Source organism: Pseudomonas sp. Os17 (genome assembly GCF_001547895.1).
In the GTDB taxonomy this organism is placed as follows: Bacteria; Pseudomonadota; Gammaproteobacteria; order Pseudomonadales; family Pseudomonadaceae; genus Aquipseudomonas.
This window is the reverse complement of record NZ_AP014627.1, coordinates 3,783,858-3,893,132: the sequence shown is the minus strand read 5'-3', so window position 1 is coordinate 3,893,132 and position 109,275 is coordinate 3,783,858. Positions and strand designations below refer to the sequence as shown.

Here is a 109,275-nt window from a genome sequence, read left to right as displayed (position 1 = left end):
CCACGGCGATCACCCTGGAAGGGATCGATACCACCGATACGCAGCTGTTCCCGGCTGGCAACGGTGCGGGCACCATGAAAAAGATCCTCTCCTGGGTACTGATTCCGCAGGTCACCGACTTGGCTTTCTCCGGCGGCGAGCAGAACTATCTCGACGTCACCTTCTTGGAAGATGACCAGGGCAAGCAGATCCCTACCGACAAGTCCGCGGCGAGCATGGTGCTGACCATCGCAGATGATCCGGCTCAACCCTTCAACGCGGTGCTGATGGCGGCTGACGCCGGCAAGAAGGTACAGGCCGCGCGCCTCAACCTCCCCGGCAATGACACGCTGCTGTACGGGGCCTACACCTCGTTCTCCAAGCAGCCGGCGGTGTCCCGTAACAACCTGCTGACCCGCACCGTGAACCTGGCGCTGCAATCCGAGCCAACCCGCTATCTGACCTCGGTGTAACCCATGGCCAAGTTCTCACTGATCCAGAATCCAACCTTCAGGGCCGACGTGCTGATCCCGCAATTGGGCGGCGAGCCAGTGAAGGTGGGGTTCGAGTTCAAGTACCTGGACCGGACCGGCCTGGCCGAGCTCTATGCCGAGTGGGGCGAGCGCCACAAGGCCCTGGGGTTGAAGGCTGACGAGATGGACCTGAAAGCCTTCACCGCGGCCCAGATCGACCTGCAGGTGGATCAAGTTAAGGCGGTGGTGGCCGGCTGGGACTTCGAAGAAGAGTTCAACGACCAGAACATCCGCATTCTGGTCACCTCGATTGTCTCGATTCCCAGCGCGGTATTGGCGGCCTATTCCGAAGCCTTCAACCAGGCCCGCCTGGGAAACTCCTAAGCGCCGCGCGCGCACTCTACGAGCAGGGGCCTTCGGCGGAAGAGCTGAAGACCTTTGGCTTTCTGGTGGGTGATCTCACCGGCCAGGACTGCGAGGTCTGGCCGGACAACTGGCCGGCCTTCATTGTCTTTGAGGCGATGCACACCCAGTGGCGGGTCGGCGCGTGCGGCGCTACCGGTCTGGACTACGGCGTCCTGCCGAGCGTCATCCGAATGTGTGGTGTGCCGGCTGGCTCCAGGCAAAGCATTTTCAGTGACATCCGGCAGATGGAGGCCGAAGCCCTGGCCGTAATGGCTGAACAGAGAGACAACAAATGAGCACTACCTTCGCTTCGCTTGGCATTGCGGTTGAGTCGTCTCAGGCGGTCAAGGCTGCCGATGACCTGGATAAACTGGTCGACGCGGCCGAAGGGGCAGAGAAGGCCGTCGATGACCTTGGCAAGGCTGGGGAAGGCCTGGCCAACACCGGCAAGAAGATCAGCCAAGCGGAGGCGGAGGCCGCCCAGGGCATCGACAAAGCTACCAGTGCGAAGGAACGCCAGGTCGACGCGAGCCGCAAGGCCGGTACAAGCGCCGCCAGCGAAATCGCCATCATCAGCCAGCTCGACAGGGCGATGACCGGCAATATCGACAGCATGGAGAAGCTGGTCCAGGCCGAGGGATTGCTTGAGCGGGCCCGCAAGGGCGGCTTGGTCACCATTGAACAGCAAGAGGCCTATCAGGAGCGTCTCGGCAAATCCTTCGACAAGATCGAGAAAGCCGAAGCCAAGGAGGCGGCGCAGAAGCAGCGCCTGATCGACGCCGAGAACCGGCAGATCGAAGCGCTGAAGCGTACGGTCAACAGCATCGACCCCTTGAATGTGAAGCTGGCCAAGCTGGAGGCGCAGGAAAAGGCCGCCCATGAGGCGTTCCGCATTGGCGCAATCAACGCTGACCGCTACAGCGAAGCCTTGGCCAAAGTCGGCAAGGACCGGGCCGGCATCACCGCGACAGAGGGCGCATTCGACAAGCTGAAGCTCGGCACCCGCCAGGCTCAAGAAAACGTCATGCAGCTGACCAACGCCCTGCAATCTGGGGATTGGGGGAGTGGTGCGCGGGCTATTGCACAGCTTGGCGCGGGGGCTGGGGCCTCTGCGAAGAGTCTTGCGGCCGCCCTGATACCCGCGGGGCTGCTGGCGGGCGTTATTGGTGGTCTCGGGTATGCCTACTTCGACGCCATGAAGCAGGCGCGAGAGTTCAACAGCGTTATCAATGGTGGCTCCAACGATGCAGGGCAAAGCGTAGCCAGCCTCAAGTCCATGAGTGATTCGGCTGGCGCACTGACCGGCAACTTGGCTGGTGCGCGCGAGGCTGTAATCGCTCTGGCATCAGGGGCAGCAACCAGCGGTGTCCAGATGCAGAACCTGGCCGAGGCGGCAGCGGCCATTGGTGAGGTTACGGGGAAGGGGGCGGGTGATATTGCGAAGTCGCTGGCCAATGCCGGAAACACCGCAACGGAAGCGGCATCGAAGATCAGCGATCAATATGGGCTGCTGACCTATGAGCAGTACCAGGTCATCAAAGCCATTGATGAGCAAGGCGATCACCAGCGCGCGCTGGACACCCTCAGTGAAAACCTGAATCAGTCCGCACAGGAGCGGCTGAAAAACTACCGCGATTCACTGTCGGACATCGAGCGCGATTGGGATCGGGTGAAGGTCGCCATCAAGGGCGCTTACGCAGAGATTCGATCCGAGATCTTCCCGGACCTGGCCAAGCAAATCGAGATCACCCAGAGGGTGCTGGATACCCGCAAGGGAGGTGGTGTCGCAGGCGCTGTGTCGAATGGCCTGAGCTCGCTCAACTCCTTCCTTGGGCTGGCTGACGGGGAGAACGACGACTCCACGCCTGCGCTGGAAGCAAAGCTTGCTGCACTGAAGGCGCGGCAGGCGGCCAGCGAGAGCAATGCGGTAGCAACTGGCGAGGAAACACGGGCGAATAAGGAGCTCATTGCGGTCCAGAAGGAACTGGACAAGCAGATGGAGAATTTGAACCCGCTCGCCAAGCGGCAGGAGGCTTACAAAAAGCTCGACGATCAGTTCACGACGCTTTTCCGGAGGAGCGAAGAGACAGGGAAAAAGGTTTCGCTATTGGATGGGGTTCAGTACGACGGTAAGAAGTTTTCCGGCGGAGCCTACGACCAGTTGCGGAAGGCGATCGACGAGCAGAAAAAGGACCCCAAATCTGCCGCCGGTGCGGTAGATCTGACGGCCTTCAACAACTCGAAAAACAACCTTACCGGCATCCTGTCCGAGTACAAAAACGCCCAGAAGGAACTGGACGCAGCGCAGAAGGCGGGACTGGTGTCCCAGGCCGACTATCTGCTCAAGCGCGAGGCCATGATCGGCAATGAGCGGGACGAGGTCACGGCGGCCTATGAGGCGGAAATTTCGGCACTTGAGGCCGCCAAGGGCAAGGCCAGCACCTCTGCCGCCCAGCGCATCCAACTGGACCAGAAAATCGCCGATGCCCGCGCCGCCATGGTCAAGGCTCAGCGGGACGCTGACACCGAGCTGAGCGTGCTGGCCAAGAACGAAGAGGGCCGGCTGAAGAAGCAGGAACTGGCGGTCAAGACCTACACCAGCGCCCTGCAGCAGCAAGTCGATACGCTACGTGAGCAGGGTATTCGTGCTGCCGCGGGCCTTGGCCAGGGTGACCGCCAGCGGGACCTGACCAACCAGCAGAACGCAATCGACGACCGCATCAACCAGCAGAAGCTGGACCTGGCCAACCAGTATGGCGATGGCTCCCGGGGCATGAGCCTCGACGAGTACACGCAGAAGCTGCAGGCACTGGAGTCCACCCAGCAGAAACTGCACGACACCGTGGTCAGCAACTACGACGACATGAGCGCTGCCCAGGGCGACTGGACCAATGGAGCATCCTCAGCCTGGCAGAACTACTTGGAGTCGGCGCGAGATGTGGCCGGCCAGACCAAGAGCCTTTTCACAAACGCCTTCGGCTCCATGGAAGATGCGATTGTGCAGTTCGCGATGACCGGAAAGCTGTCGTTTGCTGACTTCACGAAGTCGATCCTCGCAGATATGGCGCGCATTGCTGTTCGCCAGGCCAGCTCCTCGGCGCTCAGCTCGTTGTTCGGCATGGCTGCCTCTGCTGCCGCATCGTACTTCGGCGGTGGGGCGGCTTCGGCCGGCTCAACGCAGGCCGGGTATACCGGGGTCGACTTCTCCAGCTACCAGGCCAATGGCGGTGCCTGGGGAGCTGGCGTGCAGATGTTCGCCAATGGTGGCGCCTTCACGAACAGCGTGGTCAGCAAGCCAACGGCTTTCGGAATGGCTGGCGGCCAGACTGGATTGATGGGCGAGGCGGGCCCCGAGGCGATTGTGCCGTTGGCCAGGACCTCCGGCGGCCAGTTGGGTATTCGAGCGTTGGGCGGTGATTCAACCCCGAGCAACAACCAAGTCGTGATTCAGCAGACCTTCAACATCCCTGAAGGGAGTGGCGGGGCCAGCGAAGCGGACGGCCAGGTTCTGGCCCAGGCCTATGCCAAGTCCGCCAAGCAGGGTGCCCAGGAGCAGATCGCGAAGGACCTCCGGCCAGGAGGCCAGATCTACATGGCCATCAGGGGGCGTGGCTGATTGGCGTTGCCCGCTTCGGCGGGCTTTTTTATGCCTGGAGAAAATATGGCAACTGAAATCTTCACCTGGAAGCCGAACAACGATCCGGCGGCCACCATTGCGTTTCGAACCAAGTCGGCCAAGTTCGGCGACGGTTACGAGCAGCGTGCCCAGGACGGAATCAACAACCGCTCGCAGTCCTGGCCCCTGACGTTCACAGGCCAGAAGGCGCGCATCAAGGAGATCATGGCGTTCCTCGATCGGCATGCCGGCGCAACACCGTTTTTCTGGGCTGACCCGCTGGGCGATCAAATGCTCTACCGGTGTTCCGAGTATCAACCCAAGGCCATGGGGGGCGATGCCTACACCCTGACCGCAACATTCGAACAGGCATTCCACCCATGAGCATCGATCCCATCAACATCGGCGGGGTTCCCAACGATGGCAACGGCCAGGACCTGCGCTCGGGCGGTCAGATCATCAACGACAACTTCGCGGAGTTGGATACCCGCACGACTGCAGCTCAGGCGAAGGCTGAGCAGGGTGTGGCGAATGCTGCGGCGGCGCGGGATGCCGCTGCAGAGGCGAAAGCGATAGCCGACGCCGCAGTGCCTGCGACGGCCCTGGGTGACTCGGTTCCACAGTTGATTAACGGGGTGGTGCCGGCCTCCCAGCTACCGAGCTTCGTCGATGATGTGCTCGAATTTCCAACTCTGGAAGATTTTCCAGAAGCGGGCGAAACAGGAAAGATCTACATCGCAGTCAACGACGGCGACAGCCCAACCAACCCGACGCGACAGTACCGGTGGAGTGGATCCGCATTTGTGCTGATCCCGTCTTCGCCCGGCTCAACTGACCAGGTGCCCGAAGGTCCGACAAACCAGTACTTCACGCAGTCCCGTGTGCGCTCAACCACTCTTTCTGGCCTTGGCACCCTGGTCAATGCTGCGATCCTGGCAACCGACACGGTGCTGCAGGCTTTTGCAAAGCTGCAGGGCCAGCTCAACGCCAAGCTGGGCAAGAGTGAGGTGGCGGCCGATGCCAGTAAACTCGGCGGCCAGCCTGCGTCGTACTACACGGCAACGATGGCGGGAGCTACTGCTTCCGCCGATGGCGTCAAAGGGCTTGTTCCCGCCCCGGCTATTGTAGACAAGGACCGCTACCTCAAGGGTGACGGCAGCTACGGCGATGTTGGTGGCCTTCCTGTTGGCTCCCTGGTTCCGTGGCATGTGTCGGAGGCCTCGCTGCCTAGCGGTCATATCCCTGCCAACGGGCAACTCATTGACCGAGCGGTGTTTCCGCAGTTATGGACGCTTGTTTCAACGGTGGCTGTAACTGACGCGCAATGGTTGGCAGATGGTCTGCTTCAAACGCGCTTTTCTGCTGGCAATGGTTCTACCACTTTCCGCATGCCTGACCTTAACGGTAAGCACGCTGGCGGCACCATGTCCGCTATGTTCCTTCGCGGTTATGGTCGGGGGTCGTCTGAATATCCAGGTAATGCACAGCTTGATCAGCTCCAGGGGCACGCATTCGGCGGAACAGACGGCTGGTCATTAGCCGAGTTTGGAACCTATCCGAGCGCAGCATCAACCGTGGCCAACCTTCGTGCCGCTTACCACACGTTAAGAAACAACCCCTACCCAGCATCGACAATATCAAAGATGCAGACCGATGGCGCCAATGGAGTGCCTCGGGTAGGTTTAGAAACTCGGCCAACCAACGTAGCCGTAATCTGGTGCTTTATCGGCGGAGCAACGGCTGCTAATCCCGGCACGGTGGACGTAACCGCATTGGCAGCCCTTGTGGCATCCCAGGCCTCGCAGATACAGAATCTACAAGTGGCGACCCCAAAAAAGTGGGTTAGCGACTGGCGTAAATTCTCCGCAAACGTTGGTTCAATTTTTCAGCACAATATGGGGGCGCCGGTCACTAGTTTTCGGTGGGATGCAAGGATAACAACAGCTACAGCCGGATACCCTGTCGGTACAGAGCTGGTTATCAACACGATCACCACCGACAACGGAGGAGGTGGGCTGACTATTTATAACAGCGATTCAACTAGTTTCACGGTAAGAACTCACGCATCCGCAAACGGCACTGTAATTACCAACCTGACGAATGGTGTCGCTACGTGGCTTCCGTGGTCCGCGTTTGACATCAGATGCACTGTTACAGCGCTATAAGACTGTTGCAGTTCGTATTCACCCGTTCCTACAGCCCGCCATCGAGCGGGATTTTTTTTGCCCGAGGAAACACGATGCCAATTACGGCCGATATCCAGACCCTGGAGCCTGGCGCGTGGGTGGAGCTTTTCGAGCTCGACGCTACCGCCCTCGGCGCCGAGCTGTACCGCTTTCACGGCTACCGGCAGCAGTCATCGATCTACTGGCAGGGCGAGGAGTATTCCCCTTGGCCGATCCAGGCCGAGGGCTTCGAAATGACCGGGCAGGGCGCCCAGCCGATGCCGACCCTATCTGTTGGCAACGTCGGCGGGTTCATCACGGCTCTGGTGCTGTACTTCGAGGATCTGGTGGGGGCCAAGTTGATCCGGCATCGAACTCTGGGCAAGTACCTGGACGGCCAGCCCGAAGCAGACCCCGACGAGGAGTTGCCGCCGGACATCTGGTACGTCGAGCGCAAGGCTGCCGAGAACAACGAAACGGTGCAGTTTGAGCTGGCCTCGGCCCTGGACTTCGCCGGCGTCCAACTGCCGCGCCGGCAGATCGTGGCCAACGTCTGCTGGTGGCTCAGCTGCGGCGGTTACCGCGGGCCCTACTGCGGCTACAACGGTGGGCCCGTGGCCGATGAGAACGACGTCATCGTCACCGACGCCTCCAAGGACAAATGCGGCGGGCGCCTGAGCAGCTGCAAGCTTCGCTTCGGCGAGAACAACCCTCTGCCTTACGGCTCATTCCCGGCCGCTGGCCTGCTTCGGAGCTGACCATGAACAAGTCCACCCGCGCCGCCATTGAGCGGCATGCGCTGGCTGAGTACCCGCGTGAGTGCTGCGGCCTCGTGATTCGCGAAGGGCGAAAGGAGGTCTATGTGCCTTGCCGCAACACGGCCTCGACGCCCAGCGAGCACTTCCGCCTGTCGCCCGAGGACTTCGCCGCCGCCGAGGATCGCGGCCAGGTGCTGGCTGTCGTGCACAGCCACCCAGACCATCCAGCAGCACCCAGTGAGGCGGATCGCGTCTCCTGTGAGGCCTCCGGGCTTCCCTGGCACATCCTTGAGGTCCGCAAGGGCGATGACGAACAGGTGCGCCCAGGCGAGTTTGTGAGCTTCGTGCCGGAGGGCTACCAGGCCCCACTGATCGGCCGCAAGTTCGCTCATGGCGTACACGACTGTCTGAGCATCATCCTCGACTTCTACTGCCGTGAGATGGGCATCGACCTGGGCCAGTACGAACGTGAGGATGGATGGTGGGAGAAGGGTGGGAACCTGTACCTGGAGAACCTGCCCGCGGCCGGGTTCAGCCAGGTCAGTGCGCCGCAGCACGGCGACATCGTGCTGATGCAGATCCGGTCGAAGGTGCCGAACCACGCCGGGGTATACCTGGCCGATGGTGTGCTGAAGACTGAGCCCCAGCACTTCCCGGCACCCGGGTCGATCCTGCACCACCTATACAATCGGGACAGCAAGCGTGATACCTACGGCGGGTATTGGCGAGAGGTCACTGTCAGCTACTGGCGGCACAAAAATGCCAGGCCTTAGGAGGACTGTTCAATTGAGCGAAGAAAAATCACAAAGTACTCCGCTAGAGTCCGATGGTTTTCCACATCTGGAGCGCGATGGAAGACGGTTATCAGATGCTGTGGCTCGTTTCCTCGGAAGGAAAATGTCCTGGTTTCCCATACCGCATTGTCATGAAGAGCTTTGGCGAAACCTGGGTGTTTCACGTCCACCTCGGCCACCCATGACAGCCACCGAGAGTAAATTAGCTCCATCTGATCAAGGTTTTCCGCTTCGGCGCGGTCGCGAGGGGTAAATTCGAAATATGAGTGATAGCTGCCATCGAGTCCCGAAGCGCACCCTAGCGACATGAATTGCCCATCCGGCTTGTTTAGCTCAACAAGCAATGGGCGGAGCCCATTTTCTTCGGTAGCTTCATGGATGTCATTGATTCGGTGGGGCTCGGCGATCAGGTCTATACCGCCATTGTTATGGTCGCCGTCGGCACGTTGCTCGGCAACATACGGCCATCGCTTAAAGTGGTTTGAGTCAACATCTTGTTTCATGGGCATACCTAGCTCCTTGGTTTTTGAAAAAGCCCAAAGCTACTACCCGTGGCTCCAGTCTTGCCACTGGCATTTCATCCAGTTGGTGAGCCTTTACGGCTCGCTGTAGAGTATCTAGGTAAGTTGGGGGTCCATACCACGGATATGGGCTGCGCACGCCCGTCTAGTAGGGGCTCAACCTAGGTAATGGATTATGGGTCAAGTTGACCAAGCCTCTGATGACAGCGATGCAGTGGAGATTAAAAATGAAGCTCCAACCGAAAAGAGAGCGCTAGCCAGAGTAGAGCGACGACTTAACGACGAAGAACTGAAGCACCCAGGTGTCCAAAAAATGATATTGGATCGCCTTGATGTTGCGGAGGAAACAATTCTGACTTTGGAAAAATTTCGGTCTGATTACTATGAGACAAAAAGTGATCTTGCTGTTTCAGAATCAGCGCTAAAGCGAATTACATCGCTCGATACCTTACAATCTGCGACGCTGGGGGTTGGATGCCTTATCTTGGGTTATTTGCCAACAGCCTGGGGGAATTGGCCATTGACGTTCCTCGCCTTCTTTGGAGGCGTCGTTCTTGTGGGTGGAAGCGTTTGGTCAAAGCGGGGTAACCAATGAAGCTCGAAATTGACCGGATTCCTGAGGCAGGCAACCTAGAAAAAGAACGTGTGGTTATGAAGGCCAATGAGGAAGTGGATATCGGCAAATATGTGCTGATGCGGTCCAAAAAGGGCAAGTCAGGTAACCCGCAATCTGGATCTAAATCAGCATACTGGCTGCCGGATCTTACGGTTAAAGCTGGTGATTTGGTGGTTGTGTACAGCAAAAAAGGAAAATCCAGTAAAAAAACACTGGAAGATGGTCGGATCGTTCACTTTTATTATTGGCAATTTAATAAAGCAATATGGGATAAGGAGTCTAACAACACGGCAGTGTTGCTAAATGTGCGAGAGTGGAGACATAGATCTCCATAAAGTTTCTGGATTTTTTATTGCTATTAAATGTAGCCCAGCCCCGCGCTGGGCTTGCTCAGTAATAGGCATTTAAGAATCCTTCCTATATAAAAAGCCCGTAGGGCCAGACTATTCCTTGATTGCTTCAAGTTGCTACTGATCGAACATATCGCTCAGTATTTTCGCGTGCTCGCGCTGCGTGACGGAGTAGAGCATTTTCCGGTTGAGGAGGATCCTCTCCATGCTACGAACTGAAATGAGATGCCTCGTCGGGACTGAGATCTCTACGGTAGTGCCACCACGGGTGTCGGTTACTTCCAACTGGTAGGAATCAATCAAATCGCCACGCTTGGTGTAGCCGAGGCTCTTGAAGGTGAGGTTGGGTGCGAGCATGTTATTAACCAGTTAAGGTTTTCGGCGGGATGGATGCGGATTTGTCAGTCAAATTACATACCAGTCGAAAGTCTTCTCGTTAAGATCACTGAAGTCGTCCGATATCGATGACTCAATATAATCAGCGACGCGATTTAGATACCCAGCATCTTCTTGGTCAAAGTAGTGGCCTGTCTTTGTTTGATTCTGTACGTATTTAGCCAGTATCTCATCCGTACGCGACTCGATAGGAGTTCCTGCAAGCGTTTTTTTGACTGCCGCTGCAAGGTCTTTTAGCTGATCACCAGTTGCTGGCGGGGTTGGAATCGCTTTTCGAAGACCCTCTACTTTTTCCTCTTTTGTGAAAAACATACTACGTCCTATTCCCTAGTTTATTAGTGAGTATTGAAAGCTCGTCGCTACGCGTGCTTGTGCTTATCCCGCGAGGGGCACATGTCGGAAGTACTGCATTACACCGCAGACGATACCATCGGTCCTTCCAGGAAGGCTCTGCCAAAACGATGCGGCTAGCGACAAAGGAACGGTGAAAAGACATACGAATATATTTTCGTCGAGATCATAAATTACTTGCTCAACAGCAGGGTCTAGCTCTTCCCCGGTAGTAGTTTCCCAGAGGGTGGTACTGATGCCTTGCTCGAAACGCATACCAACTGTAGGTATGAATGGAAGCTCTAGCTCGCGACTGTATCCGCCTTCGGTTACTCCATGGCGAACAACACGAACTGCTAACAGGATCTTGTACATATTTTCTTCCTTGATGAGGCCCGACCTGGTTGCTGACGCTGGTTTGAAAAAGCCCGGCGGGGTAGACCTAGTCTTTGTTTATTTGAAGTTACGCTCGTAAAGCAGTTCACTGCACCGACGTGCGACGCTTAGAAAGAACCAGGCGCTCACTGCGAGGCCGCCCAAGAAGACGAAAGCCAAAATGGCTTTCAGCGGTAGGCCGTGGTCGCGAGTCAGAGCTAGCAGATCAGGTGTTGTTGTACTGACAACCCATAAGTAAAAGCTACCAACCAGAAAGCTCGGGGCGCCTATGAAGGCAAGCGCCCAGTCGTTGAGCTCTGCCCAGGTCTTCTTTTTCTTCCGGTTGCTCCATGCAGCTTTGACAAAATTCATAAAGGCTACAGAGCGCTTCCGAGAGATCTTGCAGGACATCTAACCCTCCCACTCTCACGAACCCCGCCCATGCGGGGCTTTCGTGCTTGAGCATAAATGGTATTCTCCAAGAAAACATGGAGAGTTGTTATGCGCTTGATTTCACTTCTGCTTCTGTCGTTATTTTTAGTTACTGGCTGCGCCTCAAAACCGACCCCTGAGCAAATACAGGCGGCTGATTATGGAGCCTCTGTGTATCAGGAGGACGCCGAGAAAGCAGTGAAAAATTTCTTTGGCATTTATCTGAAAGACCCCGACTCAGCTCGATACAGCTTTGGCACGGTATACAGGGGGTACATGGTAGGCAGCGTTTTTGAAGGCAGGAAAATTGAGGCAGGATTTCTCTTGGATGTGACGGTCAATGCAAAAAATAGTTACGGTGGATACGTTGGCGCCAAGCCTTATAAGTTTCTCATCCGGAATGACAAGCTAGTCGGCGGGTGGGAGATCGGCTCAAGCGGTATACCAATCAGAATCCGGTAAGCCAATTTTGTCTTTGTATCATTTTTCGAGAGGTAATCATGCGGATACTGATTGGGGGGGGCGTTGGCGCTGTTGGCAGGGTGCTCGACACCATCTGACTTTATGTTAGGAAATCCAGTCAGCACCCACATTTCTACGAAAAGCCCCAAGGATATCGCGCTCTGTGTGTATCCGGCATGGCAGGACTACAGGTCCACATCTGTGATGAGCGAGACCCAAAATGGGTATCGGATTGTTGCTGGAACTGATTCTGGTCAAACCGATGATGTTTTGAATATTGAGCTTGCTCAGCAGGGAGAGGGGAGCATCGTCAAGCTCTATCAGAGAGCTTCCTGGTCACAGATTGGTCGAGGCGGTCCTATCACCTCGCTGAACAGGTGTTTGTGAATGCCGAATACTCAAGCCGCCTACGGGCGGTTTTTTATTGTCTGGAGAAAATATGCCTGCTGAAAAGATGCAAACCGTCCTGCTGTCTGGTTCCCTGGCCAAGCTGTTTGGCCGCCGGCACAGAATGATTACCCGAGGAGGCTTGCGGGACATCATAGGGTATTTCAAGCAGTTCCCAGGATTCGAGAAACACATGACGGAAAGCTCCAGCAAGGGGCTGCGTTATGCGATCTTCAACGGCAAGGAGAATCTCTCAGAGAGTGATCTCGAAAAACCTACTGGACGTGATGTAATCCGAGTCGTCCCTGTGATCGTTGGGTCAAAACGGGCGGGCCTATTGCAGACAATTGTGGGGGTTGTGCTGATCGCTGCTTCATACATCACTGGCGGTGCAACATTGGCCCCTGGTCTCGCCTTGGTCGCCGGCGGCGTGATCCAGATGCTCAGCCCGCAAGCCAAGGGCTTGGGCACCCAGGACAGCCCCAACAACCGACCCAGCTACAGCTTCAACGGTGCCGTGAACACCAGCGTCCAGGGCAACCCTGTCCCGTTGCTCTACGGTCGGATGATCGTTGGGAGCGCGGTGATCAGCGCCGGGATCTACTCCGAAGACCAGATGTAAAGCGAATCCGCCACCAGGCCCGCCAAGCGCGGGTATTTTTTTGCCTGAAGGAAAGCCATGAACCAGCAAATTACCGGCAGCAAGGGTGGCGAGTCGAAGCCGCGGCCGTCCGTTGAGGCCCCCGACAGTCTGCAGAGTACCGCCTATGCGCGGATCCTAGACCTGGTGAGCGAAGGCGAGATCCAGGGTCTGGTCGCGGGTGAGCGCTCGGTCTACCTGGACGAAACCCCGCTGGCCAATGCCGACGGCACCCGAAACTTCAGCGGCGTCACCTTGGACGCCCGCACCGGCAGCCATGATCAGTTGCATATCCCGGGCTTTCCGGCGGTCGAGAGCGAGATCGCGGTGGGTGTTGAGCTGAAGCATGGCCAGCCCTGGGTTCGCGCTGTGCAGAACCTGCAGCTGTCGGCTGTGCGCGTGCGCTTGTCCACTCCGCGCCTGGCCCAGACCAACACCAGCAACGGCGACACTAATGGCTACACCGTGCAGTACAAGATCGAGGTTTCCACCGACGGCGGGCCCTATGTGCAGGTGCTGGCCTCGGCGTTCAGCGGCAAGACCTCGACGAAGTACGAGCGCTCGCACCGTGTCGACCTGCCTCCGGCGAGCAGCAACTGGCAGATTCGCGTCACTCGCCTGACGCCGAACAGCACCAGCAGCGTGATCGCCGACACCACAAACATCGATGCCATCACCGAGGTCATCGACGCGAAGCTGCGTTATCCGGGTTCCGCTGTCGTCGGACTGCAGTTCGACGCCTCGCAGTTCCAGGCGATCCCCACCCGGTCCTTCGACCTGCGTGGCCGAATCATTCGCGTGCCGAGCAACTACGACCCAGAAAGTCGGTTGTACTCCGGCATCTGGGATGGTTCGTTCAAGTTAGCCTGGACTGATAACCCGGCCTGGATCTTCTACGACCTGCTGCTGCACTTCCGGTATGGCCTGGGCCATCTGTTGAACGAGGGGCAGGTCGACCGCTGGGAGCTGTACCGCATTGGTCAGTATTGCGACCAGCCGGTGCCGGACGGGAAGGGCGGGCTGGAGCCGCGGTTCACCTGCAACCTGTTCTTGCAGACCCGCTCCAACGCCCTGGACGTGCTGCAGGACCTGGCCACGACCTTTCGAGGCATGTCCTACTGGGCCGCCGGCTCGGTCATGGCTATTGCTGACATACCCGAGGACCCGGTTTACACCTATTCGAACGCCAACGTGATCGACGGTAAGTTTGGCTATTTCGGCTCGGCGAAGAAGACCCGCTATACCGTGGCCCTGGTGAGCTGGAACGACCCGGCCGACTTCTACCGGCAGAAGGTCGAGTATGTCGACGACCAGGCCGGGATCACCCGCTACGGCATCCAGCAGACCGAGATCACAGCCACCGGCTGTACCTCCCAGGCCCAGGCCCAACGCATCGGCAAGTGGGCGCTGCTGACCAACCGCCTGGAAACCGAAAGCGTGGGGTTCTCCGTGGGCCTGGATGGCACCCTGGCGCGCCCCGGGCAGATCATCCGCATCGCAGACAACGATCGGGCAGGGCGGCGCATTGGCGGGCGCTTGCGCTCGTCCACGCTCGACACCCTGATACTGGATGCCGACGTGAAGGCATACCCAGGTGACACGATCACCGTGATCATGCCCACGGGCACGGCGGTATCACGCAAGATCAAGTCGGTCGGGTATCCGCTGACATGGGATCAGAACGGGATCACCTGGGACAACGGTCGCGTCACCTTCGACACCACTGGCTTTCCGTCCGACGTCCAGCAGGTCGTGCTGGCCCAGAACCTGGACGATCTGCCGCCTCAGCATTCGATGTGGGCGATTGACTCGACCACCCTGGCCACGCAGCTGTTTCGCGTGATGTCAGTTGCTGAAGACTTCTCAGACTCGGAGATCAAGTTCACGATCAGCGCAGTACGCCACAACGCCAGTAAATACGGCGCAATCGACAACGGCACGCGCATCGAGCGGCCGCCGGTGACCGTGATCCCGCCGAGCGTCCAGCGTCCCCCGTCGAACGTGACGGTGAGCAATGACCACTTCGTCGACCAGGGCAGCGCGGTCAGTGTCATGACGATTGAGTGGGAGAAGCCAGAAGCGGCGATCGCCTACGAGGTCTACTGGCGAAAGAACGATGGCGACTGGATCTTTGCCGGCCGCACGGGCACTACGTCCATCGATGTGAGCGGAATCTATGCGGGGCGGTATGTGGCCAAGGTGCGGGCCATCAACTCGCTGGACATTGGGTCGGTGTTCGCGACCTCTGTCGAGACCGTGCTGAACGGCAAGACCACGCCGCCGCCGGTGCCGTCGTCCTTCACCGCAGAGTCGATTGTGTTCGGCATCAAGTTGGCCTGGGGCATTCCGGCAGGAGTTACCACCGCGGACCTGCAGCGAACCGAGATCTGGTACAGCGAAACAAGCCAGGTAGCGACGGCGACAAAGTTCGGCGACTACGCCTATCCGCAAACCGACCTGACGATCATGGGCCTGGCCGCGGGCGTGCGGTTCTTCTTCTGGGCCCGGCTGGTGGATCGCATCGGCAACGTCGGCGCGTTCTACGGGCCGGTGATGGGTCAGTCCTCCGCCGATGCAGGTGTGATCCTTGAGTACCTGAACGACCAGATCACAGAGACGCAGTTAAGTCAGCACCTCCTGGAAAAGATCGACTCGGGTGGCGGTGCGCAGGTTGAAATCGAGACCCTGAAAAGCGAGCTCGCGGCCATGTACTCGATCAAGACCCAGCTCACGGTCGACAACAAGCCATACCTAGCCGGCATTGGTGTTGGCGTGGAGAACAACGAAGGGATCATCACTAGCCAGGTGCTCATCGCCGCAAGCCGATTTGCAATTGTCGACCCGAACGCTGCGGAGATTTATTACCCGTTCGTTGTTCAAAACAATGCTGCCTACATCGACACCGCGTTCATCAAGAACGGCTCAATCGACATGCTCAAAATCGGCAGCAACTTGCAGTCGAACAACTATGTGCCTGACGTTTCTGGCTGGGCATTTCGACCCGATGGGACCTTTCAAATGATGGGCAATACCCCCGGAGGAGCAAGGCTCATGATCAACAACAAAGGGCTGTATGTGTTCCATCCGAACGGCGTCAAAGCCATCGACTTGAGTGTGGATGCGACATGACGGTCGGGCTGATAACGCGTGATGCAAGCGGCAACATCACAACCAACATGACTAGAAATCTGAGCCAGGGGGCTGGCTCGGTCATCACCAACCGCAGCAATGGGTCGATCCCCATTTCGCTGCCGGCCGGTAGATCGTACTTCTACGTTGTTCAGCCGCTGGAAGACTCGCAGCGCACAGCGGGCAAGAAGCCTGGCGTCACGATTACGCAGAACAGGCTCGAATGGGGGTACGTGATACCGGGCGGCTTTGCGATGAACTGCGAAATTTTCTATGGGTACTACTGATGAACACCGCACTCATAGTCCGCGACGAGAGCGGCAATGTTCTCTATGACACGTCGAAGTCGATCTACGGCCTGATCAAGAGCGGGCCCGTCACCTATCACGGTAGATGGCAAAGGCTTCAATCAGGCGGAGGGTGGAGCGTCTTCTACGACAACATCTACAAGTTCGAAGTTGAAGGCGCGATCAGCCCGCTTGTATTCGTCACCGGCGCGAGCAACAGGCCGTTTCAGTCAAAGGAGGGCAGCAAGACGGTGTTCTACTTTGCCGGCGAGGTAGCCAGCATCAAGGTTTACTGCTTTGACATCATGCGGCCAATCTTTACCGGTCCGGCGCTCAAGACGCGAAAGGAAGGCGGAGGGTTCACGTTCAACAGCCTGCAGCGACCGCTGAACGTCATCGGGACATCGACCCCGCCGGGCCCGGTGACCTTCCCTAATGGAATGCAAGTGCCGTTCTCTGGTGGGGCTACTGGAGTGCTCATACCGCAGCCAATAGGCTCAACGCTTGGCGGGGTTCTGTGGGCTTACTACACGGTAAGTCTTGACCAGACCAAAACATATGCAGCCCACATACCATGGGACCGCGGCTGCGGCTTTGTGAGCCAGCTCGGCAGCAGTACTGTCTTCAGAGGTGCTGTACATGAGGGCTGCTACGGTCAGCAAGGGTCAATTGTGCACTGCATGTGGAACTCGCCGGAGACCACATATGACGGTGTTTACAGCACGACTCCCCAGGGGTTCATGTCGCTGCTTTCAGATCGCATGCCTTCTTGCTCCTACATAGACACTGCTGAATACCCGTACCCCTTCAATCCACAGCTGTAACTCATAAATCTGTAGAGGCCCGCCAAGTGCGGGCATTTTTTTGCCTGGAGTTTGAGCATGAATATTCAAAATGCCCGCGGCGTCCGCAACCGCAACCCTGGAAACATCGACTACAACCCACGCAACCAGTGGGAGGGCCAGCTCGGCAAGGAGCCGAACGGCCGGTTCGCTGTCTTCGACACCGCCGAGAACGGCATCCGTGCCCTGGGCAAGCTACTGCTTAACTACCGCGGCAAGGACGGCATGCCCGGGGTTGGCGGGCCCGGCATCGATACGCCACGCGAGTTCATCACCCGCTGGGCGCCCGGGAACGAGAACGACACCGAGGCGTACATCGCCGCAATCGCCAAGCGCCTGGGCGTGAAGGCGAACGATGCGATCGACATCAAGAACCCGGCGACCCTGCGCGCCGTGATGCTCGGGATCATCGTGCACGAAAACGGCGGCAACCCTTACTCGAGCGAGGTATTCGAGGAAGGCCTGCGCAGGGCCCTGAAGTGAGCGCCGGTGCCTGGCGGGTGGTTGGCATTCTGCTGGCCGTCGTCCTGGTGTTGGCCGCCGGCGCCGCCCTGGGGGCCTGGCTGGCTTCCAGGCATTACCGGCCGCTGCTCGACACCGCCCAGGAGGCTCTGGCAACGGCAAAGGCTGGCCGCAACAACCTGGAGGCCCTGGCGGGGGAGCAGGGCCGAAAGCTGGGCGACCTGGTGCTGGCTGGCCAGGAGCGCGAGCGCCGCGCTGTCCAGGCCCAGGCTGACGCCGAGGAGCTGGCCCAGCACGACTACTCCGCTGCAAATCGCCTGCTGCAGGAGCGCACTGGTGGTGATCCGGCGCCAGCGGTGGAATCGATCATTGATCAGGAGTTGGGGTTATGAAGTGGTTACTGGCGGGAGCTGTGGTGCTACTGGCAGGGTGTGCGGCGCGGGAGCCCGAGGTACGCACCGTGCGAGTGGAGGTGCCCGTGCAAGTGCCGTGCAGGGCGCCTAATATCTCCGTACCGGCTTGGGCCGCCGCCGGCCTGCGCAAGGACGACAGTCTGGAGACGAAGGTGAGGGCGCTTCTGGCAGAGCGAAGACAGAGAATCGGATTTGAGAGGCAGTTGATGGCTGCAGTAGGCTCATGTCAATGAATGCTGTTTGAGTCAGGTCCCATGATTGAATGCGTGATGGCGTCGTGCTATTTATTGGATCCACTTTAAGAGGGGGGTTCCAATGTCTGTTCGCTTCATTACCCAGTCGCCCGCAGGCCTTCTCAAATTGTTTGATCAGCGCATCGGACAGACCGAGCGTGAGGGCTCAATTACAACGTGGAGGAAGACCCCAAGCGGTAACTTTACTCATGTTGCCGAACGTTGGGGGGCTAAGGCTTATTTTAAGCCGCGCACCGACATTGAGGGCCGCCTTGTGTTCAATATCATTCCTCCGGCCGGGGAGCGTATTGAGCCAGAGGTCTACTCCTACTATCACGCGCACCTTATCGAGACGTTCCTAAATCATTTTCCGAATCACTTTTCTCGTGGTGAGGCTACTTCCAAGCCTACCAAATGTGACAATCTCGTTTCTAAAACTGCAAAATAGTATGCAGCTGACAATCCGTTGCCAGTGATTCATCAGTCACTGGTTCGTCACCCTACCGGATCAATCAGTTCGGGTCCTTGATTGCGTACGTTGCCTACGGAAGCTCTAACCCTGCACCACTCGAAGGCCTCGGCGGACTCGCCCTGGTGTAGGACCATCTGTTCGGCGCGTTCCTTCGCTGTAGCTGGGTCGAGCCACTCTCGGGCCAGCTCCGGCGCCAGGACAACAGGCCGCCGGTCGTGAATGTCGACCATGCCGCCCTGGGCGTCGGCGGTGATGATCACAAAGCCGTCGTGCTCGCCTTGACCTTCGTCTGGATCCGGTAGCTGTCCGATTGAAGCGCAGAGGATAGGAGAGCCGTCGCGGTGCCGGATCAGGTAGGGCTGTTTCTTCGGTCCTCCTTCGTCTACCCACTCGAACCAGTTGTCGATCGGGCATATGGCCCGGTGCGGCCAGATCTGGCGGAAGAACGGCCCGTGAGCCACTTTCTCGACCCTGGCATTGACCGGCGCGGCGCGGTCGGTGGCCCAGTGCGGTCGCCACCCCCAGCGCACGGCGTCAGCGTGTAACTTGTCGTCGGCGACGTGGAGGAGGGCAAGCTGCATCGTCGGCGCTGCGTTGTAGCGCCCCAGGGGCTGATCACCGACGTTATTGATCAGGGCCCCGGACATGCTCAGGGCTGCGACGAAGTCGTGGATGCCGTGGTATTGCGCAAGTCGTCCGCACATAGACGTTTCTCCCTGCAGAGGAGAAAGCATAGCTCCGTCTGTCGGCATCAATTCACTTGCATGCCAAGTGGTGAAATACTGTTCGTATATACAGCCTTTTGGCGTGATCCCCCCCCATGAATTTTCTAATCGTTCGCCGCAGGGAGCGTGGCGTAGCAATACCTTCAGAAAGGCTGAGCAAGATCCAGCCTGTCAAAGGAGACATCCATATTCTGGAGAGCCACAGCCAGGCGCTGGGGCGACCTTGTGTTCAGGCTTGGATATTCAAAAGCGATCCAGGCCCGGATGTGTTTCCGCGACTGCTCGATGCAAAGGTCAACGGCATGGCGCAGCTTGGGATGAACATCAATGGCGTTGAGGAGGTCGACGGAGCTCTATATGCGCAATCGTGGTGGTGTCGCGTTGAGTAGCAATTGGGGGGGGGTGTGTTTGGCAGGACGCCGGGGAGGGATTATGCGTTATCGGCATAATGTGGCGAGAAATGGGATGCGCCATTCCGCTTTCGTTAAAGTCGTGAGAGCTATTTTTCTGCATCTTTTTTGGGCCGCAACAATTCATAACTATCTGAAAACATTGCGATAAATTGCGCAAAAATTTACAAGATTGCGGACCGGAAAATGACGTGAAAGCCGCAGCCAGCTTGATTTTATATTGGGACTTAAAATCCCCCGCTCGTAAGGGCGTGCCGGTTCGATTCCGGCTTCGGGCACCATCTATTTCAAGGGCTTGCACGGTTTTTTTGAGTGAGCCTTATCCTGAACTGCTCCGCAATTTCAAATACTGCTCCGCAATTTACTTTGTAGGCGTGACCTTTTTGCCTATCCGTTTGCGGATGTAGTTCTCTGTCATCACCACCGTGGTGTGCCCGAGCTGATCTCTTACTTGCAATATGTCGCCACTGGATTCCGCTTTGTCGGTGCTGGCCTTCGCTCGCAAATCTCGCATCTGAAAATCAGCTTTTTCAACTCCTGCCGCCTCGCGCGCTGCATCAAACCTTCCCCGCAGCATACTGGTGGTCATTGGTTGGCCATTGTCCATCACAATCAGCCTGCTGGTGCGAATGGCCATCCCGGCCTTCCTGGCCAGTATTCGGTCAATCACCACCTTCAACTCACCGGTGATCTCGATCCTCCTTTTTGCGCCAGTCTTGCCCTGGTGAACAGCCAGGCGGTTATCCCGGATAGGCACTGCGCTGCTTGCCTGACCGCACCTTGGCCACATACTCGCGCCGGGCCTGGGTAAGTTTGGCCAGAAGCGTTTCGTAGGCGTACATCGCTATTTGCTGACCTGGGTTTATCCCGACGTACATTTCGCATTCAACTACCCGACTGGTAGCGGTGCACCAGCGCCGGCGAGAGAAGGACCTGACGCTGAAGGCTTCGCCAATAACCGACCCGAGATTTCGGTCCCAGGTTGGCCGCCGCTTGGCCCTGGACATCTCCGATTCGACTTCCCCTACATCACTGAGGCGCACATCCATTTCGGTCAGGCGGTACTCGCGCATCAGTGACTGCGCTTGGCGCATGGCCGTGGCCGCCTCGTTCTCGTTCGAGCTTTGGGAGAGCGCCAGGCAGCGCTTGATCTTGCGGATGACCCGTTCGAGCTTGCTTTCGTCTTGCTGTTGTTCGGTCATGTTGTGGCTCCTGCAGGCATGCGCCGCCCTCGCCCGGGTGGCGTGATTCGTAGAAGTGGGGTATTTGTGTTCGGCCCGACATTGAGCCGGAACGAGGAGATTCAGATGGCGGACTCGCCTTGGGATATGTGGTCGGCTATCGGCACCATGGCCGCTGTTGCTGTCGCCCTGGGTGTTTCTGGGCACGCGGCTTACGCAAACCGGAGGGCCGATAAGGATCGCTCTGAATTGGTCGCCGCTAGAATGTTGAGTCCAATCACGGAATTGGAGCGAAAAGTATCTTATCTCTTTGCCTGGTTTTGTATCGATGATGCAGAGCCAGCTGAAGGATATATGAACATCCTAAGGGCCATACAAGAGCTCGATATAATGGCCAGAGACATCTCCATTGATGACCTGTACCCGTTGCTTCACTTGAAAAGTCATGCCGCCAAGAGAACAGCAAGAGCGTTGGGGCTCATTCAGAGCTTTTCGGCTGACGCCGGCGCGATGATCTCACATCACACGTGGAGCGATGTTTCACAGCATAAAATTCATTTTAAGCGGTGGGCTGTAATGCTTTCTGAGATCAAAGACCACCTCGCTATCGCTGTATTGGCGTGTGAGGTTGCGGCCTCTACTGGCGCGCCGCGGCCAACTACAGAAGAAATACAAAGGTAGCAGGTGCTACTCCCGTGCTGGCGGGATGGTGGCAATTTGGGGTGGGATGGGGTATTACGAGAGACTGGAATGGAGCCGGATTAGCTAGCATGGTGGAGCGAATGGAATTAAACGAATTTCTCGAGAAAAACAGAATTACCCAAGAGGACTGGATAGCGGCAGATATCGAATGGGAACAGTTGCTTTCGATATTTTCTGATCACTCCGTGCGAATTCGTCAGCTAGAGGATACGGCTAATTTTTTTGTAAAAAGCATGCAGTCATTTGAGGGGGTTCACTCGGTTCGCTGGCGGGTTAAAGATCCAGAACATCTAATTGAGAAAATTGTTCGCAAACGGTCTGAGCCTAACGCCTCCGAAAAATATAAAAGCATTAGTGTAGAGAACTATCATGAGGTTGTTACTGATTTAATTGGTGTTAGAGCGCTTCATTTGTTTAAAGATGACTGCCTACCTATTCACAGTCAAATCAAGAAAATGTGGGAGTTTAATGAGGCTGCTGTCTCTTACATTCGAGAGGGGGATAGATCAGAGCTCATTGAGGCTCTTGAGCAGAATGAGATTGCCGCTAAGGTACATCCCGCCGGATATAGATCAGTCCATTACGTATTGAAAACTAAGCCAGGTCTTCGTGAGGTCCTCGTTGAGGTGCAAGTGAGAACGGTTTTTGAGGAGGCCTGGAGTGAAATTGATCATACAGTTAGATATCCAAATTTTTCAGATAACAAGCAACTAGTAGATGTTTTAAAAATATTTAATCGGCTTGCTGGTAGTGCAGATGAAATGGGTGGGTTTATAAAGAGTCTAAGTAATGAATTTGATGAGATCGATGAGCGAATTGTAAAGGCTGATTTAGATAGAGATAAAGCATTGGGGGAAATGCAAAAGCTAGTATCGCAGTTAGCTTCTGCCCAGCAATTGAATAGTGAGGCCGCTGATCAAGTTAACCTTCTTCAAAAAGAGTTGGATAATGTAAAGGACGCTATTAGGTCTGGATCGGAAGATGTTTTTGCTACAGAGTCTCACCGATATTATGTATCGTCAGATGGAAAAAAATATAGATTAAAGAGCACGTCAAGCATCCCTCGAATATTAAGAAGTAATCGCATTGTACCGAAGGCTGGTATGTAAGAGCAGACACATATATTACTTGTAAGCCTGTCTAGACGACGTTTCTCGTTTAGAGGGCTGCGGTAGCTGTAAGGTGCCTGCGCGCTTGAGTTGATCTACGAGTTGAGTTGGCAATCCTCGCAGCGTCAGGATGCCGCCGGTCTCGTCGAACTCTATCTTGTCGCCCAGCAGATGGGCCTCGAAACTGATGGACAGGCCCTCGGCGCGACCGGTGAAGCGGCGGAACTGGTTCAGGGTGCGCTTGTCTGCGGGGATCTCCGGTGACAGCCCGTAGTCCTTGTTGCGGATGTGATCGTAAAACGCCTTTGGGCGGTCCTCGTCGAGCAGTTCGGACAGCTCCTCAAGGCTGACTGACTCGCCAAGTTTGGACTGGGCTATGGAGTAGCTGACCAGGGCCGAGTCCTCCGGCAGGTCCTCGCTTTCCACGAAGTCGCTGAAGGCCTTGAGCAGGGTGCGGGTTTCGCCTGGGCCGTCTACGCCTTCCTGGCAGCCGATGAAGTCACGGAAGTAGTCGCTCGCTTTGCGGCCGTTCTTACCCTTGACGAACGAAATGTACTGACGCGATTTCGGGTTGTCCCTCCACTCGCTCAGGTTGATGCGGGCGGCCAGGTGGATGTGGTCCAGATCCAGGCGCCGAACAGGAGCCAGTGCGAGGCCGTCAGCCACGGTCACCGCTTCAGTTTCCTGCAGCAGGGCAATTACCAGGTACTGGGTTAGGCCTTGCTGGTAGTGGCAGAAGAGGGCGTGCCCACCTACGGAGAGGTTCGATTCTTCCATCAGCTTGGTCAGGTGCTCCACTGCTACCCGACTGAAAGTAACGAAGTTGAGACCGCCATCGAGGTATTCCTTGAGCCATCCGCTGAAGGGGAAAGCGCCTGACTCCGGACAGAACAGGCCCCAGGCCTTACCCTGTTTGGCTTTGTAGCTTTCGTTGAACTGGTGCATCAGGTCGTCGCGAACCTCGCTTTCCGCCGGCTCGGCGCCTGCGTAGTGGAGCACTGCAGGACTGCCCTCTGGCTTCTTGTCGATCTTGTGGATGATGCTGTGGACTACTGGCATTGCGATTACCTCGGGTGCGCGCCGCCCTCCGTATCCGGATGCAGCGATAGTTGATGTGGTGGCTAATTGCAATTACGATCGTGCCCCTCTAAAAGGAGCTACTCGATGTTTCCAAGATACTTCCGCTGGATTTCGGTGCTGGGCATTCTTGCTGCATTGGCAGTCTTCGTAACAAGCGGCCTGCAGGTGTTTGCTGGTTCGGCTCCGGCAACGGATCTAGTACGCCCTATCATTGCTGCCGTTGTACTTGGTTGGATGTTCACTCAGTCGACAAAGGTCTGAACCTGAACTAGACGGCTTTACTCTCATTCCCGATGGCATCCGGATGCAGCAAGTAGGGGGGTTATGCTTCGCCGTCTTCTTCGGCGTTCATCTGGAGCCGATTCGGCAAAGCCTGCTTGCCGTAATTTGCGCGCCACGCTTTGCGGTACTTCGATTTGGTGGCGCGGAATTTCGAAGAGCGGCGCGGAGCCGTCGGGGCCGAGCGAGTGGGCATACCAGACCGCCGAAGAGGCGTTCAAGCACCGCGGCCGTCCGGTGGACGAGTTCTCCCAGATCATCGGCGCCGACGTTGCCGATGCGACCCTGGAAGGTTTCATCCAGTACGCCACTGCTGCGCTTCGCGTGCGGTTAGATAGAAGAGATACAGGGCGTCTTTGAGTGGCTGATCACTCTTCGCCTAGACAGCCGCGAATATTTCATCCTCGACGTACACGTCAGGGCCGCTCTCCTTATGTCCCTTTACCCCGGCACAGGGGTTGGCCAGCGCGGTGTATCCGCACTCGCGTGCAAAGTTCCAGATAGCGCTGAGCAGCGCCTTTTCCTTGTTCGCCCGAACCGGCGCGGTCTTTCCTCGTTCCCATAGATATTGCTGCACATGTTGCGGCTCAATATCCTCGAGCGGTGCCGGTGGGTCATTGAAGAAATCGAGTAGGTTTTGCAGCTCGCGCTTGTTGGACTCTTCTGGACCAGTCCTGTCGGAGTGTGGCCAGTCCGCTGAGTTTTACGACTCAGCTTGCTTGGGCCGTGACGGTTTTGTTGAACTTAGGTAACTTGGCATTTTCCCTTCACGGATGACGGATTCATGCCAAGAACGAATCGTATTGCAAAAAATGCCCTGAGCATCTCGCTGCTGGGCCTACTAGTCACTAGCACATTGGCCTTGGCGGAAACTCAAAAGGTGACCGATCTGTTACGCAGTGGCTATGAGATCAAAGCCGCCTACCAGTCGCCAGCAAGAGTCGGCACGGTTCACTTTCTAATCTTGCAAAAAGGCTCGTCTGCGTTCCAATGCATGAGTTACGGCTCCGAATTAAGGCCGAAATTCTACGACTATTCCAACACCTACTCTTGCGCAGAAGTTCAGGATCTGATTCCCGTCCAGCCTAACCTTGGGCAATGAACCAACAGTGCATTTACGGTTACTGGACCAAAGCGTGGTGCTCGGCGCCGGCAGTCCGGGATGAACGCTTGCAACGTACTGGCTTTCTGATCGCTGAACAGGTGCAGCCACCCGGTTGTTGCTGCGATCAAGAACGACGAGCGCGCACTGTGAAGCAAGTGCCTGGTCAAACCACTCGCGGAAAACAGGTGCCTGATAGCGCATTGGGCTTGGATGCTGGGCCCAAACCAAGGGATCGGATGCGACGTTGTACAGCGACTCGAAGTCTGTGGCCTGCAGCGGGCGCAGTTATAGCGACTCACCCACAATTGACCGTGGCACGGGTAGCGATTTCATCATTTTTCCTTTGGGTTGGACGGTGGTTGTTCCTTCCTCCGTCATCAGGCCGTGGGACATGAGAATAGGCGGCCCGCAGTTGAGTGCGGTACTGAGTGATCGGCTTTGATAGGTAGAGGGCGCGCTGTCCTGGGCTGAAGTGGCGCGGCACTGGCAAAAGACCAACATTGATCAGCGTGGAGCAGGGCAATGAAGCGTGTGCAGGTCCGCTTCGGCCCTGGGGCAAGGGGGCGGCCTTCAGGGCAACGTTGCGATGGCCAGGGCCAACTGTTGATCGGTCATGTGCGGCTGGCCGTAGGCCGAGTGGTAGTAGCGCACGGCTTGTTCAAATTGGGCGCCGCGAATCTGGCCATCCGAGCCGATGAATGCGAGCGCGTCGGCCTTGGCCGATTTCATGCTTCCCGGGCCGTAGACCGTTAGCGCAGTGGTTCCGCTAACAGTCAGGAGGGGGGCGACCGTCGTGATGAACATCGCTTTTTCGACGGGATCATTATTCTCGTGGGCCACCACTGAAGTGCTGGCCAATGCCAGCAAAACCACTGCCAGTGTTTTCGTTGAATCCATTCCCGACCGCTTCCTGCCATCTGGTTGAAGGGCGCAACCATAACAGGGAAAAGGGTGGGCGGGTACGAGAAGCCCGGCGCTGGACCGGACCCGGAGGGGAGGCCGGCCAGCGCCCCGCCGTTGTTCACCGCATCACCATTCGCGGGCTTGAACATGGGCTCCATCTGTTGCACTTGATGATTCCTGGCGTTGGCGAAGGCGCTGCGCCACTGGAGCCACGCGAAGGCTTCGGTTGCCTTTACCTGGACAACGACAGCGGTACGCCCCAGACGGGATCCTCCATGCCTTGCTTGCCCAGCGGCGTGATCTGCATGGGCTGGAGCCTGGACAAAAGGTGCCGGTGCTTCTCGCTCAGGCTGCGTTGCTCAATGAGATTCTGGGCAAAGCTCATCGGCGCCGGCCAGGTGTAGATGGTCAGGTTGTCGAGCGGACACTCGATCTTCCGCGGATCGACCGCCCGGCACTTGGACTGTTGGTACTTGTAGCCAGGGGTCTTCAGGTGCATGCGCGGGGCCAGCAGCAATTGCCCGCCTTGCAGGGTGAAGCTGGCGAGCGCCTTGTCCACCGGCAAGCGCGCCTGGACCTTGATCGCGGGAACGTCGCGCGAGTCGGTTTGTTGGTAATAGCCGGCCGGTGCGCCCGCGGTCGTCTGGGTATATTGCTGTTCACCCCAGCTCACGCAGGCACCCGACGCCCTGAGCACGGCGGTACAGACCGTCTCGGTCTTGGTCTCGCTGCCGTAGGTGGCGTCCTTCCAGACCTCTTCTCGGTAGTACTCGCGATACAGCTCGGGGGACAGGTACGCCGTGCCGTTGGCGCCACGGCCGGAACCGGGCGGGCCGCTGCGGGCGCCGACCTGGTCGAGCAAGCCGCGGATCTGGTAGTCATCGCCGCCGGTCAGCAGGTATTTGCCGGGCGGCAGGATGTGCACTTCGAAGGCCTTGAACAGATAGGTTTCACCGGGTTTTCGCTGCAGTGCATTGGTCTGGAACTTGCGGCCGAAGGTCACCTTTGGATCCTTCTCGTATTCCCAGATCGCCGTCGGCGTCCATTGCGTCATGGTCAGTGCATCGCTCAGCGACTTGTGCGGCATCACGTCGGCCACCAGCACCACCGCCATGTTCGCCTTGAGCGCTGCGTCCACCTGGTCCAGCAGCTGCGCGTAGCGCGGATCGTCCATGCTGCCGTAGGCGCCCGAATCGAGATCGGACATGCAGCCGGAGAGGGAAAGGGTAAGCAGCAACGCGGCGGGGAGGGCAAAACGCGGCCGGAACAGTCTCATGTATCAATCCTTGATAAGCGTTGGCATGGGGGGCTGGAGCGGAAATATTACTGCGTTGAGGGACGAGCACAATATTCAGCAGCGTTTATCGGACAGCATGCAAACGTGCTGGAAAACGGCGCCAACTGCTGCAGACGTTGCACCCCGAGCGCGGATATCCACCGCGCCGCGCAGGCAGTCGGCGGGGCGGGGGACTAGGACGACAAGGCCACAGACTCAATGGCGTGCTTGGCCTGGGCGACGCTGAAGGCGCCCGGCAAGCTGGCGCCATTCTTGGCGGCAAGGATCTCGGCCATCACGCTGACGGCGATTTCCGCAGGTGTCTTGCTGCCGATGTAGATGCCGATCGGTCCGTGCAGGCGCTCGAGTGAGGCCGGGGTTTCACCAAAATGCTCGATCAGGCGTTCGCGGCGCAGTTGGCTGTTGCGCCGCGAGCCGATGGCGCCGATGTAGAACGCCGGGCCGTGGAGGGCTTCGAGGAGTGCGAGATCGTCGAGTTTGGGGTCATGGCTCAAGGCGACGATGCAGGTTCTCAGGTCGACGGCAAAGTCGCGGACCACGTCGTCGGGCATGCCGATGATGCGCTCCACGCCCTGTACCGCCCAGGTTTCGATGTATTCCGGACGAGGGTCGCAAACCGCGACCCTGAAGCCGTTGAACAAGGCCATGGTGGCCAGATACTCGGCCAGTGCGCCGGCGCCGATCATCAGCAGCCGATACGCCGGCCCCAGGGTATTGAACATCTGCCGGCCGTCGAAACTGAACTGCACGGGTGTCGCCGTGGCGGTCAGCGTCACCTCATTGCTGGCCAGAGTCAGGCCCCGACGTATCAGGCGTCCGCTGTCGAGCGCAGCGAGCAGTTCATCCAGCGATGACCTCGACGGGTTGAATTCGAGAACCAGCTGCAGGGTGCCGCCGCAGGGCAAGCCGAAGCGATGGGCGTCGTCGGCGCTGACGCCATACTGCACCACCTCAGGCACGCCGTCCTTGAGCCCGGCGCCGCCATGGACGGTGCAATAGCGATGGATCAAGTCGTCCTCGATGCAGCCGCCGGACACGCTGCCTACCACCCGCCCATCTCCACGCAAGGCCATCATCGACCCCACCGGGCGCGGTGAGGAGCCCCAGGTGCGGGCCACCGTGACCAGCAACACCGGTTCCGCGGCGGCGCGCCAGTCTCGTGCAGTGCGCAGGACTTGCAAGTCGATGCTTTCCATCCGGCTCTCCTCTAGCGCATGTGCAGGATGATCGGGCTGCTGCTGGCCGGATCGGTGTGCCGACGCAACTGGCTCACTGCCTGGGCCTGGACGGCGCTGCCGTGATTGCCCCAGGCGCTGCGCACGAAGGTCAGGACCTCGGCGATCTGCTGATCCGACAACTGTTCACGCAAGGCCGGCATGCGATAGGCGTCCGGCACTCCCGCGGCCACGACACGCTGCGAAGCGTTCAGGGTGATGTTGATCGCCGAGGCGCTTTCCCCGGCCAGGGCAGAGGTCGCCCCCGCCAGCGGCGGTATCCATTCGGCTTGCCCCTTGCCGTCCGGGCCGTGGCACGAGGCGCAGTGCGTCAGGTAGGTGTGGGCGCCAGGAGCGTCCAGCGCCGTCGCGGTCGACAGCTCTTGATACTGCCAGGGCGTGCCGTCGCGCTGGCGATCCCCGGGCAGCGACTTGAGGTAACGGGCAATGGCCATCAGGTCCTGATCGGTCATGAACTGCGTGGAATTGTTGAACGCTTCGGTCATCGAGCCATAGACCACTGCGTGCTCATTGCGGCCGGTCTTGAGGAACTGCACGATCTGCGCTTCGCTCCAGCGGCCCAGGCCCGTGTTGTGGTCGCCACGCAGGCTTGGCGCATACCAGCCATCGAGCAAGGCGCCGGCGAGAAACGGCGCTGCGGACTCATCCAGCGCCTTTTCATTGAACGCCAGGCCCCGAGGCGTATGACAACTGCCGCAATGTCCGGGGCCCTGGACGAGGTACGCGCCGCGGTTCCACACATCGTCCTGCTTCGTTTTGGCCACGTAGGGCTCAGCGTCGACGAACACCGCGTTCCACAGTGCAATCGGCCAGCGCAGGTTCAGCGGCCAGGGAATGGCGCTGGGGATGTTCGCCTGTCTGACCGGCGCCACGCCCTTCATGAAGAACGCGTACAGCGCCCGCACGTCGTCGTCGCTGAGCTTGGCGTAGGACGGATAGGGCATCGCCGGGTACAAACGGCGGGCGCCGGGTGCCACGCCGTGGCGCAGCGCCCGGTCGAAGTCCGCCAGGCTGTAGTGGCCGATGCCGGTTTCGGTGTCCGGCGTGATATTGGTCGCATGGATCGCGCCCAGCGGCGTGGCCATTTCCAGGCCACCGGCGAACGGCGCGCCGCCCGGCACGCTGTGGCAAGCCACGCAATCGCTGAGCCTGGCGACGTATTCGCCGCGGGCGACCAGCGCCGGGTCGAGCTCGGCCGCAGTGATCGGGTGGCTGGCAAGAGGCGAGGCGGGCTGGCGAGTGACGTACCAGGCCAGCAGGCCGGCCACGACCAGGCATGACACCGTCAGCCAGCCAGCGGTTCTTGCGAATCGGCGGTTATTCATGGACGCTCCGGCGCTGATCAGGTGAAGGTGTGTCGGCTCATGGGCAGGCTGCGGACCCGCTGCCCGGTCAGTGCCGCCACCGCGTTCGCGACGGCCGGCGCAACCGCGGGCAACGGCGGTTCGCCGATACCGCCCATCTTTTCCCCGCTCTCGACGACTCGCACGTGCACCCGAGCCATCCGCGCAGGCGGCAGGATCGGATACAAGTCGTAGTTGCGAGCCCGAGGCTTGCCATCGACCCACACCGATTCTTCCACCAGGGTCTGCGACAGCCCCAGCGCCACGGCGCCGTTGACTTGAGCCTCGACAATCGCCGGGTTGACGATGCTGCCGGGGTCGATCGCCTGCCAGATGTCGTGCACCTTGACCTGCCCGTTCTCGATGGAGACTTCGGCGATCACCGCGGTCTGGGTGCCGAACGGCGACGCCATGGCCACGCCCCGCGTCCGCCGGGTGCCGTCCTCGGCGGTAAAGGGCCCGCGCTTCCAGCCCCCCGACAGTTCACCCACCGCCTGCAGCAGGGTGGTCAGGCGCTGGTTGTCGCGCAGCAAATGCAGGCGCAGTTCGAAGGGGTCCTTGCCACCCTTGTCGGCCAGCTCGTCAAGAAAGGCTTCGTAGAAGAAGTCGTTGAGGGAGTTACCCACCGAACGCCAGTAACCCAACATGGCCGGGCCCTTGACGTAGATCTGCGCTATCCGCTTGTGGGGGATCGCGTAGGACTTGCCCGACAAGCCTTCCAGCGCCGTGGGGTCGAGCTTCTCACCTTGGCGGCCGGCGATGGCCTCGGTCGGCCCCTCGGTGGCGCTGATGGCTTCGATTGCCAGGGGCCAGCCGTCGTTATCCAGCGCGGCGCGGAAATTCACCGCCGCCACCGGACGCAGCACGTCACGCAGGAACTCTTCCTCCCGACTCCAGATCAGTTTCACCGGACGGCCAACCGCCTTGGACAGCTCGATCGCCTGGGGATAGGGGCTGGCTGAGTCGTAGAGGAAATGCCGCCCGAAGAATCCCCCCAGCAATGGCGAATGCAAGGTGATGCGCGACGGATCCAGCCCGGTGCGCTTGGCAATGTCCGCCAGGAACATGTCCGGCGCCTGGTTCGGCAGCCAGACCTCCAGCGAACCGTCGGGGTTGAATCTGGCCAGGGCAGAAGGCGGTTCCAGCTGCCCGTGGTTCAGGTATTGGTTGTGGTAGGTGGCGTCGATCCGGGTCTTGGCGGCGGCCAGAATCGAAGCCACGTCGCCCTGGTTTTCGTCGTCCCGGGCCGGGCCCTTTTCGTTGGCAAGGCGCTGGATCCAGCCGTCGCTGGAAAAGTCCTTGGGCATCGGCCGCACCTTGCTGTCGGCCGATGGCTCCAGCCAGTCGACCTGAATCGCTTCCACCGCGCGCCTGGCGTGCCACCAGCGCTCGGCGACCACCGCCACGGCGCCCGGCAGACGATGCACGGAGTGCACGCCCTTCATCGCCTTGACCTGCTCTTCGTTGCGCAGGCCGCCCACGGTCATGCCCAGGCGGGGGGCATGCTGAACGGCGGCATGCAGCATGCCGTCGACCTGCAGATCGATGCTGTAGAGCGCCTTGCCCGTGGACTTGTCATAGGCGTCGACGCGCTTGACCGGCTTGCCGATCCAGCGGAACCGGCTCGGGTCGCGCAGTTGCACCGAGGCAGGATCGGGAACCGGCAGGTCCATCGCCCGCTCGGCCAGTTCACCGTAGGTCAGCGAGCGGCCCGACGCGGCATGCAGCACCTTGCCAGGCTCGGTGCTCAACTCGCTCACCGCCACCCCCAGCTGCAATGCACCCGCCTGCAGCAGCATGGCGCGGGCCAGGGCACCGAGGCGACGCATCACCGGGTAACTCATGCGCACCGACATGCTGCCGCCGGTGATGCGCATGCCGTTGTCCATGACCACATAGGCCTCGCCGGGGGGTGCCGCCTCCACCAGGAAGCTCGCCGGATCGGCGTCCAGTTCTTCACCGACGATCTGCGCCATCGCGGTGAAGGTACCCTGGCCGCCTTCCATGAACGGGCACAGCAGGCGCACGCGGTTGTCCGGGCGGATTTCCAGAAACGCCGGAACCTGGGTGCCGCGCGCGGCAGTCGCCGCCGCTTGCACTCGGGGCGACCCCAGCGGCAGGCCGAACCCCAGTACCAGCGCGCCGACGGCGGTGCCGGTCAAAAAGCGTCTGCGCGACAGATTGACCGGATCCTGCAGGGCCAGCGCCGCTGCCTGGAGGGAAGGATCGATAGCGGGCTTCATGCCGGGGTCCTCCTGCCGGCCAGCTCACGCATGGCGGCATGAATGGCGTTGTAGGTTCCGCAGCGGCACAGATTGACCATCGCCGCCTGGATCTGCGCGTCGCTCGGCTGGGGGTTCTGCTTGAGCAGCGCCGTGGCCGCCATCACCTGTCCGGACTGGCAGTAGCCACACTGGGCGACCTGCAGGTCGACCCAGGTGGTGACGACCCGCTTGCCCACGGCATCGGCTTCGATGGCCTCGATGGTGGTGACCTCGCGGCCGACCACCCCGGCCACCGGCGTCACGCACGAACGCACCACATTGCCGTCCACCAGCACAGAACAGGCGCCGCACTGCGCCAGCCCGCAACCGTACTTGGTGCCGGTCAGGCCCAGATCATCGCGGATCACCCACAGCAAGGGCGTATCGGCGTCGGCATCGACCTGATAGGTCTTCTGGTTGATTCTCAGTTCCATGGCTCACCCGCTGGATCATCGGTTGAAGGTCATTGTTGTAGGGGCTGGCACGCAGCGAGGCGCGTCAGCGGTATAACCGGCGCTCGGCTCAATGTGCCGCGTTGTCGAGCGCTTGTGCGGCAACGGGCTGTCCACGCAGCAGCCCGATGTCACGACTGGGTGCGGCGCCGAACAGGCGGCCATATTCGCGGCTGAACTGCGAGGGACTTTCATAGCCGACGGCGAACGCCGCCCGCGAAACGTCCAGGCGCTCCATCAACATTAGTCGACGGGCCTCGTTCAGCCGCAGCCACTTCTGGTAGCGCAGCGGACTCATGCCGGTGAGCTGACGGAAATGATGGTGAAAGGTCGGGGCGCTCATCTGGACCCGCGCCGCCAGTTCATCGATGCGCAGCGCTGCGGTGTAGTTGACCTTGAGCCAGTCGATGGCTTTGGCAATGCGGTAGCCCTGGCCATCGACGGCGGTGATCTGCCGCAGCCGTGATCCCTGGTCGGTATTGAGCAGTCGATAGTGGATCTCCCGCAGAATCAGCGGCGCCAGCACCGGGATCGCCTCGGGTTCATCGAGCAAGGCCAGCAGGCGACCGAGGGCACCCTCCAGGGGCGGCGACATCTGGCCAATGCCCGCACCAGCCGCCGCAGCCGGCTGGCGGTTTGCCGGCAAACCGCCCTGGGTGATGATCTCGGCGAGCAGGCTGACATCCAGCTTCAGCACCAGCCCGACGCAGGGTTGCTGGGGGCTGGCAAGCAGCACTTCGGAGTTGGCCGGCAGGTCCAGTGAGGTGACCAGAAACCGCGAAGGGTCGTAGCTGTAGCCCGCACCACCGACCCACAAACGTTTTTCCCCACGCCCCACCAGCACCAGGCTCGGCTCGATCATGCACACGGCAGGGGGCGCCGGCTGGTCGCGACGAAACAGCGACAGGCTGGGTATGGCGGTGGCGACGTCTCCGGGGGCGTTCACGCGCGGGTCGATGTGCAGCGCCAGAGGCGATTCGTGGCGCGGGGCGGTGTGGATCATGTCGGCTGGCTCCTGTTGAGCGAACTCTAATCTGCTCATCAGAGGTTTCCTATCCGGCTGCCTGCATCCTCATAGGATTAGGCAAGCATTCAAGCGGAATGCACTAGGGCAGGGACGGATCGACCGGGAAAAATGTGCCGAACTGTCAAAGGAGAGCCTCCATGCAAGTCTTCGCTTATGGCGCCCATGCGGGCGACAAACCGCTTGAACCGCTGCGCATCACCCGTCGCGATCCCGGCCCGGACGATGTGCTGATCGAGATTGCCTATTGCGGCATCTGCCACTCCGACCTGCACCAGGTGCGCGGCGAATGGGCCGGGACCCGCTTTCCTTGCGTGCCCGGCCACGAGATCGTCGGCCGGGTCGCCGCGGTAGGTCAGAAGGTCACCGGCTTCGCCCCGGGTGACCGGGTGGGAGTGGGCTGCATTGTCGACAGCTGCAAGCATTGCCAGGAGTGCGCCGAGGGCCTGGAGAACTACTGCGACGGGATGATTGGCACCTACAACTTTGCCACGCCCGATGCGCCGGGCTGGACACTCGGTGGCTACTCCCAGGCGATCGTCGTGCACCAGCGCTACGTGCTCCGCATTCGCCACCCCGAGGCGCAGTTGGCGGCCGTCGCGCCGCTGCTGTGTGCCGGCATCACCACCTGGTCGCCGCTGCGTCACTGGAAGGCCGGGCCCGGGAAGAAAGTCGGCGTGGTGGGCATCGGCGGCCTGGGCCACATGGGCATCAAGCTGGCCCACGCGCTGGGCGCGCAGGTGGTGGCTTTCACCACGTCGGAGTCCAAGCGCGAGGCGGCCAGACGCCTAGGTGCCGATGAAGTGGTGATCTCAAGCGATGCCGGGCAAATGGCCGCGCACCTGCAAAGCTTCGACCTGATCATCAACACCGTTGCTGCGCCCCACGACCTGGATGCCCTGCTGGTGCTGCTCAAGCGCGATGGCGTGATGACCCTGGTGGGAGCGCCGGCCTCGCCGCACCCGGCGCCCAACGTGTTCAACCTGATCATGAAGCGCCGCACCCTGGCCGGATCGATGATCGGCGGCATTGCGCAAACCCAGGAGATGCTCGACTTCTGCGCCGAGCACGGCATCGTTTCGGACATCGAGCTGATCGCCGCGCAGCACATCAATCAGGCCTACGAGCGGATGCTCCGGGGCGACGTCAAATACCGTTTCGTGATCGACAACGCGACGCTGGCGAATTGAAAGACCCCGCTGTTGTGGCGCAATCGACCGCGGCTGCGGGCGCCAGCTGCAACGAGCGCCCCATGCAGCGTTTTCCTGCAGGCAACACCCACCCGCTTTTATCCGCACAGGTAGAGTCAATGACCTTTGGTTGTACAGAAAAAACCGGCTGGAGCGCCGTGCTGGCCATGTCCCTGGCCGCATTCGCCCTGGTCGCTTCGGAGTTCATGCCCGTCAGCTTGCTGACCCCCATCGCGGCAGATTTGCACATCACCGAAGGCCAGGCCGGGCAGGGCATTTCCGTGTCCGGGGCCTTTGCATTGGTCACCAGCCTGGTGATTGCGGCAGTTGCCGCCCGGGTCGAGCGCAAGAAGCTGCTGCTGTGCCTGACCCTGCTGATGATGGTGTCGGGCACCCTGGTCGCGCTCGCACCGGGCTACTCGTGGTTCATGTTCGGGCGTGCCTTGCTGGGTATCGCCATTGGCGGTTTCTGGTCACTGTCGGCGGCCACTGCAATGCGCCTGGTGCGGCCTGATCAGGTTTCCCGGGCGCTGGCCATGGTCAATGGGGGCAATGCTCTGGCCACGGTGATCGCCGCTCCGGCGGGCAGCTTCCTGGGCTCGCTGATAGGCTGGCGCGGCGCATTCTTCTGTGTGGTGCCTGTCGCGACGCTTGCCGCCGTGTGGCTGCTGATCAGCCTTCCGTCCTTCAAGGTCGAGCGCCGGGCCGCGAGCGGCAATGCCTTGCGACTGATGAAGCAGACGCCGGTCGCCCTGGGAATGGCCGCCGTCAGCGTGTTCTTCATGGGGCAGTTCATGCTGTTCACCTACCTGCGTCCATTTCTCGAGGTCGTCACCGGCGTCAGCGTTACCACCCTGTCTTTCATGCTGCTGGGGCTGGGAGTGGCCGGTTTCATCGGCACCTGCGTGATCGAGCGCTTCATGGGCAATGCTCTTTACCGCACGCTGACGCTCATACCTCTGGGCATGGCGGTCATCGCGCTGGCCCTGGTGAACTTCGGCAGCTCGCCGCTGCTGACCGCTGCGCTGCTCGGGGCATGGGGGCTGGTCGCCACGGCCGCTCCCGTTGGCTGGTGGACCTGGCTGGCGCAAACCCTGCCCGATGATGCCGAAGCCGGAGGCGGCTTGCTGGTGGCCATCGTGCAACTGGCGATCGCCGGCGGGGCGATTATCGGTGGGCTGGCCTTTGATCTGCGCGGCTATCAAGCCACGTTCGCGCTCAGCGCGGTGGTGCTGGTCGCCGCTGCGGTGCTCGCTTGGCTTGCAGGTCGCAGCGCTGCGCAAGTGGGGCTGGCGGAGGCGCACGCCAGGGCCTGACGAGAGCAGGAGCGGCTCCGGGCGTGGGGGCATGAACCCGTGCCGGCTGACAATGGCCTGTGGGCGAGCTTTGCGTGGCAAGCCTGGAACCGGGGGCGTTCACGCATTTCCCTGGAAGATCGTTGCAAGCCCGGGTGTGCCGAAAGAGAATGGCCGGCTTTCAATCGGCGGCAGCAGGGGTTGCCCGGTGAAATCAATGCGTTGATTTCATGGGTGTGCTGCGCCGCCGTGTTCGCCCTCGCTACCGCCCAGGGTTTTCAACAAGGCCATATGGACATGAACATAAAAATACTGTGTATCGCGGCACTCGGGTTCTGGTCGCTTGCTCAAACCCCGCTGTCCGTGGCGGAGAACGCCAATGGAAAGACCCTCTATCTGCAGCGATGCGCCGTGTGTCACGGAGCGGACATCAAGGGCACGGGGCCCTTGGCGCATAAAAGCAAGCCGCCGACACCGGACCTGACCACTGCCGCGTTCAAGAAACGCCTCAATGACTATCCGGGCGTGATCGTCTCTTCGGTCATTCTTCGTCCCAATGGCGACTTGATCCCAAGAATCTTGCGAGAGAACGGCGTAAAGATCGCGCCGCACCCTTGGAGCGTTAAGGATTTTCGCGACTTGAATCAGTACATGAGTGAGGTCATCGCCAAAAGTCGATGATGTCGCGGGGGCGGCTACAGCGCAGCCACTTGAGGTGAACAGCCCCTGGCCGGCCAAGGTTGATCGGGACGGTGGCCCGCGTTATGCCTCAATGCAGCGTGACAATCCTGCGGCTCTCTCCAATCCGGATCCGATCCAGTGCCCGGTTTAATCCGTCCAGGGCATTGATCAGGGCCTGGGCTTCCGCTTCCCGGCCATCTCCCCACAGGCGCTCGGCCATCTTGTTGAGGGCCTGTATGGAGCGTTCGATATCGGCAGCAGTCACGGTGTTGCTCTCTGCCGGCTGTTTCTTGGTCATTGGATCGGTCTTCCACGGCGCTTGAGAATCAGCGCGAAGGCTACCACGCTCTTGGTGGCGCAAGAGCACGAGCCCACGGGCTGATGGCTCAACCGAGGGCCCAGGAGCCGGTCGATCGGCTGTGCGGGTCCGGCTCCTGGGCGGCTGTTCACTCGGATCAGGGCTCGCAATTTTGTCGGTTGCCGTTGCAGGGCGGTTTCAGCGTTGTCCCGGATCCGGCTGCACCAGATGCCGCCAGGGAAATACGTGCCGGGCAAAATGCGTTACGTAGCCGCCGCCAGTGGCTTGGATCACCATGAACTGCAATGCAGGGCGCAGCTGTTGCAGGCGCTCGAGCTGTTCCAGGCTCAGGCAGGTGTTGCGCAGGCGCAGCGCCCTCAAAGGGGCGCAGGCAGCACTGGCCAATAGTTGTTCATAGTCGGCGAAGGAGGTGACGGACTGTTCTTCGCGCTGATCCGCCCAGTTGTTCTGCAGCGCGCTGGATTCGGTGAAGTCCAGGTTGCTCAGCCGCGGCAGATTGTCCGAGCCGGCCAGGTTGGCAATGAAGTGCTGGGTGTCCCAATGGCCGCCAATGCGTAGGTGGGTAAGGTTCGGCAGCTGGACCTGGAAGAAGCTCGAGTCGGGGGCATTGGGCAGGGTCAATTCGCTCAGGTGCGGCGCCTTGGCGACAAAGCGGGCGATCTCTCCTGCTTCCTCCATCAGCGTGCCGGCTTTCTGGATCAGCGAGGCATTGTGGTCCTGGGGCTCGCTGGGGCGAACCGACAGCGACCTGAGAATGGGAAAGTTCACGTCGCTGTCCAACAAGGGCGTGAACTCCCATTCGCGGGTGCCGTTTGCCCCTTGGTCCGGGCCAGAAAAGGCCAGGGAACTGAGGGTATCGGCCACTGCCTGGTCGGCGAGGCATTCCAGGGTCCAGGCAAAGGGCTCCTCCCACAGGTCGCCATGAAACTCCAGATGCAGGCCACCACGTATCGGGGCCAGGGCCAGGTAGTTGTAATCGCTGACCCACAGCGGTCCCGTCAGGTCCTCGGGGTTGTCGTCGCGCTCGCTGGCCTGGTCCCGGGTGAAGTCATGGATGCGTTGCTGCAGGGCCAGCAGGCGCTGGTAGCCGGGCGAGGACAGAGGTGAGGACAGAGGTGAGGACATGCTTGCAATCCTTTGCTGGGTGGGGGGAGCCGCTGGCGCGGGGCGCCCATGATAAATCCAGGGGCCTGCCTGAGTCTTGGTCAGGCACCGTGCGTTATACATCTTTTCAACAAATGGACCATGTCGCCGGTTGTGCAGGGAGCGCTAGGATCGCCTTTTCATGCACGGGCCTTGTGGCCCTCTCGGAGCGTTATCCCATGCATCAAGGAGCCTTGCCTCATTCATCCACTGGACTGTGGGCCAGGGAGATCACCCTGTTGGATGTCGAGCGGTTGCAGGCGTTCTTCGTTGAGAATCCGGACTACTTCCACAGGGTTCACGGCTGTGCGCCGCAGCCGGATGAAGCCCGCGATGAAATCGATGACCGCTTGCCAGAGGGCTGGTCCTTCACTCGCAAGTGGAAGATCGGTTACTTCGACACCACAGGTGCCCTGGTGGCCATGGTCAGTATCGTCAGCGATCTGCTGGCGCCCGGGGTCTGGCACATTGGTCTGTTCATGCTGGCCGGCTCGCTCCAGGGCCAGGGCATTGCCCGGCAGTTGCATCGCGAGCTGGAAGACTGGGCCGCGGGTCTGGGGGCGCGCTGGCTGCGCCTGAGCGTGGTGGTCGAGAACGTCCGGGCCGAGGGCTTCTGGAGAGCCTGCGGCTACGTTGAGGCTCGTACCCGTGACGGGATCGAGCTAGGCCGGCTGCGGCACCGGGTGCGCATCATGATCAAGCCGCTGGCATCGGATGCTCTCGAAGACTACCTGACTCTGATGCCCCGCGATCGGGTCGAGTCCCCGCTGGCAGTCTGAGAAAAAACGGTTGGCAGTAGCGCCGTGCGCCGGGTGGGGCGGGGCGCGCAAATCCGCCGCCGTGTGCGCCCGTCCAGCACCTGAGCAAGGGCGGTGCTGGCACGCCCGGCAGCCCAGGGTGAGGCTTTTCGGGCATGAACTAAAATCGCGGTCGGCAGTCCCATGGGGCATCTTTGACCGTCCGGGGGAAATACCGTGAAAACTCGTCTCGCAATGCTCTGCGCCGCGGCTTTGGCTTCGGCTCTGCCGATTCTGACCGAGGCTGCCCAGGCTCAGTCACCCACCCCTGAACCGACCTATCAGAGCCAGGTGGCGCGCTATCGGTGCGAGGGCAATGTCCGCATCGATGCGGCCTACCTGAACATCGACAATGGCACCTCGTTCGCCACGCTCTACTACAAGGACCAATTGATTCCCATGCACATTGCCCGTTCGGCTTCCGGTGCGCTGTATGTGGCGGACGACGAACAGAACAGCTTTCGCTGGCACACCAAAGGCAAGATGGCCATGTTGTCGTTCCTGGAGGCAGATCACACCGCCAAGGAGCAGCAACTGCTCAACGACTGCCAGGAGATCGACCCTCAGTGAGCCCTGGCCGGCGTGGCTTGCGGGCAAAAAAAAGCCCGCGGGAGAGGGCGGGCGAACGTAGTTGCTTGAATGAGCGAAGGGACTATACACAGACGCGGTCGGCCCTTGGGTGAAGGAAATTTCATCTTGACCGGCGGTGCTCCGGTCGACGACACCGGGTGGTGGCCGGATCTGTTCTAACCTGAACAGGCGAGTCAAAAATCCCTTCAGGAAGAGAGGTGGGCATGACAACACCAGAGCAACGCCCTTACGAGCATGAACGCAGCGATGAAGCGGAGCAGCACCCGGTCGAACACCGGGAACCGCCACCGCAGACCTGGAAACACCCGGACGACGGCAAGAGCCTCTCCGAGCTGGATGAAGAGCGTCCCTTGAAGCCCTGAGCCCAAGCCCCGCCAAAGAGCGGGGCTTTTTGTGCCGGGTGCTCAACGGCACATGGCCGGCGCCGAATCTCCGGGCTCTGCTACCATCGCCGGCTTTGCCGTTCCAAGATCTCGGGACGGGCTGTTCGCTCAAGGGAGAAGTGCATGATCGTCACCACCACCGCCCATATCGAAGGCCGGGAAATTGCCGGTTATCTGGATATCGTCAGCGCCGAATCGGTTCAGGGCATCAACGTGGTCCGCGACCTGTTCGCCGGGATGCGCGACTTCTTCGGTGGCCGTTCCCAGACTCTGGAACGGGCCCTGAGAGAGGCGCGGATCCAGGCCACCAGTGAAATCAAGGAGCGCGCCCGCGGGCTCAATGCCGACGCGGTGGTCGGCCTGGATTTCGAGATCAGCATGCCTTCGGGGCGTGGCGGCATGGTGGTGGTGTTTGCCACCGGGACCGCCGTCAAGCTCAAGTGACCCCCCGCACGGTGCCGAGGGCAATTCGGCGCCGCCCCCGGGGGCTGCGCTAAGCGCCTGCAGGCCGGCATCCGTGCCAGGGCGCCGCGCTTGCGGGCAGTGCTGCTTCATGGCCGGCACTCGCGCAGCTGCCAGCCGCGGGCAGACCATCGCCACTCATGGGTCGGTGCCAGGGCCTGGAGAAAGGCCTCATCGTGGGAGGCCACCAGCAACGCGCCGGGAAAGTCCCGCAGCGCTTGCTCGAAGGCCTGTACCGACTCCAGGTCCAGGTGGTTGGTGGGCTCGTCGAGCAGTAACAGCTGCGCCGGATTACCGGCCCACAACGCCAGCGCCAGGGCGGCTTTAAGGCGTTCGCCGCCGCTGAGCAAGGCACAGGGTTGCTGGACCCGACGGGCATCGAGTTGCAGGCGCGCCAGCCGGGTGCGCAGGGTACTTTCCTCCAGGGCCGTGGCGCCGCTTGGCAACTGCTCCAGCAGCGAGCGCTCGGCGGCCAATTGCAGCAGGTGCTGATCCAGATAGGCGCTGGCCACCGTTACCCGGCATTGACCACTGAGCGGCCGCAGATGCCCGGCCAGCATCTTCAGCAGGGTGGATTTGCCACACCCGTTGGGACCGACCAGGGCAATGCGCGCCGGGCCGCTGAGGTTGCCGGTGAGATAGGTCGCCGGCGACTCGCTGTCCAGCCAGGGCAGTTGCGCCCGCTGCAGATTGAACAGCGCCTGGCCGGCCGCCAGGCGGGTCTCGGGCAGGGTGAGCAGGGTCGGTTGCTCCGGGGTGACCCGGGCGTAGGCATCGCGAACCTGTTGGTCGAGGGCGCTTTTGTGTTGCTGATGCTGGTGCCGCACCTGGCCCATGATGTTCCGGGCGCCGCCGAGCATGCTGGCCCGTTCCATGCTGGAGACATTGGCGGTCTTGGCGTGCTTGCGCGCCGCCGCGGCGTGGCGCTGGATGGTGTCGTGCTCGCGCTGCAGGCGCTTGAGTTCGCGGCTGCGTTGGCTGCGGGCCTGTTCCAGTGTCGCCTGGGTGGCACCTTCAAGGGCCTGGCGCTGGGCCTGGAACAGCGCGTAATTGCCGCCATGGACCCGGGCACCCAGGGGGCCAAGCTCGACGATGCGCTGCACCTGCATCAGCAACTGGCGGTCATGGCTGACCAGGATCAGCCCGCCGCGCCAGTGCCGCAACTGCTCCATCAGCCAGCGCCGGCCGGCCCGGTCCAGATGGTTGCTCGGCTCATCGAGCAGGAGCAGTGGCGCGTCGCCGAGCAGGGCGCCGATCAGCGCCACCCGGGCCAGCTGTCCGCCGCTCAGGGTGGCCGCCGGGTCCTCGGGCTGCAGCCACGCCAGGCCGGCCTGATCCAGGGCCTGACGCAGCCGCTCGGCCAGGTCCCAGCGGCCATCGACCTGCTGCCAATCCTCCGCGGCCGCGGTGCCGGCCGCCAGGCGTTGCAGGGCGTGCAGGGCTTCGGCCAGCCCGGCGACCTGGGCCACCGTCTGCTGCGGCGCCGGTCGCGGATCCTGGGGCACGTAGGTCAGGCGGGCAGGGCGCTGGATGCTGCCCGCAGAGGGTTGCAGTTCCCCGGCGATCAAGCGCAGCAGCAGGGATTTGCCCGCGCCATTGCGCCCGACTATGGCCGTGGGCAGGCCATCGAACGTCAGGTTCAGGGCATCGAACAGGGTGTCGCCATTGGCGAATTGATAAGTCAGCCGGTTCAGTGAAACCAGCGCAGGCAGCCGTTTGACGTGAGTCATAAGCACCTCCGGAAAATGTGGCAACAGACCAACGAGCGCGGTTGAGGGGCTCATCGCGGATACATTTTGGAAGGCTTAGTTGTTCACGTCGGCAATCGTCCTGGGACGGCAAGGAAGGCGCGAAGCCTAACGCCGGACCCGGGGCCCTGGCAAGGGCGGAGATGGATTCAGGCCAGTACCGCCACCGCCTTGATCTGGGCCCAGAGCTGCTGGCCGGGATGCAGCTCGAGCTGGTCCCGGGAGTAACGAGTGATACGCGCCAGCAGCGGGGTGCCCGCCGCGTCCAGGCGCACCAGGACGTGAGCGACGTTGTCCGCCGGGATCTCTTCGCACACGGTCACCGGCAGGCGGTTGAGGATGCTGCTGTGTTCGCTGGCCTGCAGGCTCAGGCTGACGTCGCGGGCCTGGACCTTGAAGCGCAGGGCCTTGCCCTGGGCCAGCGCACCGTGGGCCACGCGTACCTGCAGTGGGCTGTCGGGCAGTTGCAGCGTCAGCAATTGATAATTCGGGTCGTAGTGGCTGACCCGGCCCTCGACCACCACGCCGGCATCGTCACCCAGGGCCAGGGGCAAATCCAGGCGCGCCAGGGTCTGGCCGATGGGGCCGCTGGCCAGGGCGCGGCCATCGCTGAGCAGCACGATGTGGTCCGCCAGGCGTGCCACTTCGTCCTGGGAATGACTGACATAGAGCACCGGGATATCCAGCTCGTCGTGCAGGCGTTCCAGGTAGGGCAGGATTTCGCCCTTGCGTCTGGAGTCCAGGGCCGCCAGGGGCTCGTCCATCAGCAGCAGGCGTGGACTGGTGAGCAAGGCCCGGGCGATGCCGATGCGCTGGCGCTCGCCGCCCGAGAGGTGCTGCGGATGGCGCTGCAGCAAATGGCCGATGCCCAGCAGTTCGGTGGCTTGGGCCATGTCCACCCGGCGCTGCGCCTTGGGGATGCGGCGCAGGCCGAACTCCAGGTTGGCCTGGACCGACAGGTGGGCAAACAAACTGGCCTCCTGAAACACATAACCCAGGGACCGCTTGTGCGGTGGCACGAACAGCCGTTGCCGGCTGTCCTGCCAGACCTCGTCGTTGATCTGGATGCGACCGCGCCCGGCCTTTTCCAGGCCGGCGATGCAGCGCAGGCAGGTGGTCTTGCCGGATCCGGAGTGGCCATAGAGCGCGGTGACCCCGCGGCCCGGCAGTTGCAGATCCAGGTCCAGGTCGAATGCCTGGTAATCCAGGTGCAGCTTGATGTGGAGGCTCATGGCTCAGCTCCAGCCGGCTTTGGTCTTGCGGCTGGAATACAGCGCCAGCAGCACCAGAAACGAGAACACCAGCATGGCGCCGGCCAGCCAGTGGGCTTGGGCATACTCCATGGCTTCGACGTGGTCGTAGATCTGCACCGAGACCACCCGGGTCTTGTCGGGAATGTTGCCGCCGATCATCAGCACCACGCCGAACTCGCCGACGGTGTGGGCAAAGCCGAGGATCGAGGCGGTGATGAAGCCCGGCCGCGCCAGGGGCAGGATCACCGTGAAAAAACTGTCCCAGGGGCCGGCGCGCAAGGTGGCGGCGACCTCCAGCGGGCGACTGCCGATGGCGGAAAAGGCGTTCTGCAGCGGTTGCACGACGAAAGGCATGGAATAGATCACCGAGCCCAGCACCAGGCCGCTGAAGCTGAAGGTCAGGGTGCCCAATCCCAGGGACTGGGTGAGCTGACCCAGGAAACCCTGGGGCCCCAGGGCCAGCAGCAGGTAGAAACCTATCACCGTGGGTGGCAGCACCAGGGGCAGGGCCACCACGGCACCGACCGGCCCGCGCAGCCAGGAACGGGTGCGCGACAGCCACAGGGCAATCGGAGTGCCGACGACCAGCAGGATCAGCGTGGTCAGGGACGCCAGTTTCAGGGTCAGCCAGATGGCGGAAAAATCGGCACTCGAGAGGCTCATTTACAGTTGATAACCGTAGGACTGGATGATGGCAGCGGCTTTCGGGCCCTTGAGGTAGTCGACCAGCGCCCGGGCGGCCGGATTGTCCTTGCCCTTGTTGAGGATCACCGCATCCTGCTTGATCGGGTCATGCATCTGGGCGGGCACTATCCAGGCCGAACCGCTGCTGACTTTGCCGTCCTTGTAGATTTGGGACAAGGCGACAAAGCCCAATTCGGCGTTGCCGGTGGAGACGAACTGATAGGCCTGGGTGATGTTCTGGCCTTCGACGAGCTTGCCCTTGACCTTGTCGCTCAGGCCCAGCTTGGCCAGGACCTGGGTAGCGGCCAGGCCGTATGGCGCGGCCTTGGGATTGGCGATGGACAGGTGCTGGTACTGGTTGTCCTTGAGCACCTGGCCCTTGCCGTCGACATAGCCTTCCTTGGCCGACCACAGGGCCAGGGTGCCGATGGCATAGGTGAAGCGCGAGCCCTTGACGGTATCGCCTTCGCTTTCGAGCTTCTGCGGGGTGCTGTCGTCGGCGGAGAGAAAGACTTCGAAGGGCGCGCCATTCTTGATCTGGGTATAGAACTGCCCGGTGGCCCCGTAGGCGGCCACCAGCTTGTGGCCGGTGTCCTTCTCGAAGTCGGCGGCAATCGCCTGGATGGGCGCGGTGAAGTTGGCGGCCACCGCCACCTGGACTTCAGCGGCCTGGGCCGAATTCAAAGCGAAGACGGCGAGCAGGGCCGCAAGGCCGGTCGGGGCAAAGCCTGAGGCGCGAAAGTTCATCAAACAGCTCCATTGGGGGGAAGGAAGTCGGGGCGCAAGCGGTGATTGCAGGGCCTGTGCAGCCAGGCGAGGTCAAGCGCTGTATAGCGGAATATATAGCGTATCGCCCGCAAGCGGAACCGTGAGCCTGCCCCCAATGCACAGGGCCGCGATCGACGTCGCGGCCCTGTTCCTCAGCGTCTGTTCAACTGGGCCAGCGTCCGTTCGGCCAGGCGCAGGGTCAACTCGTAGGCCGGCAGCTCGATGCCCAGGCGCAGGGCCTGGCCGGACCACAGATTGGCAAAGTCCGCATCGTCCTTGGCCTTGAGCGGCATCAAGGCGCCGCCAGCGCGGGGAAAGGCCGGAGCCAGCGGGCTGATGGGGCCGATCTCACGCATCACCCGGTTGACGATGCCGCGGGCCGGGCGGCCGGTGAACAGGTTGGTTAGGGCGGTCTGACTGTCCTTGGCGGTGCGCAGGGCCCGGTGATGGGCGGCGCTGATCCTGGCTTCCGGGGTGAACAGGTAGGCGGTGCCCAGTTGCACCGCCGAGGCGCCCAGGGCCAGGGCGGCGACGATACCCCGAGCGTCGCCGATACCGCCGGCGGCAATCACCGGCACCTGCACCGCATCGACGATCTGCGGCACCAGGGCCATGGTGCCGACCTGGGTGTTGAGGTCATCGCTGAGGAAGATCGCCCGATGGCCGCCGGCTTCGTAGCCCATGGCGATGATCGCGTCGCAGCCGCGGGCTTCCAGCCACAGCGCCTCGTCCACGGTGCTGGCCGAAGACAGCACCTTGGCCCCCGTGGCCTTGACCCGCGCCAGGAGCGCCGGTGCCGGCAGGCCGAAGTGAAAACTCACCACTTCGGGGCGCAGCTCTTCCACCAGTTGGCAACTGGTTTCATCGAAGGGCGCACGGTTGCTGACCGGCGTCGGGGCGTCGAAATCCGCCCCCAGCTCCTGATAGTAGGGTTTCAGGGCGTCTTTCCAGCGTGCCTCCTGCTCGAGGTCGACGGCGGGCATCGAATGACAGAAGAAGTTCAGGTTCAGCGGATGACGGCAGGCGGCCCGGATGGTCTGCACCTCCAGGCGAATCTGTTCCGGCCCGAGCATGGCGCAGGGCAGCGAGCCCAGGGCGCCGGCGCGACTGGCGCCGATCACCATGGCGGCGTCGGTGGCCCCCGCCATGGGGGCTTGGATGATGGGCAGTTCGATGTCCAGCAGGTCGAGGAGGCGGCGATCGGTCCAGTGGCTCATGTGAAAGGGTTCTCCGTCGGCAGGATTGGGCGGGGCGCCCCGAGGTTTTTATCAGGCCAGGGCGCTGTGCGGCCAGCTGACTTTTCAACCCGGGTCCAAATAGACGCGTCGACCACCGATACAGCGACCGTGTCGGCGACTGTCGGCGGCGTCTATCCGACGCTAGACTGCGGCGGATATTTTTCCTCACCGCCCCATAAAGGAACGCCGACCATGGATGTAAAACTGCGCGAAGTACTGCCCTTTCGTGTTGCAGGCCTGCAAGTACGAACCTGCAACGCCGCGGAGCAACAGGCAGACAGCGCCCGGATCGGGCCGATGTGGCAACGTTTTTATGTCGAAGACCTGTTCAACAAGATCGCCTCGCGGCAACCGGACTCGTTCGTCTATGGCGTCTATTCCAACTACGAGTCCGATGCCTTGGGGGCGTTCGACGTGATGGCCGGGGTGGCGGTGAGCGACGCCGGCGCCGATTACCCCAGTGTGCAGATCCAGGGCGGTGACTACCTGGTGTTCAGCGCCCAGGGCGCGATGCCCGATTGCGTGATCCAGGCCTGGGGCCTGATCTGGGCCTACTTCCAGGACAACCCCCAGGTCCGTCGCGCCTTCGCCACGGATTTCGAGGTCTATACCAGCCCCGACTCGGTGGCCATCTACATCGGCATTCAGGATTCGGGCAGCGCCTCGCGTTCCAGCAACTGACGCTTGCGCTCCACGCCCCAGCGGTAGCCCGAAAGGCTGCCGTCGCTGCGCACCACCCGGTGGCAGGGGATCGCCACCGCCAGGCAGTTGGCGGCACAGGCCTGGGCCACCGCACGCATGGATTTGGGCGCGCCAATGCGCTGGGCGATCTCGGCGTAGCTGGCGGTGCTGCCGGCGGGAATGCTCTGCAGGGCCTGCCACACCCGTTCCTGGAACGCGGTGCCGCGCAGGTCCAGGGGCAGATCCAGGCCAATGGCCGGCGCTTCGATAAAGCCCACCACCCGGGCCACCAGACGCTCGAAATCAGCGTCGGCGCCCAACAGGTTGGCCCGAGGAAACTTGTCTTGCAGTTGCTCCACCAATTGGTTGGGGTCGTCCCCCAGGAGGATCGCGCAGACCCCGCGTTCGCTGCGGGCCACCAGGATCGCTCCCAGGGAGCACTGGCCCACGGCAAAGCGGATATCGGTGTTGGGGCCGCCGGCGCGGTAGTCGCTGGGCTTCATGCCCAGCAACTGGTCGGCGGCCTCATAGAAGCGGCTGTTGGAGTTGAAGCCGGCGTCGTACAAGGCGTCGGTCACCGAGTGGCCGTTCTCCAGGTGGTGGCGGACTTTGCGTGAGCGCTGCGCGTTGGCATAGCCCCGGGGCGTGAGTCCGGTGGCGGCCTTGAACACCCGGTGGAAGTGGTAGCTGCTCATGCCCGCGTGCTGCGCCAGTTGCTCCAGGCTGGGGGCCGATTCGGCGCGCTCGATCTGCCGACAGGCTTCGGCCACCATCGCCGCGTGGTGGGCGGCGACCTGGGTCTGGTCGCTGGCCTGGCGTTTGCTCGGCCGATAGCCTGCGGCTTCGGCCTGTTGGGCGTTATCGAAGAACTCGACGTTTTCCGCTTTCGGCAGTCGCGACAGGCTGCTGGGGCGGCAGTACACGCCGGTGGTGCGCACGGCGTAGACGAAGCTCGCATCGGCGCTGGCGTCGCGCTTGAGCACGGCCTGCCAGCGTGGGTCCTGTTCGATGCGCTGTTTGCGCGATGGGGCATTCATGATCGGTCCTCGGCCGGGAATGGCGGCCAGATTAATCCCTTGGGGCCTGCCCGGCACTCCGCGGCTTGCGCTTGAATTTTCGCGTTCAACCGGCGTGGCGAAAGGTCAGGTTGATCCGCTGTCGGCCAAGCTCCGGGTGAGTGCCGTCCTTGAGCGGCAGCACCCCGTGATAGCGCAGGCGGTCCACGCCGCCCCAGACCACCACGTCAGCGTGGAGCAGCGGCACCCGCTGGCTCTTGTCGCTGCGCTGCTGGCCGCCAAACAGGAAGATCGCCGGCAGCCCCAGTGACAGGGAGACGATGGGCGCGTTGAAGTCGCGTTCGTTCCGGTCCTGGTGCAGGGACATTTTGGCGCCGGGGCGGTAACAGTTGATCAGGCAGGAGTCGGGATTGAAGTCGTTGAAGCCGGCGGCTTGTGCCGCGTGCTCGGCCAGTTGCCGGAACACCTCGGGCATTGCCGGCCAGGGCCGCAGGCTTTGCGGGTCGATGGCGCTGTAACGGTAGCCGCTGCGGTCGGTGGTCCAGCCCAGCTGGCCGCAACTGCTCAAGCCGACGGACATGGTATGGCCGCCCGGCGTCATCATCTGGCGAAAGGGAGCCGCCGCCAGCACTTCGTGGAGCCTGGGCAGCAGGCGTTCGATCCAGGGCAGGGCAAAGCCCCGCAAGACCCGGGCCTGGGGGCCCAGCACCTCGGTACGTGCCGGCTGCAGCAGGTCGCTTTCGGCAAAGAGCCCGAGATTGACCGGGGCGTCAGGGTTACAAGGCATCGTGAAAGATCACTCCTAGGGTGTGGCGCTGGCCGCTGTGCACGCGGCTGACCCCGTGGCGCAGGGTCACCCGATAATGCCCGCGCGCGCCTTTTACCGGCCGATGATGCACGGCGAAAACCAGCCCATCACCTTGCTTCAGACCAATGACCTGTGGCCGGGACTGCATGCGCGGGCGCTGCTCGGTGAGCACCAGTTCGCCGCCGGTGAAGTCGGTTCCCGGCCGGGACAGCATGAACACCGCCTGCAAGGGAAACACCTGCTCGCCGTACAGGTCCTGATGCAGGCAGTTGTAGTCCCCAGGGCCGTATTGCAGCAACAGCGGCGTGGGGCGCCACTGGCCGGCGGCGTGACAGCGCTGGATGAACGCCGAATGTTCTGCCGGGTAGCGGACGTCGATGTGCATGTCCTGGTTCCAGCGGTTGGCCTGCTCCACCAGATGGGGATAGAGCTGCTGGCGCAGTTGGGCCACCGGCTCCGGCAGCGGATAGCCAAAGTACTGGTACTGACCGCGCCCGAAACCATGGCGGGCCATCAGTACTTTTGAGCGGAACAGTTCGGGCTGCGGATACAGGTCGCACAGGGCCTGGCACTGCTGGGCCGTCAACAGGCCTTCGAGGCGGGCGCAGCCGTCCTGGTCCAGGGCCTGCGCGATGCGGGCCCAGTCCAGTTGTTGCAGACGCTGGTGAAGCGAGGAAGCGGGCATGGCGCGAGTGTCCTGGGCCGGAGATGTCCCGGGCAGTCTGGGGCTCGGCCGGCCAGTGCGCACTCCGCTGCTTGCGCTCGAATCCGTGGTGGGGGAATTACAGGGCCTTGCTGACGCTGACGTCGCTGATCACGTCGCCGGACTGACCATGCAGGGCTTCCAGGGTGGCCCGGGCCTCTTCCTGGGTGCCGTTTTCCAGCTGGGCGAATTCGAAGCGGCGCTCACCGTTGAGCTTGTATTTGATGACGTACTTGGTGGTCTGGGGCACGGGATTACCTGTTGTCGCAGAAGGGCTGTGGCTTAACGCAGTTTCGAGCTGGAACGGCGAATGATGCGGATCGAGTGGCTCAGGTTCGGCTTGCGGGTCACGCTGATCGGGCGCCGGTTGACGGTGTCGATGGTGATGTTCCAGAAGCCGGTGCTGGGGGCGGTGATCTTCGCCGGAAACTTGTCGAAAGCGCCGCCGTGATAGGTGTGGCGGCCGCCATTCTTGAAACTGCGGAAGTTGGCGTCGCTCATCAGGCGAATGTTGCAGACCTGGGAGCATTCGATGACGACGATATCGTCTTCGTTCAGGTGCTCGCGCTGGTGGATGAATTTCATGGGCGCCTCCAGAAGGGCTATAGCTACAAAAAAACAAAACAGGTGCGTGGGCGATGGCGCAGTTTATCAGGCCCAACGGGGTATTATTCGGCCCCCGCGTCGGGGTTTGACAATTTAAAACAGTTATTTGGATTTTTATCGGCGATAAAGCCGTGCCTCCGGAGAAAAACAGCGCCGTTGCTGTCGGAGGGGCATTTATTGGAGGTTTGTTATGAAACGCTGGGTGTGGATTGTGCTGTTGGCCATCAGTGGCTGCGCGACGGTTTCGGACATCAACCAGACGCCGCCGACCCTGAGCGTCATCTCCGGCAAGAAGCCCCAGGAGTACGTCCAGTGCCTGAGCGGCAAGCTCTCCGGCAGTCGCGGTGCATTGCAGGTCGAGCCGCACAAGGACGGGTATCGGGTGATCGTGCCCCAGAGCCTGTCGTCGGCGCCGGCGGCGGTGTTCTACATCGATGAGCGCTCCGGGGGCAGCAGCATCAAGCTGCACGAACAGATGTCCAACAACCCCTTGCGTCCTCAGGACGTGCGCAAGGCGGGGGAGGCCTGCATCTCCGGTTGAGCGTCCAGGCCCAGGCGTGTCCTGGACTGTCTTTCGCCGGTGCCTCAGGCGCTGGCCGGTTCAAACCTCCCTGCTGGGCCGCGTCCGTTCGGCGCGACAGCGGCCTGCCTGCAGTGGCACAGGCAGCTGTTGCGCATTGTCGCTGTGGATCTATTGCCCTACTATTTGTGCGCTTATGCCGGCTGGGTCTAAGCATATAACTAGAATAATGGAGTACATATGATCCCACTGGATCGGATGCTATTGAGTGGCCTCATGCTGCTGTTCATACAATCTGCCTCTGCCGCCGACGGCCAGAAGGTGTTCACCCAGGGTGGCGCCCAGCCAGGGGCCACGGCCTGTCTGGCTTGTCACGGTGCTGATGCAATGGGGCTGGCGCCTGCCGGCTTTCCGCGCCTGGCGGGGTTGCCGGCGGGCTACCTGGCCAAGCAGTTGCACGACTTTCGCAGCGGCGCCCGCAGCAACCCGGTGATGCAGCCCCTGGCCAAGGCCCTGAGCGAAGAGGAAATTGCCGCGGTCACCGCGACCCTGGCGGCCATGCCCGGACCACAGACCCCGCAGACCCACCGCAGCCAGAGCGCCAGCAGCGTTGGCGAGCGCCTGGCCCTGCGCGGTGCCTGGGAGCGTCAAGTACCCGAGTGCGTCAGCTGTCACGGACCGGGTGGTGTCGGTGTGGGCGTGGCATTTCCGCCGCTGGCCGGACAGCCCGCCAGTTACCTGGTGGCTCAGTTGAACGCCTGGCGCGACGGCACTCGTCACAACGATCCCAATGACCTGATGGGGCATGTCGCCAAATCCCTGACTGGCGACGAGGTCACGGCGGTGGCGGACTACTTTGCTCAATTGAAAACCCAGGAGGCGCGGCCATGAAACTATTGATTGCCGGGCCGTTGCTGGCGTTGCTCGCCGCCCAGGTGCACGCCGCGGGCATTGCCATGGAAGATCAATCGCAGATACCGGCGCCCAGCGCCTCGCCCCAGGCCGAGTATTTCAGGCCGCCCGCCGAAAGCGAGTTGCCGGACAATGCCTACGGCAAGCTGGTGCGCGAGGGCCATGCGCTGTTTGTCGACACCAAGCGCCGCGCGCCGCAATACGTGGGCAATGGACTCAATTGCAGCAACTGCCACCTCGATCAGGGGCGCCTGGCCAACTCCGCTCCACTGTGGGGCGCGTATCCGATGTACCCCGCCTACCGCAAGAAGAACGACAAGGTGAACACCTTTGCCGAGCGCTTGCAGGGCTGCTTCCAGTTCAGCATGAACGGTGGTCAGCCGCCGGCGGCCGACAGTCCGGAGATTACCGCGCTATCGGTGTATGCCTATTGGCTGGCGAGCAAGGCCCCGCTGGGTGTCGAACTGCCCGGCCGCGGCTATCCCGATGTGGCCCAGCCGGCCAAGGGGTATGACCTGAAGCAGGGGGCTGCGGTGTATCAGGCGCAATGCGCGGTCTGCCATGGTGAACAGGGGCAGGGGCAGAAGGTCGGGGCCGATTACGTCATGCCGCCGCTGTGGGGCAAGGACTCCTATAACTGGGGGGCGGGGATGCACCGGATCAATACGGCGGCGTCCTTCATCAAGCACAACATGCCCCTGGGCAAGGGCGGCAGCTTGAGCGATCAGCAGGCTTGGGACGTGGCGGCCTTCGTCAACAGTCATGAGCGACCTCAGGATCCGCGCCTGGTGGAGGGCTCGATCGAGAAGACCCGGGTCAAGTTTCACGCCAATGACGGGGTAAATTTGTACGGTCAGACCGTAGAAGGCGTGCTGATCGGCCAGGGCATCCGATAAACTAGTGCCTATCGTTACCGATGCCGCCTGGGCTCACGCCCTGGCGGCATCGTTTTTTTGGGAGAGAGCATGAAGCGGGAACACGTCAGGGAAAAGCATGCAGAGGGCTCGATCTCTGCCACCCATGTGATCCAGAACCCGGCCAATTCCGGGGAATGGATCGTGTTCTTCAAGAAAAGCGCCGGGCGCAGCTATTTTCTGGTGGATGACAGCGACGAGGTGGAGTCCTTTGCCCGCCTCGACGACTTGATCGAAACCATTCGTGGCCTGGGCATCAAGTTCGCCGAAATTCATATGTAGCGGGCGTCCGTCCGCTACTTGCAGACCACCACCACGCTGCGGCTCTTGTAGTTGCCGACATCGACGCCCAGGGTCTTGTCGCTTTCCTTGGGGGCCGGGGTGCCTTCGGTGCTGACGATCCGATAGCCGGTACCGGCGCAGGAGGCATCGGCTTTTTCATAGCAGCTGGCCCAGGAGCCGGCCTCTCCGGAGCAATCGATGCTCAGGCCCTGCTCACCATTGGCCAGGTAAGTATTGGAGGCGGTGGCGCATCCGCTCAGAGCCAGTACCGCGGTAACTGCGAGAAGCTTGTTCATGGGGGTTTCGTCGTCTGCAGAGGAGGGGATCTTGGGGCTGTGCATCAGTGTGGCGATGCTATAGCCAATGGCCATTTCGGTACAGCGCATCCCTTTAGTCCGCCGCCGCTGCTGAAAAGTGCCGTTGCTCGATAGGCGGGATATTCCGCAAGCAGCCCAGGGAGTGGCTGATGGCGATTGACGGTGCCATCAGTCGCGCCTGGCATGGGCTTTAGGAGGGGGTTCCGGATCGCTGCGGTCGTGTGTTGCCCGGTGCCTGGGTGCGGCGTGCAGGCGCCGGATTTCAAGGCCTGCGGGGGGATGGGCGTTTACCTTGAGCGCTAACTGATGGATGCTACGGAACTATCTGGCGCTTTATTTCTCTATGATGGCAGCGGTTAGCCAGCGCGGGGCATTGTAAGGTGCACGCCGCCTGATTAGACTGCGCCGAAACTCGCACGCACAGCCTTTTTAAGGACTCATATGATCAAGAAATGCTTGTTCCCAGCAGCCGGTTACGGTACTCGCTTCCTGCCAGCGACTAAAGCCATGCCTAAAGAAATGCTGCCGGTGGTGAACAAGCCACTGATCCAGTACGGCGTTGAAGAAGCGCTGGATGCCGGATTGAATGAAATCTCCATCGTGACCGGCCGTGGCAAGCGCGCCCTCGAAGACCACTTCGACATCAGTTACGAGTTGGAAAACCAGATCAAGGGCACCGACAAGGAGAAATACCTGGTCGGTATCCGCAAACTGCTGGACGAGTGCTCGTTCTCCTACACTCGCCAGACTGAAATGAAAGGCCTGGGCCACGCGATCCTGACCGGCCGCCCACTGATCGGTGACGAGCCCTTCGCCGTGGTGCTGGCGGACGACCTGTGCGTCAACCTCGAAGGCGACGGCGTCCTGACCCAGATGGTCAAGCTGTACAAGCAGTTCCGCTGCTCGATCGTGGCCATTCAGGAAGTCGACCCGCAGGAAACCAACAAGTACGGCGTGATCGCCGGCGAGATGATCCGCGACGACATCTACCGCGTCCACAGCATGGTCGAGAAGCCAAAGCCGGAAGATGCGCCGTCGAACCTGGCGATCATCGGTCGTTACATCCTGACTCCGGACATCTTCGACCTGATCGAGCAGACCGAGCCGGGCAAGGGGGGGGAAATCCAGATCACCGACGCCCTGATGAAGCAGGCGCAGAACGGCTGTGTAATGGCCTACAAGTTCAAGGGCAAGCGTTTCGACTGCGGTGGCGCCGAGGGCTACATCGACGCGACCAACTTCTGCTTCGAGAACTTCTACAAGACCGGCAAGGCTTACTGATAGTCGCTGCACGGGTTTGTCGGAAAAAGCCACCTTCGGGTGGCTTTTTCATTGGGCGCCCTTATGTCAATCCACTGCGCTGACCCGATCGCCATCTGCGGTTATGCTTGTCAGCCTGCCTGGGAGAGTGAAATGGCCTACGATTTTGATCTTTATGTAATTGGCGCCGGTTCCGGCGGTGTGCGTTGTGCACGCTTTGCGGCGGGCTTCGGCGCGAAAGTTGCGGTGGCCGAAAGCCGCTATCTGGGCGGTACCTGCGTCAACGTCGGGTGTGTGCCGAAAAAGCTGCTGGTGTACGGCGCACACTTTGCCGAAGACTTCGAGCAGGCGTCGGGTTTCGGTTGGTCCCTTGGCGAGGCCCATTTCGATTGGGCGACCTTGATTGCCAACAAGGACCGCGAAATCAATCGTCTCAATGGCATCTACCGCAATCTGCTGGTCAACAGCGGCGTGACCCTGCACGAAGGCCACGCCAAGCTGATCGATCCGCATCAGGTGGAGGTCAATGGCCAGCGCTACACCGCCAAGCACATTCTGATTGCCACTGGCGGCTGGCCGCAGATCCCGGAAATCCCGGGGCGCGAGCATGCCATCAGCTCCAATGAGGCCTTCTTCCTCAAGGCGTTGCCCAAGCGCGTGCTGGTGGTGGGCGGTGGTTACATCGCGGTGGAATTTGCCGGGATCTTCCACGGTCTGGGCGCCGACACCCAGCTGCTGTATCGCGGTGATCTGTTCCTGCGCGGCTTTGACGGTGCGGTGCGCAAGCACTTGCAGGAAGAGCTGACCAAGCGGGGCTTGGGGCTGCAGTTCAACGCGGACATCGAGCGTATCGACAAGCAGGCCGACGGCAGTCTTGAGGTCACGCTCAAGGATGGTCGCAAGCTGGTCGCCGACTGCGTGTTCTACGCCACCGGGCGTAGGCCGATGCTCGACAACCTGGGCCTGGAGAGCACCGGGGTCAAACTCGACAAGCGTGGCTTTATCGAGGTGGATGAGCAGTATCAGAGCAGCGAGCCATCGATCCTGGCGATTGGCGATGTGATCGGCCGGGTGCAATTGACCCCGGTGGCCCTGGCCGAGGGCATGGCTGTGGCTCGGCGCCTGTTCAAGCCCGAGCAGTACCGCCCGGTGGATTACCGGATGATCCCTACGGCGGTGTTCAGCCTGCCGAATATCGGCACCGTCGGCCTGACCGAAGAGCAGGCGCGGGAAGCGGGGCACAAGGTGCAGATCTTCGAAAGCCGGTTCCGGCCGATGAAGCTGACCCTGACCGACTGCCAGGAACGCACCCTGATGAAGCTGGTGGTGGATGCCGACAGCGACAAAGTGCTGGGCTGCCACATGGTCGGTCCGGACGCCGGTGAAATCGTCCAGGGGCTGGCGATTGCTCTGAAGGCCGGGGCGACCAAGCGTGACTTCGACGAAACCATCGGCGTGCACCCGACCGCCGCCGAAGAGTTCGTCACCATGCGTACGCCTGTCGCCGACTGATCAGGAGTCGGCTTTCTTGCCTGCCTTCGCCTTGCTGGCGGAGGCCAGGCGCAGCGCCTCGAGGCCGGCCTCGGCCTTGGCGGCGCGCAATTCCATCTCCTTGCTCAGACGAGTCTGCTCATCGGCTCTTTCCCTGAGTGCCTGCATCTCCTCCGAAGCCACTCGCAGGCGTTCCTGCAGCAGGGTGCTGGCGCTGTCCAGGCGTGTCAGTTGCTCGCGCAGTTGTGCCTGCAGGGCTGCACCCTTGCTGGCGGCTTCCTGGGCTTGCATAAGCTCCTTGTGGCTGGCCCGTTGCTCGCCGAGCAAGCGTTCGTTGTCGCGATGCAGTTGAGTGATTTCGTCCTGGCGAACCAGGGCGCTCTGCTGGGCTTGCCGCAGTTCGGCCTGCAGCTGCTGTAGCTGGCCCTCGTGGCGGCGATGCTCCTGCTCGCGCTGTTCCTTGCTGGCGGCGCGATAGTGTTCCAGGGCGTCCCGGGCGTGCAGGTGCTTGTCTTCCAGGGAGCGGATCTGCTGCTCCTTGTCTTCCAGGCGCAGGTCGTAGTCCTTCAGTGCCTGGTTGAGCTCGGCATTGCGGGTCTGTTCGCTCTGCAGCATCGAACGCGTGTCTTGCAGTGCGGCACTTTCACCGGCCAGGGCGCTGGCCTGGATCTGCAGTTGCTGTTGCAGCTGCTCCTCTGTGCGCCGGGCTTGCTCCAGCTGTTGTTCGAATGCCTGCTTCTGCTGTTCGGAGTGGGCGAGGGCCTGCTCCAGGGGTTCCCGGGCTTGCTCCTGGAGGCGCTGCGCCAGGCGCCCGACCAGTTCGCCGAGTTCCTCGTCCAGCGCTACCGGGCCGGCCTCCCGGCGAGTGCTGCCATCGTCGAGCTCCTTCAGGTAGCGGTGGATGGTGGTTTTTGAGCCGGTATTGCCCATTTCTATGCGTACTGCGTCGATGCTCGGGTGTTCGCCGCGGGCAAGAATCGCCTGGCGCGCCTTTTTCACCACCGCTTTGTTAATGCCTCCGCGAGCCATGTGTCCTCCGACGATTTAATACTGTGATACGTGGTATGTAATTATCGATAATTGTACAGGTAGAAAGACGCATCCGATAGCGTAAATTTGACATTGGATATTGTAGTATTACCCCGTGTGACAGGCGCGGCGGTCGGTTTTCGGCCCTGGTCGCCGTACATTTGCCTCAGTGGAGCTGCCATGAGTGAGCTGGATCGTTACCTGCAAGCCGCCACCCGCGATAACACCCGCCGCAGTTATCGGGCGGCCATCGAACACTTCGAGGTGCAGTGGGGCGGATTCCTGCCGGCCACCGCGGACAGCGTGGCCCGCTACCTGGTGGCCTATGCCGGTGAACTGTCGATCAATACCTTGAAGTTGCGCCTCTCGGCCCTGGCCCAATGGCACAACAGCCAGGGCTTTGCCGACCCGACCAAGGCGCCGGTGGTGCGTCAGGTGTTCAAGGGGATTCGCGCGGTGCACCCGGTTCGCGAAAAACAGGCCGAGCCATTGCAGTTGCAGCACCTGGAGCGGGTGATTGCCTGGCTCGATGGCGAGGCAGCGGCGGCCCGTGGCGACGGACGTCAGGCTGATCTGTTACGGGCGCTGCGCGATCGGGCGTTGATCCTGCTGGGTTTCTGGCGAGGCTTTCGCAGTGATGAGCTGTGCCGCCTGCAGATCGAGCATGTGCAGGCCAGCGCCGGATCCGGCATCAGCCTTTATGTGCCGCGCAGCAAGAGCGACCGCGACAACCTTGGTCGCACCTATCACACGCCGGCCTTGCAGCGCCTGTGTCCGGTGCAGGCCTACATCGAATGGATCAATGCCGCGGCCCTGGTTCGCGGCCCGGTGTTTCGCGCGATCGATCGCTGGGGCCACCTGGGTGAGCAGGGTTTGCACGCCAATAGCGTGATTCCCCTGTTGCGCCAGGCCCTGGAGCGCGCCGGCATCGCCGCCGAGCATTACACCAGTCACTCCCTGCGCCGGGGCTTTGCCACCTGGGCGCATCGCAGCGGTTGGGACCTGAAGTCGCTGATGAGCTATGTCGGCTGGAAGGACATGAAGTCCGCCATGCGTTACCTGGAGGTCAATCCATTCATGGGCATGGCGCGCATCGACGAGAAACCTGTGCGTCAGTGATCAAAGGTTTCTTCTATCAATACGGTAGCCTTATAGCCAAAACCAATCGTTGGCATCAGGTTTGCCAATGAGCCAAGCGGCGACTGATTGGCTAGGATTCTCCCCATCAAGTTTTCACCCAACGTTTTCAACCACTGATGGAGAGTCAACGATGCCTATCATCAACAGCCAAGTTAAACCGTTCAAAGCCACCGCATTCAAAAACGGCGCATTCGTCGAAGTGTCGGACGCTGATCTGAAAGGCAAATGGTCCGTCGTATTCTTCTACCCGGCTGACTTCACCTTCGTCTGCCCGACCGAGCTGGAAGACCTGGCCGACAACTACGCCGAATTCCAGAAACTGGGCGTTGAGATCTACAGCGTTTCCACCGACACCCACTTTGCCCACGCTGCCTGGCACAACACTTCGCCAGCCATCGGCAAGATCCAGTACACCATGATCGGCGACCCGACCCTGGCCATCTCGCGCAACTTCGATGTGCTGATCGAAGAAGCCGGTCTGGCTGACCGTGGCACCTTCGTGATCAACCCTGAAGGCCAGATCAAGATCGTTGAAATCAACGATGGCGGCGTAGGTCGTGACGCTTCCGAGTTGCTGCGCAAGATCAAGGCCGCTCAGTACGTTGCCGCGCACCCGGGCGAAGTCTGCCCAGCCAAGTGGAAAGAAGGCGAGGCCACCCTGGCTCCGTCCCTGGACCTGGTCGGCAAGATCTAAGTCCATGCTTCATTCAAGGGCGGTCATCCGCACTTAAGTCAGCCGCACCGCCCTCAAATAACGCCCGGGCGAGATTCGCTCGGGCGTTGTTTTTTATACCGAATCAATAGGAAATCGCCCGTATGTTGGACGCCAATCTTAAAGCTCAGTTGAAGTCATACCTGGAACGGGTCACCCAGCCGATCGAGATCGTCGCCTCCCTCGACGACGGTGCGAAATCCCAGGAAATGCTCGCGTTACTCAAAGACATTGTCAGTCTTTCCAACCAGATTACCTTGCTCGACAACGGCACCGATGCGCGCAAGCCATCGTTCTCGTTGAATCGCCCGGGGAGTGATATCAGCCTGCGTTTCGCCGGTATTCCCATGGGGCACGAATTCACTTCCCTGGTGCTTGCCCTGTTGCAAGTAGGCGGGCACCCCTCCAAAGCCAGCGCTGAAGTGATCGAGCAGATCCGCTCGCTCAAGGGCGAGTTCAACTTCGAGACCTATTTCTCGCTGTCCTGCCAGAACTGCCCGGACGTGGTCCAGGCGCTGAACCTGATGGCGGTGCTCAACCCCAACATCCGCCACGTGGCCATTGACGGCGCGCTGTTCCAGGCCGAAGTCGATGAGCGCAAGGTGATGGCGGTGCCGAGCATCTACCTCAACGGTGTGAACTTCGGTCAGGGACGCATGGGCCTGGAGGAAATCCTCGCCAAGCTCGACACCGGCGCGGTGCAGAAGCAGGCGCAGAAGCTCAGCGCCAAAGAGGCCTTTGATGTACTGGTGGTCGGCGGTGGACCGGCCGGGGCGTCGGCCGCCATTTACGCCGCTCGCAAAGGCATTCGTACCGGGGTTGCCGCCGAGCGTTTCGGCGGCCAGGTACTGGACACCATGGCCATCGAGAACTTTGTCTCGGTGCAAGAGACCGAAGGGCCGAAACTGGCGGCGGCGCTGGAGGAGCACGTCAAGCAGTACGACGTCGACATCATGAACCTGCAGCGTGCCAGCGCCCTGGTGCCGGCCAAGGAGGTCGGCGGCCTGCACGAGATCCAGTTCGAAAGCGGCGCCAGCCTCAAGGCCAAGTCGGTGATCCTGGCCACCGGTGCCCGCTGGCGTGAAATGGGCGTGCCCGGCGAGCAGGAATACAAGGCCAAGGGCGTGTGCTTCTGCCCGCACTGCGATGGTCCGCTGTTTAAAGGTAAGCGCGTGGCGGTGATTGGTGGCGGCAACTCCGGCGTCGAAGCGGCCATCGATCTGGCGGGTATCGTCAGCCACGTGACCCTGCTTGAGTTCGACAGCAAACTGCGGGCCGATGCGGTGTTGCAGCGCAAGCTCTACAGCCTGCCCAACGTCAAGGTCATCAGCAGTGCCCTGACCAGTGAAGTCAAGGGCGACGGGCAGAAGGTCACCGGCCTGGCGTACAAGGATCGCGATTCGGGCGAGTTCCACACGGTGGACCTGGAAGGCATCTTCGTGCAGATCGGCTTGCTGCCCAACACCGACTGGCTCAAGGGCACCGTCGAGTTGTCGCCCCGTGGCGAGATCATTGTCGATGCCCGTGGCGAGACTTCGCTGCCTGGGGTGTTCGCCGCCGGAGACGTGACCACGGTGCCGTACAAGCAGATCGTGATCGCGGTGGGCGAGGGCGCCAAGGCCTCTCTGAGTGCCTTCGATCACCTGATCCGCACTTCAGCCCCGGCATAAGCCCGCAGTGGAAACACAAAACCCCATGAGCCTTCGCTCATGGGGTTTTTTATTGGCGTTTTGCAGGGTGGGGCGCTTGCGTGTCACGGAGCAGGCCCTTGGGGCTGGCGCCGTGCTTTACCAGGCCTTCGCTGGCGAGTCAGCGCCTGTGTAACCCGGGTTACAGCGGGGTGGGCTGGATGATCTCGACCCAGTAGCCGTCCGGGTCCTTGATGAAGGCCAGGCTCTTCATGCGGCCGTCGCTCAGGCGTTTTTGAAAGTCGCAGCCCAGGGCTTCGAAGCGTTCGCAGGCGGCAACGACGTCAGGGACCGAGATGCAGATGTGGCCAAAGCCCCGCGGGTCGCTGTTGCCGTTGTGGTAGGCGAAGTCCGGATCGTTTTCGGTGCCATGGTTGTGGGTCAGTTCGAGGACGCCGGGGATGGCGTTCATCCACTGGGTACGGGCCGCGGCGTCCGCCGGGATCTGCGCCTTGTCCACCAGGGCGAGGAAGTACAGGCTGAACTCGGCTTCGGGAAAGTCGCGTTTCTCCAGCAGGGAGAAGCCCAGGACCCGGGTGTAGAAATCCAGGGAGCGGGTGATGTCCTTGACCCGCAACATGGTGTGGTTGAACACGAAGCGTGCGGTCGCCGCATCCGGTTGGGCGGTCACGCCGGGGAAAGTGTTGAGTTGTTCGAGGCTCATGGGCCCTCCAGGAAAAAGTGCGGCAAAGGTTGTGGGCGAAGGCGAACCGGCCCTTGGCTGGCAAGGGTTCAGGCGTCGTTGGGATCGGGCAATGATACGCAACCGGACGCCATGACGCCAAACCCAAAGCTCCTGATCTATTGCCCATTCCTGGCGTCGGGCTCAGACTTCCAGGCCCGTTTCCCTGGTGTGCAAATCCATGATCGAATCGTTCAACCCCCGGGTCGCGGCCCTGTTTGTGCTGGCGTTTGCCGGCTTTGTCCAGGCCGCGCCACAAGTCGCCTGGCCGCAAGGCTGGACGGTGGAGCCGGTGCCTGCGCAGGAGGGCGATCCGGCGGCCGAGGTTTCCCGTCAGCGGGCGGTGAAAAACGATGCCGCCGGCAATCCGCAGATGGTCATGGAGTTGACCATGACGCAAGTCGACAGCGGGCATGTAGTCAATCTTCAGGGGGTATTACTGGAGATGCGCAAATCCGTGCAGAAGGACTTTGCCCGAGGCGGTTATCAGAGTGTCTGTAACAAGATTCATGCGGCACAGTTGAGTCGGCTGCAAGCCCTGGAGACCACTTGCACCATTACCCAGAATGGCCGGCATGTGCTGTCGCAAACATTGGTGGCCGCTGTGGATGGGAATAAGGCTTATGTACTTTCATACGCCGGCCAGGCACAGGCTTATGCTGATAGTCAGGACGAAATACTAGCTGTACGAAATAGCCTTAAACTTTGAGGAAAATTCTGAAGCTGCCGGTTTGCTTTCTCAGGTCGAGGGTGGGTTAGCGGAAAGGTATTAAGTCTGAAGTTGTAGTGAGGCTGTTGTTGCAAGGCACAATCCCCGGCGGGCTTGCAGTCGTCGCGTGCGGTGAAAATGCCGGCCATCGGTGCTGAAGGCGGTCTTAGATGCAAGTCGTAATAAGAATATTCTTATCAATGTAAAAAGCCCTGCATATGCAGGGCCTTTTTCAGGTGGGGGCTTTGTTCAAGCGCGCAGCCAGGAATCCACAGTGGCGGCGCCATACTGTTCTTTCCAGGCTTTCAGGCCGCGATGGTTGCCGCCTTTGGTTTCAATCAGTTCGCCGGTGTGCGGGTTCTGATAAACCTTGACCACTCGTGCGCGCCGCTGTTTAGGGGCGTTGGCCGGAGGCAGGCCGGTTTTGCCCAGGTTTGGATCAAGGATTGCGATGATGTCACGCAGACTCTTGTCATAGGACTTCATCAGGGCCTGGAGCTTCTCTTCGAACTCGATTTCCTTTTTGAGTCCGGCGTCATTCTTCAGGGATTCAAGCTGCGCGAGCTGTTCTTGAAGTGCTTTTTCTGCAGCACGAAATTCAGCAAGTCTGGACAATATCTTCACTCCAATAGTCTATTTTGGCTGATACAAACCACAAACAAAGCTATAAGCCATGAGCCGATTAAGGTTCGATTAAGTGGCCTACCTGTGAATCATGAACAGGCGTGAAAAATTGTAGTAGTTAATGGCGGCGGAGTAAATCAGGTTGTTCTTGTTTGCCTCGGTATTGGCTGAATGATTCAAATTGCTGCAGCTTGCGAGTTGTCAATTCGAGTACTTGTTGTTCTGGTATGGCTATTTAATGGCGCGCTAGAACGGCAACAAATTCACTACTGGGCATCGGTCGGCCAAATAAATAACCCTGTAGGAAATCTACCCCTTGGGCGACCAGATAGTCGCGCTGTTCGGTGGTTTCTACGCCTTCGGCGACTATACCCAGATCGAGTTTGGCCGAGAGTTGGATAATGCTGTCGAGTATATGCAGGGACAGGGCATCGGCACCGATCATGGCCACGAAGCTTTGATCAATCTTCAAGTAGTCGACATTGAACTGGCGCAGATAAGCCAGGCTGGAATGCCCGGTGCCGAAGTCGTCGATGGCGATCATCACGCCCAGTTCGTGCAAGGCGGCAAACAGCTGCTGGGTGATGGCCGTGGGTTTGATCAACTCGCGCTCGGTCAGCTCCAGCACCAGAATCACCTTGCCCGGCGCAAAGGCCGCGAGGAAATCCCGACAGTCGTCCAGCAACTGCAGATCGTTGCAATGACTGGCCGTGATGTTGATGCCGATATGAAAACCGTCGCTGAAGTGCCTGGCGTGGGGAGCCAGGGCTTGCCGGGTCTGCTGCATCAGCGAGCGGGTCATGGGCACGATCAGCCCCGAATGCTCGGCGAAGGGAATGAACAGATCAGGACGCACCAGCCCTTCCTTGGGGTGTTGCCAGCGCATCAGCACTTCAATCCCGGCCCATTGCAGGCTGTCGCCGCGCACCACTGGCTGGAAATAGGCAATGAACTCCTGGGCGTCCAGCGCCCGGCGCAGCTCCTGGCTGGGGGAGGCGGAGCGCTTCTGCAGCCAGTGGGCGAGGACGCCGGTGGCGGCGCCGAGGAACACCAGCAGGCCAAATAGCGCCGGGTACTGGCTTTTCATGTAGTGCCAGACATCCCCTGGGGGAAAGCCGGCGCTGACGCTGTAGGGATAGCGCGCCGAGGTCAGGTGTTGGCTGGCCACCGCCGCCTGGGGCGCAGCACCCGCGTGGACCTGGCCGTCGCTGGACAGCCAGTGCGCCCCCACCTGCAGCTGCAGGTCGGCAAAGCGGCTGATCAGGCGCAGGGCGTTGGCCAGGTGGTAGCCGTCTATGGTGGCCAGGACCGCGCGCTCGCCCTCGCTCCAGCGGTAGATCAGCAACGCCGTATTGGGCGTGATGGGGTTGCCGTCCATCAGCCAGAGTCGGCCACCCACATAATCCTGGGGATCGAGGGGCACCGCGTAACTGCCCAGCAACGAGCTGCAATAGTTGCTGTTGCGCCACACCAGATTGGTCGAGCGCACGAAGGGCCGGCGCGTGACCTGATCACGCAGGGCCAGTTGCCGTGCGGCGTCGCAATCCTGGCCCACCAGGGGCAGCAGCGCCTTGGCGGCGATATCGGTGTTGTCCAGCATCAGGTCGAATTGGCGAATGGCTTCTTCGGCGGTTTCCAGGCTGCTGCGCTCCAGGGTTCGCTCAGCCTGGGCATAGAGGATGACGGCGCCCAGCGCAATCGGCAGGACAATGGCCAGCAAGGTCCAGAGGGTACGGGTCGAGCGTTTCAGTGGACCTTTGGCGGTCAAGGGCATGGATCGGACCTGTGGCAGAGGAGGGGAGGCTTGAGAATCCGACCGTGGCCGCGGGCGCGACGCTCTTGTGGCGTGTTTCGATCACCGCAGGATAGACGGCTTTGTCTGACCATACAGGCGTTGCGCGTGACCAATGAAGGCCAGGGTCGCCGGCGACGACTGGCGCTGATCGAGCACGGCAATCCCCACCTGGCGCCGCACCGCTGGCGCCAGGGCCCGGCTGACATAACGGGCATCGATGGCCGCAGGCAGGGACAGCTCGGCCAGGATACTCACGGCCTCGCCCCGGGCCACGGTTTCCAGGGTGCTGAGCAACTGCGAGCTGCGGTAGCGGATGTTGGGGCGCAAGCCGGCACCGACGAACAAGCGTGACACCAGTTCCGCCGAACCGGCCTCGGTCAGCACGAAGGGGTCGTGACACAGCTGATCCAGGCGCACCTGCCGCTCCCGGGCCAGGGCATGGGCCGCGGGAATCAGCGCCACCAGTTGGTCCTCCAGCAGGGGGAAGGTGTCGAAACGCTCCTCGGGCAGCACCACGAAACCCAGGTCGATCCGCCGTTCTTCCAGCCATTGCAGGACCTGGCGGTCCGGCCCCTCGTCGATATGCACCTCGATTCCGGGATACGCCTTGCGGTACTCCCCAAGGATCTGCGGCAACAGGCGCGTGGAGGAGGTGGGACCGAACGAACCGATGCGCAGGGTGCCGCGCTTCATGCCTCGGGCATCGGCGGCCTCCTGTTCCAGGGTCGCGGCCAGCCCCAGCATGGCCCGGGCCCGCAGCAGGAGCTGGCGCCCGATATCGGTGAGTTCGACCTGGGATTGATGGCGGCGGAACAGCTCCACCCCCAGTTCCTGCTCCAGGGACTTGATGGCGTGGGATACCGCCGACTGGCTGATACCCAGGCGCGTGGCGGCGCTGGTGAAACCGGCAAGCTCGGCCACCCGGGAAAAGATTTCCAGTTGGGTCAGGGTCATGAGTAAAAGCTCATTTTACGATGATCGATCATTAGACAAAGAATTGTCCGGCGGCACAAATCCACCGGCACAGAGCGTCACGACCATGAGCGACAGCAGTATCAACGGCCCCTTGGCGGCCAACCACGGGGACCTGGCGGTCTATTGCAGACTGGCGGCGGTGACCATGATCTGGGGCGGCACCTTTGTCGCCGGCCGCTATCTGGCTGGCGCGCTTTCCCCCTTGCTCCTGGCCAGCCTGCGTTTCGCGCTCGCCAGCCTGGCCTTGCTCGGCTGCATGGCCGCGGCCGGCATTCCTCTGGTGCGTCCCAGCCTGCGCCAATTCGGCCAACTGGCGGTGCTGGGGTTTTGCGGCATCTTTTTCTACAACCTGTGCTTCTTCGTCGGCCTGCAACAGGTCAGTGCCTCCCGCGCTTCGCTGATCGTGGCGCTGAATCCGGCGGTGATCGCCCTGGGCGCCTGGGCCCTGTTCAAGGAGCGCCTGAGCCGGCGCCAATTGCTGGGCATCCTGCTGTGCCTGAGTGGCGCCGCGCTGGTGATCTGCAGCCGGGATCCAGCGGCCCTGGAGTCCCCGGCCGGCGGCTGGCAGGGCGACTTGCTGATCCTCGGCTGTGTCCTGGGCTGGGGCCTGTACTCGCTGCTGTCCCGGGACCTCAACCAGCGCCTGGGACCCTTGCAGACCGTCACCTACTCGATCCTGCTGGGCACCCTGATGCTGTGCAGCGCGACCTGGCTGCGTGGCGAGTTCGACCTGCCGGCCATCGCCCGGCTGAACCCGGTCCAGGGCCTGAGCCTGCTGTACCTGGGGGTGCTGGGCTCGGCGCTGGCCTACATCGGCTACTACGACGGGTTGCGGCGCATCGGCGCCACCCGTGCCGGGGTGTTCATCGCCCTCAACCCGCTGACCGCGGTGATGCTCGGTGCGCTGCTCTTGGGCGAGCCGTTGAGCCTGATGATGGGGCTGGGCGGTGTGCTGATTCTGGGCGGCATCTATCAGTGCAACAAACCCCTTGCGGGCCGGGCAAAAAAGGCGATTTTATAGAGAAAGCGGACAAAGGCTTTTACGCTGTGTAGAATCCGGTTACGCATACAATAATAAAGTCTTCTGGCAGCAGAAGCCTCGCCCCCCAGCCTGTAAGACAGGGTCGAAATGAAGATTCTCGGGTTTCAACTGATCTACGGTGACTTCCTTGCCCGCAGCGTGCGAGGCATCTCCTGTGCGCCACCGGCCTTCCTCAGCATTGATAGCAACTAACGATCCGTTAATTCTAAAAATATGATGAGGCGCCAACCATGGCAGATATCTTCGAAAACCCAATGGGCCTGATGGGCTTTGAATTCATCGAATTCGCATCGCCCACCCCCAACACCCTCGAACCGATCTTCGAGATCATGGGTTTCACCAAAGTCGCGACCCATCGTTCAAAAGACGTGCATCTGTATCGCCAGGGTGCGATCAATCTGATCCTCAACAACGAACCCCACAGCGTCGCCTCGTACTTCGCCGCCGAACACGGCCCGTCGGTGTGCGGCATGGCGTTCCGGGTCAAGGATTCGCAGAAGGCCTACAAGCGGGCCCTGGAACTGGGCGCCCAGCCGATTCACATTGAAACCGGCCCGATGGAGCTGAACCTGCCGGCGATCAAGGGCATCGGCGGCGCGCCGCTGTACCTGATCGACCGTTTCGGTGAAGGCAGCTCGATCTATGACATCGACTTCGTGTTCCTCGAAGGCGTGGACCGCAACCCTCAAGGCGCGGGCCTGAAGATCATCGACCACCTGACCCACAACGTGTACCGCGGCCGCATGGCCTACTGGGCCGGTTTCTACGAGAAGCTGTTCAACTTCCGCGAGATCCGCTACTTCGACATCAAGGGCGAATACACCGGCCTGACCTCCAAGGCCATGACCGCCCCGGACGGCATGATCCGCATCCCGCTGAACGAGGAATCGTCCAAGGGCGCCGGGCAGATCGAAGAGTTCCTGATGCAGTTCAACGGCGAGGGCATCCAGCATGTGGCCTTCCTCACCGACGACCTGGTCAAGACCTGGGACGCGCTGAAGAAGATCGGCATGCGCTTCATGACCGCGCCGCCGGACACCTACTACGAGATGCTCGAAGGCCGCCTGCCGAACCACGGCGAGCCGGTCAAGGAACTGCAAGCCCGAGGCATCCTGCTGGACGGTTCTTCGGAAGCCGGCGACAAGCGCCTGCTGCTGCAGATCTTCTCGGAAACCCTGATGGGGCCGGTGTTCTTCGAATTCATCCAGCGTAAAGGTGACGACGGTTTCGGTGAAGGCAACTTCAAGGCACTGTTCGAATCGATCGAACGCGACCAGGTGCGTCGCGGAGTACTGGCCACCGAGTAACCCTCGGCCGGCTTGAACTCAGAGCCCGATCAGGCCCCGCCTGATCGGGCTTTGTTTTGCCTGTCGGCTGGCGATTATGAATGTGTTAATGTTCGCGCCTCTGTTTCCCAGCCCTCGACCGACGCCTTGATGAACACACCCAGACCTTCCCTGACCCTGACCCTGTTGCAGGCCCGTGAGGCCGCCATGGCGTTTTTCCGCCCCTCGCTGAACCAGCACGACCTGACCGAGCAGCAGTGGCGGGTGATCCGCATCCTGCGCCAGAACGGCGAGCTGGAGAGCCACCAGCTGGCGAAGATGGCCTGCATCCTGCCGCCGAGCATGACCGGGGTACTGACCCGCCTGGAGCGCGACCAGTACGTCAGCCGCCGCAAGTCGCCGGAAGACCAGCGCCGCCTGTTCATCACCCTGACCGACAAGGGCCAGGCCTGTTTCGAGTCCATGAGCGGCGACATGGAAATCAACTACCAGAAGATCCAGCAGCAATTTGGCGAAGACAAGATGCAGGCCTTGCTGGCCCTGCTCAATGAGCTCAAGCAGATCAAGCCCTGAACCCCGACGAGGCCCGAAGGCCCGTTCGGGCCAACGCGGGTGCGTCCGTCAGATACGGCGTTGGCGCATCAGGTGCTTGACCCCTTCGAGTACCAGCACCAGCACCGCCAGCCAGACCGGTATGTAGGTCAGCCATTCCCCGGCCTTGATGCTTTCCCCCAGCAGCAGCGCGACAAACAGCAGCAACACCGGTTCCACGTAGCTGAGCAGGCCGAACAGGCTGAAGGCCAGCAAGCGGCTGGCAATGACATAACACGCCAGCGCCGAAGCGCTGATCACCCCCAGCAGGGGAATCAGCAGGTACAGGCCGGGATGGCTGTCGACCACGGCAAATCCCTGTTCGCCGCCTTGCACAAACCACAGTGCCACCGGGATCAGCAGCGCCATGTCCAGCCACAGGCCGCCCAGATGATCGGTGCCCAGGCGCCGGCGCAGGACGAAATACACCGGGTAGCCCAAAGCCACCACCAGGGTCGCCCAGGAAAAACTGCCCACTTGATACAGCTCGTTGAGCACCCCGAAGCAGGCCAGCAGCGTGGCGACTTTCTGCAAGCGCGACAGACGCTCGCCATACACGATGCGTCCGGTCAGGACCATGGTCAGCGGCAGCAGGAAATAGCCCAGGGACACATCCAGGCTGTAGCCGTTGAGCGGCGCCCACATGAACAGCCAGAGCTGCACCCCCACCAGGGCCGACGACAGCAGCAACATCAGGCTCAGCAGCGGTTTGCCTGCCACCTGGCGCAGCACTTGGCCGACCCGGTGCCACTCGCCACTGAAGATCATGAACAGGGTCATGCAGGGCAGGGTCAGCAGCATGCGCCAGCCGAAGATCTCTACCCCGGTCAGGGGCGCCAGCAGCGAGGTGTAGAAATACATGACGGCAAACAGCACCGACGCCAGGACCGATAACGCAATACCTTTAGACACACTGTCCTCGTAATACCCGAACGCTCGGGACACATAGAAATAAGGGCGCAGAAGCGAGGGGCAATATAGAGGGTCAGGCGCGAGTTTTTTGCTCTGATTGCGCCATCGTGGCGGGAATTTTTCTCGTTTATGGCCAAGGTGCAACACGGCCGGTCGAGCCCGAGGCCAGTGGCGCGCGCCTTTGCGTCGCCACCGGCGCGATTCAGCCCAGGTGCGGAAAACGACCCGAGACGAAGTGGCCGACGTCATTGAAGCCCGGGGTCGAGGCATGCCCCGGACTTACCAGGGAGTCGATGAAGGCTTCGTCCTCGGCGCTGATCTGCACCGCCAGGGCCCGGGTGTAGGCATCCCACTGGGCCTCGGTGCGCGGACCGACGATGGCCGAGCTCACCGCCTGGTTGTTCAAGACCCAGGCGATGGCGAATTCGACGATATCGACGCCGCGGCTCCGGGCGTGGGCCTGGATCTGCTGGGCGATGCGCAGGGACTCCACCCGCCATTCGGTTTCCAGGATGCGCTTGTCCTGACGCCCGGCGCGGCTGCCGCTGTCCGGGGCCACGTCCGGGGCGTACTTGCCGCTGAGCACACCCCGCGCCAGCGGGCTGTAAGGCACCACGCCCAGGCCATAGGCCTTGGCCGCGGTGATCTGCTCGGCCTCGGCCTGACGGTTGACGATGTTGTACAGCGGCTGGCTGATCACCGGGCGGTCCACCCCCAGCTGGTCGGCGAGGCGAATCGCCTCGGCAATCCGCCAGCCCCGGTAGTTGGACAGGCCCCAGTAGCGGATCTTGCCCTGGCGCAGCAGGTCGCCGATGGCCGAGATGCTCACGTCCAGCGGGGTGTTGTGGTCCTCGCGGTGCAGGTAGTAGATGTCCAGGTAGTCGGTGCCCAGGCGGGTCAGGCTGGCCTCGATGCCGTTGAAGATGTGCTTGCGGCTCAAGCCGCTGCGGTTGGGCAGGCCGTCCACCGGGCCGAACCCCACCTTGGACGCCAGCACCCACTCATGGCGGTGGCGGGCGATGGCTTCACCGACGATCTCCTCGGAGCGGCCCAGGGTGTAGACGTCCGCGGTGTCGATGAAATTGATCCCCTGGTCCCACGCCTTGTCGATGATGCGCAGCGAGTCTTCGGTACTGGTCTGCTCGCCGAACATCATGGTGCCCAGGGTCAGGGTGGAAACCTTGAGACCGGAATGGCCGAGGATGCGATAGCTCATGGGCGAAATCCTTGTGCTAGAGGGGTGGCCGGGGCATTTCCGGCCAGGCTGGGCGCCCATCAAATACCACAACGCCGGCCTTGCGCAATGCCTGAATGGCGCCTCCTCGCCGGGGACGGCTTTTCGGCAAAGAGGCCCGTGAGATCACCTGCGAGGACATTGGGTAGGAGCCGGCTTGCCGGCGAACCGCGCAGCCGCCAGCCGCCCCCGGACTGGCGCTCAACACGGGCACAGCGCCCGACAGCGCTGCAACACAAAGCCATGCAGCAGCCGCACCCGCTCCGACACCTGCAAGCGATGGGGGCACAGCAGGTTGAAGGGCGTCAGTTCGCCCTGCCAGTCGGTCAGCAGAGCGATCAGTCGCCCGGCGCGAATGTCCTCGGCCACATCCAGCCGGGCCTTGTAGACGATGCCGTGGCCGGCCAGGGCCCAGCGCCGGGCCACTTCGCCGTCGTCGCACAGGTAGTCGCCGCGCACCGGCACCTCGCGGGTGTCGGCGCCACGGCTGAAGCGCCAGCTGTCATAGGGCCGATCGTTGCGCAGGTAGAGCAGGGCGCTGTGGTGCGACAGATCCTCGGGCGACCGCGGGGTGCCGCAGCGGGCCAGATAGGCCGGGCTGGCGCAGGCCACGCGCCGATGCTCGGGAAGGATCGGCAGGGCCACCAGGCTCGAATCCTCGGGCACGCCAAAGCGCAGGGCTACATCCACGGCATCGCGGAACAGGTCGGCGCGGCGATCGTTGAGCCGCAGTTGCAGGCGCAGTTGCGGGTGTTCGGCCTTGAAGTCGTCAAGCCAGGGCAGCAGCGCGTTGCGCCCGAAATCCGAGGGCGCCGACAGTTGCAGCACTCCGCTCAGGCCCTGGCTCTGCTGCTTGAGCGCCTGCTCGCCGTCCTCCAGGGTGGCCAGGGCCAGGCGCACGCTATCCAGATAGCGCCGGCCTTCCTCGGTCAGGCGCATGCTGCGGGTGGAACGCGCCAGCAAGCGGCTGCCGAGGCGGGTTTCCAGGCGTTTGAGAGCGATGCTGGCGGCGGCCGCGGTCAGGCCCAGGGAGCGGGCGGCGGCGGAAAGGCTGCCGGAGTCGGCGGTGCGCACGAAGATTTCCAGGTCGAGGATCGAGTTCATTAGTAAAAATCCTTTAAAGATCTTTGCGTTTTAGCGGTATTTTTCCTCGATTGGCAAGCTGGGAAGATGCAATCACTTTCAATCGCAACAGGTGATCGCAATGACTCTTTCCAACTCAAGCGTGGCCGGGCAGACCGTGGTGGTGATCGGCGCCGGCAGCGGCATTGGCGCCGCGGTGGCCCGTCAGGCCGCTGAACGGGGTGCCCGGGTGGTGCTGGCCGGGCGCAGCCTCGATGCCCTGCAGCGCCAGCAGGCGCAGTTGCCGGCATCGGCCCGCAGCCTCGTCGTGGATATCACCGATGCCGCCAGCGTCCGCGATCTGTTCAGCAGCGTGGGGGCCTTTGACCATCTGGTGATCAGTGCCGGTCCGGCGATCACCGCCAAGCCCCTGGCCGACACCGATCTGCTGGAGGCCCAGCGGGCGTTCGAGGTGAAGTTCTGGGGCGTGTGGCGCGCGGTCCAGGCGGCGCTGCCCCATCTGGCGCCGCACGGCAGCATCAGCCTGACCTCGGGCCTGCTGTCGCGCAAAATGGTCCCCGGGCAGGTGCTCAAGACCACCCTCAATGCCGCCCTCGAAGCCCTGGGCAAGCACCTGGCCAAGGAGCTGGCGCCACGTCGGGTGAATGTCATCAGCCCCGGGGTCACCGCCACCGAAGCCTATGCCGGGATGTCCGAGGAGGCTCGTCAGGCGATGTTCGCGCGCACGGCCGCCAGCCTGCCGGTGGGCCGTGTCGGCCAGCCGGACGACATCGCCGCGGCCTTTATCCTGGCCATGGAAAACGGTTTTATCAGCGGCAGCCTGATCGACGTCGATGGCGGTGGCCTGCTGTGAACTGGCGCTTCGACCACCTGGCGTTCAACGTCGCCGAGGGCGAGGCGTTGCAGGCGGCGTTCGCCAACTTGCTGGGGCTGCAAAGGGGACGGCGCCCGCCGTTTCCCTTTCCCGGGCGCTGGCTGTATCAGGACCGGCAGGCGCTGGTTCACGTCATCGAGCAGGCCGACAGCCCCGAGCCGCAACTGAGCCATATCGCCTTCAGCACCCAGGAGGCGGCCGAAGCGGTATTGCGGCGGGTGCAAGCCAGTGGCCTGGAGCATCAAGTGGCGCAGGTGCCGGAAGACGGCATCTGGCAGATCTTCGTCCGTCTGCCCGGGGGGCTGGTGCTGGAGCTGGATGCTCCGGCGGCCGGGGCGTTGACCATCAGTCACGATTACACCCGGCACGCCGGTGCGCCGGATTGACGCCGGCGCTGAAAAAAGCCCGTTCCAGCCTGGGCTCGAACGGGCTTTTGGCGTTGCCGCGGCTCAGCGGTTCAGGGTGCGGGTCATGCGCAGGGCCAGCAGGCTGCCGCCGACAATGACCGCCGCCAGCAGGTACAGCGCGGCATCGGTGGAGCCGGTGCTGTCCTTGACCCAACCGACCAGGTAGGGGCTGAGAAAGCCGGCCATCTGGCCCATGGAGTTGATCAGCGCCAGGCCGCCGGCCGCCGCGCCGGCACTGAGCAGGGCCGTGGGCACCGGCCAGAACATCGGCAGGCCGGTGAGGGCGCCCATGGTGGCGAGGGTCAGGCCGAGGATGGCCAGGGCCGGGGTGGCGGCAAAATTCACCGCGATCAGCAGGCCCACGGCGCCCATCAGCATCGGTACGACAAGGTGCCAGCGGCGCTCCTTGCGCAGATCCGCCGAGCGCCCCACCAGCAGCATGAACACCGCCGCCAGCAGGTAGGGAATGGCGCTCAGCCAACCGATCACCAGGTTGTCGGCAAAGCCCAGGTTCTTGATGATCGACGGCAGCCAGAAGTTGATCGCGTAGACCCCGCTCTGGATGCAGAAGTAGATCAGGCCGAAGGCCCAGATCGCCGGGTTATTGAACACCGCGGCCAGGGAGTCGCTGGCGGTTTTCGGCTGGTTGGCGGCGTCGCTGGCCTGGTCGGCGGCCAGCACTGCGCGTTCAGCGGGTGTCAGCCACTTGGCATGGGCGAAGCTGTCGCTGAGAAGGAAGAATGCCAGGGCGCCCAGTACCACCGTGGGAATGCCCTGCAGCAGGAACATCCACTGCCAGCCGGCGAGGCCGCCTTGCCCGGCGGCGAAATGGTTGAGGATCCAGCCGGAGAACGGGCTGCCGAGCAAGCCGGACACCGGGATCGCCGACATGAACAGGGCCATGATCCGGCCCCGGCGAAAGGTCGGGAACCACTGCGAGAGGTACAGCACCACCCCGGGGAAGAACCCGGCTTCGGCGGCCCCGGTGAACAGGCGCAGGGTATAGAACTGGGTCGGCGTGGTGACGAACAGCAGGCAGGTGGACAGGGTGCCCCAGGTGATCATCATCAGCGCGATCCAGCGCCGCGGGCCGAACCGGTTCAGCGCCAGGTTGCTCGGCACGCCGCATAGCACGTAGCCGATGAAGAAGATCCCGGCCCCCAGGCCGTAGACCGTCTCGCTGAACTTCAGGGCGTCGAGCATCTGCAGCTTGGCAAAGCCGACGTTGACCCGGTCGAGGTAGTTGAACAGGTAGCAGACGAAAATGAAGGGGATCAGGCGCAGGGTGATGCGCTTGTAGACGGCGTTCTTGTCGTCAGCCTGGGCCAGTGGGACAGCGGCGCTCTGTGACATGGTGTGTCTCTCTTTATTATGATTTTTCGCGGTGCAAGGGTAACGTTGACCGCCCCGAGAGTCTCGGTCACGCCGCGGTCGCTGTCTTTGTGCCGGCGCACAGCGATTGGCCACGGCCCCTGTGCCACTGAACAATGTCCAAGGATCCTCTCCCTATGTTCGAACTCGATCATGACCTGGCGCAGGACATCGTCGACCGCGCGATGGCCATCCTGCCCTACAACGTCAATGTCATGGACAGCCAGGGCCTGATCCTCGGCAGCGGCGAGCCGGAGCGGATCAACACCCGGCATGAAGGCGCGCAACTGGTGCTGGCCAACGGTCGGGTGGTGGAGATCGACGCGCCCACCGCGCAGCGGCTCAAGGGCGTGCAACCGGGGATCAATCTGCCGCTGCTGCACGACCAGCGGCTGATCGGGGTGCTGGGCATCACCGGCGATCCGGCCTTGCTGCGTACCTACGCCGAACTGGTGCGCATGACCGCCGAGATGCTGGTGGGCCAGCGTCACCAGCAGGCCGAGCAGCAATGGCGGCGCCAGCGTTGCGACGATCTGCTGGCCCTGCTCCTGAGCGACGGCGGCGACTCCCCGCGCCTGGTGGACGAAGCCCGGCAGATGGGCCTCAAGCCGCAACTGGCGCGCACGCCCTACCTGTTCGAACTGGCGCCGGAACAGCCCGTGGGGCAGGGCGTCGAGACCCTCAGCGCCTGGCTGATGAGCCGCTACCCGGACAGCTGGTGCGTCAGTTCGTCGAAGACTTCCCTGCTCTGGTGTCGCCCGGCGAACCTCGGCCTGGACAACCCGCGGCTGCTGGAAAAACTCGACGGCCAGGGCTGGAACATCCTGCGGGTTGCCGTGGGCGGGCAGGCCGATGGCCTGGCCGGATTGCGCCGTTGCTATCGCCGGGTCAGCGACCTGCTGGCCTACGGCCGCGACCTGCTGCCGGACTCGCGCCTGCTGACCCTCAACCGCTACCGCCTGCCGGTGATGCTCTGGCGCCACCGCAACGACGACGCCCTGGACGAGTTGCTGACCCCGTTGCGCAAGGTGCTGGCCAAGGACAGCAACGGCCAGTTGCTGGCGACCCTGCGCAGCTGGTGCGACCACGATGGCCAGAGCCAGGCCTGCGCCGACGCCCTGGGCATCCACCGCAACAGCCTGCGCTACCGCATGGAGCGCATCGCCGAACTCAGCGGCGTCGACCCCTTGCGCCTGGACGGCATGCTGGCTCTGTACCTGGGGGTGCAATTGCTGCCCCCCAACACGGCTCAACACAATCCCCTGTAGCCGCTGCCGAGCTTCAGCGAGGCTGCGCAAAGGCCCGCAGGGCCTTGCTTGGCAATCTCCAGCCAAACCTGCATCGCCTTCAAGACCCTCGCGAGCGCTACGCGCCCGTTCGCAGCCTGCGGCAGCGGCTACAGAGTCCTGTAGCCGCTGCCGAGCTCCAGCGAAGCTGCGCAAAGGCCCGCAGGGCCTTGCTTGGCAATCTCCAGTCAAACCTGTATCACCTTCAAGACCCTCGCGAGCGCTACGCGCCCGTTCGCAGCCTGCGGCAGCGGTTTCAACGCTAGGCGAGGTTGCGCCGTTGTAGCAATGAACAATAAAGCGCCCTCGGACTTGTGCAACGGCCCGGGGTCAGCGCCTGCGCCAAGTGGCAGCATGGCGGCACAAGAACCGGAGAACACCCCATGAAGATCATCATCGCCCCCGACTCGTTCAAGGACAGCCTGAATGCCGCAGGCGTGGCCCAGGCCATTGCCCAGGGGCTGGCCGAGGTCTGGCCCGATGCCGAGCTGTGTCAATGCCCGATGGCTGACGGCGGCGAGGGCACGGTGGAGTCGATTCTTGCCGCCTGTGACGGGCAACTGCGCCGCCATCGGGTCCAGGGGCCGCTGGGGGCGACGGTCGAAGCCCGCTGGGGTTGGCTGCCCCAGAATCACACGGCGATCATCGAAATGGCCGAGGCCAGTGGCCTGCAATTGCTGGAGCTGGACCAACGCGATGCCTGTAACAGCAGCACCTTCGGCACCGGGGAGCTGATCCTGGCCGCGCTGGATGCCGGGGCCCAACGCATCATCCTGGCCATCGGGGGCAGTGCCACCAACGATGGCGGCGCCGGGGCCCTGCAAGCTCTGGGTCTCAAATTGCTGGATCGCCAGGGCCAGGCACTGCCCCGTGGCGGCCTGGCCCTGGCTGATCTGGCCGGCATTGAGTCTGATGGCATGGACCCGCGTCTGGCCCGGGTGCGCTTTGAAATCGCCGCCGACGTCAACAACCCGCTGTGTGGCGATCACGGTGCCTCGGCGATCTTCGGCCCGCAGAAAGGTGCCACGCCGCAACAGGTGCAAGCGCTGGACCGGGCCCTGGGGCACTTCGCCGACCTGTGTGCCGAGGTGTTGCCCAAGGACGTGCGTGACGAACCCGGCAGCGGCGCGGCTGGCGGCCTGGGGTTTGCCGCCAAGGCGTTCCTCGGCGCGCAATTTCGCCCGGGGGTGGAAGTGGTGGCGGAACTGGTGGACCTGGAACAGGCCGTGCGCGGTGCCGATCTGGTGATTACCGGTGAGGGCCGCTTTGACGCCCAGACCCTGCGCGGCAAGACCCCCTTTGGCGTCGCACGCATTGCCCGGGAGCAGGGCGTTCCGGTGATCGTGATTGCCGGCACCCTTGGCGAGGGTTACCAGCAGATGTACGCCCACGGCGTGGACGCAGCCTTCGCCCTGACCTCAGGCCCCATGAGCCTGGAGCAGGCCTGCCGCGAGGCCCCGCGCCTGCTGCGCGAACGCGCCGCCGACATCGCCCGCGTCTGGCGCCTGGCCCGCAACGCCTTGTAGGAGCTGGCTTGCCAGCGAAGAGCCCGCCAAGCCTTGCACCACCCGCGAGAACGCCTTCGCCGGCAAGCCGGCTCCTACGGAAAAGCCCCGCGAACCTTGCCCCCCGTGTAGGAGCTGGCTTGCCAGCGAAGAGCCCGCCAAGCCTTGCACCACCCGCAAGAACGCCTTTGCCGGCAAGCCGGCTCCTACGGCCATCGCCCGTCAGTAGACCCCGCCGTCGCGGGTGGGGGTGTCCAGGGTTTTGTACTGGCCGACCAGGCTTTGCAGGCCCTTCATCAACACCGTGGTATCCACCCCCACGGCTACGAAGTTGGCCCCCAGTTCGATGCTGCGCCGCGCCAGGCGCTGATCGGCACTGAGAATCCCTGCGGCCTTGCCCGCTCGACGAATCCGCACGATGGCGTCTTCAATCGCGGCCACCACGTCCGGGTGCCCGGGGTTGCCGCGATGGCCCATGGCCGCGGACAGGTCCGCCGGGCCGATGAACACGCCATCGACGCCGTCCACCGCGAGGATTTCATCCAGGTTGCGCAGGCCTTCGAGGTTCTCCACCTGCACCAGCAGGCACATCTGTTCATCGGCCCGGTCCAGGTAGTCGGCGATGTTGTTCCAGCGCGACGCCCGGGCCAGGGCGCTGCCCACGCCACGCACCCCCCGCGGCGGATAGTGCATGGCGCGCACCAGCTGGCGCGCCTGCTCGGCGCTTTCGACCATGGGGATCAGCAGGGTCTGGGCGCCGATGTCCAGCAATTGCTTGATCAGCGCGGTGTCGCCGATCGGTGGGCGGATGATGCCCTGGGCTGGGTAGGGGGCGATGGCCTGCAACTGCGCCAGCAGGCTGCGCAGGTCGTTGGGGGCGTGTTCGCCGTCCAGCAGCAGCCAGTCGAAACCGGCGTTGGCCGCCAGTTCGGCGCAGTAGCCGTCCGCCAGCCCCAACCACAGGCCGATCTGCGGTTCGCTGTGTTGCAGGCGTTGTTTGAACAGGTTCAGTGGCATATCCATGGCCGTCTCCTCAGACAAAGCGGCAGGCAATGCTGCCCAACTGATCGTAGTCCACGTGGAAGACATCCCCGGGACGGGCCGCCACCGGGCGGGTAAAAGAGCCGCCGAGAATGATCTGCCCGGCTTCCAGGCCGACGTCATGGGCCGCCAGCTTGTTGGCCAGCCAGGCCACGCCCTTGGCCGGGTGGTTGAGCACCGCCGCGGACACCCCGGACTCCTCGATCACGCCATTGCGGTAGAGCACCGCCGGCACCTTGCGCAGGTCCACATCCCCGGGGCGCACGGCGCGGCCGCCCATCACCACCCCAGCGTTGGCGGCGTTGTCGGAGATGGTGTCGAACACCTTGCGTGTGGCCTGGGTCTGCGGGTCCACCTGCTGGATGCGGGCGTCGATGATCTCCAGGGCCGGGATCACCCAGTCGGTGGCGTCCAGCACATCGAACAGGGTGCAGTGGGGGCCTTTCAAGGGCTTGCCGAGGATGAACGCCAGCTCCACCTCGACCCGCGGCACGATAAAGCGCTGGAAGGGAATGTCCGTGCCTTCATCGAACAGCATGTCGTCCAGCAGGGCGCCGAAATCCGGCTCGGTGATGTTCGACGACACCTGCATCGCCCGCGATGTCAGGCCGATCTTGTGGCCCACCAGCTTGCGCCCGTCGCGGATCTTCTGTTGCACCCAGCTGCGCTGGATGGCGTAGGCATCCTCGATGCTGATGTCGGGGTATTGCAGGGACAACTGGCCGATCTGTTCGCGGCTGCGTTCGGCGGCATTCAGGCGCGCGGCGGCTTCCTGGATATCCGAGGGGCTGAGCATGGTTATTTCTCCTGAGGGTTGACGATATGGGCCGGCACCCGCAGCACCAGCCAGGCGCCCAGGGCGATCAGCAGGGACAGGGCATAGAGGGCCAGGCTGGCGCTTTGCGTGGCGTCGCGCACCACGCCGATCAGGTAGGGCGCGAGGAAGGCGGCCACACTGCCGAAGGAACTGATCAGGGCGATGCCCGCGGCCTGGGTGTTGCTGGCCAGAAAGGCCGGCGGCAGTTGCCAGAACATCGGCAACGCGGCACTGGCGCCCATGCCGGCCACCAACAGGCCGAACATCACCAGCCACGGGTTGCCCGGGGCCAGACCGGTGAGGATCAGGCCGAGGCTGGACATCAGCAGCGGTATCGCCAAATGCCAGCGGCGCTCGCGCAGGCGGTCCGAAGAGCGGCCGATGCCGAGCATGAACAGGCAGCCGGCCAGATAGGGCAGGGCACTGAGCAGGCCGACATTGCTGTCCCGGGCGATACCGGCGTGATGGATCAGGGTCGGCATCCAGAAGGCGATGGTGTTCACCGCCAGCATCACCGCGAAGTAGATGCACACCAGCAGCCAGACGTGGCGATCCTTGAGGATGCCGCTGAAGCGGGTGATCGATTTGCGCTGTTCTTCCTGTTGCAGGGCCTGGCGCAGCCAGGTTTTCTGCGCCGGGGTCAGCCAGTCCACCTGCTCGATGCTTTCCGGCAGGGCCTTGAGCACCACCAGCCCCAACAGGACCACCGGCAGGCCTTCGATCAGGAACATCCACTGCCAGCCGCGCAGGCCGCCAAAGTCGTGGAAGCTTTCCAGGATCCAGCCCGACAAGGGGCCACCGATGACCCCGGCCATGGGTACCGCGATGGCGAACAGCGCGGTCACCTGACCCCGGCGGCTGGCCGGGAACCAGCGGTTGAGCAGCACCAGGATGCCGGGGAAGAAGCCTGCTTCGGCAACCCCCAGCAGAAAGCGCAGCACATAGAAGCCCCAGGCGCTGTCCACCAGCATCAGGGCACTGGACAGCAGGCCCCAGACCAGCATCAGCAAGGCGATCCAGCGCCGTGGTCCGACCCGCTCCAGGGCCAGGTTGCTGGGCACCCCGAACAGCGCATAGGCCACAAAGAACAGCCCGGCGCCGAGGCCGTAGACGCTGTCGCTGAAGCCCAGGTCCTGGGTCATCTGCAACTTGGCGAAGCCGATATTGATGCGGTCCAGGTGGGCGAAGATGTAGCAGACGAACAACAGCGGCATCAGCCGCCAGGTGATCTTGCGATAGCAGTCGTTGACCTCGGCCACAGGAGCCTCGGCGATTGCGGGATGGGACATGGGGAGATCTCGTTATTGTTCTTGTGTGGGTCGGCATGCCAGCGAAGTCTGCCTCGGGGCTGGCGCCTGGCTTGCGGGCCTGTTCGCTGGCAAGCCAGCTCCTACGGGTGGCATGGGCGTTGTGTAGGAGCCGGCTTGCCGGCGAAAGGGCCGGCACAATGCTCAGGCCTGTCCGCGCAGGAACTCATGCACGTTGTTGTGCTTGAAGTTCAGCTCGGCCTCCAGCTCGCTCATCTCGAACGACAGGGCCAGCAAACGCTGGGCCTGCAGCTCGGCGAAGTGCGCCTTGATGATCTCGAACAGCCCCTCGGCCACTTGGCGCCGGGTGGCCAGGTCACGACCGGCACCCACCTGCAGGCGCATATGGACAAAGGCGTAGTCGTGCTTGCCGTCGGCCATGCGCCAGGTGTCCAGGCGCACCCCGCGGCTGCGAATGCCGCCCAGGGGGAACACGCCCGTGGCACCCAGGTAGTCATGAACCTTGGTGAACAGCCCCGGCAGGTCGGCGGCCTGTTCGATGTTGTCGGTGTACTCAGCGATGAAATGCGGCACGGAGGCCTCCTTCGGAGGCAGCGGCAAGCGGCAAGCTACAAGCTGCAAGAGGGTTCTCTTGCGGCTGTAGATTGGCGACTTGCCGCTGCTGTCGATGTGGTCTTGCAGCTTGTGGCTGGAAGCTTGCTGCTGCTTCTAGAAAATGGCGTTGATCTGGCCGGTGCCGGAGCTGCCGAACAGCGGCGTGACGATCTCCGCCGGGCGGTTGTGTTCAGGCCCGCCCAACAGCCCCAGGAGCATTGCCGTGTCGTGCATGCCGCCTTCGCCATGGCAACTGCTGGCGTAGTCCGGGAGCATGGCGCAGAACTCGCGAAAGCGACCCTGCTGCCACAGCTCCACCACCCGCTGGTCCACCTGCTTGTCGAATTCCCGGGTCCAGTTGTGGATGTTGGCCTCGGCTTCGCGGTCGTTGGAGAAACGGTGGGACAGGGAGCCGGACGCCAGCACCAGGACCTTGCGCTCGCTCTTTTCGATCGCCCGGCGCACCGCGGCGCCGAAGGTGAAGCTGTCTTCGAGTTTGTGCCAGGCGCACCAGGCCGCGATCGACACCACCTTGAAGTGCTCGGCGGCGGGTACGTCCATGTGCATGTAGCGCATGGGCACCAGGGTGCCGTACTCCAGCTCCAGGCTGGGGATGTTGTGGGCCAGGGTACGCACGTCGGCGGCGTTGGCCTCGGCGGCGATCAGCTCCCCCAGCTCCGGGCAGCCCTGGTAGTCGTAGGTCATGTTCTTGATGAAGTGCGGCAGCTCGTTGCTGGTGTAGGTGCCGTTGAAGGCTTCACCACAGTTGATGTGGTAACCGCTGTTGACCAGCCAGTGCACATCGAACACCACCGCGGTGTCGGCCCCCAGCGCCCGGGCGCGGCGGGCGATTTCCTTGTGCCCGGCAATGGCCGCCTCACGGCAGCCGTGGTGCTTGCCCGGCAGTTCGGACAGGTACATCGATGGAACGTGGCAGACCTTGGCGGCCATGACGACTTCGCCCATGGTGCTTCTCCTGAAACATCTTCTTGTTGGCGTGATCCGGGACGGTTGTAAACCTTACACGCCCCAGCGCGGGATGTGATGGCTGCCCATGGAGAGGCAGACGTTCTTGATCTCGGCAAACACCTCGAAGCTGTATTCGCCGCCTTCGCGGCCGGTGCCCGAGCCCTTGACGCCACCGAAGGGCTGGCGCAGGTCGCGGACGTTCTGGCTGTTGATGAACACCATGCCGGCCTCGATGCCCCGGGCCAGGCGATGGGCCTTGCCGATGTCCTGGGTCCAGATGTAGGAGGCCAGGCCGTACTCGGTGTCGTTGGCCAGCTGCAGGGCCTGGGCCTCGTCCTTGAACGGGATCAGGCACACCACCGGGCCGAAGATCTCTTCCTGGGCGATGCGCATCCGGTTGTCGACGTCGGCGAACACCGTAGGCTGGATGAACTGCCCGCGAGCCAGGTGTGCCGGCAGGTTGGCCGGACGTTCCAGGCCGCCGGCCAGCAGGGTCGCGCCTTCTTCCAGGCCGATGCGGATGTAGCCGGTGACCTTGTCGTAGTGGGCCTGGGTGATCATCGAACCGACCTGGGTCTTGGGGTCTTGCGGATCACCGACGATCAGTCGCTTGGCCCGGGCGGCGAATTCCTTGACGAACTGCGGGTAGACGCTTTCCTGGATGAAGATCCGGCTGCCGGCGGTGCAGCGTTCGCCGTTCAGGGAAAAGATGGTGAACAGCGCGGCGTCCAGGGCCCGTTCCAGGTCGGCGTCCTCGAAGATCAGCACCGGCGACTTGCCCCCCAGTTCCATGGAGTACTTCTTCAGGCCGGCGGTCTGCATGATCTTCCTGCCGGTGGCAGTGCCGCCGGTGAAGGAGATCGCCCGCACGTCCGGGTGGCGCACCAGGGCATCGCCGGCGGTGGCGCCGTAGCCCTGGACGATGTTCAGCACCCCGGCGGGAATCCCGGCTTCCACCGCCAGCCGGCCCAGCTCGTTGGCGGTCAGCGGCGACAGTTCGCTCATCTTCAGTACCGCGGTGTTGCCCAGGGCCAGGCAGGGCGCGGTCTTCCAGGTGGCGGTCATGAACGGCACGTTCCATGGCGACACCAGGGCGCAGACGCCCACCGGCTGGTACAGGGTGTAGTTGAGCATCTGGTCGTCCACCGGATAGCTGTGGCCATCCATGCGGGTGCAGACCTCGGCGAAGAAGTCGAAGTTGTGCGAGGCCCGGGGAATCAGCACGTTGCGGGTCTGGTGGATCGGCAACCCGGTGTCCAGGGTTTCCAGCTCCGCCAGGTGCGGCACGTTCTCCTCGATCAGGGCGCCCAGGCGGCGCATCAGCCGGGCGCGCTCCTTGGCCGGGGTATTGGCCCATTTCGGAAAGGCATCCTTGGCCGCCGCTACCGCCTGGGCGATCTCCTCGGCGCCGCCGCTGGCCACCTCGCCAATGGCTTCGCCGGTGGCGGGGTTGTAGTTGGTGAAGACTTCACGGCTTTCGAATTCGCGGCCGTTGATCCAGTGCTTGATCATTTATGCGTGCTCCTTGGCCGCGGTGGTGGGTTCTGGTTGGGCGTGATGGGTGAAGAATTCGCTTTCGCTGACGATGCGGTTGACCAGCCGGCCAATGCCTTCGATCTCCACCACCACCTCATCGCCGGGCACTACATCGCTGAGGCCTTCGGGGGTGCCGGTGGCGATCATGTCCCCCGGTTGCAGGGTCATGAAGCTGGACAGGTATTCGATCAGGTAGGGGATGTCGAAGATCATGTCGGCGGTGCTGCCTTGCTGGCGCAGCTCGCCGTTGACCCAGGTGCGCAGGGTCAGCTTGTTGGGCTCGGGCACCTCGGCCACGTCGATGATCCACGGACCCACCGGGGTGGTGGCGTCGCGGTTCTTCACCCGCAGGTTGGGCCGGTAGTAGTTCTCCAGGTAATCGCGGATCGCGTAGTCGTTGCACAGGGTGTAGCCGGCCAGGTAGTCCAGGGCGTCCTCGCGCTTGACGTTGCGCGCGGTCTTGCCGATCACCGCCACCAGCTCGCACTCGTAGTGCATGTAGGCGACGTTGTCCGGGCGCCAGGTCACCTGCTTGTGGCCGGTGTAGGTGCCCGGCGACTTGATGAACACCAGGGGCTCGGTGGGCGGCTTGAAGGCCAGTTCGGCGGCGTGGTCGGCGTAGTTCAGGCCCAGGGCGAACAGGGTGCCGGTGGCCGGCGGCAGCCACTGCACCTGGTCTTCGGCCAGGACCCGGCCGTCCTCCAATTGCAGGGTGTTGGGGCCGGTGACCCGAGCGTCGTGGACCTGGCCCTGATAGCGGATGCGCGCGTGTTTCATGTCGGTTCCTTATTCGGCAACGATGCTGTTGGCCAGACGGCCCAGGCCGCTGATCTGTACTTCGACCCGGTCGCCGGGCCGCACATCGACCCGGCCCTCGGGGGTGCCGGTGATCAGCACGTCTCCGGCATGCAGGGTCATGAATTCGCTGATCTCGGCAATCAGCTGGGGGATGTTGCGCACCAGGTTGGCGGTGCTGTTGTGCTGCACCCGCTCGCCGTTGACGAACAGCTCCAGGCTCAGATCGTGGGGATCGCTGATCTGGGCGGCCGGCACCAGCTCCGGGCCGATGGCGCAGAAGCCGTCGCGGCACTTGGCCTTGACCGCCGGGCGGTAGTAGCTGTCTTCCGGCAGGCTGAACTCGTTGACGATGGTGTAGCCGGCCACATGCTCCAGGGCGTCCTCCAGGCGCACCCGGCTGGCACGCTTGCCGATCACAACCCCCAGGGCCGGGCCCGGTTGCAGGCGCTCGACGTCCTTGGGAAACACCACCGGTGCTTCATGGCTGTTGCGGGTGTTGGGGGTCTTGATGAACAGCACCGGCTTCACCGGAGGCTTCTGGTAGGGCGGCTGGGTGAAGCTTTGCAGATGGCTCTGCAGCAAGCCCTGGTAGTTCAGCGCAACGCCGAACAGGGTGCCGCCGGCGTGATCGTTCAGTGCACGGCTCATCGAGCGTCTCCTGGTTCCTGGTGTCGGACCCCGCTGTGCGCTTGCCGCTGGCGGGGTGAATTCGTTAATGTATTAACGTTATATTTAATATGTTAACAATCGTCAAGCGACGGTCCGAACTATTGCCTCATGCCCTGGCGGGCAAGCCGCGAATCGCGCAGGATGCCAACGCTTTGCGTGCTGAAAAATAAAAACAGAAGGGTGCCATGAACCCACGTCAACCCATTCCCAACATCAACATCGGCCAGGTCTACGATCAGCGTTACGCCGATGCCCAGGTGCATTACGACAAGCTCAGCAACCTGGCCGGCTTCTTCGGCCGCAACATGCCGGTGCATCGCCACGACCGCTTCTTCCAGGTGCATTACGTGCAAAGCGGCGCGGTGCGGGTCTATCTGGACGACCAGCAGTACCTGGAGTCGGGGCCGATGTTCTTTCTCACCCCGCCGACCATTCCCCATGCCTTTGTCACCGAGGCCGACAGCGAGGGCCACGTGCTCACCGTGCGCCAGCAGTTGGTGTGGGAGCTGATCGGCGCCGATCCGACGCTGGCCCCCGCGCCGCTGGTGCCACCGGCCTGCGTGGCCCTGGCGCGGCTGGGGCCGCAGTTCGCCGGCGAGGTGCGGCGCCTGGAGTGCCTGTTCCGTGAGTTGCAGCAGGAAATCGCCGGGCAGGACGCGGGGCGCGAGCCGGCCCTGGAAGCCCTGACCCGGCTGCTGATGATCAGCCTGCTCAGGCTTTCGGCGAATTCCCTGACGGCCCGTCCGGCGCGCCACGAAGACCTGCAGATCTTCCATCGCTTCAACGAGCTGATCGAGGCCCGCTACCTGGAGCACTGGCCCCTGGCGCGTTACGCCAGCACCCTGGGGGTGACCGAGGCGCGGCTCAACGACGTCTGCCGACGCATTGCCGACCTGCCGTCCAAGCGCCTGGTGTACGAGCGCCTGATGCAGGAGTCCAAGCGCCTGCTGCTGTTCACCGCCAGTTCGGTGAATGAAATCTGCTACCAGCTGGGCTTCAAGGACCCGGCCTATTTCAGCCGCTTCTTCCAGCGTTACGCCAAGACCGCGCCGGGGGAATACCGCGCGCGCCAGGCCCAGACGAACCCGCCAGGGGCCGACGCGCCAGGCCCTTGAGCGCTGGCGCCGGGCCGTTCGGCGCGGCTGCGATGCCTCGCCCCGGGGCGCTGGCGATGGCGGTATTCGAACCTGGGCGAGCGTGGCAGAATCCGCGCCTTTGTCTGACCAGGAGTGTCGTCATGCTGCGTCCCGCTGTGCTGTCTTCGCTGGTGCTTGGCGCCGCTCCCTGCCTGGCCCAGGAGCTGCCGGAACTGACCCCGCTGTGGGTGCAGCAGCAGGGCTGGATCAGCGCCTGCGACAACCGCCGCGACTGCCAGCTGCTCTACACGCCGAACATCGGGTTTGCCGAGCCGGTCAACCACCTGACCCTGATCATCCGCAGCCAGGCCGGTCCCGAAGGCCGGCTGCAGCTGCAACTGGAGCACCAGGGCGCGCCTATCGAGCCCAACGCGCTGCGCCTGGACGGCCGCCCGCTGGAGCCCGCCTTGCTGGCGGCGCTGGTGCAGGAAGTGGAAGCCCCCGACAGTACCCGGCAGCAGCAGTATTACCGGGTTGACGATCAGGCCCTGGCCCGGCAATGGCTGGCGCGGTTGCGCAGCGGGCAGGTGCTGGAACTGCCGGGGGCGCAACCGGCCCGGGTGCTTCTGACCGGGCTGGCCGAATTGCTGCAACAGGTCGATCAGGTGCAGCACCGCCAGGGCACGCTCAGCGCCCTGGCCACGCCCGGCGAACAACCGGCCAGCGCGGTGCCCAGGGTCCAGGCGGCCCCGGCGCTGCGCCCCCATCCCAGGGTGACGCCGCTCAGTGCCCGGGAGCGCAGGGGGCTGCGGGCGGCGGTGCAGAAAACACTGCCTCCGCCCAAGTCGGAAGAGGACGACGACTACGTCATGCCTGCGCGCATCGAGCTCTATCCGCTGACGGCGCAGCAGGCGCTGTTGTTCGAGTTCTCCGACTGCGGCGCCTATATCTGCCTGTTCGACATCAGCAGCCGCTCGCGCACCGCGCCCTATGCGCTACAGCCCCTGCTGATGCAGGCATTGCCGGACGGCAGCGTCGACCATACCGGCGGCATCAACTATGACCCCGAAACCGGGACGCTCAGCAGTTTCCTCATGGGCCGCGGGATCGGCGACTGCGGGGAAATGGCCAGCTGGCACTTCGACGGCCAGGCCTTCCAGCTCACCGACTACCGGCGCATGCCCAATTGCAGTGGCCTGGGCTATGACAACTGGCCGGTGCTCTGGAGTGCCGAGGCGCCGAAGCGCCCCTGAACCCTGGCCTCAGGCGCACGCGTGGCCCTGGGGCTCGGCGCTCGGCTGTGCCAGTGACGAGCCCAGCAGCAGGTCGGCGGCCTTTTCCCCGATCATGATCGCCGCCGCGTTGGTGTTGCCGGTGAGCAGGCTCGGCATGATCGAGGCGTCCGCCACCCGCAGTCCCTGCAGGCCGTGGACCCGCAGTTGATCGTCCACCACCGCCAGTTCGTCATGGCCCATCTTGCAGCTGCCCACCGGGTGGAACACCGTGCCCAGGTGCTGGCGGATCCATTGCTCGATCTGCTCCTGGCTCTGCACCTGCGGGCCGGGCAGCAGTTCGCCCTTGAGGCGCCGGGAGAAGGCCTGGGTCGCGGCCAGCTGGCGCACCAGGCGCAAGCCGGCCACCAGTTTGCGCAAGTCCTCCGGGTGGCTGAGAAAGTTGGCCTCGATCAGCGGTTTGTCGTGGGGATCGGCGGAGTTCAGGCGCACCCGACCTCGGCTTTGCGGATGCATCACCGCCACATGCAGGCTGATGCCATGGCCCACCGGAATCAGGCGCTGGGGCTGGTTCTTCAGGGCCGGGGCGACGATCAGCCCCAGCTCCGGCACCGGGTCTTCGGGCGTAAGGCGCAGAAAGGCCCCGGACTCCACGGTGTTCGACGTCAGCGGGCCCTGGCGCCGGGTCAGGTATTGCCAGGGCGAACGGGCCAGGGGCAACAGGCCCTTGGGCGAAAGGCCGTAGCCCAGCTCTGGGTCGCTGCGGTACATCAGCACGATGTCCTGGTGGTCCTGCAGGTTCAGGCCGACCCCGGGCAACGGGTGGCGCGGCAGGATGCCGTGGGGTTTGAGTTCCTCCGCCGGGCCGATGCCCGAGAGCAGCAGCAACTGCGGCGAGTTGATCGCCCCGGCGCAGAGAATCACTTCCCGGCGCGCCTGCAATTGCCGCACCTGGCCGTCCTGGCTGATCTCCACGCCGCTGGCGCGAGTGCCTTGCAGCAGCACCCGGTGGGTCAGGGTGTTGCTCAGGACGGTCAGGTTCGGCCGCTGCAGGATCGGGTGCAGGAAGGCCCGGGCCGCGCTGCAACGCTCGCCGTTGACCTGGGTGACATGGAAGGGCCCGAAGCCTTCCTGTTCCGGGCCGTTGAAATCCGGGTTGTAGCGCCAGCCCAGCTCCGTGGCCGCCTCATAGAACACCTGGTTGACCGGGCTCGGGCTGCGCTGTTCGGCGACGTTGAGCTCGCCGTGCCGGCCGTGCCAGGGCGAATCCCCAGGTTCGAAATGCTCCGAACGCTTGAAGTAGGGCAGCAGCTCGTCGTGGCTCCAGCCCTGGTTGCCGGCGGCGGCCCAGCGGTCGAAGTCCTGCCGGTGACCACGGATGTAGATCATGCCGTTGATGGTGCTGGAGCCGCCCCAGACCCGGCCGCGGGGGCAGGGGATCGGCACGTCGCCGCTGGCGGCCTGGGGGCTGAATTGATGCATCCAGTTCCAGCGCGGGTTGGCGATCAGGCGGATGATCCCCGCCGGTGTGCGCACATAGGCCGCCGGCAGCAGGCTGCGGTCGCTGGGGCCAGCCTCGATCAGGCACACCTGAAGCTTGGGATCGGCGGACAACCGGTTGGCCAGCACGCAACCGGCGGAGCCGGCGCCGACCACGATGTAGTCGAAGGTTTGCGTGGTGTGTTCAGTCATGGGGATACCTCCTGGGCAGTCACAAAGATCCAGCTCACAACCCCAGCAGCGCACCGACGTCGAGGGTCACTTGCAGGCCGACGACAAAGCCGTTGCCGCTCAGCTCGCGGGCTTCGGGGTTGTAGAAATTGTCCGGGTTGATCAGGTACTGAACGCTGGGTTCCACCGCCAGTTGCCGGGTCAGGGCGATGTGGGCGTTGGCTTCCAGGGCATAGACATTGCGCTCGCCCAGGCGCGGGTCGCCGCCGTTGGCGCTGCGTGCCTGTTGCTGGAAACGCAGTTGGTGATCGTTGAGGCGCAGGTAGCTGGCCTTGAGGTTGAGCTTGTCCCGGGGCCGGTCGAAGGGCGCCAGATAGGTCAGCCCGGCTTCGGCGAACTGGCTGAAGGGCTGTTTGTCGTCGGCCGCCGCCGACAGCGAACCGAACAGCAGCAGGGCCTGGGGCGCGGTGCCGGTGCCGGCGTCGGCGCGCCATAGTGCCTGCTGGAACTTGAAGAAGGCGCCGCCGCTGCCGAATGCGGTGGCCCCGGTCAGCGGATCCACCTGTTTGGAGGTGTTGTAGTAGCCGTTGAGCTCGTAGTGGGCGCTGTAGGCCTCTTGGTTCTGGCGGCCGATGCCCAGCAGCAGGCTGGTGCCGCTGGCGTCGTCGGTGCTGAAATCCAGGCCCTTGCGTTCCTTCAGGTAGTCCACCGGGTTGGACTCGAAGGCGCCGCCGTGCACGTACCACTGGGGCGTCAGCTGGTACTTCAGGTAGCCGCCCCAACTGCCGTAGGGCGGCGGCAGGATGCCGGTGGAAGAGTCGATGATCGGGTCGTTGCAGGTGACGGTGCTTTCGCAGTTGTAGATATAGAAATAGCGCCGCGCGTTGGTCCGCCCCAGGCTCAGGTCGACCCGGCCGTCGAGCCAGGTCTGCTGGTAGGTCAACAGGCTCAGCTGGTGGCTGGTGAGGTCGTTGTGGATCGGCGCGCCGCCAAAGTAGCTGCCGGCGGCGCCTTGCCAGTTGCGCGAGGTGGGCACGCCGGTCTGCTGGTCGAGGATGAACAGGGTCTGCTCGACGTGCAGCGCCGCGCCGTCCAGGCCGGCCAAGGTGCCCAGGTCGATATCGGCGCCGACGAACAGGTCGCCGCTGTTGCCGAAGCTGTGGGGCCGCGGGCCAGTGTCGAGGTTCTTCATCGCCAGGCTGAGAAACTGCACATGGGGCGTAATGCCCTGGTCGGCCAGGTAGTCGCCAAGGCCGGACAGCGGCCCGCTGCGGGGCGCAGCCGGGGCATCGGCGAAGCCATCAAGGGGCAGCAGCAAGGCTGCCAGCAGCGGGCACAGCGCATAGGAAGCATTCATGTCGGGTACTCGTTTCTTGTTGTTTTTGTCTTGAGTGTTGAAAGCGATGGGTCAGGCCTCGGCCAGGGCCGGCGTCGGGTTGACCAGCACCTTGATCTGACTCTTGTCGTGCAACAGCGCCTCGAAGCCCTGTTCCACCGCCTGCTCCAGGGCCAGGCAGCGGGTCACCAGCCGCGACAGGTCCAGGCGTCCGCTGGCCAGCAGCTCGATCAGTTCGGGGTACACATGGCGGTAGCCGACGCTGCTGAGCAGGCGCAGTTCGTGGTTCACCAGGTGGAAGGCGTCTAACTGCACTTGGCCCATCAGGCCCACCAGCACGGCCTCGCCGCCCTTGCGCAGGCAGTGCAGGGCATGACTCAGGGTCTGCTGGCTGCCGGCGGCCTCGAAGGCTGTGTCGAGGCCGCCGTCGCTCAGTTGCCGCAGGCGCTCCTGCAGCTGTGGGTCGGCGCCGTCCAGGGCGGCGCTGGCGCCCAGTTCCAGGGCCAGGCGCCGGCGCTCGGGGTCCAGGTCCACGGCGTAGATACGCTCCACGCCCCGCAGCCGTGCGAGCAGGACCAGCAACAGGCCGATGGGCCCCAGCCCGAACACCACACAACTGTCGCCGGCCAGCAGGCTGCTCTGGTTCAGGGCGTGGTAGGCCACCGCCGCCGGCTCCAGCACGGCGGCCTGTTTGAAGCTGACGCGCTCTGGCAACCGGTGCAGCATGTAGGCGGGCACCAGGGCCTGCTCGGCAAAACCGCCGTCGCCCATCAGGCCGATAAAGCCCATGGATTCACAGAGGTTGTACTGGCCCATGCGGCAGTATTGGCATTCGCCGCAGCGGTACTCCGGCTCCACCGCCACCCGCTGCCCTAGCAGGCTCGGATCGACACCGGGGCCCAGGGCTACCACCTGACCGCAGAACTCATGGCCCAGGGTCAGTGGCGCCCGGCAGCCTGACAGCGGATGGGCCTCCTGATGGGGAATCGAGTGCGGCCCGTCGGCGTATTCATGCAGGTCGCTGCCGCAGATACCGCAGTAGGCGACCTGCAACAGGACTTCCCCGGTGCCGGGCTGGCGCAGTTGCACCTGGCTCAGGCGCAGGTCCCGGGCGGCGTGCCAACGCAGTGCGTTCATGGCTGGTTTCCTTGCAGGACAGAGGAGGTGTGCTGGCGCTGTTGACGGGCCAGCACCGCCGGAGCGGTTTCCTTGAGAAACAGCGCCAGTAGCGCTGCCAGCAAGGCGCCGCCACAGGACATCCACATGACGATGGACAGGCCGAAGCGGTCGGCGGCGAAGCCGGCGAGGGTCGGGGCGACGAAGCCGCCCACCAGTTCGCCGATGCCCATGATCATGCCCAGGGCGGTGGCCATCACCTCCCGGGGCACGGTTTCCGCCGGGATGGTGGCCATGAACAGGGTGAAGCAGCCCAGGCCGGTGTAGGTCAGCAGCATCAGTGCGCCGAGCATCCAGGGTGAGGTGGCGTAGAGCAGGGCGATCGGGCAGCAGGCGGCGATCAGCGAGAACAGCACCAGGGTCGGTCGCCGGCCGATGCGGTCGGAGATCGCCGGCACGCCGAAGCCCCACACCACCCAGGCGCCGCCCAGGCAGCTCATCACCGTGCCCATGCTGGCCGGGCTGTAGTCGCGGACCTTGACCAGAAAGGTCGGGGTAAAGGAAATCAGGATGATGAACCAGGTCAGGAACACGCAACTGATCAGGGTGCAGAGCACGATATTGCGGCTTTGCAGCAGGGCCAGCCGCTGTCCGCCGCCCTGGCTCGGGTGCGCCTCGACCTGGGGCGCGCTGGGCGGCCGGTCGGGCTGCACGAAGCGCCAGATCAGCAGGGCGATCAGCAGCCCCGGAAGCAGCGAGACGATGAAGGCGTGGCGCCAGCCATAGGCTTCGGCCAGGGCGATCAGCACCGGCGGGCCGATCACCGCCCCCAGCAGGCCCGCCGCCGAGCCTTGCAGCAGGCCCATGTTCAGGCCCCGGCGTTGGGGCGATGAAGCCTCCACCATCAAGGATTGCGACAAGGGCAGGATCGGCCCTTCCGCCAGGCCCATGATGGCGCGAAACAGCAGCAGGCTGAGGAAGCCGGTGACCAGCCCGGAAAGCGCCGAACACAGGGAAAACAGGAGCACCGCGACGATCAGCAGCGGCTTGCGCCTGCCGCTGCGGTCTGACCAGGCGCCTACCAGGGCCCCGGACACGGCCCAGGCCAGGGCCAGTACCGACGACAGCATGCCCAGGTGGCTGTTGCTCAATTGCAGTTCGTCGGCCATGAAGGGGAACAGGAAAGACAGCGCCAGACGATCGAAAAAGACGAAGCCGAAGGTCAGGAACAGCACCCCGAGCAAGGTGTTCTGGTAACCGGCCTTGTTGTTTTTATAAGCCATGGTGGTTCTCCAAAGGAGGCGTGAGCAACGTCGATCAGCGAAACAGGGTGTCGATATGGGCCGCGCCCAGGCCGATCTTTTCGTAGTGTTCGCGGCACAGGGCAATGTAGGAATGCACGTCGAAATAACCGTCGGGCTCGCCCTGTTGGTCGAGCCAGATCAGCGGGCCCTTGACGATGAAGAACACCCGCATCGGTTGTTCATGCTCGTAGGCCACCAGGGTGTGGCCTTCGCCCGGCGTCTCGTAGACGAAGTCGCCGGCGCTGGCGGTCCATTCGTGCTCCAGGTAGCCCCACTTGCCGGACAGGGTGTAGGCGAAGACTTCGTGGGGGTGGTAATGGCGGTTGACCAGCCCGGCGCTGCGGGCCATGAGGATGTCGCACCAGCGGTTCTCGCTGGGGGAAATCCATAGCGGCCGCGACGACACGGTTTCGGTGAAGGGCACGTACAGGCTCAGGTCGTCGCTGGCAGCATTCGGCAGGTAGACCTCGGGCTTGGCGTCGGGCTTGAAGCAGTGGGCGATGGGCTGCAGGTCTTTCCAGAATTCACGGGTGGCGGCTTCAGGCATGGTTGATCTCGATGCTGGTCATAGGGGGAACCCGGGCTGCCGCAAGGGCTGTCATGGCAGCTACAGCGCCGACTTTAGGGGGAGGCCGGGCAACGGGTTTGCTCGGATCGGACCCATTGTTTGCCTGTTTCGGACGAGATTTTTCCGACCGCAGCCAGCGATGCGCCAAGGGCGTCCAGGCGCTCGGCGGCGACAGCGGTTGAAGTTGACAGGCCATATAGTTCAGATGTTAATGAATGGCCGCGACCCGCCGATCATGGGGTCCCAGGTGCCCGGGCCGAGCCTTGCCGTCCGGGGAACATCCCGCCGCCCATGAGAAGAACAACAATGTCTCCATGCGCCTTGCTCGAAACCCGGCACGCCAGCACCCAGGCGGTCGACCTGGACCAACGCCTGAGGTTCTGGGAGGACTACAACGCCACCACCCTGGTGGGACTCAAGTGCAATTCCTACGCCGAGAGCGGATTTCGCGCGCGCCAGGACAACCTGCAACTGAGCGCCATGCGCCTGGCCTGCATCGTCGGCAACCAGCATGTGGTGGAGCGCGACAGCTCGATGATCCGCGGCGTGCCCAAGGAATCGATCTTCGTCTCGCTGGTCAGTGGCAGCGGCTCGTTCTTCTACCAGGATGGCGCCTGCCAGGTCCTGGAACCCGGCGAGCTGGTGGTCTATCGCACCGACAAGCCCTACCTGTTCGGCTTCTCCGGGGCGATGCGCCAGTTCATCTTCGACATCCCCCAGGTGCAGTTCGCCGAGCGCTGCCTGAAACGCTTCGACCGGCCCCTCAAGATCGGCGTGCAGACCGGCGTCCAGCGCCTGTTGTTGCGCACCCTGGGCGAACGCACCCGGGAGTTCTTCCAGCAGCCGCTGTGCGGCGAGGCCGAGGCCTACCAGGAACAGGCTTTCGAACTGCTGGCCAGCCTGATTGCCGGGCAGGCGGGCGAGCGGCCGATCAACGCCCTGAGCGGGGCCTATCTGCTGGCGGCCAAGCAGTGCATCCAGGAACAACTGGCCGACCCGTCCCTGAGCTGCGAGCGGGTGGCGGCCCAGACCGGCATCTCTCCCCGGCACCTGGCCCGGCTGTTTGCCCTGGAGGGTACGGTGCCCAGTCGCTTCATCCTGGAAAAACGCCTGCATCTGGCCCGCCAACTGCTGGGCAGCCCCCAGGGCGCGGGCCTGGATATCAGCGAGATTGCCTATCGCCATGGCTTTGCCAGCCAGGCGCACTTTGCCCGGGCGTTCAAGGCCCGCTATCAGCTGACCCCCACTGAGGCCCGGGCCCGGGAGTCGTCCTAGCCGCCGTGCTGCCCACGCGGCTTCAGTCCGCCGGTTCCGTCGGCGGCGTGCTCCCGCCGGCCCCGTACCGGGATGGCGCAGCCTGTTCGGAGTCGCGACGCAGTGCATCCAGGCCGCAGCGCTGCAACAGATCGTCCAGCGGTTCCTTGGCGGCATCGACCACGGCGGCTTGCCCCGGGCCAGGGGGAGGCGCGCGCCATTGGGCCGCGTGCTGTAACAGGCGGGCGCGGGCCCGCTGCCAGAAGTCGATCTCGTCGAGGTAGTGCTTGGTCTTGCGGTCCATGGACATCTCCTTTGTCTCAGCGGATAGGCAAGCCCCCGATCAGTGGCAAATCCCGGCAACCGGGGAGGGTGGGCAAGCAGACGGACAGGCCCCGGCGCGCGACACACCCGTCCCGAAGGCAAGGGCGCGTTGCTGCGGCACGCAAGGGTTGTTCTTTAGGGGAACGGCGAGGAATCGGACCTGCGGGTCAGGTGGTTGAGGAGAGAATAGAAAACCTTTGGCCTTTGTCGGGGCGAGTGTGCCGGGTCAGCGCCCGCGGCGGCAGGCCGAGAAGCGCCGGCCGGGCATCGGTCCCGGGGCGCCGCTCAATGGGCTTTGCTGGCAACCCTTGGCCTGGGGCGCAAGGCGGCTGGGAGGGGGGGTAAGGCAGGCGGTGGCTGATGCCCGGCGTCTTGCCGCAGGACATCAGCCCCGGAAGGGAGCGGGGCGGATCAGCGAGTGGCGGCCACTATGGCCGCGGCCTGGCGGTCCAGCAGCTGGCGCTGAAAGGCCGCGAAGTCCGGTTTGGGCTGCTGCTGGCGCACGAATTCCAGCATCGGGTCCTGGACCGCGGTACGGATGCCCGATAGCGCCTCCAGGGTCGCCAGCCCGCAAAAAGGCACGTAGGCCTCGGAGTAGCCGCCTTCGTGCACCAGCACCAGGCGCCCATGGCACAGGCGCTCGGCGGCGTCGCGCAGGCACTGGGTCATTTCGCGGAACGAATCGCTGTGCAGCAGCATTCGCGCCAGCGGGTCCACGGCGTTGGCGTCGTAGCCGCAGGCGACAATGATCAGCTCGGGTTCGAAGCGCTCCAGGGCCGGCACCACGATTTGCCGCATGGCGTACAGGTAGGCGTCATGGCCGCCACCGGGCAGCAGCGGGACGTTGATGTTGCAGCCCAGGCCGGCGCCGCGTCCGCGCTCGTGTTCACCGCCATAACCCGGTGGAAAGCAGCCATCCTGGTGCAGGGACAGGGTCAGTACGTCGGCCCGTTCCTCGAAGATCGACTGGGTGCCGTTGCCGTGGTGCACGTCCCAGTCGATGACCGCCACCTTGCCCAGGCCGTGGCGGGCTTTGGCGGCTTCGATGGCGATGGCGATGTTGGCCAGAAAGCAGAACCCCATGGCCTGGTCGGCTTTGCAGTGGTGTCCCGGTGGCCGCGACAGGGCATAGGCATTGTCGGCTGCGCCGCTGAGCACGGCGTCGACCGCGGCCAGGGCCAGACCGGCAGACAGCTTGGCGATTTCATAGCTGCCCGGCCCCACCGGTGCTTCATCCCCCAGCTGGCCGCCGCCGGCATCGCTCAGGGCCTTGAAGCGTTGCAGGTAGTCGGCAGGGTGGACCCGCAGCAGGTCCGCCTCGCTGGCAGGTGGGGCGCTGTGCACCTGCAATTGTCGGGTCAGGCCGCAGACGTCCATCAGGCTTTTCAGGCGGCGCTTGGTTTCCGGGGATTCGGCGTGTCCGGCGGCGGACGGCGGTTGCACCCAGCCGCCCACCGGCAGGGTCAGCACATGGGGGCCGCCGCTGTGCCACAGGCAGAGTTCATCGAAGAAGAACGCGGTTTTGCAGGTCATGGTGATGTCCATTTTTCAGGGGAAAGGGGCAGCGCAGTCCGGCTGCCGACCGGGGCGCTTGGCGGGTGGCTAGCGAGGAGGGCGGCAACCGAGCACCAGGGCCAGGGATGCCAGGGTGATCAGTGCGCCGCCCAGCAACAGTCCCTGGAAACCGCCGCTGCTTTCGATCAGGCGCCCGGCGAGGGACGGGCCTATGGCCAGACCGGCGCTGATCACCAGGTTGGAGGCATTCATCAGCCGGCCGCTGCGGTCCATCTCGGCCATGCGCGCCAGGATCAGCGGCAGGATGAAGGTCCAGGTGAACTTGAACACCAGCGCCGCCAGGGCGAAACGCGCCAGCTGCGGCTGGTCCAGAAGCAGCAGCACCGAGCCTGCCATCAGGCCGTAGCCCAGCAGGAGCAGGGTGCTGCGCGGCAGGCGGTCGCCGAACAGGGTGGCGCACAGCGCCCCGACGATGCCCATCAGGGTGGCGATGGCCAGGATGTCGCCGCTGGTCTGGGCCGAGAGGCCGGACTGGCTGCCGATGGCGCCGATGAAGGTCCAGACCCCGCTGAGGCTGATGTAGAAGGTGAGGATGCCGAGAATCCCCAGGCCCGCCTTGAATCGGGAGATCGCCGGTGCCGGCGGCGCGTCGGCGCCAGGGCGCGCCGCCCCCGATGGAAAGCAGCGGACCAGGGGCAGGCACAGGGTCATCAGCAGCGCCAGGATCAGGTAGCAGGCGCCCAGGCCGAAGCGTTGGAAGAGCATGGGCAGCAGGCTCAGGCCGATGGCCCCCAGCACCAGCTGGCCCATTACCCAGAAGCCGTAGGCACGGCTGGGCGTGGGGCTGGCGGCGGCGCTGGCCAGGCAGATGATCATCAGCGAGCCGCCGGCCAGGGCGCTGCACAAGCGCGCCATCAGCAACAGTGAGTAGTCGTGGGCCAGCATCGACAGCAGGTTGGCGACGATGAACAGCAGGGCGCTGCACAACGCCGCCCGTCGCCAGTCGATGTGTTTCAGCCACCAGATGGCCGGCAGCGTGGCCAGGCTCATGGCCCCCAGTTCGGCGGAAAACAGGTCGCCGATCCGGGTCGGACTCAGTTGCCATTGGCTGGCCAGTTGCGCGGCAATGGCCGGGGCCGTCAACAGCACCGCGGGGGTGATGGCGGCGAACAGCACGATGGCCGCCAGCAGGCCCAGAGGCGGGTGGCTGAGGTGTGAGGTGACGCTCAAGGTGGGGTTCCGGGTGGTCATGGACAGGCTCCGCAGGCAAGGGGTTCAGAACACGTGGACCAGGCGCAGCAAGGCATCGGTGCCGGCAAAGCCGTTCTCGGTGGCGACGTTTTGCGAGAGGCTGAACAGCAGCTGGTTCTGCTTGTCCAGCCAGTGCCCGAGCTCGAAGCCGACCTGGGTGTAGCGCTTGTGGGTGTCGTCGATGCGCCGGTCGTTGATCCGCAGTTCGCCGCCGTCGGCGTGGATCAGGCGCAGGGCGCCGTAGGTAGCGGGGGTGAAGTCGTAGGAGGCGAAGGCCTGCAGGCGATAGAGCGGGTCCTGCTTGAGGTCGCTGCCGAAATAGTCGTTGTTGCTGCCATAGAGCTGGGCTTCGAGGTTGGCTTCCAGCACCCATTTTTCCCCCAGGCCCTGGGTGTAGTTGTAGACAAAGGTCGCGCCCCAGCGGTTGGCCCCGGGTGACACGTCCGGGTTGCGCCCGTGGTACTCGCCCAGGGGCAGCGTGACCAGGGTCAGCAGGCCGCTGTAGGTGCGGGTTTGCGGCTGGTTGATGAAGAACAGCGTGCCGCCGACCTGGGGATCGCCGAAGCCGCTTTCGCCGCTGCGGCGCTCGGCGCCGGGCAGGCGGGCGCTGATGTCGGCGAAGGGCACGATGAACTGTGGGGTGCACAGGGTGCCGCACAGGTCGCTGAAGAACACCTGGCGGTAGGCCAGGGCGTTGATCCGCAGATCGGCCTTGCCGCTGCTGTCGGCCGGGCCGTGGAAATCGCCGGCGCGGGTGGCGGGCAGGTACAGCACGCCGAGGCTGGTGCCCGGGGGGGCGGCGAAGAAGTCGCGGGCGTTGAGGTCCGCGGCGTTGAGCGACAGGCTGGCCAGGGAGCCAGCCAGGGCCAGGGCGATACGGGTCGGAATCCTTGTCATGGGCGGTGCATCTCTTGTCGGTGTTGTTATTCGGCGAATGGCTCGCCGGCACGCGGCAGTGGGGCAAAAAACAGGCAAAGGCTGCCCGTGGCCGTCAAACACGACGGCGCAGGTCAGTGCGGATCAGCGGTCTGGATCAGTCGGGCGGGGCGTGGAGCAACTGGGCGATGCGAGCCTTGTCCTTGACTCCGAGCTTGCTGTAGATGGCGCGGATGTGATGGCGCACGGTGTTGGGCGACATGCCCAGGTCCCGGGCCACTTCCTTGTAGGTCTTGCCGTCGCCGAAGCATTGGGCGACGGCGTTTTCCCGGGGGCTGAGCTTGGGCAGCAGGGCGCGGCTGCGGGCCGCCAGCAGGTAAAGGTCGCCCACGGCCGAGCAGTCGATCTGCAGGCGCTTGCCCTCGAAGCCGTTGCTGTCCAAAGCCATGGGCAGTTGCGGACCGTTCCACCGCGGCCATTCATTGAGCAGCAGGTCGACAAACCCCCGTTCGGCGCACTGCAGCACGCCGCGCTGGTCGCACACCGCCAGGGCCAGGTTGCGCGGGCGACTGAGCCTTTCGCGCATCGCCACCAGGGTGCGGATCTGATTGGCCGACACCGCCGCCACCAGATGCAGCATCAGGTTGTTCAGCAGCTGGCAGTCGTCCTGGTTGAAGCGCGTCGCTCCCGGGGCGCGGTACAGGGCCAGGTGGTTGTTCAGCTGGGTATGGGGGTCGATGTGCACCACGCACAGCAGTTCGCCGATGTGGTACTGGCGGCCCAGCCAGTTGAGGCCGGCGCCGTTGTCCGGGTCGGCCATGTCGACGATCACCGCCCGGCCCGGCACTTCGTGTACCCGGCGCACGGTGACATCGGTGTGGCGGATCGATTGCCAGTCCGGCAGGTAGCTCGGCGGCAGGCGGTGCAGGTAGCAGCTGTGCTCATCCGGCAGGCCGTCCACCAGGGCGGCGCGCCCCCACCAGGCGCTGTCGAAGGGCAAGAGTCTGCCGATGCGCGCCAGGGCATGGGAGTGAAGGCTTTCGATGTCCTTGTTCTGCGCCAGTTGCTGCAAGTCCAGGGTCAGCTCGCTGAAGGCCTGCAACAGGCTGGCCGGAGCGTGATCGGGTCGGTTCATGGGGCTGTACCTCTGTGCGACGTTGTTATTGTTTTCGTCACGGAAGTGGTTGAGGACCGTACGCCTGGGGGACGTGGGCAGGGCCTGGGACGAGTATCGATGGCTGGGGCGGCGGCCGCCATCCTACAGATGCAGGAGGTGGCCCATGGCCCAGTGGCGTTGTTCGCTTATGCTTGGGCGGGTCGATCCGTGATCAGCATTGGGAGTGAGTTCGATGCCCAGGCAGCCCTTGCCCGTTTCGCACTGCGTCAGCGGGTTTGATGCCCTCAGGCTGCGGCCCTGGGGCGCGCGCTTGTACGGCTTCAGCGAGACGCTGCCGGGCACCGTGCAACGGCTTGAGATCGCGCAGCCTCAGGTCAAGCTGGTGCTCGGGCTGGCGTCCCCCTACGGGCTCGCCGCCAATGGGCGCGAGCAGCGTTGCCAGGCGTTCGTGGTCAGCCGCCCGGCCGCTCCGCTGATCGTCGAGCAGAGCGGTGTGCATTCATGCATCGAGGTGGAGCTGCCGCCCTGGGCCGCGTACCGGCTGTTTCAGGGCGATGGCCAAGTGCTCGCCAGCCCTTGGCTGGATTTGCCGGAACTGTGGGGCCCGTCGGTCGGCTTGTTGGTCGAGGCCCTGGAAGAAACCCCTTGCTGGACGAGTCGATTGCAGCGAGTCGAAACCTTTCTTGTCGAGCGTTTGCGCAACTCGCACCGCGAGGTGCCCGAGAGGCTGCGCCGGGCCTGGGAGCAACTGCAGCGAAGCGCTGGCGGCACCTCGATCCGTGATCTGAGCCAGCAGGCCGGCTGCAGCGGCCGGCACTTCGCCAGTCGCTTCAAGGCCCATCTGGGACAAGGGCCCAAGGCCTGCGCCCGGCACCTTCGTTTTGCCCGCGCCCAGCAGTTGCTGGAAGCGCGCCCGGCGCCGGAGCTGGTGCAGGTGGCGGTGCTGTGCGGCTACAGCGACCAGAGCCACTTCACCCGGGAGTTCCAGGCCTTCGCCGGCTGTTCCCCGGGCGCCTATGCCCGGGGCGGCTGGGCCGATATTCCCGGCAAACCGGCATCCTTGCTCGAAGGCCGGGAGAATTGAGTGGCCTGGTCAGTTTTGTTCAAGACCCACGAAGCCGTTGCGGCGGACAGTGACGGCTCTGTCTCTTGAACGTGGAGGATGTATGTCCGGTAGCCTTTCTCATGTGGAAATAGGTGTGGTCGATGGCCCGCAGTCACGGGTGTTTTTCCAGGGGCTGTTCGGCTGGTCGCCGCAACCGATGGGAGCCACGCAGGACGCCTGGTTGCAGGCGCCCTCGGTGCGGGTCGGGGTGCACGGCGACGATCCGCAGTCGCGCATGGTCCTGTACTTCCGGGTCAGCGACATGACGGATAGCGTCGCCCGGGTTCTGGCCCTGGGGGGCCGCGCGGGGGACATCAGCCCCCCTGAGCCGGGCTTCGGGCGGTTCTGCCTGTGTCACGACCCCCAAGGTGTGTGCTTCGGCCTGCACCAGCCGGATTGCCCTGGGTCCTAGCCGCTGCAGCGGGGCGATCAGGCGGCCGGGCAGGGGTGCTGCAGGCGGTGGAAGCAGCGGCTGAAGTACACCAGCGAATCGCCCTGTTCGCGCACGCTGATTTCATCCAGCTCCACCAGCATCACCGAATGGGTGCCGATTTCCTGGACCTCGGTGATGCGCCCCTGGAGGCTGGCCAGGGCGCCATCCAGCACCGGCAGGGCCTGCAGGCCGTCGCGCCAGGGATGTAGGCCAAAGCGCTGGTCCATGGCCACCCCGGTCATGCCGGCAAAATGCCGGGCCACGTCTTCGTGTTCGCCGCTAAGGACGTTGACGCACAGCTGGCCGTTGCCCTTGAACACCGGGTTCAGGGCACTGGTGCGGTTGACGCAGACCATCAGGGTCGGCGGGCTGTCGGTGACCGAGCAGACCGCGGTGGCGGTGATGCCGCAGCGGCCGGCGGGGCCGTTGCTGGTGATGACGTTGACCGCTGCGGTCATGTGCGCCATGGCGTTGCGAAAGGCGAGTTGCTTGGGATCGAGTACAGACATGACGAATTCCTCGTGGGCGCAGGGCGGCCGGACGTCTGGCTGCCAACGCGGGGCTGACGGCGGGCTCAAGCTGTAGGAGCCGGCTTGCCGGCGAAGCGGGCCTGGGGCTTGTGGTGCTCTGGCGGGCGTCTTCGCTGGCGAGCCAGCTCCTACGACAACAGGTGGACATTGGCCTTTTCGGTAGGAGCCGGCTTGCCGGCGAAGAGGGCGCTGAGCCTTGTGGTGCTCTGGCGGGCGCTTTCGCTGGCAAGCCAGCTCCTACACACGCCGGCTTCGCGGCTATTGGCGGATGCGGTCGAGCATGTTGATGTCGTCGGGGTTGCTCAGGTGCGGCACGGTCCAGCCGTCGAGGTCGTAGTCCCCCAGGCACTTGTCCACCAGGTCGGTCATGGCCTTCATCGAACCGCTGGCCTGGGCGTGGCGCAGGCACTGCATGCGGATCTCGTCCTGGCTGCCGGCGTAGTTGATCTCGTACAGCTCGTGGCGCCCGCCGAACTCGGTGCCGATGGCGTCCCAGAGCAGTTTGAGGATCTTGATCCGCTCTTCGTGGCCCATGCCGCCGGAACCCCGGCAGTAGGTGCTGAGGTACTGGTTGAGCAGCGGGTCCTTGAGGTCGCGGGAGCCGGAGGGCAGGTAGATCAGGCCGCTGGCCACCACCTGCTCGATGATCTTCTTGATGTCGGTGTAGGCCTGGGGCGCCAGTACCCGGTAGGCCTGCAGGGCCTGGGTGCTGGGCAGGTAGACGCCGTTCATCCATTCGCTGGCGTTGCCGTGCATGGCGTCGGTCAGCGACCAGAACAGGTTGCGCCAGGCCACCACTTCGCCCACTTGCGCCTGGACCCCGCGAAACTCGAGGGAGCCGGTGCATTGCAGGGCCTTGACCAGCAGCCCGGTGATGAAGTCCAGCTTGACCGCCAGCCGGGTGCAGCCCTGCATGGGGAACAGCCGACCGAAACCGCCTTGCGGGAACCACTGGCGGCAGCGCTCGAAGTCGCGGTAGATCAGCACGTTTTCCCAGGGGATGAACACCTTGTCCATGATCAGGATCGCGTCGTTCTCGTCGAAGCGGCTGGACAGCGGGTAGTCGAAGGGCGAACCGGTCATGCCGGCCTGGAGTTCGTAGGACGGGCGGCAGATCAGCTTCATGCCGCGGGTGTTCATCGGGGCGATGAACATCAGGGCGAAGTCGGTGTTGTCCCCCAGCAGCTGGGCCGAGCCCTGGCCGACGAAGTTGTAGTGGGTCAGGGCCGAGTTGGTGGCCACCACCTTGGCGCCGCTGACGATGATCCCGCCGTCGACTTCCTCGTCCACCGAGATGAACACGTCCTTGACCTGATCCACCGGTTTGTCGCGGTCGATGGGCGGGTTGACGATGGCGTGGTTGAGGTAGAGGCAGGCTTCCTGGATGCGCTTGTACCAGGTGCGGGCGTTGTCCGCGAAGCGCCCGTAGAACTCCGGGTTGGCCCCCAGGGCGCTGCCGAAGGCGGCCTTGTAGTCGGGGCTGCGGCCCATCCAGCCGTAGGTCAGGCGCGACCAGTCGGCGATGGCGTCGCGCTGCTGGCGCAGTTCGTCGGGGCTTTTCGCCGAGCGGAAAAATTTATGGGTGTAGCCGCCGTTGCCGGTGTCGGTGTCCCAGCACAGTTGCTCCCGGGTGGCCGGGTCGTGCAGGGCGTCGTACAGGCGGGCCATGGAGGCCGCCGAATTGCGGAAGGCCGGGTGGGTGGTGACGTCCTTGACCCGGTCGCCATAGATGTAGATTTCACGGTCGTCGCGCAGGCTGGCCAGGTATTCGGCACCGGTCAGCGGGCGGTCGGTTGCGGCACGAAAGTCTTCAGGTTTCATATCCAGTCTCTGCGTTGTTTTTATGGACTGGGCCCATGATGGGCAGGCGCCGGCGCTGAAAAAATGGCTTTTCCGGCGAATGACTTGCACTTTCCATGGCGCCGGGGGCGGCAGGTGGCCGGCGCCGGATACTGGCACTTTGCTGCTTTATCGATTCACTTCGAATCGCGTTGTATCAGGCCTGAAACACTTGTCATATTCAGAAATATTTTTGCGAATCAGCCATATAAAAGCTCAAGTTCGGCCGATATCTCCTATAGGCCCACGAGCCTTGGTTCCGTGGTGTCCCTCGTCGGTGCAGCCCCTGATGCGCCTGACGGTCAATGGCATGGATGCCCGCCGCCCCGTTCTCCTTCGAGAGTCGCCCTATGTCCCTGCGTAACCTGAATATCGCCCCTCGTGCTTTTCTCGGTTTTGCCTTCATTGCCCTGCTGGTCGTGGTGCTGGGGGTGTTTGCAGTCAATCGCATGTCGATCATCCGCGAAGCGTCGATCGACATGGAAAGCAACCAGCTGCCCAGCGTCGGCTTTCTCGGCAACCTCACGGAGAACGTGCTGCGCCTGCGGATTCTCTCGTTCCGGGTGCTGGTCAACCGCGACCCGGCGGGGCTGGCCGAAGCCCAGACGCGCATCGGTGTGCTGGTGGACAAGGTCCGGCAGGCCCAGTCCGGTTATGCGGCGCTGCCCATGGTTGGGGAGGAGGCGGACCTCTACAAGGCCTTCGCCCTGACCCTGGAGAACTACCTGCAGGCGCAGAAGGAAATGATCGAACTGTCGCGCCAGGACAAGCTGGATGAGCTGCGCAACCTGATCAACACCCGGATCAAGGACGGCACCGACCAGATGGGCGAGCAGCTGAACAAGCTCATCGCAATCAACGCCGCCGGAGCCAGGAGCGCCTCCCAGGCCGCCGGCGAGCACTACAGCGGGGCCATTACCGGGATCGTCATCGTCGCGGTGATCGCCGCCGTGCTGACCATCGTCCTGGCGCTGTTGCTGACCCGCAGCATCGTCACTCCCCTGAACAAGGCGCTGAACGCCGCCGAGGTCATCGCCGGTGGCAACCTGCGGCAGGTCATCGAGGTCGACGGCAAGGACGAACCGGCGCGACTGCTGCGCGCCTTGTCCGAGATGCAGGCCAGCCTGCGCCGGACCATCGAACAGATCGCCGGTTCGGCAACCCAGCTGGCCTCGGCCTCGGAAGAGCTCAGCGCGGTTACCGAAGAAGCCTCCCGCGGGGTGCAGCAGCAGAACACCGAGATCGAACAAGCGGCCACCGCGGTCAACGAAATGACCGCGGCGGTGGAGGAGGTGGCGCGCAACGCGGTGTCCACTTCCGAGGCCTCCCAGCAATCGACCCAGGCTGCCCGCGATGGCCGCGACCGGGTGGTGCAGACCGTCGAGGCGATCCAGACCATGGCCCAGGACGTGCAGAGCACTTCGCTGATGATCGAAGGGCTGGCGGCCCAGGGACGGGACATCGGCAAGGTGCTGGACGTGATCCGCGCCATCGCCGAGCAGACCAACCTGCTGGCGCTCAACGCCGCCATCGAGGCGGCCCGGGCCGGCGAGGCCGGGCGCGGCTTTGCCGTGGTGGCCGACGAGGTGCGGGCCCTGGCCCATCGCACCGCCCAGTCGACCCAGGAAATCGAGAAGATGGTGGCCGGCATCCAGAACGGCACCGGCGAAGCCGTGGAGTCCATGCAGCAGAGCAACCAGCGCACCCAGAGCACCCTGCAACTGGCCCGTGCCGCCGGCGAGTCTCTGGAGCAGATCGCCCAGTCCATCCATCAGATCAACGAGCGCAACCTGGTGATCGCCAGCGCCTCGGAAGAGCAGGCCCAGGTGTCCCGTGAAGTGGACCGCAATCTGGTCAACATCCGTGACCTGGCCACCCAGTCGGCGGCCGGCGCCGACCAGACCAGCGCCGCCAGCCACGAGCTGTCGCGCCTGGCGGTGGACCTCAACACCATGGTCGGGCGTTTCGTGATCTAGGGGCACGAACGGTGGGTCCGGGCGCTCGACGAGCGGCCCGGCAGCACCTAGGGTTTTGCCTGAGGCATCTTTCATGGAGAAAACGATGCGCTACTCAGCCCTGACCCAACGGATCGCCGGTGAAGGTTCCGCGGCCTGGAACATCCATTACCGGGCCCTGGCTTTGCGCGAGCAGGGCAGGGACGTGTTGCTGCTGACCATCGGCGACCCGGACTTCGACACCCCCAGGCCCGTGGTCCAGGCGGCGATCGACAGCCTGCTGGCCGGGGACACTCACTATTCGGACGTGCGCGGCAATCTGGCGCTGCGCAGCTGCATTGCCCGGCATCACCATCGGCGCAGCGGGCAGATCGTCGACGCCGAACACGTGGTGGTGCTGCCCGGGGCGCAATGCGCGGTGTTCTCCGTGGCCCAGTGCCTGCTCAATCCCGGGGACGAGGTGCTGGTGGCCGAGCCCATGTACGTCACCTACGAAGGCGTGTTCGGTGCCTGCGCAGCCCGCATCGTGCCGGTGCCGGTGCGCGCCGAGCAGGGGTTTCGCGTCGATCCGCGGGAAGTGGCGGCGCGGATCACCCCGCGTACCCGGGCCATGCTGCTCAACAGCCCCAACAACCCCTCGGGCGCCAGCCTGTCCCTGGACGACTGGCAAGCCCTGGCGCGGCTGTGCCTTGCCCACGATCTGTGGCTGATTTCCGATGAGGTCTATTGTGACCTGCTGTACGAGGGCCGGCACTTCAGTCCGGGCAGCCTGCCACGCATGGGCGAGCGCACCGCCACCATCAACAGCCTGTCCAAGTCCCACGCCATGAGCGGTTGGCGGGTGGGCTGGGTGATTGCTCCGCCGACCCTGGCCGGGCACCTGAGCAACCTGTCCCTGTGCATGCTCTATGGCCTGCCGGATTTTGTGCAGAACGCCGCGGTGGTGGCCCTGGACCGCGACCTGCCGGAGGTGGCGCAGATGCGCGAAGAGTACCGGCGACGCCGGGACCTGGTGTGTTCGCTGCTGAGCCAGTGCCCGGGCCTGGCGCCGATCCGCCCGGACGGCGGCATGTTCGTCATGGTGGACGTGCGCAGCACCGGGCTGGACGCCCAATCCTTCGCCGACTGCCTGCTGGAGGGCCATGGCGTCTCGGTGCTGGCCGGCGAAGCCTTCGGCCCCAGCGCCGCGGGGCACATCCGCATCGGCCTGGTGCTGGACTGCGAACGCCTGGCCGAAGCCTGCCGGCGCATTGCCCGCTGCACCGGCGAACTCCTCGAACGCCGTCCCCCCACCCGCCACCCCTAGGCGCCAGACGTACCGCGTCGCCTCTTGCAGGAGCCGGCTTGCCGGCGAAGCGGCCATCAGATCTTGCATCGCCCTGGTGAGCGCCTTCGCTGGCAAGCCAGCTCCTACGGCCGCCCTGGCATTGCACGATATTTTCGTAGGAGCCGGCTTGCCGGCGAAGCGGCCATCAGGTCTTGCATTGCCCTGGTGAGCGCCTTCGCTGGCAAGCCAGCTCCTACGGTCGCCCTGGCACTGCACGATATTTTCGTAGGAGCCGGCTTGCCGGCGAAGCGGCCATCAGGTCTTGCATTGCCCTGGTGAGCGCCTTCGCTGGCAAGCCAGCTCCTACGGTCGCCCTGGCACTGCACGATATTTTCGTAGGAGCCGGCTTGCCGGCGAAGCGACCATCAGGTCTTGCATTGCCCTGGTGAGCGCCTTCGCTGGCAAGCCAGCTCCTACGGTCGCGAGGGGCGTGGTGGGGGCAATTCCTTAACCGGTCTGTCGTGTCCCGAGGCTCCACGCGGCGCTATTGACCAGGTTGGGCGGGCGCTGGCCGGACAGGGCCGCCAGCAGGTTGTCCACGGCGCAGCGGGCCATGGCTTCGCGGGTTTCGTGGGTGGCCGAGCCCATGTGCGGAGTGGCCACCACGTTGGGCAGTTGCAGCAGCGGTGAGTCCGGGTCCAGCGGTTCGCGCTCGAACACGTCCAGCCCGGCGCCGCGGATCCGCCGGGCCTGCAAGGCTTCGATCAGCGCCGCTTCGTCCACCACCTTGCCCCGGGAAATATTGATGAAGATGCTCTCCGGGCGCATCAGCGCCAGTTCGCGGCGGCCAATCAGCCCCTGGGTCTTTTCGGTCAAGGGCAGGGTCAGGCAGATGAAGTCGGCCTCTTGCAGCAGTTGCTCCAGGCTCCGGTAGCGGGCATTGAAGCGTTGTTCCACCGCCGGCTTGGGGCGGTTGCTGTGGTAGATCAGCGGCATGCCGAAGCCGAAATGCCCGCGCTGGGCCAACGCCTCGCCAATGCGGCCCATGCCGATGATGCCCAGGGTCTTGCCGTGCACGTCGCTGCCGAAATGCAGCGGACCGATGTTGCGCTGCCATTGCCCGGCGCGCACCAGGTTGGCCAGTTCCACCACCCGCCGGGCGGTGGCCAGGATCAGCGCGAAGCCGGTGTCGGCGGTGGTTTCGGTGAGCACGTCCGGGGTGTTGCTGAGCAGGATCCCACGTTGGGTCAGGTAGTCGATGTCGTAGTTGTCGACCCCCACCGAGACGCTGGCCACCGCCTGCAGGCGCGGTGCCAGGTCCAGCAGTTCGGCGTCCAGGCGCAGGCTGGCCCCCAGCAACCCGTCGGCGCTGGGCAGGGCCTGGCGCAGGGCCTTGAGGCCGTTGGGGCCCAGGTCCTCGATCAGGGTGACCTCGGTCTGTTCCTGCAGGCGCGCCATCAGCGACGGCGAGAGTTTCTTGTACAGCACCAGGTGTTTTTTCATGACGGTTCTCTGTGGCAGTTCAGGAGTGGGCCAGGCGGCGCGGCAGGGGCAGGCCCTTGGCCCGAGGCGCTCCGGCGCCGGGCGTCAGCAGCAGGGTCAGCAGCACCGAGAGCAGCAGCGCGCCGCTCATCAGCAGGTAGGAGGCACCGGGGGAGCCGGTGGCGCTGTTCAGGTAGCCCACCAGGTAGGAGCCGCCGAAGGAGCCCAGGGCCCCCATGCTGTTGATCAGGGCCATGGCGCCGCCGGCCACGTTGGCCGGGAGAATCTCCGGAACGATGGCGAAGAACGGCCCATAGGGCGCGTACATGCAGGCTCCGGCGATCACCAGCAGGCCGTAGGACCACCAGAAGTGCTCGGCACCCAGCAGGTAGGAGGCGTAGAAGGCGATGGCGGCCACCAGCAGCGGCGGCCAGACGAAGCGCTTGCGCTTCTGGGTCCGGTCCGAACCCCAGGACACCGCAAGCATGGCGATCACCGCCGCCAGGTAGGGCAGGGCCGAGAGCCAGCCGGCTTCGACCATGTCCATTTGCGCGCCGTGCTTGAGGATCGACGGCAGCCACAGGACGAAACCGTAGACCCCGATGCTCCAGCAGAAAAACTGCAGGGCGAGGATGATCACCTTGGGCGAGCGGAAGGCTTCGGCGTAGTTCTTCATCGCCTTGATGCCTTGCTGTTCGGCGGCCAGGGCGCTTTCCAGGTCCTGCTTCTCCTGGGGGCTGAGCCACTGGGCCTGGCTGGGCCGGTCATCGGCCAGGCGCCACCAGATAAAGGCCCAGAGCACCGCCGGCAAGCCTTCGACGATGAACATCCAGCGCCAGCTGAAATGCTCCACCAGATAGCCCGAGACCACCGACATCCAGAGCATGGTCACCGGGTTGCCGAGGATCAGGAAGGTATTGGCCCGGGAACGTTCGGCCCGGGTGAACCAGTGGCACAGGTACACCAGCATCGCCGGCATCACCGCCGCTTCCACCACCCCGAGCATGAAGCGGATGGCGATCAGCATGTAGGCGTTGGACACGATCCCGGTGAGGGTGGCCAGGCCGCCCCAGAGGATCAGGCTAACGAAAATCAGCTTCTTCACGCTGCGTTTTTGCGCGTAGATCGCCCCCGGCACCTGGAAGAAGAAATAGCCGAGGAAGAACAGCGCCCCCAGGAGCGAGGACAGCCCCGGGGTGATCTGCAGGTCGTTGGCCATCCCGGAGGCGGCGGCGAAGCCATAGTTGGCGCGGTCCAGGTAGGCCAGGCTGTAGGTGATGAAGACAATCGGCATGATGTACCACCAGCGGCGGGCGGCGAGTTTGAGGCTGTCCATGAAAGTTCTCCTGAGCTTGTTGTTTTTGTCGCAACAGGTGGTTCTGGTTTTTTGTTCGCATGCGCACTGCTGTTGTGCAGGAGCCGGCTTGCCGGCGAAAGGGCCCTCGAGCCTTGCATCGCCCTGGCGGGCCCCTTCGCTGGCAAGCCAGCTCCTACAGGGCGCAGGCGGTTTTCAGGGGCGCTGCCTGGTCCGGCAGTTCGTGGCGTCGGGGCAGGCCTTCCATGTCGCCCCGGCTCTGTATCGCGCGGCTGCCGACCCAGTTGGCGCGCTGCACCGCTTCGATCACGCTGCGGCTTTCCAGCAGGGCGCTGATCAGGCCCACGGCGAAGGCATCGCCGGC

Annotated in this window: 115 protein-coding genes and 6 pseudogenes (2 of these 121 running past the window's edge); 58 read left to right on the top strand and 63 right to left on the bottom strand. The window is 63.2% G+C overall.

Translation table 11 applies throughout. The features are described from left to right. The 8 genes from POS17_RS16995 to POS17_RS16960 all read left to right on the top strand — a co-directional run. Positions 1 to 452: the 3' portion of a phage tail protein gene (locus POS17_RS16995; RefSeq protein ID WP_053158993.1), read on the top strand. It extends 202 nt beyond the left edge of the window; only the last 452 of its 654 coding nucleotides appear in the window; the start codon falls outside the window, past its left edge; the stop codon is at positions 450 to 452. 3 nt (positions 453 to 455) lie between these two features. Beyond that, positions 456 to 836, top strand: a complete 381-nt coding sequence (locus POS17_RS16990) for a phage tail assembly chaperone (RefSeq protein ID WP_011062036.1) — start codon at positions 456 to 458, stop codon at positions 834 to 836. Positions 837 to 901: 65 nt separating this feature from the next. Continuing rightward, the gene (locus tag POS17_RS16985; RefSeq protein WP_060839651.1) at positions 902 to 1,153 is read left to right on the top strand and encodes a DUF1799 domain-containing protein; all 252 of its coding nucleotides are present in this window, start codon (positions 902 to 904) and stop codon (positions 1,151 to 1,153) included. Beyond that, positions 1,150 to 4,473, top strand: a complete 3,324-nt coding sequence (locus POS17_RS16980) for a phage tail tape measure protein (protein WP_060839650.1) — start codon at positions 1,150 to 1,152, stop codon at positions 4,471 to 4,473. The genes POS17_RS16985 and POS17_RS16980 overlap by 4 nt, the downstream gene beginning before the upstream one ends. 45 nt (positions 4,474 to 4,518) lie before the next feature. After that, a complete protein-coding gene (locus POS17_RS16975; RefSeq protein WP_060839649.1) occupies positions 4,519 to 4,857 on the top strand; it encodes a phage tail protein in 339 nt (112 codons plus the stop codon). After that, the gene (locus tag POS17_RS16970; protein WP_060839648.1) at positions 4,854 to 6,638 is read left to right on the top strand and encodes a phage tail protein; all 1,785 of its coding nucleotides are present in this window, start codon (positions 4,854 to 4,856) and stop codon (positions 6,636 to 6,638) included. The genes POS17_RS16975 and POS17_RS16970 overlap by 4 nt, the downstream gene beginning before the upstream one ends. Before the next feature lie 74 nt (positions 6,639 to 6,712). Beyond that, a complete protein-coding gene (locus tag POS17_RS16965) occupies positions 6,713 to 7,396 on the top strand; it encodes a phage minor tail protein L (RefSeq protein ID WP_060839647.1) in 684 nt (227 codons plus the stop codon). Between the two features lie 2 nt (positions 7,397 to 7,398). After that, positions 7,399 to 8,169, top strand: a complete 771-nt coding sequence (locus tag POS17_RS16960) for a C40 family peptidase (RefSeq protein ID WP_060839646.1) — start codon at positions 7,399 to 7,401, stop codon at positions 8,167 to 8,169. Here the strand turns inward: POS17_RS16960 and POS17_RS16955 are convergent. Next, positions 8,166 to 8,699 carry a hypothetical protein gene (locus POS17_RS16955; protein ID WP_060839645.1) on the bottom strand — a complete coding sequence of 178 codons (534 nt, stop codon included), beginning with the start codon at positions 8,697 to 8,699 and terminating at the stop codon, positions 8,166 to 8,168. The genes POS17_RS16960 and POS17_RS16955 overlap by 4 nt on opposite strands. 187 nt (positions 8,700 to 8,886) lie before the next feature. Here POS17_RS16955 and POS17_RS31765 point away from each other — a divergent pair, with 187 nt between their 5' ends. After that, positions 8,887 to 9,306, top strand: coding sequence for a hypothetical protein (locus POS17_RS31765; RefSeq protein WP_148654971.1), 420 nt, complete (start codon positions 8,887 to 8,889; stop codon positions 9,304 to 9,306). After that, positions 9,303 to 9,662 (top strand): hypothetical protein, encoded by a 360-nt coding sequence (locus POS17_RS31760; RefSeq protein ID WP_148654970.1) that lies wholly within the window; start codon positions 9,303 to 9,305, stop codon positions 9,660 to 9,662. Before POS17_RS31765 ends, POS17_RS31760 begins: the two co-directional genes overlap by 4 nt. A 132-nt stretch (positions 9,663 to 9,794) precedes the next feature. Here POS17_RS31760 and POS17_RS16950 read toward each other — a convergent pair whose 3' ends face one another. The 4 genes from POS17_RS16950 to POS17_RS16940 all read right to left on the bottom strand — a co-directional run bounded on the left by POS17_RS16950 (position 9,795) and on the right by POS17_RS16940 (position 11,189). Continuing rightward, entirely contained in the window at positions 9,795 to 10,034 is a 240-nt protein-coding gene (locus POS17_RS16950; RefSeq protein WP_060839644.1) for a hypothetical protein, read from the bottom strand. Between the two features lie 48 nt (positions 10,035 to 10,082). Further along, positions 10,083 to 10,385: a hypothetical protein gene (locus POS17_RS31755; protein ID WP_148654969.1), complete on the bottom strand. Its 303-nt coding sequence runs from the start codon at positions 10,383 to 10,385 to the stop codon at positions 10,083 to 10,085. 63 nt (positions 10,386 to 10,448) lie between these two features. Continuing rightward, positions 10,449 to 10,778: a hypothetical protein gene (locus POS17_RS16945; protein WP_060839643.1), complete on the bottom strand. Its 330-nt coding sequence runs from the start codon at positions 10,776 to 10,778 to the stop codon at positions 10,449 to 10,451. A 78-nt stretch (positions 10,779 to 10,856) separates the two neighbouring features. After that, entirely contained in the window at positions 10,857 to 11,189 is a 333-nt protein-coding gene (locus POS17_RS16940; protein WP_060839642.1) for a hypothetical protein, read from the bottom strand. 90 nt (positions 11,190 to 11,279) lie between these two features. Between POS17_RS16940 and POS17_RS16935 the strand changes: the two genes are divergently transcribed. The 9 genes from POS17_RS16935 (at position 11,280) to POS17_RS31750 (ending at position 18,513) form a co-directional block, all read left to right on the top strand. Continuing rightward, a complete protein-coding gene (locus POS17_RS16935) occupies positions 11,280 to 11,672 on the top strand; it encodes a hypothetical protein (protein WP_060839641.1) in 393 nt (130 codons plus the stop codon). Positions 11,673 to 12,111: 439 nt separating this feature from the next. Continuing rightward, the gene (locus tag POS17_RS16930) at positions 12,112 to 12,681 is read left to right on the top strand and encodes a tail assembly protein (protein ID WP_060839640.1); all 570 of its coding nucleotides are present in this window, start codon (positions 12,112 to 12,114) and stop codon (positions 12,679 to 12,681) included. A 57-nt stretch (positions 12,682 to 12,738) separates the two neighbouring features. Then, complete coding sequence (locus tag POS17_RS16925) at positions 12,739 to 15,828, top strand: host specificity protein J (protein WP_060839639.1); 3,090 nt, start codon at positions 12,739 to 12,741, stop codon at positions 15,826 to 15,828. Further along, a complete protein-coding gene (locus tag POS17_RS16920; RefSeq protein ID WP_060839638.1) occupies positions 15,825 to 16,115 on the top strand; it encodes a hypothetical protein in 291 nt (96 codons plus the stop codon). Before POS17_RS16925 ends, POS17_RS16920 begins: the two co-directional genes overlap by 4 nt. Further along, positions 16,115 to 16,939 carry a hypothetical protein gene (locus POS17_RS16915; protein ID WP_060839637.1) on the top strand — a complete coding sequence of 275 codons (825 nt, stop codon included), beginning with the start codon at positions 16,115 to 16,117 and terminating at the stop codon, positions 16,937 to 16,939. Before POS17_RS16920 ends, POS17_RS16915 begins: the two co-directional genes overlap by 1 nt. 57 nt (positions 16,940 to 16,996) lie before the next feature. Next, on the top strand, positions 16,997 to 17,440 hold the full coding sequence (locus POS17_RS16910) for a structural protein P5 (RefSeq protein ID WP_060839636.1): 444 nt from the start codon (positions 16,997 to 16,999) through the stop codon (positions 17,438 to 17,440). Then, entirely contained in the window at positions 17,437 to 17,811 is a 375-nt protein-coding gene (locus POS17_RS16905) for a hypothetical protein (RefSeq protein ID WP_060839635.1), read from the top strand. Before POS17_RS16910 ends, POS17_RS16905 begins: the two co-directional genes overlap by 4 nt. After that, positions 17,808 to 18,065: a hypothetical protein gene (locus POS17_RS32325; protein ID WP_060839634.1), complete on the top strand. Its 258-nt coding sequence runs from the start codon at positions 17,808 to 17,810 to the stop codon at positions 18,063 to 18,065. The genes POS17_RS16905 and POS17_RS32325 overlap by 4 nt, the downstream gene beginning before the upstream one ends. Positions 18,066 to 18,147: 82 nt before the next feature. Continuing rightward, on the top strand, positions 18,148 to 18,513 hold the full coding sequence (locus POS17_RS31750; protein ID WP_148654968.1) for a hypothetical protein: 366 nt from the start codon (positions 18,148 to 18,150) through the stop codon (positions 18,511 to 18,513). 47 nt (positions 18,514 to 18,560) lie between these two features. On the opposite strand, the gene POS17_RS16895 is transcribed toward POS17_RS31750, so the two are convergent. Beyond that, positions 18,561 to 19,241, bottom strand: coding sequence for an SOS response-associated peptidase family protein (locus POS17_RS16895; RefSeq protein ID WP_060839633.1), 681 nt, complete (start codon positions 19,239 to 19,241; stop codon positions 18,561 to 18,563). 116 nt (positions 19,242 to 19,357) lie between these two features. On the opposite strand from POS17_RS16895, the gene POS17_RS16890 reads away from it, so the two are divergent. Next, on the top strand, positions 19,358 to 19,651 hold the full coding sequence (locus tag POS17_RS16890; protein ID WP_060839632.1) for a hypothetical protein: 294 nt from the start codon (positions 19,358 to 19,360) through the stop codon (positions 19,649 to 19,651). A 382-nt stretch (positions 19,652 to 20,033) separates the two neighbouring features. On the opposite strand, the pseudogene POS17_RS16885 reads toward POS17_RS16890, so the two are convergent. Together POS17_RS16885 and POS17_RS16880 are read right to left on the bottom strand one after the other, a co-directional pair. Beyond that, positions 20,034 to 20,423, bottom strand: a pseudogene (locus POS17_RS16885) (tyrosine-type recombinase/integrase); the annotation flags it as partial. After that, a pseudogene (locus tag POS17_RS16880) lies at positions 20,422 to 20,874 on the bottom strand (DUF2786 domain-containing protein); the annotation flags it as partial. The pseudogenes POS17_RS16880 and POS17_RS16885, both read right to left, overlap by 2 nt. A 105-nt stretch (positions 20,875 to 20,979) precedes the next feature. On the opposite strand from POS17_RS16880, the gene POS17_RS16875 reads away from it, so the two are divergent. Both POS17_RS16875 and POS17_RS31055 read left to right on the top strand, forming a co-directional pair. Beyond that, positions 20,980 to 21,534, top strand: coding sequence for a hypothetical protein (locus POS17_RS16875; protein WP_060839631.1), 555 nt, complete (start codon positions 20,980 to 20,982; stop codon positions 21,532 to 21,534). A 101-nt stretch (positions 21,535 to 21,635) separates the two neighbouring features. Then, entirely contained in the window at positions 21,636 to 22,664 is a 1,029-nt protein-coding gene (locus POS17_RS31055; RefSeq protein ID WP_159426424.1) for a RelA/SpoT domain-containing protein, read from the top strand. Positions 22,665 to 22,679: 15 nt separating this feature from the next. Here the strand turns inward: POS17_RS31055 and yejK are convergent, their stop codons facing one another. Next, positions 22,680 to 23,723, bottom strand: a complete 1,044-nt coding sequence (yejK, locus tag POS17_RS16870; RefSeq protein ID WP_082729883.1) for a nucleoid-associated protein YejK — start codon at positions 23,721 to 23,723, stop codon at positions 22,680 to 22,682. 105 nt (positions 23,724 to 23,828) lie between these two features. Between yejK and POS17_RS32175 the strand changes: the two genes are divergently transcribed. Beyond that, the gene (locus POS17_RS32175; protein ID WP_173655903.1) at positions 23,829 to 24,005 is read left to right on the top strand and encodes a hypothetical protein; all 177 of its coding nucleotides are present in this window, start codon (positions 23,829 to 23,831) and stop codon (positions 24,003 to 24,005) included. 213 nt (positions 24,006 to 24,218) lie between these two features. After that, positions 24,219 to 24,356 (top strand): annotated as a pseudogene (locus POS17_RS32750) (major capsid protein); the annotation flags it as partial. Positions 24,357 to 24,405: 49 nt separating this feature from the next. On the opposite strand, the pseudogene POS17_RS32320 reads toward POS17_RS32750, so the two are convergent. After that, a pseudogene (locus POS17_RS32320) lies at positions 24,406 to 24,687 on the bottom strand (integrase); the annotation flags it as partial. Between the two features lie 120 nt (positions 24,688 to 24,807). On the opposite strand from POS17_RS32320, the gene POS17_RS16855 reads away from it, so the two are divergent. After that, the gene (locus POS17_RS16855) at positions 24,808 to 25,125 is read left to right on the top strand and encodes a hypothetical protein (protein WP_060839628.1); all 318 of its coding nucleotides are present in this window, start codon (positions 24,808 to 24,810) and stop codon (positions 25,123 to 25,125) included. A 573-nt stretch (positions 25,126 to 25,698) separates the two neighbouring features. Here the strand turns inward: POS17_RS16855 and POS17_RS16850 are convergent. The 7 genes from POS17_RS16850 to POS17_RS16820 form a co-directional block, all read right to left on the bottom strand. Next, the gene (locus tag POS17_RS16850; protein WP_060839627.1) at positions 25,699 to 26,025 is read right to left on the bottom strand and encodes a DUF2388 domain-containing protein; all 327 of its coding nucleotides are present in this window, start codon (positions 26,023 to 26,025) and stop codon (positions 25,699 to 25,701) included. A 238-nt stretch (positions 26,026 to 26,263) separates the two neighbouring features. Beyond that, complete coding sequence (locus tag POS17_RS16845) at positions 26,264 to 27,307, bottom strand: hypothetical protein (RefSeq protein ID WP_060839626.1); 1,044 nt, start codon at positions 27,305 to 27,307, stop codon at positions 26,264 to 26,266. A gap of 194 nt (positions 27,308 to 27,501) precedes the next feature. Beyond that, positions 27,502 to 28,524, bottom strand: a complete 1,023-nt coding sequence (locus POS17_RS16840; protein WP_060839625.1) for an XdhC family protein — start codon at positions 28,522 to 28,524, stop codon at positions 27,502 to 27,504. 11 nt (positions 28,525 to 28,535) lie between these two features. Continuing rightward, a complete protein-coding gene (locus POS17_RS16835; protein WP_060839624.1) occupies positions 28,536 to 29,888 on the bottom strand; it encodes a c-type cytochrome in 1,353 nt (450 codons plus the stop codon). 17 nt (positions 29,889 to 29,905) lie between these two features. Next, positions 29,906 to 32,149 (bottom strand): xanthine dehydrogenase family protein molybdopterin-binding subunit, encoded by a 2,244-nt coding sequence (locus POS17_RS16830; RefSeq protein ID WP_060839623.1) that lies wholly within the window; start codon positions 32,147 to 32,149, stop codon positions 29,906 to 29,908. Continuing rightward, positions 32,146 to 32,604, bottom strand: a complete 459-nt coding sequence (locus POS17_RS16825; protein WP_060839622.1) for a (2Fe-2S)-binding protein — start codon at positions 32,602 to 32,604, stop codon at positions 32,146 to 32,148. The genes POS17_RS16830 and POS17_RS16825 overlap by 4 nt, the downstream gene beginning before the upstream one ends. Positions 32,605 to 32,692: 88 nt before the next feature. Continuing rightward, entirely contained in the window at positions 32,693 to 33,625 is a 933-nt protein-coding gene (locus POS17_RS16820) for an AraC family transcriptional regulator (protein WP_060839621.1), read from the bottom strand. 161 nt (positions 33,626 to 33,786) lie between these two features. Between POS17_RS16820 and POS17_RS16815 the strand changes: the two genes are divergently transcribed. The 3 genes from POS17_RS16815 (at position 33,787) to POS17_RS16805 (ending at position 36,812) form a co-directional block, all read left to right on the top strand. Beyond that, complete coding sequence (locus POS17_RS16815) at positions 33,787 to 34,836, top strand: NAD(P)-dependent alcohol dehydrogenase (RefSeq protein ID WP_060839620.1); 1,050 nt, start codon at positions 33,787 to 33,789, stop codon at positions 34,834 to 34,836. Between the two features lie 119 nt (positions 34,837 to 34,955). Beyond that, a complete protein-coding gene (locus POS17_RS16810) occupies positions 34,956 to 36,152 on the top strand; it encodes an MFS transporter (RefSeq protein WP_060839619.1) in 1,197 nt (398 codons plus the stop codon). Positions 36,153 to 36,428: 276 nt separating this feature from the next. Further along, complete coding sequence (locus POS17_RS16805; protein WP_060841959.1) at positions 36,429 to 36,812, top strand: cytochrome c; 384 nt, start codon at positions 36,429 to 36,431, stop codon at positions 36,810 to 36,812. 88 nt (positions 36,813 to 36,900) lie between these two features. On the opposite strand, the gene POS17_RS16800 is transcribed toward POS17_RS16805, so the two are convergent. Next, positions 36,901 to 37,110, bottom strand: a complete 210-nt coding sequence (locus POS17_RS16800; RefSeq protein WP_016967305.1) for a hypothetical protein — start codon at positions 37,108 to 37,110, stop codon at positions 36,901 to 36,903. A gap of 198 nt (positions 37,111 to 37,308) precedes the next feature. After that, a complete protein-coding gene (locus POS17_RS16795; RefSeq protein WP_231978959.1) occupies positions 37,309 to 38,256 on the bottom strand; it encodes a hypothetical protein in 948 nt (315 codons plus the stop codon). Positions 38,257 to 38,453: 197 nt separating this feature from the next. On the opposite strand from POS17_RS16795, the gene POS17_RS16790 reads away from it, so the two are divergent. The 4 genes from POS17_RS16790 to POS17_RS16780 all read left to right on the top strand — a co-directional run bounded on the left by POS17_RS16790 (position 38,454) and on the right by POS17_RS16780 (position 40,489). After that, complete coding sequence (locus POS17_RS16790) at positions 38,454 to 39,053, top strand: GNAT family N-acetyltransferase (protein ID WP_060839618.1); 600 nt, start codon at positions 38,454 to 38,456, stop codon at positions 39,051 to 39,053. Positions 39,054 to 39,248: 195 nt separating this feature from the next. Then, the gene (locus POS17_RS16785; protein ID WP_016967307.1) at positions 39,249 to 39,641 is read left to right on the top strand and encodes an MliC family protein; all 393 of its coding nucleotides are present in this window, start codon (positions 39,249 to 39,251) and stop codon (positions 39,639 to 39,641) included. Between the two features lie 224 nt (positions 39,642 to 39,865). Further along, a complete protein-coding gene (locus POS17_RS32170) occupies positions 39,866 to 40,024 on the top strand; it encodes a hypothetical protein (protein ID WP_016967308.1) in 159 nt (52 codons plus the stop codon). Positions 40,025 to 40,168: 144 nt separating this feature from the next. After that, complete coding sequence (locus POS17_RS16780; protein ID WP_016967309.1) at positions 40,169 to 40,489, top strand: YbjQ family protein; 321 nt, start codon at positions 40,169 to 40,171, stop codon at positions 40,487 to 40,489. A 107-nt stretch (positions 40,490 to 40,596) separates the two neighbouring features. Here POS17_RS16780 and POS17_RS32745 read toward each other — a convergent pair whose 3' ends face one another. From POS17_RS32745 to POS17_RS16755, 6 genes and pseudogenes are all read right to left on the bottom strand, one after another. Beyond that, positions 40,597 to 41,343: an ATP-binding cassette domain-containing protein gene (locus POS17_RS32745; protein ID WP_442963171.1), complete on the bottom strand. Its 747-nt coding sequence runs from the start codon at positions 41,341 to 41,343 to the stop codon at positions 40,597 to 40,599. 378 nt (positions 41,344 to 41,721) lie between these two features. Continuing rightward, positions 41,722 to 42,132 (bottom strand): annotated as a pseudogene (locus POS17_RS32740) (ATP-binding cassette domain-containing protein); the annotation flags it as partial. Between the two features lie 272 nt (positions 42,133 to 42,404). Beyond that, the gene (gene modC / locus POS17_RS16770) at positions 42,405 to 43,487 is read right to left on the bottom strand and encodes a molybdenum ABC transporter ATP-binding protein (RefSeq protein ID WP_060839616.1); all 1,083 of its coding nucleotides are present in this window, start codon (positions 43,485 to 43,487) and stop codon (positions 42,405 to 42,407) included. A 3-nt stretch (positions 43,488 to 43,490) separates the two neighbouring features. Beyond that, complete coding sequence (gene modB / locus POS17_RS16765; protein ID WP_060839615.1) at positions 43,491 to 44,171, bottom strand: molybdate ABC transporter permease subunit; 681 nt, start codon at positions 44,169 to 44,171, stop codon at positions 43,491 to 43,493. Further along, positions 44,172 to 44,939: a molybdate ABC transporter substrate-binding protein gene (gene modA / locus POS17_RS16760; RefSeq protein WP_060839614.1), complete on the bottom strand. Its 768-nt coding sequence runs from the start codon at positions 44,937 to 44,939 to the stop codon at positions 44,172 to 44,174. A 173-nt stretch (positions 44,940 to 45,112) separates the two neighbouring features. Further along, complete coding sequence (locus POS17_RS16755; protein ID WP_060839613.1) at positions 45,113 to 46,177, bottom strand: NAD(P)H-dependent flavin oxidoreductase; 1,065 nt, start codon at positions 46,175 to 46,177, stop codon at positions 45,113 to 45,115. Between the two features lie 213 nt (positions 46,178 to 46,390). Here POS17_RS16755 and POS17_RS16750 point away from each other — a divergent pair, with 213 nt between their 5' ends. Further along, positions 46,391 to 46,879 carry a GyrI-like domain-containing protein gene (locus POS17_RS16750; RefSeq protein ID WP_060839612.1) on the top strand — a complete coding sequence of 163 codons (489 nt, stop codon included), beginning with the start codon at positions 46,391 to 46,393 and terminating at the stop codon, positions 46,877 to 46,879. Here the strand turns inward: POS17_RS16750 and ada are convergent. The 5 genes from ada to POS17_RS16730 all read right to left on the bottom strand — a co-directional run bounded on the left by ada (position 46,843) and on the right by POS17_RS16730 (position 49,991). After that, positions 46,843 to 47,916 carry a bifunctional DNA-binding transcriptional regulator/O6-methylguanine-DNA methyltransferase Ada gene (ada, locus tag POS17_RS16745; protein ID WP_060839611.1) on the bottom strand — a complete coding sequence of 358 codons (1,074 nt, stop codon included), beginning with the start codon at positions 47,914 to 47,916 and terminating at the stop codon, positions 46,843 to 46,845. The genes POS17_RS16750 and ada overlap by 37 nt on opposite strands. An 85-nt stretch (positions 47,917 to 48,001) precedes the next feature. After that, positions 48,002 to 48,682, bottom strand: a complete 681-nt coding sequence (alkB, locus tag POS17_RS16740; RefSeq protein WP_060839610.1) for a DNA oxidative demethylase AlkB — start codon at positions 48,680 to 48,682, stop codon at positions 48,002 to 48,004. Further along, positions 48,672 to 49,388, bottom strand: a complete 717-nt coding sequence (locus tag POS17_RS16735; RefSeq protein ID WP_060839609.1) for a 2OG-Fe(II) oxygenase — start codon at positions 49,386 to 49,388, stop codon at positions 48,672 to 48,674. Before POS17_RS16735 ends, alkB begins: the two co-directional genes overlap by 11 nt. A 97-nt stretch (positions 49,389 to 49,485) precedes the next feature. After that, complete coding sequence (locus POS17_RS32165; RefSeq protein WP_164990718.1) at positions 49,486 to 49,656, bottom strand: hypothetical protein; 171 nt, start codon at positions 49,654 to 49,656, stop codon at positions 49,486 to 49,488. A gap of 32 nt (positions 49,657 to 49,688) precedes the next feature. After that, positions 49,689 to 49,991 carry a DUF1883 domain-containing protein gene (locus POS17_RS16730; protein ID WP_016964155.1) on the bottom strand — a complete coding sequence of 101 codons (303 nt, stop codon included), beginning with the start codon at positions 49,989 to 49,991 and terminating at the stop codon, positions 49,689 to 49,691. A 211-nt stretch (positions 49,992 to 50,202) separates the two neighbouring features. On the opposite strand from POS17_RS16730, the gene POS17_RS16725 reads away from it, so the two are divergent. The 4 genes from POS17_RS16725 (at position 50,203) to POS17_RS16710 (ending at position 52,640) form a co-directional block, all read left to right on the top strand. After that, positions 50,203 to 50,553, top strand: a complete 351-nt coding sequence (locus POS17_RS16725; protein WP_060839608.1) for a hypothetical protein — start codon at positions 50,203 to 50,205, stop codon at positions 50,551 to 50,553. A gap of 219 nt (positions 50,554 to 50,772) precedes the next feature. Continuing rightward, positions 50,773 to 51,423 (top strand): c-type cytochrome, encoded by a 651-nt coding sequence (locus POS17_RS16720; protein ID WP_060839607.1) that lies wholly within the window; start codon positions 50,773 to 50,775, stop codon positions 51,421 to 51,423. 65 nt (positions 51,424 to 51,488) lie between these two features. After that, positions 51,489 to 52,340, top strand: coding sequence for a c-type cytochrome (locus POS17_RS16715; protein WP_375136268.1), 852 nt, complete (start codon positions 51,489 to 51,491; stop codon positions 52,338 to 52,340). 69 nt (positions 52,341 to 52,409) lie between these two features. Beyond that, entirely contained in the window at positions 52,410 to 52,640 is a 231-nt protein-coding gene (locus POS17_RS16710) for a hypothetical protein (RefSeq protein ID WP_016964159.1), read from the top strand. 14 nt (positions 52,641 to 52,654) lie between these two features. Here POS17_RS16710 and POS17_RS16705 read toward each other — a convergent pair whose 3' ends face one another. Continuing rightward, positions 52,655 to 52,936: a hypothetical protein gene (locus POS17_RS16705; protein ID WP_060841957.1), complete on the bottom strand. Its 282-nt coding sequence runs from the start codon at positions 52,934 to 52,936 to the stop codon at positions 52,655 to 52,657. Between the two features lie 462 nt (positions 52,937 to 53,398). Here POS17_RS16705 and galU point away from each other — a divergent pair, with 462 nt between their 5' ends. Together galU and gorA are read left to right on the top strand one after the other, a co-directional pair. Further along, positions 53,399 to 54,238: a UTP--glucose-1-phosphate uridylyltransferase GalU gene (gene galU / locus POS17_RS16700; RefSeq protein WP_011061681.1), complete on the top strand. Its 840-nt coding sequence runs from the start codon at positions 53,399 to 53,401 to the stop codon at positions 54,236 to 54,238. 132 nt (positions 54,239 to 54,370) lie between these two features. Then, positions 54,371 to 55,729 carry a glutathione-disulfide reductase gene (gene gorA / locus POS17_RS16695; protein WP_060839605.1) on the top strand — a complete coding sequence of 453 codons (1,359 nt, stop codon included), beginning with the start codon at positions 54,371 to 54,373 and terminating at the stop codon, positions 55,727 to 55,729. On the opposite strand, the gene POS17_RS16690 is transcribed toward gorA, so the two are convergent. Further along, complete coding sequence (locus POS17_RS16690; protein ID WP_060839604.1) at positions 55,730 to 56,737, bottom strand: DNA-binding protein; 1,008 nt, start codon at positions 56,735 to 56,737, stop codon at positions 55,730 to 55,732. It abuts the gene before it with no gap. A 180-nt stretch (positions 56,738 to 56,917) separates the two neighbouring features. Between POS17_RS16690 and POS17_RS16685 the strand changes: the two genes are divergently transcribed. The 3 genes from POS17_RS16685 (at position 56,918) to ahpF (ending at position 60,259) form a co-directional block, all read left to right on the top strand. Further along, positions 56,918 to 57,856, top strand: a complete 939-nt coding sequence (locus POS17_RS16685) for a site-specific integrase (protein ID WP_060839603.1) — start codon at positions 56,918 to 56,920, stop codon at positions 57,854 to 57,856. A gap of 151 nt (positions 57,857 to 58,007) precedes the next feature. Then, positions 58,008 to 58,571 carry an alkyl hydroperoxide reductase subunit C gene (gene ahpC / locus POS17_RS16680; protein ID WP_011061677.1) on the top strand — a complete coding sequence of 188 codons (564 nt, stop codon included), beginning with the start codon at positions 58,008 to 58,010 and terminating at the stop codon, positions 58,569 to 58,571. Between the two features lie 122 nt (positions 58,572 to 58,693). Next, on the top strand, positions 58,694 to 60,259 hold the full coding sequence (gene ahpF, locus POS17_RS16675; RefSeq protein ID WP_060839602.1) for an alkyl hydroperoxide reductase subunit F: 1,566 nt from the start codon (positions 58,694 to 58,696) through the stop codon (positions 60,257 to 60,259). A 160-nt stretch (positions 60,260 to 60,419) separates the two neighbouring features. Here the strand turns inward: ahpF and gloA are convergent, their stop codons facing one another. Next, positions 60,420 to 60,941, bottom strand: coding sequence for a lactoylglutathione lyase (gloA, locus tag POS17_RS16670; RefSeq protein ID WP_060839601.1), 522 nt, complete (start codon positions 60,939 to 60,941; stop codon positions 60,420 to 60,422). A 199-nt stretch (positions 60,942 to 61,140) separates the two neighbouring features. On the opposite strand from gloA, the gene POS17_RS16665 reads away from it, so the two are divergent. Beyond that, the gene (locus POS17_RS16665) at positions 61,141 to 61,668 is read left to right on the top strand and encodes a DUF4946 domain-containing protein (protein WP_060839600.1); all 528 of its coding nucleotides are present in this window, start codon (positions 61,141 to 61,143) and stop codon (positions 61,666 to 61,668) included. A 249-nt stretch (positions 61,669 to 61,917) separates the two neighbouring features. Here the strand turns inward: POS17_RS16665 and POS17_RS16660 are convergent, their stop codons facing one another. From POS17_RS16660 to POS17_RS16650, 3 genes are all read right to left on the bottom strand, one after another. Beyond that, a complete protein-coding gene (locus POS17_RS16660) occupies positions 61,918 to 62,283 on the bottom strand; it encodes a histone-like nucleoid-structuring protein, MvaT/MvaU family (protein ID WP_060839599.1) in 366 nt (121 codons plus the stop codon). Between the two features lie 244 nt (positions 62,284 to 62,527). Next, positions 62,528 to 64,066, bottom strand: coding sequence for an EAL domain-containing protein (locus tag POS17_RS16655; RefSeq protein ID WP_060839598.1), 1,539 nt, complete (start codon positions 64,064 to 64,066; stop codon positions 62,528 to 62,530). An 81-nt stretch (positions 64,067 to 64,147) separates the two neighbouring features. Beyond that, positions 64,148 to 65,041 carry a LysR family transcriptional regulator gene (locus POS17_RS16650; protein ID WP_060839597.1) on the bottom strand — a complete coding sequence of 298 codons (894 nt, stop codon included), beginning with the start codon at positions 65,039 to 65,041 and terminating at the stop codon, positions 64,148 to 64,150. 85 nt (positions 65,042 to 65,126) lie between these two features. Here POS17_RS16650 and POS17_RS16645 point away from each other — a divergent pair, with 85 nt between their 5' ends. The 3 genes from POS17_RS16645 (at position 65,127) to hpaR (ending at position 67,963) form a co-directional block, all read left to right on the top strand. Beyond that, a complete protein-coding gene (locus tag POS17_RS16645) occupies positions 65,127 to 66,083 on the top strand; it encodes a DMT family transporter (RefSeq protein ID WP_060839596.1) in 957 nt (318 codons plus the stop codon). A 251-nt stretch (positions 66,084 to 66,334) separates the two neighbouring features. After that, positions 66,335 to 67,411 carry a 4-hydroxyphenylpyruvate dioxygenase gene (gene hppD / locus POS17_RS16640; RefSeq protein WP_016968663.1) on the top strand — a complete coding sequence of 359 codons (1,077 nt, stop codon included), beginning with the start codon at positions 66,335 to 66,337 and terminating at the stop codon, positions 67,409 to 67,411. A 129-nt stretch (positions 67,412 to 67,540) separates the two neighbouring features. Then, positions 67,541 to 67,963 (top strand): homoprotocatechuate degradation operon regulator HpaR, encoded by a 423-nt coding sequence (gene hpaR, locus POS17_RS16635; protein WP_011061668.1) that lies wholly within the window; start codon positions 67,541 to 67,543, stop codon positions 67,961 to 67,963. 48 nt (positions 67,964 to 68,011) lie between these two features. On the opposite strand, the gene rarD is transcribed toward hpaR, so the two are convergent. The 3 genes from rarD to POS17_RS16620 all read right to left on the bottom strand — a co-directional run bounded on the left by rarD (position 68,012) and on the right by POS17_RS16620 (position 71,231). Continuing rightward, a complete protein-coding gene (gene rarD, locus POS17_RS16630) occupies positions 68,012 to 68,893 on the bottom strand; it encodes an EamA family transporter RarD (RefSeq protein WP_060839595.1) in 882 nt (293 codons plus the stop codon). Positions 68,894 to 69,095: 202 nt separating this feature from the next. Next, positions 69,096 to 70,109 (bottom strand): aldo/keto reductase, encoded by a 1,014-nt coding sequence (locus POS17_RS16625; protein ID WP_060839594.1) that lies wholly within the window; start codon positions 70,107 to 70,109, stop codon positions 69,096 to 69,098. Positions 70,110 to 70,328: 219 nt separating this feature from the next. Next, a complete protein-coding gene (locus POS17_RS16620) occupies positions 70,329 to 71,231 on the bottom strand; it encodes a LysR family transcriptional regulator (protein WP_060839593.1) in 903 nt (300 codons plus the stop codon). Between the two features lie 100 nt (positions 71,232 to 71,331). Here POS17_RS16620 and POS17_RS16615 point away from each other — a divergent pair, with 100 nt between their 5' ends. Next, positions 71,332 to 72,063 (top strand): SDR family oxidoreductase, encoded by a 732-nt coding sequence (locus POS17_RS16615; RefSeq protein WP_060839592.1) that lies wholly within the window; start codon positions 71,332 to 71,334, stop codon positions 72,061 to 72,063. Continuing rightward, entirely contained in the window at positions 72,060 to 72,470 is a 411-nt protein-coding gene (locus tag POS17_RS16610; protein ID WP_060839591.1) for a hypothetical protein, read from the top strand. The genes POS17_RS16615 and POS17_RS16610 overlap by 4 nt, the downstream gene beginning before the upstream one ends. Before the next feature lie 63 nt (positions 72,471 to 72,533). On the opposite strand, the gene POS17_RS16605 is transcribed toward POS17_RS16610, so the two are convergent. Continuing rightward, the gene (locus POS17_RS16605; protein ID WP_060839590.1) at positions 72,534 to 73,844 is read right to left on the bottom strand and encodes an MFS transporter; all 1,311 of its coding nucleotides are present in this window, start codon (positions 73,842 to 73,844) and stop codon (positions 72,534 to 72,536) included. A gap of 155 nt (positions 73,845 to 73,999) precedes the next feature. Between POS17_RS16605 and POS17_RS16600 the strand changes: the two genes are divergently transcribed. Beyond that, a complete protein-coding gene (locus POS17_RS16600) occupies positions 74,000 to 75,130 on the top strand; it encodes a sugar diacid recognition domain-containing protein (protein WP_060839589.1) in 1,131 nt (376 codons plus the stop codon). Positions 75,131 to 75,531: 401 nt separating this feature from the next. Further along, a complete protein-coding gene (locus tag POS17_RS16595; protein WP_060839588.1) occupies positions 75,532 to 76,674 on the top strand; it encodes a glycerate kinase in 1,143 nt (380 codons plus the stop codon). 201 nt (positions 76,675 to 76,875) lie between these two features. On the opposite strand, the gene hpaI is transcribed toward POS17_RS16595, so the two are convergent. From hpaI to POS17_RS16555, 8 genes are all read right to left on the bottom strand, one after another. Next, positions 76,876 to 77,676: a 4-hydroxy-2-oxoheptanedioate aldolase gene (hpaI, locus tag POS17_RS16590; protein ID WP_060839587.1), complete on the bottom strand. Its 801-nt coding sequence runs from the start codon at positions 77,674 to 77,676 to the stop codon at positions 76,876 to 76,878. A 10-nt stretch (positions 77,677 to 77,686) separates the two neighbouring features. Then, positions 77,687 to 78,490, bottom strand: a complete 804-nt coding sequence (gene hpaH, locus POS17_RS16585) for a 2-oxo-hept-4-ene-1,7-dioate hydratase (protein ID WP_060839586.1) — start codon at positions 78,488 to 78,490, stop codon at positions 77,687 to 77,689. Positions 78,491 to 78,492: 2 nt separating this feature from the next. Next, on the bottom strand, positions 78,493 to 79,800 hold the full coding sequence (locus POS17_RS16580) for an MFS transporter (protein ID WP_060839585.1): 1,308 nt from the start codon (positions 79,798 to 79,800) through the stop codon (positions 78,493 to 78,495). A gap of 162 nt (positions 79,801 to 79,962) precedes the next feature. Continuing rightward, a complete protein-coding gene (locus tag POS17_RS16575; protein ID WP_060839584.1) occupies positions 79,963 to 80,352 on the bottom strand; it encodes a 5-carboxymethyl-2-hydroxymuconate Delta-isomerase in 390 nt (129 codons plus the stop codon). 135 nt (positions 80,353 to 80,487) lie between these two features. Continuing rightward, positions 80,488 to 81,339: a 3,4-dihydroxyphenylacetate 2,3-dioxygenase gene (gene hpaD / locus POS17_RS16570; RefSeq protein ID WP_060839583.1), complete on the bottom strand. Its 852-nt coding sequence runs from the start codon at positions 81,337 to 81,339 to the stop codon at positions 80,488 to 80,490. A 54-nt stretch (positions 81,340 to 81,393) separates the two neighbouring features. Then, positions 81,394 to 82,854 carry a 5-carboxymethyl-2-hydroxymuconate semialdehyde dehydrogenase gene (hpaE, locus tag POS17_RS16565; protein WP_060839582.1) on the bottom strand — a complete coding sequence of 487 codons (1,461 nt, stop codon included), beginning with the start codon at positions 82,852 to 82,854 and terminating at the stop codon, positions 81,394 to 81,396. Beyond that, a complete protein-coding gene (locus tag POS17_RS16560) occupies positions 82,855 to 83,655 on the bottom strand; it encodes a fumarylacetoacetate hydrolase family protein (RefSeq protein ID WP_060839581.1) in 801 nt (266 codons plus the stop codon). Between the two features lie 9 nt (positions 83,656 to 83,664). Then, positions 83,665 to 84,324 carry a fumarylacetoacetate hydrolase family protein gene (locus POS17_RS16555; RefSeq protein WP_060839580.1) on the bottom strand — a complete coding sequence of 220 codons (660 nt, stop codon included), beginning with the start codon at positions 84,322 to 84,324 and terminating at the stop codon, positions 83,665 to 83,667. A 206-nt stretch (positions 84,325 to 84,530) separates the two neighbouring features. On the opposite strand from POS17_RS16555, the gene hpaA reads away from it, so the two are divergent. Further along, positions 84,531 to 85,460: a 4-hydroxyphenylacetate catabolism regulatory protein HpaA gene (gene hpaA / locus POS17_RS16550; protein ID WP_060839579.1), complete on the top strand. Its 930-nt coding sequence runs from the start codon at positions 84,531 to 84,533 to the stop codon at positions 85,458 to 85,460. 122 nt (positions 85,461 to 85,582) lie between these two features. Then, positions 85,583 to 86,674, top strand: coding sequence for a DUF1176 domain-containing protein (locus POS17_RS16545; protein ID WP_060839578.1), 1,092 nt, complete (start codon positions 85,583 to 85,585; stop codon positions 86,672 to 86,674). Positions 86,675 to 86,683: 9 nt separating this feature from the next. Here the strand turns inward: POS17_RS16545 and POS17_RS16540 are convergent, their stop codons facing one another. From POS17_RS16540 to POS17_RS16520, 5 genes are read right to left on the bottom strand one after another with little or no spacing between them, the layout of a single operon-like run. Next, a complete protein-coding gene (locus POS17_RS16540; RefSeq protein ID WP_060839577.1) occupies positions 86,684 to 88,345 on the bottom strand; it encodes a GMC family oxidoreductase in 1,662 nt (553 codons plus the stop codon). 34 nt (positions 88,346 to 88,379) lie between these two features. After that, positions 88,380 to 89,681, bottom strand: coding sequence for a carbohydrate porin (locus tag POS17_RS16535; protein WP_060839576.1), 1,302 nt, complete (start codon positions 89,679 to 89,681; stop codon positions 88,380 to 88,382). A 51-nt stretch (positions 89,682 to 89,732) separates the two neighbouring features. Then, the gene (locus tag POS17_RS16530; RefSeq protein WP_060839575.1) at positions 89,733 to 90,797 is read right to left on the bottom strand and encodes a 2,3-butanediol dehydrogenase; all 1,065 of its coding nucleotides are present in this window, start codon (positions 90,795 to 90,797) and stop codon (positions 89,733 to 89,735) included. Next, the gene (locus POS17_RS16525) at positions 90,794 to 92,059 is read right to left on the bottom strand and encodes an MFS transporter (RefSeq protein ID WP_060839574.1); all 1,266 of its coding nucleotides are present in this window, start codon (positions 92,057 to 92,059) and stop codon (positions 90,794 to 90,796) included. The genes POS17_RS16530 and POS17_RS16525 overlap by 4 nt, the downstream gene beginning before the upstream one ends. Positions 92,060 to 92,093: 34 nt before the next feature. Then, positions 92,094 to 92,627 (bottom strand): 2,4'-dihydroxyacetophenone dioxygenase family protein, encoded by a 534-nt coding sequence (locus POS17_RS16520; RefSeq protein ID WP_060839573.1) that lies wholly within the window; start codon positions 92,625 to 92,627, stop codon positions 92,094 to 92,096. Positions 92,628 to 92,954: 327 nt separating this feature from the next. On the opposite strand from POS17_RS16520, the gene POS17_RS16515 reads away from it, so the two are divergent. After that, complete coding sequence (locus tag POS17_RS16515; RefSeq protein WP_060839572.1) at positions 92,955 to 93,923, top strand: helix-turn-helix domain-containing protein; 969 nt, start codon at positions 92,955 to 92,957, stop codon at positions 93,921 to 93,923. Positions 93,924 to 93,945: 22 nt separating this feature from the next. Here the strand turns inward: POS17_RS16515 and POS17_RS16510 are convergent, their stop codons facing one another. From POS17_RS16510 to POS17_RS16490, 5 genes are all read right to left on the bottom strand, one after another. Then, positions 93,946 to 94,206 (bottom strand): hypothetical protein, encoded by a 261-nt coding sequence (locus POS17_RS16510; RefSeq protein WP_060839571.1) that lies wholly within the window; start codon positions 94,204 to 94,206, stop codon positions 93,946 to 93,948. A 431-nt stretch (positions 94,207 to 94,637) separates the two neighbouring features. Next, positions 94,638 to 95,759, bottom strand: coding sequence for a class II histone deacetylase (locus tag POS17_RS16505; protein WP_173655902.1), 1,122 nt, complete (start codon positions 95,757 to 95,759; stop codon positions 94,638 to 94,640). Between the two features lie 69 nt (positions 95,760 to 95,828). Continuing rightward, on the bottom strand, positions 95,829 to 96,992 hold the full coding sequence (locus POS17_RS16500; RefSeq protein ID WP_060839569.1) for an MFS transporter: 1,164 nt from the start codon (positions 96,990 to 96,992) through the stop codon (positions 95,829 to 95,831). Between the two features lie 24 nt (positions 96,993 to 97,016). After that, complete coding sequence (locus tag POS17_RS16495; protein ID WP_060839568.1) at positions 97,017 to 97,889, bottom strand: transporter; 873 nt, start codon at positions 97,887 to 97,889, stop codon at positions 97,017 to 97,019. A 136-nt stretch (positions 97,890 to 98,025) separates the two neighbouring features. Further along, complete coding sequence (locus POS17_RS16490; protein ID WP_060839567.1) at positions 98,026 to 99,003, bottom strand: helix-turn-helix transcriptional regulator; 978 nt, start codon at positions 99,001 to 99,003, stop codon at positions 98,026 to 98,028. A 214-nt stretch (positions 99,004 to 99,217) separates the two neighbouring features. Here POS17_RS16490 and POS17_RS16485 point away from each other — a divergent pair, with 214 nt between their 5' ends. Together POS17_RS16485 and POS17_RS16480 are read left to right on the top strand one after the other, a co-directional pair. Continuing rightward, positions 99,218 to 100,069: a helix-turn-helix transcriptional regulator gene (locus POS17_RS16485; RefSeq protein ID WP_082729882.1), complete on the top strand. Its 852-nt coding sequence runs from the start codon at positions 99,218 to 99,220 to the stop codon at positions 100,067 to 100,069. A gap of 82 nt (positions 100,070 to 100,151) precedes the next feature. Then, entirely contained in the window at positions 100,152 to 100,502 is a 351-nt protein-coding gene (locus POS17_RS16480; protein ID WP_060839565.1) for a VOC family protein, read from the top strand. A 17-nt stretch (positions 100,503 to 100,519) separates the two neighbouring features. Here POS17_RS16480 and hpaC read toward each other — a convergent pair whose 3' ends face one another. Next, a complete protein-coding gene (gene hpaC, locus POS17_RS16475; RefSeq protein ID WP_060839564.1) occupies positions 100,520 to 101,032 on the bottom strand; it encodes a 4-hydroxyphenylacetate 3-monooxygenase, reductase component in 513 nt (170 codons plus the stop codon). Positions 101,033 to 101,311: 279 nt separating this feature from the next. Beyond that, a complete protein-coding gene (gene hpaB, locus POS17_RS16470; RefSeq protein ID WP_060839563.1) occupies positions 101,312 to 102,874 on the bottom strand; it encodes a 4-hydroxyphenylacetate 3-monooxygenase, oxygenase component in 1,563 nt (520 codons plus the stop codon). A 323-nt stretch (positions 102,875 to 103,197) separates the two neighbouring features. Here hpaB and POS17_RS32735 point away from each other — a divergent pair. The 3 genes and pseudogenes from POS17_RS32735 to POS17_RS16460 all read left to right on the top strand — a co-directional run. Further along, a pseudogene (locus tag POS17_RS32735) lies at positions 103,198 to 103,962 on the top strand (MCP four helix bundle domain-containing protein); the annotation flags it as partial. A 42-nt stretch (positions 103,963 to 104,004) separates the two neighbouring features. After that, entirely contained in the window at positions 104,005 to 104,868 is an 864-nt protein-coding gene (locus POS17_RS32730; RefSeq protein WP_375136267.1) for a methyl-accepting chemotaxis protein, read from the top strand. Between the two features lie 85 nt (positions 104,869 to 104,953). After that, entirely contained in the window at positions 104,954 to 106,153 is a 1,200-nt protein-coding gene (locus tag POS17_RS16460; protein WP_060839561.1) for a pyridoxal phosphate-dependent aminotransferase, read from the top strand. A gap of 468 nt (positions 106,154 to 106,621) precedes the next feature. Here POS17_RS16460 and POS17_RS16455 read toward each other — a convergent pair whose 3' ends face one another. From POS17_RS16455 to POS17_RS16445, 3 genes are all read right to left on the bottom strand, one after another. Continuing rightward, complete coding sequence (locus tag POS17_RS16455) at positions 106,622 to 107,617, bottom strand: 2-hydroxyacid dehydrogenase (protein ID WP_060839560.1); 996 nt, start codon at positions 107,615 to 107,617, stop codon at positions 106,622 to 106,624. Between the two features lie 19 nt (positions 107,618 to 107,636). After that, positions 107,637 to 108,932 (bottom strand): MFS transporter, encoded by a 1,296-nt coding sequence (locus POS17_RS16450; protein WP_060839559.1) that lies wholly within the window; start codon positions 108,930 to 108,932, stop codon positions 107,637 to 107,639. A gap of 154 nt (positions 108,933 to 109,086) precedes the next feature. After that, positions 109,087 to 109,275, bottom strand: partial view of a sugar kinase gene (locus POS17_RS16445; RefSeq protein WP_060839558.1) — the 3' end only. The gene runs 774 nt beyond the window's last position; the window shows 189 of its 963 coding nt (coding positions 775-963); its start codon lies off the right edge, out of view; it ends in the stop codon at positions 109,087 to 109,089.

Bases quoted from the DNA above. Each gene is read 5' to 3' on its own strand.
- POS17_RS16615 (WP_060839592.1), top strand. From the start codon at position 71,332: ATGACTCTTTCCAACTCAAGCGTGGCCGGGCAGACCGTGGTGGTGATC.
- POS17_RS16815 (WP_060839620.1), top strand. From the start codon at position 33,787: ATGCAAGTCTTCGCTTATGGCGCCCATGCGGGCGACAAACCGCTTGAA.
- POS17_RS16850 (WP_060839627.1), bottom strand. From the start codon at position 26,025: ATGGATTCAACGAAAACACTGGCAGTGGTTTTGCTGGCATTGGCCAGC.
- POS17_RS16530 (WP_060839575.1), bottom strand. From the start codon at position 90,797: ATGAACGCACTGCGTTGGCACGCCGCCCGGGACCTGCGCCTGAGCCAG.
- POS17_RS16990 (WP_011062036.1), top strand. From the start codon at position 456: ATGGCCAAGTTCTCACTGATCCAGAATCCAACCTTCAGGGCCGACGTG.
- POS17_RS16940 (WP_060839642.1), bottom strand. From the start codon at position 11,189: ATGTCCTGCAAGATCTCTCGGAAGCGCTCTGTAGCCTTTATGAATTTT.
- POS17_RS16945 (WP_060839643.1), bottom strand. From the start codon at position 10,778: ATGTACAAGATCCTGTTAGCAGTTCGTGTTGTTCGCCATGGAGTAACC.
- ahpC (WP_011061677.1), top strand. From the start codon at position 58,008: ATGCCTATCATCAACAGCCAAGTTAAACCGTTCAAAGCCACCGCATTC.
- POS17_RS16790 (WP_060839618.1), top strand. From the start codon at position 38,454: ATGCATCAAGGAGCCTTGCCTCATTCATCCACTGGACTGTGGGCCAGG.
- POS17_RS16705 (WP_060841957.1), bottom strand. From the start codon at position 52,936: ATGAACAAGCTTCTCGCAGTTACCGCGGTACTGGCTCTGAGCGGATGC.
- POS17_RS16795 (WP_231978959.1), bottom strand. From the start codon at position 38,256: ATGTCCTCACCTCTGTCCTCACCTCTGTCCTCGCCCGGCTACCAGCGC.
- POS17_RS16780 (WP_016967309.1), top strand. From the start codon at position 40,169: ATGATCGTCACCACCACCGCCCATATCGAAGGCCGGGAAATTGCCGGT.
- POS17_RS16930 (WP_060839640.1), top strand. From the start codon at position 12,112: ATGCCTGCTGAAAAGATGCAAACCGTCCTGCTGTCTGGTTCCCTGGCC.
- ada (WP_060839611.1), bottom strand. From the start codon at position 47,916: ATGAATGCCCCATCGCGCAAACAGCGCATCGAACAGGACCCACGCTGG.
- POS17_RS16645 (WP_060839596.1), top strand. From the start codon at position 65,127: ATGAGCGACAGCAGTATCAACGGCCCCTTGGCGGCCAACCACGGGGAC.
- POS17_RS16655 (WP_060839598.1), bottom strand. From the start codon at position 64,066: ATGCCCTTGACCGCCAAAGGTCCACTGAAACGCTCGACCCGTACCCTC.
- POS17_RS16595 (WP_060839588.1), top strand. From the start codon at position 75,532: ATGAAGATCATCATCGCCCCCGACTCGTTCAAGGACAGCCTGAATGCC.
- POS17_RS16665 (WP_060839600.1), top strand. From the start codon at position 61,141: ATGATCGAATCGTTCAACCCCCGGGTCGCGGCCCTGTTTGTGCTGGCG.
- POS17_RS16835 (WP_060839624.1), bottom strand. From the start codon at position 29,888: ATGAATAACCGCCGATTCGCAAGAACCGCTGGCTGGCTGACGGTGTCA.
- POS17_RS16505 (WP_173655902.1), bottom strand. From the start codon at position 95,759: ATGACCTGCAAAACCGCGTTCTTCTTCGATGAACTCTGCCTGTGGCAC.
- hpaD (WP_060839583.1), bottom strand. From the start codon at position 81,339: ATGGGCGAAGTCGTCATGGCCGCCAAGGTCTGCCACGTTCCATCGATG.
- POS17_RS16890 (WP_060839632.1), top strand. From the start codon at position 19,358: ATGAATTTTCTAATCGTTCGCCGCAGGGAGCGTGGCGTAGCAATACCT.
- POS17_RS16970 (WP_060839648.1), top strand. From the start codon at position 4,854: ATGAGCATCGATCCCATCAACATCGGCGGGGTTCCCAACGATGGCAAC.
- POS17_RS16805 (WP_060841959.1), top strand. From the start codon at position 36,429: ATGAACATAAAAATACTGTGTATCGCGGCACTCGGGTTCTGGTCGCTT.
- POS17_RS16915 (WP_060839637.1), top strand. From the start codon at position 16,115: ATGAACACCGCACTCATAGTCCGCGACGAGAGCGGCAATGTTCTCTAT.
- hpaA (WP_060839579.1), top strand. From the start codon at position 84,531: ATGAACCCACGTCAACCCATTCCCAACATCAACATCGGCCAGGTCTAC.
- POS17_RS31750 (WP_148654968.1), top strand. From the start codon at position 18,148: ATGTCTGTTCGCTTCATTACCCAGTCGCCCGCAGGCCTTCTCAAATTG.
- POS17_RS16450 (WP_060839559.1), bottom strand. From the start codon at position 108,932: ATGGACAGCCTCAAACTCGCCGCCCGCCGCTGGTGGTACATCATGCCG.
- POS17_RS16925 (WP_060839639.1), top strand. From the start codon at position 12,739: ATGAACCAGCAAATTACCGGCAGCAAGGGTGGCGAGTCGAAGCCGCGG.
- POS17_RS16515 (WP_060839572.1), top strand. From the start codon at position 92,955: ATGTCTCCATGCGCCTTGCTCGAAACCCGGCACGCCAGCACCCAGGCG.
- hpaH (WP_060839586.1), bottom strand. From the start codon at position 78,490: ATGCTCAGCCCCTCGGATATCCAGGAAGCCGCCGCGCGCCTGAATGCC.
- alkB (WP_060839610.1), bottom strand. From the start codon at position 48,682: ATGCCTTGTAACCCTGACGCCCCGGTCAATCTCGGGCTCTTTGCCGAA.
- POS17_RS31765 (WP_148654971.1), top strand. From the start codon at position 8,887: ATGGGTCAAGTTGACCAAGCCTCTGATGACAGCGATGCAGTGGAGATT.
- POS17_RS16545 (WP_060839578.1), top strand. From the start codon at position 85,583: ATGCTGCGTCCCGCTGTGCTGTCTTCGCTGGTGCTTGGCGCCGCTCCC.
- POS17_RS16975 (WP_060839649.1), top strand. From the start codon at position 4,519: ATGGCAACTGAAATCTTCACCTGGAAGCCGAACAACGATCCGGCGGCC.
- POS17_RS32745 (WP_442963171.1), bottom strand. From the start codon at position 41,343: ATGGGCCAGGTGCGGCACCAGCATCAGCAACACAAAAGCGCCCTCGAC.
- POS17_RS16845 (WP_060839626.1), bottom strand. From the start codon at position 27,307: ATGAGACTGTTCCGGCCGCGTTTTGCCCTCCCCGCCGCGTTGCTGCTT.
- ahpF (WP_060839602.1), top strand. From the start codon at position 58,694: ATGTTGGACGCCAATCTTAAAGCTCAGTTGAAGTCATACCTGGAACGG.
- POS17_RS16555 (WP_060839580.1), bottom strand. From the start codon at position 84,324: ATGAGCCGTGCACTGAACGATCACGCCGGCGGCACCCTGTTCGGCGTT.
- POS17_RS16955 (WP_060839645.1), bottom strand. From the start codon at position 8,699: ATGCCCATGAAACAAGATGTTGACTCAAACCACTTTAAGCGATGGCCG.
- POS17_RS16820 (WP_060839621.1), bottom strand. From the start codon at position 33,625: ATGATCCACACCGCCCCGCGCCACGAATCGCCTCTGGCGCTGCACATC.
- POS17_RS31055 (WP_159426424.1), top strand. From the start codon at position 21,636: ATGGAATTAAACGAATTTCTCGAGAAAAACAGAATTACCCAAGAGGAC.
- POS17_RS31755 (WP_148654969.1), bottom strand. From the start codon at position 10,385: ATGTTTTTCACAAAAGAGGAAAAAGTAGAGGGTCTTCGAAAAGCGATT.
- POS17_RS16980 (WP_060839650.1), top strand. From the start codon at position 1,150: ATGAGCACTACCTTCGCTTCGCTTGGCATTGCGGTTGAGTCGTCTCAG.
- POS17_RS16920 (WP_060839638.1), top strand. From the start codon at position 15,825: ATGACGGTCGGGCTGATAACGCGTGATGCAAGCGGCAACATCACAACC.
- POS17_RS16490 (WP_060839567.1), bottom strand. From the start codon at position 99,003: ATGAACCGACCCGATCACGCTCCGGCCAGCCTGTTGCAGGCCTTCAGC.
- POS17_RS16755 (WP_060839613.1), bottom strand. From the start codon at position 46,177: ATGAGCCACTGGACCGATCGCCGCCTCCTCGACCTGCTGGACATCGAA.
- POS17_RS32170 (WP_016967308.1), top strand. From the start codon at position 39,866: ATGACAACACCAGAGCAACGCCCTTACGAGCATGAACGCAGCGATGAA.
- POS17_RS16650 (WP_060839597.1), bottom strand. From the start codon at position 65,041: ATGACCCTGACCCAACTGGAAATCTTTTCCCGGGTGGCCGAGCTTGCC.
- POS17_RS16620 (WP_060839593.1), bottom strand. From the start codon at position 71,231: ATGAACTCGATCCTCGACCTGGAAATCTTCGTGCGCACCGCCGACTCC.
- hpaE (WP_060839582.1), bottom strand. From the start codon at position 82,854: ATGATCAAGCACTGGATCAACGGCCGCGAATTCGAAAGCCGTGAAGTC.
- gorA (WP_060839605.1), top strand. From the start codon at position 54,371: ATGGCCTACGATTTTGATCTTTATGTAATTGGCGCCGGTTCCGGCGGT.
- POS17_RS16810 (WP_060839619.1), top strand. From the start codon at position 34,956: ATGACCTTTGGTTGTACAGAAAAAACCGGCTGGAGCGCCGTGCTGGCC.
- hpaR (WP_011061668.1), top strand. From the start codon at position 67,541: ATGAACACACCCAGACCTTCCCTGACCCTGACCCTGTTGCAGGCCCGT.
- POS17_RS16725 (WP_060839608.1), top strand. From the start codon at position 50,203: ATGAAACGCTGGGTGTGGATTGTGCTGTTGGCCATCAGTGGCTGCGCG.
- POS17_RS16830 (WP_060839623.1), bottom strand. From the start codon at position 32,149: ATGAAGCCCGCTATCGATCCTTCCCTCCAGGCAGCGGCGCTGGCCCTG.
- POS17_RS16525 (WP_060839574.1), bottom strand. From the start codon at position 92,059: ATGGCTTATAAAAACAACAAGGCCGGTTACCAGAACACCTTGCTCGGG.
- POS17_RS16455 (WP_060839560.1), bottom strand. From the start codon at position 107,617: ATGAAAAAACACCTGGTGCTGTACAAGAAACTCTCGCCGTCGCTGATG.
- POS17_RS16540 (WP_060839577.1), bottom strand. From the start codon at position 88,345: ATGACTGAACACACCACGCAAACCTTCGACTACATCGTGGTCGGCGCC.
- POS17_RS32325 (WP_060839634.1), top strand. From the start codon at position 17,808: ATGAAGTGGTTACTGGCGGGAGCTGTGGTGCTACTGGCAGGGTGTGCG.
- POS17_RS16965 (WP_060839647.1), top strand. From the start codon at position 6,713: ATGCCAATTACGGCCGATATCCAGACCCTGGAGCCTGGCGCGTGGGTG.
- POS17_RS16560 (WP_060839581.1), bottom strand. From the start codon at position 83,655: ATGAAACACGCGCGCATCCGCTATCAGGGCCAGGTCCACGACGCTCGG.
- POS17_RS16510 (WP_060839571.1), bottom strand. From the start codon at position 94,206: ATGGACCGCAAGACCAAGCACTACCTCGACGAGATCGACTTCTGGCAG.
- POS17_RS16625 (WP_060839594.1), bottom strand. From the start codon at position 70,109: ATGAGCTATCGCATCCTCGGCCATTCCGGTCTCAAGGTTTCCACCCTG.
- POS17_RS16535 (WP_060839576.1), bottom strand. From the start codon at position 89,681: ATGAATGCTTCCTATGCGCTGTGCCCGCTGCTGGCAGCCTTGCTGCTG.
- POS17_RS31760 (WP_148654970.1), top strand. From the start codon at position 9,303: ATGAAGCTCGAAATTGACCGGATTCCTGAGGCAGGCAACCTAGAAAAA.
- hpaC (WP_060839564.1), bottom strand. From the start codon at position 101,032: ATGTCTGTACTCGATCCCAAGCAACTCGCCTTTCGCAACGCCATGGCG.
- POS17_RS16960 (WP_060839646.1), top strand. From the start codon at position 7,399: ATGAACAAGTCCACCCGCGCCGCCATTGAGCGGCATGCGCTGGCTGAG.
- POS17_RS16710 (WP_016964159.1), top strand. From the start codon at position 52,410: ATGAAGCGGGAACACGTCAGGGAAAAGCATGCAGAGGGCTCGATCTCT.
- POS17_RS32730 (WP_375136267.1), top strand. From the start codon at position 104,005: ATGCAGGCCAGCCTGCGCCGGACCATCGAACAGATCGCCGGTTCGGCA.
- POS17_RS16485 (WP_082729882.1), top strand. From the start codon at position 99,218: ATGCCCAGGCAGCCCTTGCCCGTTTCGCACTGCGTCAGCGGGTTTGAT.
- POS17_RS16750 (WP_060839612.1), top strand. From the start codon at position 46,391: ATGGATGTAAAACTGCGCGAAGTACTGCCCTTTCGTGTTGCAGGCCTG.
- gloA (WP_060839601.1), bottom strand. From the start codon at position 60,941: ATGAGCCTCGAACAACTCAACACTTTCCCCGGCGTGACCGCCCAACCG.
- yejK (WP_082729883.1), bottom strand. From the start codon at position 23,723: ATGCCAGTAGTCCACAGCATCATCCACAAGATCGACAAGAAGCCAGAG.
- POS17_RS16600 (WP_060839589.1), top strand. From the start codon at position 74,000: ATGTTCGAACTCGATCATGACCTGGCGCAGGACATCGTCGACCGCGCG.
- POS17_RS16825 (WP_060839622.1), bottom strand. From the start codon at position 32,604: ATGGAACTGAGAATCAACCAGAAGACCTATCAGGTCGATGCCGACGCC.
- modC (WP_060839616.1), bottom strand. From the start codon at position 43,487: ATGAGCCTCCACATCAAGCTGCACCTGGATTACCAGGCATTCGACCTG.
- POS17_RS16520 (WP_060839573.1), bottom strand. From the start codon at position 92,627: ATGCCTGAAGCCGCCACCCGTGAATTCTGGAAAGACCTGCAGCCCATC.
- POS17_RS32175 (WP_173655903.1), top strand. From the start codon at position 23,829: ATGTTTCCAAGATACTTCCGCTGGATTTCGGTGCTGGGCATTCTTGCT.
- POS17_RS16605 (WP_060839590.1), bottom strand. From the start codon at position 73,844: ATGTCACAGAGCGCCGCTGTCCCACTGGCCCAGGCTGACGACAAGAAC.
- POS17_RS16580 (WP_060839585.1), bottom strand. From the start codon at position 79,800: ATGTCCCATCCCGCAATCGCCGAGGCTCCTGTGGCCGAGGTCAACGAC.
- POS17_RS16735 (WP_060839609.1), bottom strand. From the start codon at position 49,388: ATGCCCGCTTCCTCGCTTCACCAGCGTCTGCAACAACTGGACTGGGCC.
- galU (WP_011061681.1), top strand. From the start codon at position 53,399: ATGATCAAGAAATGCTTGTTCCCAGCAGCCGGTTACGGTACTCGCTTC.
- POS17_RS16690 (WP_060839604.1), bottom strand. From the start codon at position 56,737: ATGGCTCGCGGAGGCATTAACAAAGCGGTGGTGAAAAAGGCGCGCCAG.
- POS17_RS16875 (WP_060839631.1), top strand. From the start codon at position 20,980: ATGGCGGACTCGCCTTGGGATATGTGGTCGGCTATCGGCACCATGGCC.
- hpaB (WP_060839563.1), bottom strand. From the start codon at position 102,874: ATGAAACCTGAAGACTTTCGTGCCGCAACCGACCGCCCGCTGACCGGT.
- POS17_RS16910 (WP_060839636.1), top strand. From the start codon at position 16,997: ATGAATATTCAAAATGCCCGCGGCGTCCGCAACCGCAACCCTGGAAAC.
- POS17_RS16685 (WP_060839603.1), top strand. From the start codon at position 56,918: ATGAGTGAGCTGGATCGTTACCTGCAAGCCGCCACCCGCGATAACACC.
- hppD (WP_016968663.1), top strand. From the start codon at position 66,335: ATGGCAGATATCTTCGAAAACCCAATGGGCCTGATGGGCTTTGAATTC.
- POS17_RS16720 (WP_060839607.1), top strand. From the start codon at position 50,773: ATGATCCCACTGGATCGGATGCTATTGAGTGGCCTCATGCTGCTGTTC.
- POS17_RS16730 (WP_016964155.1), bottom strand. From the start codon at position 49,991: ATGAAATTCATCCACCAGCGCGAGCACCTGAACGAAGACGATATCGTC.
- POS17_RS16480 (WP_060839565.1), top strand. From the start codon at position 100,152: ATGTCCGGTAGCCTTTCTCATGTGGAAATAGGTGTGGTCGATGGCCCG.
- hpaI (WP_060839587.1), bottom strand. From the start codon at position 77,676: ATGGATATGCCACTGAACCTGTTCAAACAACGCCTGCAACACAGCGAA.
- POS17_RS16840 (WP_060839625.1), bottom strand. From the start codon at position 28,524: ATGGAAAGCATCGACTTGCAAGTCCTGCGCACTGCACGAGACTGGCGC.
- POS17_RS16950 (WP_060839644.1), bottom strand. From the start codon at position 10,034: ATGCTCGCACCCAACCTCACCTTCAAGAGCCTCGGCTACACCAAGCGT.
- POS17_RS16715 (WP_375136268.1), top strand. From the start codon at position 51,489: ATGGAAGATCAATCGCAGATACCGGCGCCCAGCGCCTCGCCCCAGGCC.
- modA (WP_060839614.1), bottom strand. From the start codon at position 44,939: ATGAACTTTCGCGCCTCAGGCTTTGCCCCGACCGGCCTTGCGGCCCTG.
- POS17_RS16855 (WP_060839628.1), top strand. From the start codon at position 24,808: ATGCCAAGAACGAATCGTATTGCAAAAAATGCCCTGAGCATCTCGCTG.
- modB (WP_060839615.1), bottom strand. From the start codon at position 44,171: ATGAGCCTCTCGAGTGCCGATTTTTCCGCCATCTGGCTGACCCTGAAA.
- POS17_RS16500 (WP_060839569.1), bottom strand. From the start codon at position 96,992: ATGACCACCCGGAACCCCACCTTGAGCGTCACCTCACACCTCAGCCAC.
- POS17_RS16935 (WP_060839641.1), top strand. From the start codon at position 11,280: ATGCGCTTGATTTCACTTCTGCTTCTGTCGTTATTTTTAGTTACTGGC.
- POS17_RS16800 (WP_016967305.1), bottom strand. From the start codon at position 37,110: ATGACCAAGAAACAGCCGGCAGAGAGCAACACCGTGACTGCTGCCGAT.
- POS17_RS16460 (WP_060839561.1), top strand. From the start codon at position 104,954: ATGCGCTACTCAGCCCTGACCCAACGGATCGCCGGTGAAGGTTCCGCG.
- POS17_RS16895 (WP_060839633.1), bottom strand. From the start codon at position 19,241: ATGTGCGGACGACTTGCGCAATACCACGGCATCCACGACTTCGTCGCA.
- POS17_RS16495 (WP_060839568.1), bottom strand. From the start codon at position 97,889: ATGACAAGGATTCCGACCCGTATCGCCCTGGCCCTGGCTGGCTCCCTG.